Annotated in this window: 103 protein-coding genes, 3 tRNA genes and 2 pseudogenes (1 of these 108 running past the window's edge); 69 read left to right on the forward strand and 39 right to left on the reverse strand. The window is 63.7% G+C overall.

Annotated elements, in window-relative coordinates; translation table 11 throughout:
• The 3 genes from PY310_RS03640 to PY310_RS03655 all read left to right on the forward strand — a co-directional run.
• Positions 1–1,271: transketolase-like TK C-terminal-containing protein (locus PY310_RS03640; RefSeq protein WP_419095446.1), on the forward strand; the 1,271-nt coding region annotated here is incomplete at its 5' end.
• A gap of 793 nt (positions 1,272–2,064) precedes the next feature.
• Positions 2,065–2,973 (forward strand): factor-independent urate hydroxylase, encoded by a 909-nt coding sequence (pucL, locus tag PY310_RS03650; RefSeq protein WP_275212828.1) that lies wholly within the window; start codon positions 2,065–2,067, stop codon positions 2,971–2,973.
• A gap of 168 nt (positions 2,974–3,141) precedes the next feature.
• On the forward strand, positions 3,142–4,650 hold the full coding sequence (locus PY310_RS03655) for a nucleobase:cation symporter-2 family protein (RefSeq protein WP_275212829.1): 1,509 nt from the start codon (positions 3,142–3,144) through the stop codon (positions 4,648–4,650).
• A gap of 87 nt (positions 4,651–4,737) precedes the next feature.
• Here the strand turns inward: PY310_RS03655 and PY310_RS03660 are convergent, their stop codons facing one another.
• A complete protein-coding gene (locus PY310_RS03660) occupies positions 4,738–5,493 on the reverse strand; it encodes an IclR family transcriptional regulator (protein WP_275212830.1) in 756 nt (251 codons plus the stop codon).
• A 207-nt stretch (positions 5,494–5,700) separates the two neighbouring features.
• Between PY310_RS03660 and PY310_RS03665 the strand changes: the two genes are divergently transcribed.
• The 25 genes and pseudogenes from PY310_RS03665 (at position 5,701) to PY310_RS03780 (ending at position 31,749) form a co-directional block, all read left to right on the forward strand.
• A complete protein-coding gene (locus PY310_RS03665; protein WP_275212831.1) occupies positions 5,701–7,146 on the forward strand; it encodes an NAD-dependent malic enzyme in 1,446 nt (481 codons plus the stop codon).
• Positions 7,147–7,184: 38 nt separating this feature from the next.
• Positions 7,185–8,798 carry a malate synthase A gene (gene aceB, locus PY310_RS03670; protein WP_275212832.1) on the forward strand — a complete coding sequence of 538 codons (1,614 nt, stop codon included), beginning with the start codon at positions 7,185–7,187 and terminating at the stop codon, positions 8,796–8,798.
• A gap of 3 nt (positions 8,799–8,801) precedes the next feature.
• Complete coding sequence (locus PY310_RS03675; protein WP_275212833.1) at positions 8,802–10,079, forward strand: DUF6986 family protein; 1,278 nt, start codon at positions 8,802–8,804, stop codon at positions 10,077–10,079.
• 11 nt (positions 10,080–10,090) lie between these two features.
• Positions 10,091–10,903, forward strand: coding sequence for a bifunctional allantoicase/(S)-ureidoglycine aminohydrolase (locus tag PY310_RS03680; protein ID WP_275212834.1), 813 nt, complete (start codon positions 10,091–10,093; stop codon positions 10,901–10,903).
• Positions 10,904–11,121: 218 nt separating this feature from the next.
• Positions 11,122–11,922, forward strand: coding sequence for a hydroxypyruvate isomerase family protein (locus PY310_RS03685; RefSeq protein WP_275212836.1), 801 nt, complete (start codon positions 11,122–11,124; stop codon positions 11,920–11,922).
• A complete protein-coding gene (locus PY310_RS03690; protein ID WP_275212837.1) occupies positions 11,811–12,830 on the forward strand; it encodes a 2-hydroxy-3-oxopropionate reductase in 1,020 nt (339 codons plus the stop codon). Before PY310_RS03685 ends, PY310_RS03690 begins: the two co-directional genes overlap by 112 nt.
• Before the next feature lie 175 nt (positions 12,831–13,005).
• On the forward strand, positions 13,006–14,796 hold the full coding sequence (gcl, locus tag PY310_RS03695; RefSeq protein ID WP_275212838.1) for a glyoxylate carboligase: 1,791 nt from the start codon (positions 13,006–13,008) through the stop codon (positions 14,794–14,796).
• A 2-nt stretch (positions 14,797–14,798) separates the two neighbouring features.
• Positions 14,799–16,004, forward strand: coding sequence for a glycerate kinase (locus tag PY310_RS03700; RefSeq protein WP_275212840.1), 1,206 nt, complete (start codon positions 14,799–14,801; stop codon positions 16,002–16,004).
• On the forward strand, positions 15,997–17,340 hold the full coding sequence (allB, locus tag PY310_RS03705) for an allantoinase AllB (RefSeq protein WP_275212841.1): 1,344 nt from the start codon (positions 15,997–15,999) through the stop codon (positions 17,338–17,340). Before PY310_RS03700 ends, allB begins: the two co-directional genes overlap by 8 nt.
• Positions 17,341–17,348: 8 nt before the next feature.
• On the forward strand, positions 17,349–18,038 hold the full coding sequence (locus tag PY310_RS03710; protein ID WP_275212843.1) for a winged helix-turn-helix domain-containing protein: 690 nt from the start codon (positions 17,349–17,351) through the stop codon (positions 18,036–18,038).
• A gap of 49 nt (positions 18,039–18,087) precedes the next feature.
• The gene (gene bcp, locus PY310_RS03715) at positions 18,088–18,567 is read left to right on the forward strand and encodes a thioredoxin-dependent thiol peroxidase (RefSeq protein WP_275212844.1); all 480 of its coding nucleotides are present in this window, start codon (positions 18,088–18,090) and stop codon (positions 18,565–18,567) included.
• A 791-nt stretch (positions 18,568–19,358) separates the two neighbouring features.
• Entirely contained in the window at positions 19,359–20,144 is a 786-nt protein-coding gene (locus PY310_RS03720; RefSeq protein ID WP_275212845.1) for an amino acid ABC transporter ATP-binding protein, read from the forward strand.
• Between the two features lie 2 nt (positions 20,145–20,146).
• Positions 20,147–20,791, forward strand: coding sequence for an amino acid ABC transporter permease (locus PY310_RS03725; protein ID WP_275212846.1), 645 nt, complete (start codon positions 20,147–20,149; stop codon positions 20,789–20,791).
• A complete protein-coding gene (locus PY310_RS03730; RefSeq protein WP_275212847.1) occupies positions 20,788–21,441 on the forward strand; it encodes an amino acid ABC transporter permease in 654 nt (217 codons plus the stop codon). Before PY310_RS03725 ends, PY310_RS03730 begins: the two co-directional genes overlap by 4 nt.
• Positions 21,442–21,496: 55 nt before the next feature.
• Entirely contained in the window at positions 21,497–22,372 is an 876-nt protein-coding gene (locus PY310_RS03735; protein WP_275212848.1) for a substrate-binding periplasmic protein, read from the forward strand.
• A 135-nt stretch (positions 22,373–22,507) separates the two neighbouring features.
• Positions 22,508–23,413, forward strand: coding sequence for a dihydrodipicolinate synthase family protein (locus PY310_RS03740; RefSeq protein WP_275212849.1), 906 nt, complete (start codon positions 22,508–22,510; stop codon positions 23,411–23,413).
• An 88-nt stretch (positions 23,414–23,501) separates the two neighbouring features.
• Complete coding sequence (locus PY310_RS03745; RefSeq protein ID WP_275212850.1) at positions 23,502–24,503, forward strand: proline racemase family protein; 1,002 nt, start codon at positions 23,502–23,504, stop codon at positions 24,501–24,503.
• Positions 24,500–25,444 carry an ornithine cyclodeaminase family protein gene (locus PY310_RS03750; RefSeq protein ID WP_275212851.1) on the forward strand — a complete coding sequence of 315 codons (945 nt, stop codon included), beginning with the start codon at positions 24,500–24,502 and terminating at the stop codon, positions 25,442–25,444. Before PY310_RS03745 ends, PY310_RS03750 begins: the two co-directional genes overlap by 4 nt.
• Before the next feature lie 23 nt (positions 25,445–25,467).
• Complete coding sequence (locus PY310_RS03755; protein ID WP_275212852.1) at positions 25,468–26,169, forward strand: GntR family transcriptional regulator; 702 nt, start codon at positions 25,468–25,470, stop codon at positions 26,167–26,169.
• A complete protein-coding gene (locus PY310_RS03760; protein ID WP_275212853.1) occupies positions 26,166–27,350 on the forward strand; it encodes an NAD(P)/FAD-dependent oxidoreductase in 1,185 nt (394 codons plus the stop codon). The genes PY310_RS03755 and PY310_RS03760 overlap by 4 nt, the downstream gene beginning before the upstream one ends.
• Positions 27,347–27,679, forward strand: a complete 333-nt coding sequence (locus PY310_RS03765; RefSeq protein ID WP_275212854.1) for a (2Fe-2S)-binding protein — start codon at positions 27,347–27,349, stop codon at positions 27,677–27,679. Before PY310_RS03760 ends, PY310_RS03765 begins: the two co-directional genes overlap by 4 nt.
• Before the next feature lie 59 nt (positions 27,680–27,738).
• Positions 27,739–28,710, forward strand: a pseudogene (locus tag PY310_RS03770) (NAD(P)/FAD-dependent oxidoreductase); the annotation flags it as partial.
• Between the two features lie 129 nt (positions 28,711–28,839).
• Positions 28,840–29,205, forward strand: coding sequence for a (2Fe-2S)-binding protein (locus tag PY310_RS21550; protein WP_342755732.1), 366 nt, complete (start codon positions 28,840–28,842; stop codon positions 29,203–29,205).
• Positions 29,202–30,686 (forward strand): aldehyde dehydrogenase (NADP(+)), encoded by a 1,485-nt coding sequence (locus tag PY310_RS03775; RefSeq protein WP_275212856.1) that lies wholly within the window; start codon positions 29,202–29,204, stop codon positions 30,684–30,686. The genes PY310_RS21550 and PY310_RS03775 overlap by 4 nt, the downstream gene beginning before the upstream one ends.
• 496 nt (positions 30,687–31,182) lie before the next feature.
• Complete coding sequence (locus PY310_RS03780) at positions 31,183–31,749, forward strand: recombinase family protein (protein WP_275212857.1); 567 nt, start codon at positions 31,183–31,185, stop codon at positions 31,747–31,749.
• A gap of 149 nt (positions 31,750–31,898) precedes the next feature.
• Here PY310_RS03780 and PY310_RS03785 read toward each other — a convergent pair whose 3' ends face one another.
• Positions 31,899–32,243, reverse strand: coding sequence for a hypothetical protein (locus tag PY310_RS03785; RefSeq protein ID WP_275212858.1), 345 nt, complete (start codon positions 32,241–32,243; stop codon positions 31,899–31,901).
• A gap of 100 nt (positions 32,244–32,343) precedes the next feature.
• Between PY310_RS03785 and PY310_RS03790 the strand changes: the two genes are divergently transcribed.
• Positions 32,344–33,042, forward strand: coding sequence for a hypothetical protein (locus tag PY310_RS03790; RefSeq protein ID WP_275212859.1), 699 nt, complete (start codon positions 32,344–32,346; stop codon positions 33,040–33,042).
• 593 nt (positions 33,043–33,635) lie between these two features.
• Here PY310_RS03790 and PY310_RS03795 read toward each other — a convergent pair.
• Together PY310_RS03795 and PY310_RS03800 are read right to left on the reverse strand one after the other, a co-directional pair.
• Entirely contained in the window at positions 33,636–36,299 is a 2,664-nt protein-coding gene (locus PY310_RS03795) for a hypothetical protein (protein WP_275212860.1), read from the reverse strand.
• A 436-nt stretch (positions 36,300–36,735) separates the two neighbouring features.
• On the reverse strand, positions 36,736–37,836 hold the full coding sequence (locus PY310_RS03800) for an Abi family protein (protein ID WP_275212861.1): 1,101 nt from the start codon (positions 37,834–37,836) through the stop codon (positions 36,736–36,738).
• Between the two features lie 147 nt (positions 37,837–37,983).
• Here PY310_RS03800 and PY310_RS03805 point away from each other — a divergent pair, with 147 nt between their 5' ends.
• Positions 37,984–38,154 (forward strand): hypothetical protein, encoded by a 171-nt coding sequence (locus PY310_RS03805; protein ID WP_275212862.1) that lies wholly within the window; start codon positions 37,984–37,986, stop codon positions 38,152–38,154.
• A 396-nt stretch (positions 38,155–38,550) separates the two neighbouring features.
• On the opposite strand, the gene PY310_RS21615 is transcribed toward PY310_RS03805, so the two are convergent.
• The 3 genes from PY310_RS21615 to PY310_RS03820 all read right to left on the reverse strand — a co-directional run bounded on the left by PY310_RS21615 (position 38,551) and on the right by PY310_RS03820 (position 40,519).
• The gene (locus tag PY310_RS21615; protein WP_419095447.1) at positions 38,551–38,799 is read right to left on the reverse strand and encodes a helix-turn-helix domain-containing protein; all 249 of its coding nucleotides are present in this window, start codon (positions 38,797–38,799) and stop codon (positions 38,551–38,553) included.
• 26 nt (positions 38,800–38,825) lie between these two features.
• Positions 38,826–39,116 carry a hypothetical protein gene (locus tag PY310_RS03810; protein ID WP_275213145.1) on the reverse strand — a complete coding sequence of 97 codons (291 nt, stop codon included), beginning with the start codon at positions 39,114–39,116 and terminating at the stop codon, positions 38,826–38,828.
• 371 nt (positions 39,117–39,487) lie between these two features.
• Positions 39,488–40,519 carry an Lrp/AsnC family transcriptional regulator gene (locus PY310_RS03820; protein WP_275212863.1) on the reverse strand — a complete coding sequence of 344 codons (1,032 nt, stop codon included), beginning with the start codon at positions 40,517–40,519 and terminating at the stop codon, positions 39,488–39,490.
• 203 nt (positions 40,520–40,722) lie between these two features.
• On the opposite strand from PY310_RS03820, the gene PY310_RS03825 reads away from it, so the two are divergent.
• Complete coding sequence (locus tag PY310_RS03825; protein ID WP_275212864.1) at positions 40,723–42,285, forward strand: AbgT family transporter; 1,563 nt, start codon at positions 40,723–40,725, stop codon at positions 42,283–42,285.
• Between the two features lie 71 nt (positions 42,286–42,356).
• Positions 42,357–43,655 carry an amidohydrolase family protein gene (locus tag PY310_RS03830; RefSeq protein WP_275212865.1) on the forward strand — a complete coding sequence of 433 codons (1,299 nt, stop codon included), beginning with the start codon at positions 42,357–42,359 and terminating at the stop codon, positions 43,653–43,655.
• Positions 43,656–43,896: 241 nt separating this feature from the next.
• On the opposite strand, the gene PY310_RS03835 is transcribed toward PY310_RS03830, so the two are convergent.
• Entirely contained in the window at positions 43,897–44,931 is a 1,035-nt protein-coding gene (locus PY310_RS03835; RefSeq protein ID WP_221384567.1) for an Lrp/AsnC family transcriptional regulator, read from the reverse strand.
• 147 nt (positions 44,932–45,078) lie between these two features.
• Between PY310_RS03835 and PY310_RS03840 the strand changes: the two genes are divergently transcribed.
• The 4 genes from PY310_RS03840 to PY310_RS03855 all read left to right on the forward strand — a co-directional run bounded on the left by PY310_RS03840 (position 45,079) and on the right by PY310_RS03855 (position 49,732).
• On the forward strand, positions 45,079–46,293 hold the full coding sequence (locus PY310_RS03840; protein ID WP_275213137.1) for a M20 metallopeptidase family protein: 1,215 nt from the start codon (positions 45,079–45,081) through the stop codon (positions 46,291–46,293).
• 90 nt (positions 46,294–46,383) lie between these two features.
• Positions 46,384–47,694: an MFS transporter gene (locus tag PY310_RS03845; RefSeq protein WP_260323357.1), complete on the forward strand. Its 1,311-nt coding sequence runs from the start codon at positions 46,384–46,386 to the stop codon at positions 47,692–47,694.
• A 1,177-nt stretch (positions 47,695–48,871) separates the two neighbouring features.
• Positions 48,872–49,264 carry a hypothetical protein gene (locus tag PY310_RS03850; RefSeq protein ID WP_275212867.1) on the forward strand — a complete coding sequence of 131 codons (393 nt, stop codon included), beginning with the start codon at positions 48,872–48,874 and terminating at the stop codon, positions 49,262–49,264.
• Positions 49,265–49,267: 3 nt separating this feature from the next.
• On the forward strand, positions 49,268–49,732 hold the full coding sequence (locus PY310_RS03855) for an RES domain-containing protein (protein ID WP_275212868.1): 465 nt from the start codon (positions 49,268–49,270) through the stop codon (positions 49,730–49,732).
• Between the two features lie 95 nt (positions 49,733–49,827).
• Here PY310_RS03855 and PY310_RS03860 read toward each other — a convergent pair whose 3' ends face one another.
• Positions 49,828–51,222, reverse strand: a complete 1,395-nt coding sequence (locus tag PY310_RS03860) for an IS1380 family transposase (protein ID WP_275212870.1) — start codon at positions 51,220–51,222, stop codon at positions 49,828–49,830.
• A gap of 156 nt (positions 51,223–51,378) precedes the next feature.
• Between PY310_RS03860 and PY310_RS03865 the strand changes: the two genes are divergently transcribed.
• Positions 51,379–51,633, forward strand: a complete 255-nt coding sequence (locus PY310_RS03865) for a hypothetical protein (protein ID WP_275212872.1) — start codon at positions 51,379–51,381, stop codon at positions 51,631–51,633.
• A 175-nt stretch (positions 51,634–51,808) separates the two neighbouring features.
• Here the strand turns inward: PY310_RS03865 and PY310_RS03870 are convergent, their stop codons facing one another.
• The 10 genes from PY310_RS03870 to PY310_RS03915 form a co-directional block, all read right to left on the reverse strand.
• Positions 51,809–53,170 (reverse strand): alpha/beta hydrolase domain-containing protein, encoded by a 1,362-nt coding sequence (locus tag PY310_RS03870; protein ID WP_275212873.1) that lies wholly within the window; start codon positions 53,168–53,170, stop codon positions 51,809–51,811.
• A 53-nt stretch (positions 53,171–53,223) separates the two neighbouring features.
• The gene (locus PY310_RS03875) at positions 53,224–54,027 is read right to left on the reverse strand and encodes an ATP-binding cassette domain-containing protein (protein ID WP_275212874.1); all 804 of its coding nucleotides are present in this window, start codon (positions 54,025–54,027) and stop codon (positions 53,224–53,226) included.
• Positions 54,024–54,881, reverse strand: a complete 858-nt coding sequence (locus tag PY310_RS03880; RefSeq protein WP_275212875.1) for an ABC transporter ATP-binding protein — start codon at positions 54,879–54,881, stop codon at positions 54,024–54,026. Before PY310_RS03880 ends, PY310_RS03875 begins: the two co-directional genes overlap by 4 nt.
• A gap of 3 nt (positions 54,882–54,884) precedes the next feature.
• Positions 54,885–55,838: an ABC transporter permease gene (locus PY310_RS03885; protein WP_275212876.1), complete on the reverse strand. Its 954-nt coding sequence runs from the start codon at positions 55,836–55,838 to the stop codon at positions 54,885–54,887.
• 3 nt (positions 55,839–55,841) lie between these two features.
• Entirely contained in the window at positions 55,842–56,723 is an 882-nt protein-coding gene (locus tag PY310_RS03890) for an ABC transporter permease (RefSeq protein WP_275212877.1), read from the reverse strand.
• Between the two features lie 35 nt (positions 56,724–56,758).
• A complete protein-coding gene (locus tag PY310_RS03895) occupies positions 56,759–58,321 on the reverse strand; it encodes an ABC transporter substrate-binding protein (RefSeq protein WP_275212878.1) in 1,563 nt (520 codons plus the stop codon).
• Positions 58,322–59,496: 1,175 nt separating this feature from the next.
• Positions 59,497–60,585: an ArsR/SmtB family transcription factor gene (locus PY310_RS03900; RefSeq protein WP_275212879.1), complete on the reverse strand. Its 1,089-nt coding sequence runs from the start codon at positions 60,583–60,585 to the stop codon at positions 59,497–59,499.
• 809 nt (positions 60,586–61,394) lie between these two features.
• Positions 61,395–62,063 (reverse strand): GntR family transcriptional regulator, encoded by a 669-nt coding sequence (locus PY310_RS03905; RefSeq protein ID WP_275212880.1) that lies wholly within the window; start codon positions 62,061–62,063, stop codon positions 61,395–61,397.
• Positions 62,064–62,103: 40 nt separating this feature from the next.
• Complete coding sequence (locus tag PY310_RS03910; protein WP_275212882.1) at positions 62,104–63,090, reverse strand: ornithine cyclodeaminase family protein; 987 nt, start codon at positions 63,088–63,090, stop codon at positions 62,104–62,106.
• 307 nt (positions 63,091–63,397) lie between these two features.
• Positions 63,398–64,885 (reverse strand): amidohydrolase family protein, encoded by a 1,488-nt coding sequence (locus PY310_RS03915; RefSeq protein WP_275212883.1) that lies wholly within the window; start codon positions 64,883–64,885, stop codon positions 63,398–63,400.
• Between the two features lie 161 nt (positions 64,886–65,046).
• On the opposite strand from PY310_RS03915, the gene PY310_RS03920 reads away from it, so the two are divergent.
• From PY310_RS03920 to PY310_RS03965, 10 genes and pseudogenes are all read left to right on the forward strand, one after another.
• The gene (locus tag PY310_RS03920) at positions 65,047–66,498 is read left to right on the forward strand and encodes a DUF3100 domain-containing protein (RefSeq protein ID WP_275212884.1); all 1,452 of its coding nucleotides are present in this window, start codon (positions 65,047–65,049) and stop codon (positions 66,496–66,498) included.
• Positions 66,499–66,583: 85 nt separating this feature from the next.
• Entirely contained in the window at positions 66,584–67,816 is a 1,233-nt protein-coding gene (locus PY310_RS03925; protein ID WP_275213139.1) for an amidohydrolase family protein, read from the forward strand.
• 188 nt (positions 67,817–68,004) lie between these two features.
• Positions 68,005–68,760 (forward strand): aspartate/glutamate racemase family protein, encoded by a 756-nt coding sequence (locus tag PY310_RS03930; protein ID WP_275212885.1) that lies wholly within the window; start codon positions 68,005–68,007, stop codon positions 68,758–68,760.
• Between the two features lie 254 nt (positions 68,761–69,014).
• Positions 69,015–69,101: pseudogene (locus PY310_RS03935) on the forward strand (recombinase family protein); the annotation flags it as partial.
• An 827-nt stretch (positions 69,102–69,928) separates the two neighbouring features.
• On the forward strand, positions 69,929–71,293 hold the full coding sequence (locus tag PY310_RS03940; RefSeq protein ID WP_275212886.1) for an MFS transporter: 1,365 nt from the start codon (positions 69,929–69,931) through the stop codon (positions 71,291–71,293).
• Positions 71,294–71,375: 82 nt separating this feature from the next.
• A complete protein-coding gene (locus PY310_RS03945; RefSeq protein WP_275212887.1) occupies positions 71,376–72,059 on the forward strand; it encodes a GntR family transcriptional regulator in 684 nt (227 codons plus the stop codon).
• Complete coding sequence (locus PY310_RS03950; RefSeq protein ID WP_275212889.1) at positions 72,056–72,853, forward strand: aspartate/glutamate racemase family protein; 798 nt, start codon at positions 72,056–72,058, stop codon at positions 72,851–72,853. Before PY310_RS03945 ends, PY310_RS03950 begins: the two co-directional genes overlap by 4 nt.
• A 49-nt stretch (positions 72,854–72,902) precedes the next feature.
• Positions 72,903–74,336, forward strand: coding sequence for an amidohydrolase family protein (locus tag PY310_RS03955; RefSeq protein WP_275212890.1), 1,434 nt, complete (start codon positions 72,903–72,905; stop codon positions 74,334–74,336).
• A gap of 8 nt (positions 74,337–74,344) precedes the next feature.
• Positions 74,345–75,073, forward strand: a complete 729-nt coding sequence (locus PY310_RS03960; RefSeq protein WP_275212891.1) for a maleate cis-trans isomerase family protein — start codon at positions 74,345–74,347, stop codon at positions 75,071–75,073.
• Positions 75,074–75,243: 170 nt separating this feature from the next.
• The gene (locus PY310_RS03965; RefSeq protein ID WP_275212892.1) at positions 75,244–76,089 is read left to right on the forward strand and encodes a fumarylacetoacetate hydrolase family protein; all 846 of its coding nucleotides are present in this window, start codon (positions 75,244–75,246) and stop codon (positions 76,087–76,089) included.
• A 562-nt stretch (positions 76,090–76,651) separates the two neighbouring features.
• Here PY310_RS03965 and PY310_RS03970 read toward each other — a convergent pair.
• A complete protein-coding gene (locus tag PY310_RS03970; RefSeq protein WP_275212893.1) occupies positions 76,652–77,401 on the reverse strand; it encodes a LysR substrate-binding domain-containing protein in 750 nt (249 codons plus the stop codon).
• A gap of 37 nt (positions 77,402–77,438) precedes the next feature.
• Between PY310_RS03970 and PY310_RS03975 the strand changes: the two genes are divergently transcribed.
• Entirely contained in the window at positions 77,439–77,843 is a 405-nt protein-coding gene (locus tag PY310_RS03975; RefSeq protein ID WP_275212894.1) for a DUF5997 family protein, read from the forward strand.
• 82 nt (positions 77,844–77,925) lie between these two features.
• Here PY310_RS03975 and PY310_RS03980 read toward each other — a convergent pair whose 3' ends face one another.
• Positions 77,926–78,306 (reverse strand): VOC family protein, encoded by a 381-nt coding sequence (locus PY310_RS03980; RefSeq protein WP_275212895.1) that lies wholly within the window; start codon positions 78,304–78,306, stop codon positions 77,926–77,928.
• A gap of 155 nt (positions 78,307–78,461) precedes the next feature.
• Between PY310_RS03980 and PY310_RS03985 the strand changes: the two genes are divergently transcribed.
• On the forward strand, positions 78,462–79,052 hold the full coding sequence (locus PY310_RS03985; RefSeq protein ID WP_275212897.1) for a hypothetical protein: 591 nt from the start codon (positions 78,462–78,464) through the stop codon (positions 79,050–79,052).
• A 53-nt stretch (positions 79,053–79,105) separates the two neighbouring features.
• The gene (locus PY310_RS03990; protein WP_275212898.1) at positions 79,106–79,708 is read left to right on the forward strand and encodes a DUF6919 domain-containing protein; all 603 of its coding nucleotides are present in this window, start codon (positions 79,106–79,108) and stop codon (positions 79,706–79,708) included.
• 64 nt (positions 79,709–79,772) lie between these two features.
• Here the strand turns inward: PY310_RS03990 and PY310_RS03995 are convergent, their stop codons facing one another.
• From PY310_RS03995 to PY310_RS04015, 5 genes are all read right to left on the reverse strand, one after another.
• Positions 79,773–80,255, reverse strand: coding sequence for a pyridoxamine 5'-phosphate oxidase family protein (locus PY310_RS03995; protein WP_275212899.1), 483 nt, complete (start codon positions 80,253–80,255; stop codon positions 79,773–79,775).
• Positions 80,256–80,372: 117 nt separating this feature from the next.
• Entirely contained in the window at positions 80,373–80,777 is a 405-nt protein-coding gene (locus PY310_RS04000; RefSeq protein ID WP_275212900.1) for a universal stress protein, read from the reverse strand.
• Positions 80,774–82,303: a tripartite tricarboxylate transporter permease gene (locus PY310_RS04005; protein WP_275212902.1), complete on the reverse strand. Its 1,530-nt coding sequence runs from the start codon at positions 82,301–82,303 to the stop codon at positions 80,774–80,776. The genes PY310_RS04000 and PY310_RS04005 overlap by 4 nt, the downstream gene beginning before the upstream one ends.
• 9 nt (positions 82,304–82,312) lie before the next feature.
• Positions 82,313–82,855, reverse strand: a complete 543-nt coding sequence (locus PY310_RS04010) for a tripartite tricarboxylate transporter TctB family protein (protein WP_275212903.1) — start codon at positions 82,853–82,855, stop codon at positions 82,313–82,315.
• A gap of 5 nt (positions 82,856–82,860) precedes the next feature.
• The gene (locus PY310_RS04015) at positions 82,861–83,862 is read right to left on the reverse strand and encodes a tripartite tricarboxylate transporter substrate binding protein (protein WP_275212904.1); all 1,002 of its coding nucleotides are present in this window, start codon (positions 83,860–83,862) and stop codon (positions 82,861–82,863) included.
• Between the two features lie 139 nt (positions 83,863–84,001).
• On the opposite strand from PY310_RS04015, the gene PY310_RS04020 reads away from it, so the two are divergent.
• From PY310_RS04020 to PY310_RS04055, 8 genes are all read left to right on the forward strand, one after another.
• A complete protein-coding gene (locus tag PY310_RS04020) occupies positions 84,002–84,889 on the forward strand; it encodes a LysR family transcriptional regulator (protein WP_275212905.1) in 888 nt (295 codons plus the stop codon).
• Between the two features lie 148 nt (positions 84,890–85,037).
• Positions 85,038–85,952, forward strand: coding sequence for a 5-dehydro-4-deoxyglucarate dehydratase (kdgD, locus tag PY310_RS04025; protein WP_275212907.1), 915 nt, complete (start codon positions 85,038–85,040; stop codon positions 85,950–85,952).
• A gap of 26 nt (positions 85,953–85,978) precedes the next feature.
• Complete coding sequence (locus PY310_RS04030; protein ID WP_275212908.1) at positions 85,979–87,586, forward strand: aldehyde dehydrogenase (NADP(+)); 1,608 nt, start codon at positions 85,979–85,981, stop codon at positions 87,584–87,586.
• A complete protein-coding gene (locus tag PY310_RS04035; RefSeq protein ID WP_275212909.1) occupies positions 87,583–88,911 on the forward strand; it encodes an enolase C-terminal domain-like protein in 1,329 nt (442 codons plus the stop codon). The genes PY310_RS04030 and PY310_RS04035 overlap by 4 nt, the downstream gene beginning before the upstream one ends.
• Before the next feature lie 100 nt (positions 88,912–89,011).
• Positions 89,012–89,932: an AEC family transporter gene (locus PY310_RS04040; protein ID WP_275212911.1), complete on the forward strand. Its 921-nt coding sequence runs from the start codon at positions 89,012–89,014 to the stop codon at positions 89,930–89,932.
• A gap of 305 nt (positions 89,933–90,237) precedes the next feature.
• On the forward strand, positions 90,238–91,968 hold the full coding sequence (locus tag PY310_RS04045; protein ID WP_419095450.1) for a calcineurin-like phosphoesterase C-terminal domain-containing protein: 1,731 nt from the start codon (positions 90,238–90,240) through the stop codon (positions 91,966–91,968).
• Between the two features lie 142 nt (positions 91,969–92,110).
• Complete coding sequence (locus PY310_RS04050) at positions 92,111–93,238, forward strand: L-talarate/galactarate dehydratase (protein ID WP_275212913.1); 1,128 nt, start codon at positions 92,111–92,113, stop codon at positions 93,236–93,238.
• Positions 93,239–93,248: 10 nt separating this feature from the next.
• Positions 93,249–93,953: a FadR/GntR family transcriptional regulator gene (locus PY310_RS04055; protein WP_275212914.1), complete on the forward strand. Its 705-nt coding sequence runs from the start codon at positions 93,249–93,251 to the stop codon at positions 93,951–93,953.
• Positions 93,954–94,099: 146 nt separating this feature from the next.
• On the opposite strand, the gene PY310_RS04060 is transcribed toward PY310_RS04055, so the two are convergent.
• A tRNA-Leu gene (locus tag PY310_RS04060) sits at positions 94,100–94,182 on the reverse strand.
• Positions 94,183–94,513: 331 nt separating this feature from the next.
• Here PY310_RS04060 and PY310_RS04065 point away from each other — a divergent pair.
• The 7 genes from PY310_RS04065 to pknB are packed head-to-tail and all read left to right on the forward strand — an operon-like array spanning position 94,514 to position 103,956.
• A complete protein-coding gene (locus PY310_RS04065; protein WP_275212915.1) occupies positions 94,514–95,257 on the forward strand; it encodes an FhaA domain-containing protein in 744 nt (247 codons plus the stop codon).
• A gap of 5 nt (positions 95,258–95,262) precedes the next feature.
• Positions 95,263–95,745 carry an FHA domain-containing protein FhaB/FipA gene (locus PY310_RS04070; RefSeq protein ID WP_275213140.1) on the forward strand — a complete coding sequence of 161 codons (483 nt, stop codon included), beginning with the start codon at positions 95,263–95,265 and terminating at the stop codon, positions 95,743–95,745.
• Between the two features lie 3 nt (positions 95,746–95,748).
• Complete coding sequence (locus PY310_RS04075; RefSeq protein WP_275212916.1) at positions 95,749–97,395, forward strand: PP2C family protein-serine/threonine phosphatase; 1,647 nt, start codon at positions 95,749–95,751, stop codon at positions 97,393–97,395.
• Positions 97,392–98,789, forward strand: coding sequence for an FtsW/RodA/SpoVE family cell cycle protein (locus tag PY310_RS04080; protein ID WP_275212917.1), 1,398 nt, complete (start codon positions 97,392–97,394; stop codon positions 98,787–98,789). The genes PY310_RS04075 and PY310_RS04080 overlap by 4 nt, the downstream gene beginning before the upstream one ends.
• Entirely contained in the window at positions 98,786–100,243 is a 1,458-nt protein-coding gene (locus PY310_RS04085) for a peptidoglycan D,D-transpeptidase FtsI family protein (protein WP_275212919.1), read from the forward strand. The genes PY310_RS04080 and PY310_RS04085 overlap by 4 nt, the downstream gene beginning before the upstream one ends.
• Positions 100,240–101,979 (forward strand): serine/threonine-protein kinase, encoded by a 1,740-nt coding sequence (locus PY310_RS04090; RefSeq protein WP_275212920.1) that lies wholly within the window; start codon positions 100,240–100,242, stop codon positions 101,977–101,979. The genes PY310_RS04085 and PY310_RS04090 overlap by 4 nt, the downstream gene beginning before the upstream one ends.
• 15 nt (positions 101,980–101,994) lie before the next feature.
• Entirely contained in the window at positions 101,995–103,956 is a 1,962-nt protein-coding gene (pknB, locus tag PY310_RS04095) for a Stk1 family PASTA domain-containing Ser/Thr kinase (protein ID WP_275212921.1), read from the forward strand.
• 135 nt (positions 103,957–104,091) lie between these two features.
• Here the strand turns inward: pknB and PY310_RS04100 are convergent, their stop codons facing one another.
• Genes PY310_RS04100 through PY310_RS04110 form a run of 3 tightly spaced genes read right to left on the reverse strand, consistent with a single transcriptional unit; the run spans position 104,092 to position 105,709 of the window.
• Positions 104,092–104,733 carry an aminodeoxychorismate/anthranilate synthase component II gene (locus PY310_RS04100; RefSeq protein ID WP_275212922.1) on the reverse strand — a complete coding sequence of 214 codons (642 nt, stop codon included), beginning with the start codon at positions 104,731–104,733 and terminating at the stop codon, positions 104,092–104,094.
• Positions 104,730–104,900, reverse strand: a complete 171-nt coding sequence (locus PY310_RS04105) for a hypothetical protein (protein WP_275212923.1) — start codon at positions 104,898–104,900, stop codon at positions 104,730–104,732. The genes PY310_RS04100 and PY310_RS04105 overlap by 4 nt, the downstream gene beginning before the upstream one ends.
• A 2-nt stretch (positions 104,901–104,902) precedes the next feature.
• The gene (locus PY310_RS04110; RefSeq protein WP_275212924.1) at positions 104,903–105,709 is read right to left on the reverse strand and encodes a class E sortase; all 807 of its coding nucleotides are present in this window, start codon (positions 105,707–105,709) and stop codon (positions 104,903–104,905) included.
• A 173-nt stretch (positions 105,710–105,882) separates the two neighbouring features.
• Between PY310_RS04110 and PY310_RS04115 the strand changes: the two genes are divergently transcribed.
• Positions 105,883–106,137 carry a cell division protein CrgA gene (locus PY310_RS04115; RefSeq protein WP_275212927.1) on the forward strand — a complete coding sequence of 85 codons (255 nt, stop codon included), beginning with the start codon at positions 105,883–105,885 and terminating at the stop codon, positions 106,135–106,137.
• A 12-nt stretch (positions 106,138–106,149) separates the two neighbouring features.
• Positions 106,150–106,773 (forward strand): DNA-3-methyladenine glycosylase I, encoded by a 624-nt coding sequence (locus tag PY310_RS04120; RefSeq protein ID WP_275212929.1) that lies wholly within the window; start codon positions 106,150–106,152, stop codon positions 106,771–106,773.
• A gap of 210 nt (positions 106,774–106,983) precedes the next feature.
• Here the strand turns inward: PY310_RS04120 and PY310_RS04125 are convergent, their stop codons facing one another.
• The 3 genes from PY310_RS04125 to PY310_RS04135 all read right to left on the reverse strand — a co-directional run bounded on the left by PY310_RS04125 (position 106,984) and on the right by PY310_RS04135 (position 109,578).
• Positions 106,984–107,454, reverse strand: a complete 471-nt coding sequence (locus tag PY310_RS04125) for a carboxymuconolactone decarboxylase family protein (protein ID WP_275212931.1) — start codon at positions 107,452–107,454, stop codon at positions 106,984–106,986.
• Positions 107,455–108,142: 688 nt separating this feature from the next.
• A complete protein-coding gene (locus PY310_RS04130; protein WP_275212933.1) occupies positions 108,143–109,024 on the reverse strand; it encodes a rhomboid family intramembrane serine protease in 882 nt (293 codons plus the stop codon).
• Positions 109,025–109,032: 8 nt separating this feature from the next.
• Positions 109,033–109,578, reverse strand: a complete 546-nt coding sequence (locus tag PY310_RS04135) for a peptidylprolyl isomerase (RefSeq protein ID WP_275212935.1) — start codon at positions 109,576–109,578, stop codon at positions 109,033–109,035.
• A 154-nt stretch (positions 109,579–109,732) separates the two neighbouring features.
• Here PY310_RS04135 and PY310_RS04140 point away from each other — a divergent pair, with 154 nt between their 5' ends.
• Together PY310_RS04140 and PY310_RS04145 are read left to right on the forward strand one after the other, a co-directional pair.
• Positions 109,733–110,713: a hypothetical protein gene (locus tag PY310_RS04140; protein WP_275212937.1), complete on the forward strand. Its 981-nt coding sequence runs from the start codon at positions 109,733–109,735 to the stop codon at positions 110,711–110,713.
• A 135-nt stretch (positions 110,714–110,848) separates the two neighbouring features.
• Entirely contained in the window at positions 110,849–111,724 is an 876-nt protein-coding gene (locus tag PY310_RS04145; protein WP_275212939.1) for a glycosyltransferase family 2 protein, read from the forward strand.
• A gap of 13 nt (positions 111,725–111,737) precedes the next feature.
• On the opposite strand, the gene PY310_RS04150 is transcribed toward PY310_RS04145, so the two are convergent.
• The 6 genes from PY310_RS04150 to gyrA form a co-directional block, all read right to left on the reverse strand.
• Entirely contained in the window at positions 111,738–112,691 is a 954-nt protein-coding gene (locus tag PY310_RS04150; RefSeq protein ID WP_275212941.1) for a DMT family transporter, read from the reverse strand.
• Between the two features lie 71 nt (positions 112,692–112,762).
• Positions 112,763–112,838 (reverse strand) — tRNA-Ala (locus PY310_RS04155).
• A gap of 72 nt (positions 112,839–112,910) precedes the next feature.
• Positions 112,911–113,033: a DLW-39 family protein gene (locus PY310_RS04160; protein WP_342755733.1), complete on the reverse strand. Its 123-nt coding sequence runs from the start codon at positions 113,031–113,033 to the stop codon at positions 112,911–112,913.
• Positions 113,034–113,096: 63 nt separating this feature from the next.
• Positions 113,097–113,170: transfer RNA gene (locus tag PY310_RS04165), tRNA-Ile, on the reverse strand.
• Between the two features lie 99 nt (positions 113,171–113,269).
• Positions 113,270–113,944, reverse strand: a complete 675-nt coding sequence (locus PY310_RS04170; protein ID WP_275212943.1) for a DUF3566 domain-containing protein — start codon at positions 113,942–113,944, stop codon at positions 113,270–113,272.
• Positions 113,941–115,343, reverse strand: the 3' portion of a protein-coding gene (gyrA, locus tag PY310_RS04175; RefSeq protein WP_275212945.1) for a DNA gyrase subunit A. Its footprint extends 1,276 nt past the window's final position; 1,403 of the gene's 2,679 nt are visible here — the last part of the coding sequence; the start codon falls outside the window, past its right edge — the gene reads right to left on this strand; its stop codon occupies positions 113,941–113,943. The genes PY310_RS04170 and gyrA overlap by 4 nt, the downstream gene beginning before the upstream one ends.

Raw genomic sequence — 115,343 nt, forward strand, 5'->3', positions numbered from 1 at the left:
AGACCTACGAGGTCGCCAAACGCGGTTCGGGCAAGCAGCAGGCCGCGACCACCATGGCCTTCGTCCGGCTCCTCAAGGACCTCATGCGGGACAAGAACTTCGGCAAGCACATCGCCCCGATCATCCCGGACGAGGCCCGCACGTTCGGCATGGACGCGTTCTTCCCCACGGCCAAGATCTACAACCCCAAGGGCCAGAACTACCTCTCCGTGGACCGCGACCTCGTCCTGGCCTACAAGGAATCCGCGCAAGGCCAGCTGATCCACCCCGGCATCAACGAAGCCGGGGCCGTGGCCGCGTTCACCGCCGCCGGCACCTCCTACGCCACCCACGGCGTGCCGCTGGTTCCGGTCTACGTGTTCTACTCCATGTTCGGCTTCCAGCGCACCGGGGACGCGTTCTGGGCCGCCGGGGACCAGATGGCCCGCGGCTTCATCATCGGCGCCACCGCCGGGCGGACCACCCTGACCGGCGAAGGACTCCAGCACGCCGACGGCCACTCCCCGCTGCTCGCCTCCACCAACCCCGCAGTGGTCACCTACGACCCCGCCTTCGGCTACGAAATCGGCCACATCATGCGCGACGGCATCGAACGCATGTACGGGCCGGACTCCGCCGATCGGAACTTAATGTACTACCTCACGGTATACAACGAACCGATCACCCAGCCGGCGGAACCCGAAGACCTCGACGTCGACGGCGTGCTGAAGGGCATCTACCTGCTCGCCCCCGCGAAGGCCGAAGGACTGAGGGAAAATAGTCCCCGGACCCAGATCCTGGCCTCCGGCGTCTCCGTCCCCTGGGCCATCGAAGCCCAGCGGATCCTCGCCGAGGACTGGGGCGTCTCCGCCGACGTCTGGTCCGTCACCTCCTGGACCGAACTGCGCCGCGACGGCATGGCCGCCGAGGAAGAAGCCTTCCTCAACCCCGGCACACCCGCCCGCGTCCCGTTCGTCACCCAGCAACTCGCCGGCGCCACCGGCCCCGTCGTCGCGGTCTCGGACTACATGAAAGCCGTCCCGGACCAGATCCGCCAGTTCGTGCCCAACGAGTTCGCCACCCTCGGCGCGGACGGCTTCGGCTTCTCCGACACCCGCGCCGCAGCCCGCCGCTTCTTCAAGAACGACACCCACTCCATCGTGGTCCGTTCCCTGGAAATGCTCGCGCGCCGCGGTGAAGTCGAGGAGGGTGCACCGTCCTACGCCATGGACCGGTACAAGCTCCTGGACGTTAATGCCGGCACCACCGGCAATGCAGGCGGGGACTCGTAACCTCCAATACAAGAGAGGGCCGGCAGCAGCGCATGTTGGTGCGCTGCTGCCGGCCCCCTCTTTACTGGATGACGCGTGACTGTGGCTTCGTGGATGACAAGTACTGTGGCGACGGCAGCCGTGCCAGGGCAAATTGCGGCAAGGGGCCGCGGTTGAAGAGCTGACTGGCCTGTGGGCGCCAAAGAACGCCCTGCCACGGTTCGCCCTATCGATAGATGCCCAGGATCGGTCATCCATCAGGCCATCAGCCCTGAGAGGCTAGCGGGTGAAAACCGGAAGCGCCCGGAGCCATCGGGAAAATCCGCCGCCGCGCCGAATGCGCTCTGCGTCGGTGGGCACGTGAAAGTCCGGATCCGTTCCGCTTCCGACGGGAAAGTAGAACTCTTGGGCTACAAGGGTTTCCGCTTCTGCCGGTACCACCGGCTTCTTATCCTGCGCGCACATCTGATCCTCCTCCGAGGTCACGGGTCTTTTCATATCGTGAAAATTTAGTTTTACTATACGAAAAGTTTAGAGGCGCCGGGCTGGGCCCGTCAATGGGCCCGAAGCGCCGGCAGTCACAAACTGAATTTTCAGTTTGTGATGTACAACACGGGCGGGCTGGGCTACGCTGATTGTCAATTCGTGGCCGAAAGCCACGTAACCTGGGAGCAGCAGGCAGGGTCGTAATGAGCTGACATCTATCGATGTCGGCTCTTTTTTTGTGGGCCGACGGTACAAGAAACGTGCGGGAAACGCACGCTTAATTTCTATGTGGCCCTTATGCCACGTACCTGAAGTTGGGAATCTGACCATGAGCAGCAACATCATCCTCGGCCACAACCAGTTCGGAAAGGCCGAAGTCCGGGTCGTCAAGATCAGCCGGGACACCGACCGCCACGAGATTGAGGACCTCAACGTCACCTCGCAGCTCCGCGGCGACTTTGCGGCCGCCCACCTCGAAGGCGACAACGGCCACGTCGTGCCCACGGACACCCAGAAGAACACCGTCTATGCCTTCGCCAGGGAAGGCATCGGTTCCCCCGAAAGTCTCCTGCTGCGCCTGGGCGAGCACTTCACCTCCAGCTTCGACTGGGTGACGGGCGGCCGCTGGGAAGCGGAGTCCTACAGCTGGAACCGGATCCAGGCCCACGGCGCCGAGCATGCCCACTCCTTCGTGCGCAACGGCCAGGAAATCCGCACGGCCGTCCTGGTGCGCGACGGCGACACCGCCCACCTGATCTCGGGCCTCAAGGACCTCACCGTCCTCAAGTCCACCGAGTCCGGCTTCGTCGGGTACCCGAAGGACAAATACACCACCCTCGCCGAAACCACCGACCGCATCCTCGCCACTGACGTTTCGGCACGCTGGCGCTTCAAGACCGGCACCGACTTCACCGCTGTGGACTTCAACAAGAGCTACGACGACGTCAAAGCCCTCCTGCTCGAAGGGTTCACCGAAAAATACTCGCACGCCCTGCAGCAGACCTTGTTCGACATGGGCACGAAAGTCCTCGAAGCCCACAGCGAGATCGACGAGATTAAGTTCTCGATGCCTAACAAGCACCACTTCCTCGTGGATCTTTCACCGTTCGGCCTCGACAACCCCAACGAGGTCTTCTTCGCAGCAGACCGTCCCTACGGCCTGATCGAGGCCACGGTCCAGCGTGAGGACGCCAGCCCGGCGGACATCGCCTGGTCCGGCATCGCGGGCTTCTGCTAAAAGCGCCGGCTACAAGCCAGCAGTTTCCGGGGCCTCTTCGCAGGGGGAGGCCCCGGCCTATAGGGGACCCAGCCAAGCCCCTCCCCCGGCACCACCGTTAGCCAGACCACCGTTAGCCAGACCACGTTAGCCAGACGAAGACGTCTGCCATGAACCAGAAAGTCTGCCATGAACACCAAAAAACCTCTCAAAGCCGCCACTCCGCGCAACCAACGCTCTGTCACGGATCGTCCGGAAGACCAGCGCCTTTCCATCGGCAGCAGCTTTGCCTACGGCTTCCAGCACGTCCTCACCATGTACGGCGGGATCATTGCCGTCCCGCTGATCGTCGGCCAAGCGGCCGGCCTCTCCCCCGCAGACATCGGAGTGCTTATCGCGGCGGCACTCTTCATGGGTGGCCTGGCCACCCTGCTGCAGACCATCGGCGTTCCGTTCTTCGGCTCGCAACTGCCGCTGGTCCAAGGCGTCTCCTTCGCCAGCGTCGCCACCATGGTGGCCATCGTCAGCGGGGGCGGCGGCCTGCCCTCGGTCTTCGGAGCGGTGATGGTTTCGGCGGCCATTGGTCTGCTGATCGCCCCGGTCTTCTCCAAGATCGTACGGTTCTTCCCGCCGGTCGTCACCGGCACTGTCATCACCACCATCGGCCTGACCCTGATGCCGGTGGCAGCCAACTGGGCCATGGGCGGAAACCGGAAGGCAGAGGACTACGGAAGCATGGCCAATATCGGACTGGCTGCCGTCACCCTGGCGCTCGTCCTCCTTTTGAGCAAGGTCGGCAGCGCCACCATCTCCCGCTTGTCCATCCTTCTAGCCATGGTGGTAGGCACCATTGTGGCAGTGGCGACCGGCATGGCTGACTTCTCCAAGGTAGGCGATGGTCCGATTGTCGCGTTCCCCACGCCGTTCCACCTGGGGGCACCCACCTTCGAGATCGCAGCCATCATTTCCATGGTGATCGTCGTCCTGGTGATCCTGACCGAAACCATGGCCGACATCCTTGCTGTGGGCGAAATCGTCGGTACCCGCACGGACTCCAAGCGGATCGCAGCCGGACTGCGCGCCGACATGGGCTCCAGCCTCATCGCCCCGATCTTCGGCTCCTTCACCCAGAGCGCTTTCGCCCAGAACGTCGGCCTGGTGGCAGTCACCAAGATCAAGAGCCGCTACGTGGTCGCGGCCGGCGGCGTGATCCTGGTCCTGCTCGGCCTGCTGCCCGTCCTGGGCCGCGTGGTCGCCGCCGTTCCAACCGCCGTTCTCGGCGGCGCGGGAATCGTCCTGTTCGGCACGGTGGCTGCCAGCGGCATCAGGACCCTGGCCAAGGTCGAATACCGGAACAACATGAACCTGATCATCGTGGCCGCTTCAATCGGCTTTGGCATGATCCCGATTGCCGCGCCGACCTTCTACGACAAGTTCCCGTCGTGGTTCGGTACCATCTTCCACTCCGGCATCAGCTCAGCAGCGGTGATGGCCATCCTGCTCAACCTGCTGTTCAACCACCTGAAGGCCGGCAACTCAGAAAACCAATCGGTGTTTGTTGCCGGTACCGGCCGGGTGGTCCGCGAGGAGGACCTTAAATGCCTTGCCGACGGCGACCGTTACGAAGGCGGCAAGCTCATCGATTGCGACGGCAAGGAAGTCGCGGTCCAGTCCTCCGGGCAGGTACCAGAACACTAGAAACACCGTTCAACGCAGACGGCGGCCACTCCCGAAAGAGTGGCCGCCGTCCGTGGCGCCGGGAACCGAACCGCCGCCGGAGAATGATCAGGCCCGGTTGAGTTCGTCCGAAATAGCCTGTGCGGCTTCCCGAAGCATCGGGACGGCGCGGTCACTGAAAGCCTTGTCAACGCGCGAGACAGGTCCGGAGACCGAGATCGCTGCCGGAGTAGGAGCGTTGGGTACGGCCATGGCAAAACACCGGACGCCCAACTCCTGCTCCTCCTCATCAATGGAATACCCGCGCTTCCGGATCCGGCCCAGGTCCGCCAGCAGCGATTCGATGTCGCCGATGCTCTTCGGAGTGGGCGTGGGCATTCCGGTACGCGCAACGATCCCGCGGACCGTCGCGTCATCAAGCTGGGCCAGGATGGCTTTACCCACGCCCGTGTCGTGGGTATGGGCGCGGCGGCCGACTTCGGTGAACATCCGCATGGAATGCAGGGAGGGAACTTGAGCCACATAAATGACCATGTCCGAATCAAGCACCGCCATGTTGGCCGTCTCACCCAAGTTGTCCACGAGGGATTTGAGCTGCGGGCGCGCCACGGCACCCAGCTGCTTGTTTGCTCCTTCGCCGAGCCTGATCAAGCGGGGGCCCAAGGCGTACCGGCGGTTGGGCAACTGACGGATATAGCCAAGAGTGACCAAAGTGCGCAGGAGCCGGTGGATAGTAGGCAGTGGAAGATCCGTCGACGACGAAAGTTCACTGAGCGTGACGTCGCCGCCTGCATCCGTGATCAGTTCCAACAGTTCGAAGACGCGCTCAACAGACTGAACGCCTCCGGGGGATTTTTCAGCCATGTGACTGCTCCTGCGACTCGGTTTCCGACAAATCTTATCCGCATCGTGAAAAGACTGCCCTAGGCCTCTCACGATACCGCACCGGGCAGGAGCCGCCGGGACGCCAAAGGAGGCTTGTAATTCCACAAAGTAGATAATAATATCCATAATACGAAAACCTTTTTCCAACCGACCGGCCGTCCATGGGCCAGAACAGAGGACTCTTCAATGGCGAACCCCAGCCCCGGAAATTCGATCACCTTGCGCGTGGAAGCGCCGTCCAGCTTCTCGGCCACCAGTGAGCTGGCCGCGGCCGTCGGAGCGGCAGGCGCCGCCATCACGGCATTGGACGTCACGGAGTCCCACCACGAGACCCTGGTTGTCGACGTCACGTGCAACACCACTGACGACGCCCACGCCGCACGCGTCAAGGACGCGCTCAACGCACTGGAGGGCGTTTCCGTCCAGCACGTCTCGGACCGCACCTTCCTGATGCACCTTGGTGGCAAGCTTGAAGTGGTCCCCAAGGTCGCCCTGCGCAACCGTGACGATCTTTCCCGCGCCTACACCCCCGGAGTTGCCCGCGTGTGCATGGCGATCGCCGAGGATCCCGCGTTGGCCCGCAACCTGACCGTCAAGCGCAACACCATCGCCGTCCTCACCGACGGTTCAGCCGTCCTGGGCCTGGGCAACATCGGCCCGGCCGCGGCCCTGCCCGTGATGGAAGGCAAGGCTGCCCTGTTCAAGCAGTTCGCGAACGTTGACGCCTGGCCGGTCTGCCTGGACACCCAGGACACCGAAGAAATCATCATGATCGCCAAGGCCATGGCCCCCGTGTACGGCGGCATCAACCTTGAGGACATCGCCGCCCCGCGCTGCTTCGAGATCGAAAACCGCCTCCGCGAAGAACTGGACATCCCCGTCTTCCACGACGACCAGCACGGCACCGCGATCGTCACCCTCGCCGCCCTGGTTAACGCCCTGCGCGTCGTGGGCAAGAAGCTCGAGGAGGTGAGGATCGTCGTTTCGGGCGTGGGCGCCGCCGGCTCCGCCATCATCCAGCTCCTCAAAGCCCAGGGCGCGCAGCACATCATCGCCGCCGGCCGCTCCGGCGCCATCCATTCCGGCCAGGAGTACACCGACGAGCACCGCTCCTGGATCGCCGCGAACACCAATGAGGAAGGCTTCGCCGGCACCCTGCACGAAGCACTCAAGGGCGCGGACGTGTTCATCGGCGTCAGCGCACCGAACGTGATCGGGGAGGACCAGGTCGCTTCCATGGCCACGGATTCCATCGTGTTCGCCATGGCGAACCCCAACCCGGAAATCGATCCGGTGGTCGCGGCACGCCACGCAGCCGTGGTGGCCACCGGCCGCAGCGACTTCCCCAACCAAATCAACAACGTGCTGGCCTTCCCCGGCTTCTTCCGTGGTCTCCTGGACGCCGGAGCATCAGACATCACCCCCGAAATGCTGGTGGCAGCCGCCGAGGCCATCGCCAACAGGGTCGCTGACGATGAACTTAACGCCAGCTACATCATCCCCAGCGTCTTCGACCCGCACGTTGCGGCCGACGTCGCCACTGCGGTGGCACATGCAGCCGGAAATGCAGCAAGCGCCGCAGGCACCCAGGCTGCGGCGCCCGCCGCGGATGCCGTCTACGCCGCACCCTGATTTCACCGTCTGACCCGCCGCCAACGAAAGGACCAGAAATGGCCATCACCGTCACAGATTCGCAGCCGATAGACCGTGCTGAAGAAATCCTCACCCCCGAAGCGCTGGCGTTCATCGAGGAACTCCACACCCGTTTCGCAGACACCCGTGACCGGACGCTTGCCGCCCGGCGGGCCAAGCGCCAGAAGGTCACGGAGACCGGGAAGCTGGATTTCCTCCCGGAGACCCGGGACGTGCGCGACGGCGACTGGAAAGTCGCGCCGGCACCGGCACCGTTGCAGGACCGCCGGGTGGAAATGACCGGCCCCGCGTCCCCGGCGAAAATGGCCATCAACGCCCTGAACTCCGGCGCCAAGGTATGGCTGGCCGACCTCGAGGACGCCAGCACCCCCACCTGGGGCAACGTCATCGACGCCATCCTGAACCTCCGCGACGCCGCCCGCGGCACCCTCAGCTACACCGCACCCGAAGGCAAGGAATACACCCTCCGCACCGACGCCCCGCTCGCCGTGGTGGTCATGCGCCCCCGCGGCTGGCACCTGCCCGAAAAACACGTCCTGATCGACGGCGAACCCGCCATCGGCGCGCTGGTGGACTTCGGCCTGCACTTCTTCCACGTCGCCAACCAGCTGATAACAAACGGGCAGGGTCCGTACTATTACCTGCCCAAGATGGAAAGCCACCTCGAAGCCCGGCTCTGGAACGAGGTCTTCGTCTTCGCCCAGGACCGCCTCGGCATCCCCCAGGGCACCATCCGCGCCACCGTCCTGATCGAAACCATCCCCGCCGCCTTCGAAATGGACGAAATCCTCTACGAACTCCGCGACCACGCCGCCGGCCTGAACGCCGGCCGCTGGGACTACCTCTTCAGCATCATCAAATACTTCCGCGACGCCGGCGAACAGTTCGTCCTCCCGGACCGTGCCTCGGTGGCCATGACCGCCCCGTTCATGCGCGCCTACACCGAACTGCTGGTCAAAACCTGCCACCGGCGCGGCGCCTTCGCCATGGGCGGCATGGCCGCCGTGATCCCCAACCGCAAACAGCCCGAGGTCACCGCCGCCGCGTTCGAGAAGGTCCGCGCGGACAAAACCCGCGAAGCCAACGACGGCTTCGACGGCTCCTGGGTAGCCCACCCGGACCTCGTCCCCACCTGCCAGGAAGTCTTCGACGCCGTCCTCGGCGACCCGGACAAGGGCGGCCGTCCCAACCAGCTGGACAAGCAGCGCCCCGACGTCACCGTCACCGCCGACCAGCTCCTGGACATCGCCTCCGCCGGCGGCCAGATCACCGAAACCGGCCTGCGCCTGAACCTCTACGTCGCCGTCGCCTACACCGCCGTCTGGCTCTCCGGCAACGGCGCGGTGGCCATCCACAACCTCATGGAAGACGCCGCCACCGCAGAAATCTCCCGCTCCCAGGTCTGGCAGCAAATCCGGAACAAATCCATCCTGGCCGACACCGGCAACACCGTCACCCGCGAACTCGTCGAACAAATCCTGACCGAAGAAACCGAACCGCTCCGCGGGGAGGTCGGCGAGGACGCGTTCAACCTCTACTACCGGCCCGCCAGCGACCTGATCAAGGACATCTGCCTCTCCGAGGACTACACCGACTTCCTCACCGAGCCCGCTTACGAACTGGTGAACTGAGCCATGACTGAACACAAGCACTCGCTTTCCGCGGCGGACCTCGCCCACATTGAGGGCCAACTGGCCGCAACAGACCGGCTGCTGGAACGGAATTACCCGGGCGACGACGGTTCACGCCAGCCCGTGCACACGGTGTACGTGCCCGCGGACCGTTTCACGCCGTCGTTCGCGAACGACTGGGGCGACCAGGCAACCACGGTGGCCGAGGCTCACGGCGGCCTCGAACAGCTGGGCCGGCTCCTGGGTCAGGAAGCCGGACTCGCCGAAGCCGTCGCCGGACGGGTGGCAGCGAAACTCGCCAGCGAGCCCATCGAGGACCTGCGCCTGGACTTCGAAGACGGCTTCGGGGACAGGGGCGACGACGCGGAGGACGCCGCCGCGGCCGCGGCGGCAACCGCCGTCGCTACCGCCGCCGCGGCTGGTTCGGCACCCCCCTTCATTGGCATCCGGTTTAAGTGCTTCGAGGCACCCACCCGTGCCCGCGGCCTCCGCACCCTTGACCTCTTCGTCTCAGGCCTGGCATCAGCTGGCGAACTGCCGGAAGGCTTGATCCTCACGCTCCCCAAGGTCACCACCGTGGCCCAGGTCCAGGCGATGGAGTACGCCGTTTCGCGGCTTGAGGAAGTCCACGGGCTCCCGGCCGGCCGGCTCCGCTTTGAGGTCCAGGTGGAAACACCGCAGCTGATCCTCGGCCCGGACGGCACCTCACCGGTGGCGCAACTGCCGCATGCTGTTCCCGGCCGGATCAGCGGGCTGCACTACGGCACGTACGACTACTCGGCGTCGCTGCAGATCTCGGCTGAATACCAGTCCATGGAACACCCCGTGGCCGACTTCGCCAAGGAAGTCATGCAGCTGGCCGTGGCCGGTACCGGCATCCGCCTCTCGGACGGCTCCACCAACATCATCCCGGTGGGCGGGAACGTGGAGAACGCCTGGCAGCTGCACGGCCGCCTGGTCCGCCGTTCCTTGGAACGCGGCTACTACCAGGGCTGGGACCTGCACCCGGCCCAGCTGCCCAGCCGCTTCGCCGCCACCTACGCGTTCTACCGCGAGGGCCTCCCGGCCGCGGCAGCACGGCTGCGCAACTACGTGGAGCGGACCGAAGGCGGCGTCATGGACGAACCCGCCACCGCACGTGCCCTGGCTGGCTTCGTCCTGCGCGGCGTCCAGTGCGGCGCCGTTGGTGCGGAGGAAGTCCAGGGGCTTGCCGGCGTCGGCGTCCCGCAACTGACCGCCCTGGCCCACCCGCGGCTCACCCCCGCTTCAACTCCTAAGTAAGGATCTTCCTGATGGGTAAGTACTACTCCCCCGCCGGCGGGCTACCCCCGCAGACCCACCTGACCACCGAACGGGCCATCGTCACCGAGGCCTACACGGTCATCCCCAAGGGCGTCATGACGGACATCGTCACGTCCAACCTGCCCGGCTTTTCGAACACCCGCTCCTGGATCATCGCCCGGCCCATCTCCGGCTTCGCCACGACGTTCTCCCAGCTGATTGTGGAGATCGGCCCCGGCGGCGGCGCCCCCAAGGCCGAATTCGAAGCCGGCGTCGAAGGCGTCATCTTCGTCACCCGCGGCCGGCTCAACCTGACCCTCGACGGCGAACTCCACCAGCTCGAAGAAGGCGGCTACGCCTACCTCGCCGCCGGCAGCGAGTGGGGCCTGGAAAACGTCTCCGACGACGTCGTCTCCTTCCACTGGATCCGCAAGGCCTACGAACGGCTCGACGGCTACGAAGCCAAATCCTTCGTCACCAACGAAAAGGACGTGGAACCCACCTCCATGCCGGACACCAACGGTGCCTGGAAGACCACCCGCTTCACCGACTCCAACGACCTCGCCCACGACATGCAGGTCAACATCGTGACCTTCCAACCCGGCGGCGTGATCCCGTTCCCGGAAACCCACGTCATGGAACACGGCCTGTACGTCCTGGAAGGCAAAGCCATGTACCTGCTCAACAACGACTGGGTCGAAGTCGAAGCCGGGGACTTCATGTGGCTCCGCGCCTTCTGCCCCCAGGCCTGCTACGCCGGCGGCCCGGGCGAATTCCGCTACCTGCTCTACAAAGACATGAACCGGCAAGTCCGCCTGACCTGAGCACCACCACGTGAAACGGGCGGCTCCCTGGGAGCTGCCCGTTTTTTATGCCCCAGGCGCAAGGCCAGGAGGCCCCGTGCCTGCCGCTGCCCCTTGACTCGAGCCCAGCCATTCCCTAAACTTTTCATAAAGCAGAATCTAAATTCCACAAAGCGGAAACGGCCTAAAGCTTGAAGCCGTCGGAATCTGGACACAAGCCCTCCCCGGAAGGACCTACGATGACGTACACAGTGAACTGCTCCATCCTCCTCACAGAGCTGCCGCTGCTGGAGCGCCCCGCAGCCGCTAAGGCCGCAGGCTTTGACGCGGTCGAGTTTTGGTGGCCCTTCGAAACCTCCGTCCCCACCGACGCCCAGGTCAGCGCATTCGAGAACGCCATCAAGGACGCCGGTGTTCAGCTCACCGGCCTGAACTTCAACGCCGGCAACATGCCCGGAGGGGACCGCGGCCTGGTCTCCTGGAAGGGCCGCTGTTCCGAGTTCAAGGACAACATCGACGTCGTCGCCGGCATCGGTGAGCGCCTCGGCTGCAAGGCCTTCAACGCCCTTTACGGCAACCGGCAGGACGACTTCACCCCCGAAGAACAGGACGAGCTGGCAGTCAAGAACCTGGCAGCAGCAGCCGAGGGCGTGGCCCGGATCGGCGGCACCGTCCTCCTGGAACCGGTCAGCGGCGCCGCCAAGTACCCGCTCCTGACGGCAGCGGATGCCCTCAAAGTGATTGCCCGCGTCAAGGAAGAGTCCGGCGCGGAGAACGTCAAGCTCCTCGCCGACTTCTACCACCTGGCCGTCAACGGTGACGACGTCGCAGCCGTCATCGAAAACCACGCCAAGGACTTCGGCCACATCCAGATCGCCGACAACCCCGGCCGCGGCGCTCCCGGAACGGGCGAGCTTCCCCTGGGCGAATGGATCGCCCGCAGCCGCGAACTCGGTTACGAGGGCTACATCGGCCTCGAATACAAGGAACCGCAGGAAACCGCCTTCGCCTGGGCCATCCGCCAGCACGCCGCCAAGTAACACCACACAGACTTCAGAAAGAGAACATCATGAGCAACGTTGCAGTCATCGGACTCGGAATCATGGGCCTGCCCATGGCCATCAACCTGGTCAAGGCCGGCCACACCGTCACCGGGTTCAACCGCAGCCAGGACAAGATCGACAAGCTCGTCTCCGAAGGCGGCAAGGGTGCCACCAGCATCGCTGACGCCGTGAAGGACGCCGACGTCGTCATCACCATGGTGCCGGACTCCCCCGACGTTGAGGGCGTCGTCAGCGGCGAGGACGGCGTCTTCGCCAATGCCAAGCAGGGCACCCTGTGGATCGATGCCTCCAGCATCCGTCCCGACGTCGCGGTCCGCCTCGCAGCAGAGGCCAAAGAAGCCGGCATCCGCCCCCTGGACGCACCGGTCTCCGGCGGCGAACAGGGCGCCATCGACGCGGTCCTCTCCATCATGGTGGGCGGTGACCAGGCTGACTTCGATGACGCCCAGGATGTCCTGAACGCCGTCGGCAAGACCATCGTCCACGTCGGCCCCTCCGGCTCCGGCCAGACCGTCAAGGCTGCAAACCAGCTGATCGTGGCCGTCAACATCCAGGTCCTCGGCGAGGCCATCGCGTTCCTTGAGGCCTACGGCGTGGACACCGACGCCGCCCTCAAGGTCCTCGGCGGCGGCCTGGCCGGCTCCAAGGTCCTCGACCAGAAGGGCCAGAAGATGCTCGACCGCAACTTCGAGCCCGGCTTCCGCCTGGCCCTCCACAACAAGGACATGGGCATCGTTACCTCGGCGGCCCGTGAAGCCAACGTCGTGGTCCCGCTCGGCGCCCTCGCCGCACAGCTCGTCGCCGCCACCGTCAACCAGGGCGACGGCGCACTGGACCACTCAGGACTCTTCAAACAGGTCCTCCAGCTCAGCGGCCGCAAGTAACCCTCACGCAGCGCAGCAGCTAACCCGGCCCCTCCACAACGGGGCGCTTCGACACAAACACGCCGGCCGCCGTCGTGAATTACGACGGCGGCCACCCCCAAAGTGCCCCGCGACGGTTCGCCGGGCTGCTTCAGCACACCCAAAAACAGACTTCCAAGCTTTCAAGGAGCACACCATGAGCAAGATGCGTACCGTTGATGCAGCGGTTGCCATCCTGGAAAAGGAAGGCGCCATCGAGGCGTTCGGCCTGCCAGGGGCAGCAATCAACCCCTTCTATTCAGCAATGCGGGCCCACGGCGGAATCCGCCACACCCTGGCCCGCCACGTCGAGGGCGCAAGCCACATGGCCGACGGCTACAGCCGGGCCAAGGACGGCAACATCGGCATCTGCATCGGCACCTCGGGCCCGGCGGGCACCGACATGATCACCGGGCTGTACGCGGCCTGGGCCGATTCCATCCCGATGCTGTGCATCACCGGCCAGGCACCCGTGGCCAAGCTGCACAAGGAGGACTTCCAGGCCGTGGACATCGAGTCCATTGCCAAGCCCCTCACCAAGATGGCCATGACCATCCTGGAACCGGGCCAGGTTCCCGGCGCGTTCCAGAAGGCGTTCCAGCTGATGCGCTCCGGCCGTCCGGGCCCGGTGCTGCTGGACCTGCCCATCGATGTTCAGATGGCGGAGATCGAATTCGACATCGATACCTATGAGCCCCTGCCGGTTGAGAAGCCCAAGGCCAGCCGCCGGCAGCTCGAAAAGGCCCTGGACATGTTGACCGCCGGCGAGCGTCCGCTGATCGTGGCCGGCGGCGGCATCATCAATGCCGGTGCCTCCGCGCAGCTGGTGGAACTGGCTGAGATCCTGAACGTACCGGTCATCCCCACCCTGATGGGCTGGGGTTCCATTGCCGATGATCATCCGCTGATGGCCGGCATGGTGGGCCTGCAGACGTCCCACCGCTACGGCAACGAAAACTACCTGCGCAGCGACTTCGTCATCGGCATCGGCAACCGCTGGGCGAACCGCCACACCGGCGGCCTGGAGACCTACACGGCCGGGCGCAAGTTCGTGCACGTTGACATTGAGCCCACGCAGATCGGCCGGGTATTCTCCCCGGACCTGGGCATCGCCTCCGACGCCGGTGCGGCACTGGCAGGGCTGATTGAACTGGCCGCCGAACGCAAGGCAGCCAAGTCGCTGCCGGATTACTCCGCCTGGGTTGCTGAATGTGCGGAGCGGAAGGCCAGCCTGCACCGCAAGACGCACTTTGAGAACATCCCCATCAAGCCGCAGCGCGTGTATGAGGAGATGAACAAGGCCTTCGGACGCGACACCATCTACGTGTCCACCATCGGCCTGTCCCAGATTGCCGGCGCGCAGATGCTGCATGTCTTCGGACCGCGGAAATGGATCAATGCGGGCCAGGCCGGCCCGCTGGGCTGGACCGGCCCGGCGGCCCTGGGCGTGGTCCGCGGCAAGCCTGAGGAGACGGTGGTCGCCTTGTCCGGTGACTATGACTTCCAGTTCATGATCGAAGAACTGGCCGTGGGCGCACAGTTCAACCTGCCCTACATCCACGTGGTGGTCAACAACTCCTACCTGGGTCTCATCCGCCAGTCCCAGCGCGGCTTCCAGATGGAACAGAACGTGTCGCTGGCGTTCGACAACATCAACAGCGCGGACCTGTCCGAGAACGTAAGGGGCTACGGCGTTGACCACCTCAAGGTCGCTGAGGGCCTCGGGTGCAAGGCCATCCGGGTGCAGGACCCCAACGACCTCGCCGCGGCCTTTGACAAGGCCAAGGCCCTCATGGGCGAGTTCAAGGTTCCCGTGGTGGTTGAGGTGATCCTGGAAAAGATCACCAACATCTCCATGGGTGTGGAAATCAACGCCGTGAACGAGTTCGAGGAACTGGCAGAGACCGCCGCTGACGCTCCCACCGCCATCCTGGCGATGCAGGGCTAACCATGCGCATCGTGATTGCCCCGGACAAGTTCAAGGGATCGCTGTCTGCACCGGAGGTCTGCCGGCACCTGGAAAAGGGACTGCAGCGCGGGGCCGGTAAGGCACCCATCAGCACCCTGGACGTTGTCCGCGTACCGGTAGCCGACGGCGGCGAGGGAACCCTCGATGCCGCCGTCGGCTCCGGCTTCACCCGCCGCACCGCCCGAGTTGCGGGACCCACGGGTGAACCGGTTGACGCGGATTATGCTGTCCGGGACAGGGTGGCCGTCATCGAGATGGCCGCCGCCTCAGGGCTCGCGGTGTTGCCCCAGGTCATCCGCGGAGAGCAGCCCGACCCGGTGTCCGCAGCGACCGCCACCAGTCTGGGGACGGGGCAGCTGATCCGGGCGGCACTGGATGCAGGCTGCCACCGAATCATCCTCGGCGTGGGCGGCAGCGCCAACACCGACGGCGGCGCCGGCGTACTCCAGGGGCTGGGAGCGCGCTTTCTGGACGCGGACGGCCATGAACTGCCCGCCGGCGGGGCAGCCCTGGCCCGCCTCGACACCATTGACTTCACCGACTTTGAGCCCAGACTCAAGGACACACGCTTTGTGCTGGCTTCTGACGTCGATAATCCCCTGCTGGGCGCGCAAGGCGCCGCAGCGGTTTTCGGCCCGCAGAAGGGCGCCGCACAACAAGACGTCGGCATGCTCGACGCCGCCCTGGCCAGGTTTGTCGAAGTCCTGGCCAGGGAGATCGGATTCCGCGCCGTCAAGGCGGCGGAGGCTCCCGGCGCGGGGGCCGCCGGCGGGGTGGGCTACGCTGCCATCGCCGTCCTGGCCGCGACGCGGCGGCCGGGTATCGACGTCGTCCTGGAATTCACCCGGCTGGCTGAACGTCTGGCCGGGGCGGATCTGGTGATCACGGGCGAAGGCAGCCTGGACGAGCAAAGCCTGCTGGGCAAGACGCCCATGGGCGTTGCACGGGCCGCTGCTGCCCAGGGCGTTCCCGTGATCGCCGTCTGCGGCCGGACCACTCTGGACCATGACCAGGTAGCGGCCGCCGGATTCGAGGCCGTCTACGCTTTGACGGCACTCGAAACCGATGTAAACAGGTGCATAGCAGAGGCAGGACCGCTGCTGGAGCAGCTAGGCACCCAGATCAGTGCGGGGCTGGCGGCCAACAGGCCCGCCACCGCAAGTACCAAGGAGGACCTCCGTGTCTGAAGAACGCTTTGACCTCGTCATCCGGGGCCAGCGCATCCTGACCACCGCCGGCATCGCCCCACGCGAAGTGGGCGTCCGCGGCGGCAAGATCGTGGCCATCGAACCGCTGGGCAACGGCCTGGCCGGTGCCGAGGTGATCGAACTGGCCGACGACGAAACGCTGCTCCCGGGCCTCGTGGACACGCACGTCCACGTCAACGAGCCCGGCCGCACCGAATGGGAGGGCTTTGCCTCCGCCACCCGGGCCGCGGCGGCCGGCGGCGTCACCACCATCATCGACATGCCACTGAACTCCGTCCCGCCCACCACCACGGTGGAGAACCTCAAGCTCAAACGCGAGGTGGCCGAGGACCAGGCCTTCGTGGACGTCGGATTCTGGGGCGGGGCGATTCCCGGCAACAAGGAGGATCTGCGTCCCCTGCACGACGAGGGCGTCTTCGGCTTCAAGTGTTTCCTCCTGCACTCCGGCGTGGACGAGTTCCCGCACCTGGATGCGGACGAAATGGAAGAGGACATGGCCGAGCTGAAGTCCTTCGACTCGCTCATGATCGTCCACGCCGAGGACTCACACGCCATCGACCGCGCCCCCCACCCGGGCGGAGACCACTACTCCACCTTCCTGGCGTCCCGCCCCCGGGGCGCCGAGAACAAGGCCATCGCGGAGGTCATCGAACGGGCCCGCTGGACCGGTGCGCGTGCGCACATCCTGCACCTCTCGTCGTCGGACGCGCTGCCCATGATTGCCAGCGCAAAACGCGACGGCGTCAGGCTCACCGTGGAGACGTGCCCGCACTACCTGACCCTGACTGCCGAGGAAATCCCCGACGGCGCCACCGCCTATAAGTGCTGCCCGCCCATCCGCGAGGCGTCCAACCGGGAACTGCTGTGGCAGGGCCTGCAGGACGGTACCATCGACTGCATCGTTTCGGATCACTCGCCCAGCACCCTTGACCTCAAGGACCTGGAAAACGGTGACTTTGCCGTGGCCTGGGGCGGCGTCTCCTCCCTGCAGCTGGGCCTGTCGCTGATCTGGACCGAGGCCCGGCACCGCGGTATCCCGCTGGAACAGGTGGTGTCCTGGATGGCGGAAAAGCCGGCCGCCCTGGCCCGCCTCACCAACAAGGGGCAGCTGGCGCTGGGCTACGACGCCGACTTCGCCGTCTTCGCGCCGGACGATGCTTTCGTGGTGGACGTCTCCAAACTCAAGCACAAGAACCCCATCACCCCGTACGACGGCCAGGCCCTCTCCGGCGTGGTCCGGAAGACGTTCCTGCGCGGCGCAGTGGTGGACGGCCAGACCCCCACCGGCAGGCTCATCCGCCGCGGCGGCATCTGAGGCAAGCCATGGCAGCACAGGTGCATGACTCCGGACGCTGCGCCGGTCCTTCGACGGCCCGCCAGCTTCCGCCTGCTGCCGTTCGAGGCCTGGCGGTCTGGATCACGTGCGGACCGGAATCCGACGTCGATGAAGCCGCCTTGGTCCGCGCCGCCAGGCTCGTGCTCGAACGTGCCCTCACGCTTGCTCCGGAGGCGGAAGTCCAATGGCCTGCCCCCGGAGCTGCCACGTCCGCCGTGGAAGGAGCCGCAGCCGACTCCTCTCAGCCTCCTTCCACGGCGGAAATTCAGCCGGAAATTCAGTTGGCGAAAGGAACGGCCACGGCAGCTGCCGCGGGTGCCGATGGAACCCGCCTGCCGCCGTCGGCCCGCCCCGTCAACCACGTTACTGTTGACCTCGCTGCCGATCAGGTCCTCCTGGACGGAACACCCGTGCACCTCACGGGTGTTGAATTCCAGGTTCTCAGGTACCTGGTGACGCACCTGTCACGCGTGGTGGGGCGGGTGGAGCTCCAGCAGTTCCTGGACACCTTCGAAACCCCTGGCGCCGCACCCCGTTCCATTGATACGTACGTGGGCAGGATCCGGCGGAAGCTGGGGAATGCCCGCCACGCTGTGACCACCGCCCGCGGCCGGGGCTACCAGTTTGTACCCGGCGCGCGTGCCACCGTCCGCGGCCCGGCTGAATACTGCATATGACGCCGGAAACTCTTTGCCTGCACCCACACAATCTCCCAAAGGAAATGCCATGACCCACGCCCTGATCGCCAAACTCCAGCCCGGAATCCAGGCCCCCGACTTCACGCTGAAGGACGCCCAGGGCCGCGAAACAGCCCTTGCCGATTACCGCGGGAAGAGCGTCATTGTGTACTTTTACCCCAAGGCGGCCACGCCCGGCTGCACCACCGAGGCTTGCGACTTCCGCGACAGCCTGGCGTCCCTGCAGGGCAAAGGTTACGAGGTCATCGGCATCTCCCCCGACGCACCCGAGGCGCTGGCCGGTTTCACAGACGATTACTCCCTGACCTTCCCCTTGCTGTCCGACGAGGATCACGCGGTCGCCCTCGCCTACGGGGTCTGGGGTGAAAAGCTCATCGACGGGCGTGTTACCGAGGGCGTTGTCCGTTCCACTGTCGTCCTGAACGCGGACGGAACGGTGAAACTTGCGGAGTACCACGTCGATCCCCGGGGGCACGTTGCAGCACTGAGGAAAGAGCTGGGGATTTAGGGATCGTTTCTTTTCCGGGAGCCGGGGGATCGTTAACCGGAGCCGTAGTTCAAGAACCTACGCTTGTCCGCTCCTGAGGCTTTCCTGGGGAACGGCACTCCCCCAGCAAACGGACTGATGGCCAGTCAGTGGACGCCTGGGCAGCAGACGGTGACATCATTTGAGCCCACGACCCGCCGGTGGCCGCCGACGGTTTCACAACCAAGACGGCTACGCACTACAGCTGGCCGCGCCCCGACCGATCTGTCTTCCGAGGGCTGCTCAGGAACGGAAACCGACCAACTGGACGGCTGGCTGGCGTGCCGACCAAAGAGCCGGAGCGGGTCGTGAATAGGCACGAAATGGAATTTGCCCTATGGGTCGATCACTATCCGGCCGTTGACAGCACAGACTTTGCCCTCACGAGCAATCCCGTTGGGAAGTGACTCCAGCCTGGAACCAACGGGGCGACATATGGTTTCCCTCCCGGCGTTCGCACCCGGGGGAGTGAAAGTAGCTGGGAGAAATCCCCTTCATGACGAATTGGCGTTTCCGCAAAGTTGAGCCGCCGCGGGGGCGACAGTCAGTCGCCCACTGGACGGACGGCGCCGACAGTGTGCGTTCGATCCAATCCCACCAGGTTCTCCAGAGTCATCCTGAACTCAGATAAAAGGCGCGTCTACCTCTACCCAGTCACGCTCCGCCCCGTGAGTTGCCCGCTCTTGCCAGCCCTCGCAGTGTTATGTACCATGTCACATACGACGTGATGCACGCCACAGGTGCTGCTCACTTATCTGAGATGAAAGATCGCTATGACCCTTTCAGAAATTGCGAACGGAAAGCTCGCACCCCGTACCGGCATCAAGTTGGACAATATTTCCAAGCGCTACGGTGACAACGTTGTGATCGATGACGTTTCCCTGCACGTGGAACCCGGAACTGTGACCGCCCTGATTGGGCCCTCCGGTGCAGGAAAGAGCACCTTTTTGCGATGCATCAACCTGCTGGAGCGGCCGGACGCCGGAACAATCCAAGTAGCGGGCCACACCATCGAGCCTGGCCGGGTTGTCAACAACAAGGACCTCGCCGCCCTGCGCAGCACGGTGGGCATGGTGTTTCAGTCCTTCAATCTCTTTCCGCACATGTCCGCCCTGAAGAACATCAGCTTCCCCCAGCAGAAGGTCCTGGGACGCAGCAAGGGCGAAGCGGACGAACGCGCAATGCAGCTCCTTGAGCGCGTCGGCCTCAAGGAGAAGGCGGGACAGCATCCGGGCCGGTGTTCAGGCGGACAGCAACAACGCATTGCCATCGCCCGCGCTCTGGCCCTCGACCCCTCGATCATGCTTTTCGATGAGCCGACGTCAGCCCTTGACCCTGAGGTGGGCCTGGAAGTCCTGGCTGTCATGCGTGAGCTGGCCAAGGACGGAATGACAATGATCGTAGTGACTCACGAAATGCAGTTCGCCCGTGACGTTTCAGACACGTTGGTTGTTATGGCCGACTGCAAGATCATCGAACAAGGTGACCCACGCGCCATCATGAGCGACCCGCAGGAGGCCCGCACCCGGCGCTTCCTGCGCGCAGTCCTGGAGCGCTGACGGTGGACGCTTTTTCCGCAGTCCTCCAGGGGCTGCCGATGACACTCATGCTGACCCTGTCAGCATTCATGATCGGCATCATAGGAGCTGTCCCTCTCGCAGTGGGCCTGTCCTCGCCGAACATGATCATCCGACTGGCGTGCCGGATCTTCGTGGACCTGGTCCGGGGCGTCCCGATCATTGTGTGGCTGTTCCTGCTCAAGTTCGGCATCCAAATTGGAACCTTCAAGTTCAACCCTGTAAGCGCCGCAATCGTAGGGCTGGGGATTGTCTCCATCGCCTACCTTGCCGAAATATACCGCGGCGGGCTCCAAGCCGTCCCGCGCGGACAGGGAGAGGCTGCCGGAGCCCTTGGCTTGGACCAGGGAACGACATTCCTTCACGTGACGGTCCCCCAGGCCTTCCGGATAGTGTCCCCTTCCATTGCGACCTACTTGACCGGCCTGCTTAAGGACTCCTCCATCGCCTCCACCATCATCGTGACTGAAATGGTGTTCCAGTCCCAAGCATTTGCGCGGCAGCACCCCACCACGGAAGGCATCTTGCCTTACATTCTGGTCGGCATCCTCTACATCGTGCTGAGTTTGCCGGTCGCGTATCTGTCCCGCAGCCTTGATGCCCGGATGAGGAAGGCGGTCTACGCATGAGCTGGTTTGCAGAATGGGCGGCCTACCTGCCTCAAATGGTGTCCGGCCTGGGTGTTAGCCTCCTGATCGCAGGGGTCGCGATAGCCGCTGGCTACCCGCTGGGGCTCGTTCTCAGTGTCCTGGTGAGCACGAAAAACCTCGCCCTTCGTACCTTTGGGCTGGCCATAGTCGAAATCGGCCGCGGTGCCCCGGCCCTGGTGATCCTGTACCTCTTCTACTACGGCCTGCCGAAGTTCGGCATCGCTTTCGAAAGCATCACCGCCGCCTGTCTGGCCCTGACCTGGAATGCCGCAGCATACTCCTCCGAGATCATGCGGGCGGGCCTGCAGTCCGTGGACCGCGGACAATCAGAAGCCGCCAACGCCCTCGGCCTGTCCCGAACCCACACCTTCTGGCGGGTCATCATGCCCCAAGGCATGCGCTCTGCAGTGCCGGGACTCATGGGCGTAGCCATCCAAGTGTTCCAGGGCACGTCCCTGGCCTATGCAATAGCGGTCCCCGAACTCATGAAGTCCGCCTACAACATCGGCAGCCAGGACTTTAACTACCTGCAGATATTCACCCTCGCGGGCATCTGCTACGCCGTCATATCGATGCCGGCCACATGGGTCACGGTCTACTTCGAAAAACGCATGGCCCGCCACGTCTGACCACTCCAACCGCACCACACCAATTTCGCATCACCCCCAACCATCAGGAGGAACCATGAGCACCAAGCGTTTCAAAACCCCCGCCGTCATGACGGCCACGGCACTGGCCCTGGGCATCTCCCTAAGTGCATGCGGCGGAACCTCAGGCGCTAGCACCGCCTCAGACTGCACCCCAAAGCACCAGGGCATCAAAACAGTCGCCCAGGGCAAACTCACCATCGGCGTCATCGACATCCCACCCTTCAGCAGCTACAACAGCGGCACACCCAACGGCATCGACCTCGCAATCATCAACAAGATTGCCAAAGATGAATGCCTGCAGCCTGCCTTCCAGCAGGCCACCTATGCCGACGCCGTCCAATCCATCTCCGGCGGCAACATCGACCTCGCGGTCGGCACAATCGATGCCACCGAAAAGCGCCTGAAGGCCGTTGACTTCTCCGCCTCCACCTACCTTGACGGCATGGGCATCGCCTCAAAGACGGGCGCCACCACAGTTGCCGAACTGGAGAAGATGAACAAGGTGGGCACCATCGACGGCTATCTGTGGGTGGAAGACCTGAAGAAGATCCTGGGCGACAAGCTTGTCACCTACCCGTCAAGCGTTGAACTCAAGGCCGACTTTGACGCTGGCCGCCTGGACGCCGACGTCGACGCTTACGGCGTACAGGTCCTGCAGTTCAAGGACGCGTCAGGAATCACAGTGGCCCTTTCAAACGACAAGCCCGATCCCCGTGTCGGGGCAATCACGCATGCCCCGGAAGCCGCCTTTCCCATCACCAAGGGCAACACAAGCCTGAAGGAAGCTCTGGATGCCGGCATCACCTCCCAACGCCAGGATGGCACCATCGCCAAACTCCTCAAGGACGCCGGCCTCTCCGAAGGCCTGGGAAAAGTGGCAGACAAGCAGTACGTCGTTCCGGCCAGCTAAAAATTCAGCCAAAACTTGGTGCCGGGCCCAGGCCCGGCACCTCCCAAACACCTGTGCAATGTCACATGGTAGAATAGCTGTGAGGGATCTCACGGCATCGACGACGGCACCAAGTGCCGACCGAAAGGACCCAAAATGACTGAAACCCGCAAGCCCTGGCACGGTGTCCATGTCGCAACGGCATTGCCGTTCAAGGACGACTTCAGCGTTGACTACGACGCTTATGCTGAGCACGTGCGTTTCCTGGCGGGCGCCGGATGCGACGGCGTAGCGCCGAACGGCTCCCTCGGGGAGTACCAGACGCTCAGTGAAGAGGAACGCGCACGCGTTGTTTCCACCGCAATCGAAGCAGCACCAGAAGGCTTCACCGTCATGGCCGGCGTCGGCGCCTACGGCGGACTCCAGACCGTCAAATGGGCCGAGCAGGCCGCGGAAGCCGGTGCTTCATCTTTGATGCTCCTCCCGCCGAACTCCTACCGGGCCACGGAGGACGAAGTGGTTGATCACTACCGCCGGGCGGCGGCCGTCGGCCTGCCGATCGTGGCCTACAACAACCCCATCGATACCAAGGTGGACCTGACCCCGCAGCTCATCGCCCGCCTGCACGGCGAAGGCCTGATCGTCGGCGTCAAGGAATTCACCGGCGACGTCCGCCGTGCCTACGAGATCAAGGAACTCGCCCCGGACATGGACCTGCTCATCGGAACGGACGACACAGTCGTTGAGATGGGACTGGCAGGTGCCGTGGGCTGGGTAGCCGGTTACCCCAACGCCATCCCGGAGTCCACGCTGGAACTCTATCGCCTCTCCACCTCCGGCAACGTGGCGGACCTCGAGCGCGCACGGGAAATCTACCGCGATCTGCACTCTCTGCTGCGCTGGGACAGCAAGACCGAATTCGTCCAGTCCATCAAGCTCTCCATGGACGTGGTCGGCCTCCCGGGCGGCGCTTGCCGCCCCCCACGCGGCCCGCTCTCCGCACAGGTGCGCGACGCCGTCGTTCGCGACACCCGGGCAGCCCTCGCCAAGGGCTACAAGTAGCCACTGACTGATGGTCGGGCTTGTTCCATCAAGCACAGCAACAAGCCCGACCACCAACGGATCTCAATTGACCAATGAGGAGCACCACATGAGAACCAGCCGTATCTTCCACGCCGTTGACTCACACACCGAAGGCATGCCGACGCGAGTGATCACCGGGGGCATCGGGACGATCCCAGGAGCCACCATGGCCGAGCGCCGTCTGTGGTTCATGGAGAACAGCGACTGGATCCGCACCCTGCTCATGACGGAACCACGGGGCCACGCGTCGATGAGCGGGGCGATCCTGCAACCTCCAACGCGCCCGGATGCGGACTTCGGTGTGCTTTTCATTGAGGTGTCGGGGCTGCTGCCGATGTGCGGCCATGGCACGATCGGAGTCGCCACGGTTCTGGTGGAAACGGGCATGGTCGAGGTCGTGGAGCCCATAACCGTCGTCAGGCTTGACACCCCTGCCGGCCTCGTCGTCACCGAGGTCGCCGTGAAGGACGGCCATGCCGAATCGGTGACCATCCGAAACGTCCCCTCCTTCGTGGATCGCCTTGACGCGAAGGTGGAAGTTCCCGGGATTGGTCCTGTCTCCTACGACCTCGCCTTCGGCGGGAACTTTTATGCGATCGTGGAGCTGGACAGCCTGAACCTACCCTTCGACCGGGAACGCAAGGATGACCTGCTCAAGGCAGGCCTGGCGATCATGGACGCCATCAACGCCACCGATGAACCGGTGCACCCCGAACGTGATGATATCCGCGGCTGCCACCACGTTTATCTCCAGGCACCCGGATCTACGGCGGAGCACTCCCGGCACGCGATGGCCATCCACCCTGGATGGTTTGACCGTTCCCCCTGCGGCACAGGGACAAGCGCCCGAATGGCACAACTGAACGCGCGGGGCCAGCTGGCCCTGGGGGCGGACTTTATCAATGAGTCCTTTATCGGTTCCCGTTTCATCGGCCGCCTGGTCGAGGAAACGGAGGTGGCCGGCCGCCCCGCCGTCATCCCCACGGTAACCGGCAGAGCCTGGCTGACCGGGACAGCACAGTACTACCTGGATCCGACAGATCCATTCCCCACAGGATTCCTGCTGTGAACCTTCCCTACTTTGATGCGGCAGCCGTCCGGTCGGCCGCGCCCTGGATGACGGCAATCGCGGCCCTCGAGCACGCCCTCCTCGACGGCGTGGACCCCGAGGAGGACAGCCCCCGTTTGTTCAGCCCGGCACCTGGCGGCGAGTTCCTGCTGATGCCCTCATCCGGGCGTCGCTACAGCGGAGTCAAGGCGCTCACCGTGGCCCCTGGCAACCCGGCAAGAGGCCTCGAAAAAATTCAGGGCGTGTACATTCTTTTCGACTCTGACACCCTGGCGCCGCTCGCCACGATGGACGGGAACGAGCTGACAGCCATCCGAACGCCGGCCATTACCCTGCTGGCTGTCAAAGACATCCTGGCGTCCGCGCCCGGCCGCACCACGGCGGCCGGACAGGTCCTCGTGTTCGGAACAGGAATTCAGGCCCTCAACCATCTCCGGGCGGCGCACGCTGTGCTCCCGGAAGCCGGCCTGGCTTGTGTGGGCCGCCGCACTGACCGGGTGGCAGCGCTGATCGGGCAACTGGCCTCGGAGGGCATCGAAGTTCGTGCTGGCAGCGACGCCGATGTCCCCGAAGCTGAAGTGGTAATTTGCGCGACGTCCTCTTCCACACCGCTGTTCGACGGCGCTTTAGTGGCCCCTGGTGCGGTGGTGGCCGCGGTGGGCCAGCACGGCCTGGATGCACGTGAAGTCGACTTCCAACTGGTTCTGCGGAGCGACGTCGTCGTTGAGGGTCGCGCCTCCGCTATGCGCGAGGCCGGAGACCTCATCCCCGCCCGCAGTAAGGAGGATTGGGAATCCATCCGCCCGGCCAACCTCCGTGACCTGGTTAAGGGTGAGTTCAGCCGGTCCCCAGACAAGCCGTGCCTGTACGCAGGGGTTGGTATGGCATGGGAGGACCTGGTGACTGCTGCCGTGGTGTATGAAGGAGGCAACCGCTCATGAAACACGCGCAAGGAGTCCTTACCGTGCCAAACGACAACAGGCTTCCCATCGCCCCGCTCGGGCGTCAGCATAGCCTCCGGGAATCGGTCACCGAGTCCCTGCGGGCAGCGATCATCGCCGGCACCCTCAAGGAAGGCACCTTGTATTCCGCGCCGGCACTTGCCGCGGCATTTGGTGTCTCGGCTACGCCAGTCAGGGAGGCCATGATGGACCTGGCCCGGGAAGGGCTGGTGGAAACCCTGAAGAACAAAGGCTTCCGCGTCACCACCATGAGCGACAGCGAACTGGACGAACTCACTCAAATCCGGCTGCTCCTGGAGCCTCCCGTTGTTGGCGACGTGGCCGGGACGGTGCCGCCAAAAGGCATGGAAACCCTGCGGTCCATGGCAGACAGTATCGTGGCAGCCGCGCGCGAAGGCGACCTCACCGCGTATTTGTCCGCCGACCGCGATTTTCATGCCGACCTCCTGCGCTACGCCGGGAACCGCCAACTGGTGGAGTTGGCCACGTCCCTGAGGATCCGCACCCGGTTGTACGGACTCAAAGCCCTTAGTGAAAGTCACCGCCTGGCCGACTCGGCCCACGAACACCATGAACTGCTCGACCTCATCGAAGCCGGCAACGGGCCCGCAGCAAGGGAACTCATGCGCCGCCATATCGGTCACGCCCGCGGCCTGTGGGCCACCGGTCAACAAGAAGTGCCGCCCCAGGAGCCACGGACATGAACCCATCCAGCGACGTTCTCGTCATCGGCGCCGGCGTGATAGGCGCAGCAACTGCATACTTCGCAACGCAGCAGGGGCTCAGTGTCACTGTGGTGGATAAGGGCCTGCCGGCCAGCGGCACCTCATCGGCCTGCGAAGGTAACATCCTCGTTTCAGACAAGGAACTGGGCCCCGAGCTCGAACTGACCCGCTACTCCCTCGGTGTGTGGCACGGCGACCTCGCCGAGCATAAGCGGCTCTGGGAGTTCGAATCGAAGGGAGGCATCATCGTCGCTTCCCGGGACAGCAGCCTGGCCTCCCTCAACCGAGTTATGGCGGCCCAGGCTTCATATGGCGTCTCCGTCGAAGAGCTGGACCCGGATGCCCTGCGCTCCGCCGAACCGCATATCACTCCCGAGGCCCTGGGCGGCGCGAGCTACCCCGAAGACTGCCAGGTCCAACCGATGCTGGTCGCTGCGCATCTCGTTCGGCTGGCGACGGAAGCAGGAGCCCGGTTTATCGCCGACACACCGGTCAGCGGTTTCCTCCGAAGCGGAGACCGGATCGTCGGGGTACGGACACCCCGCGGAGAATTTTCCGCCGGGGCTGTGGTGAACTGCACAGGTACGTGGGCCGGCGAACTGGCGGCCTTGGCCCGCGTCAACGTACCGGTCCTGCCCCGCAGGGGCTTCGTCCTTGTCACCGAACCGCTCCCGCCCATGGTCCATCACAAAGTCTATGCAGCCGAATACATTGACAACGTGGGCAGTTCCGACGCCGGGCTCCAAGCCTCTCCGGTAGTCGAAGGTACACCTAGCGGCACCATCCTCATCGGCTCCACCCGCGAACGCGTAGGGTTCGACCGCACCGTGAGCACAGCCGCCCTAAAACTGCTGGCGGGCAACGCGGTCACACTGTTCCCGTTCCTTGAGCACATTAAGGCCATTCGCCATTACCACGGTTTCCGCCCATACTGCCCCGACCATCTTCCGGTTATCGGTCACGACGAGCGTGCGCCCGGACTGTGGCATGCAGCTGGCCACGAGGGTGCCGGCATCGGGCTCTCGGCCGGGACTGGCAAGCTCCTGGCCCAGGCCCTCTCCGGCCAGACACCGGACATGGACCTGTCCCCCTTCGCGCCCGCCCGCTTCGGCGAGAACCCTGACACCACCGCACATACCCGGCAGGAGGCCACAGCTTGAGCGCCCGTCCATCGGAAGGAACGCCGTCAGCCGGTCCGCATACCGTCACCGTAAGCTTCGACGGCCGCATGATGCCGGCCATCTCAGGCCAGAGCATCGGCGCTGCCCTGGCCTGCAACGGCATCACTGCCTGGCGATATACCCGTAAAGAGCAACGTCCCCGCGGACTGTTCTGCGGAATCGGCGTCTGCTTCGACTGTCTGGTAACAGTTGACGGAGAAGCGAACCAGCGCGCCTGTCTTGTGGAGGTGCAGGAGGGCATGAAGATTGAGGGGACCTGCGCCCCGGCCCAGAGTCCCGCCTCGGGTCCCGAAGGGGGTCGGCAATGATCCCGGCAGACGCTGCAACGATGCGCGCGGACGTCGCTGTTGTGTGAGCGGGACCGGCCGGGCTGGCTGCGGCTGTTGCCGCGGCTGAAGCCGGGGCCTTCGTCGTCGTTGTGGACGCCGGAGCCCAGCCGGGCGGCCAGTTTTGGCGGCACCGCCCCGAATCTGTGGCCCCCCGCCCGGACGGCAAGGGCCACCACGGCTGGCGAACCTACCTTGACCTCCGCAGCCGCTTCGACGCAGCCCGCCACCAAGGCCAAATATCGTATTTGCCCTGCCGCCAGGTTTGGATGGCGGAAGCGGTCGACGCCGGGTTCATCCTCCGCACCACGCCCACCACGGTGGCAACGTCCAGGTACGGAGAGGCCGACGGCGGCAGCACTGTTGCCGCCCGCCGGCTGGTTTTATGCCCGGGAGGATACGACCGCCAATTGCCGGTTGCGGGCTGGGATCTACCGGGGGTCATGACCGCCGGCGGAATTCAGGCCTTGATCAAGGGGCATGGAGTCCTGCCGGGCCGGAGCTTCATCATTGCCGGAACAGGCCCCTTCCTACTGCCGGTCGCGGCAGGAATCGCCGAAGCCGGCGGCAAAGTGCAGGCCGTCTTGGAATCATCCTCACCCACCGCCTGGCTTCCGCACCTGCGCGCCGCTGCAGGCGTGCCGGAGAAAGCCCTCGAAGGCGCCGAATACGCCGCCGTCTTCGCCCGCCATCGAATCCCCTACCGCACCCGCGCCATAGTTACAGAAGTGCTTGGCGCTGAACCCCCTGATGCAGGATCCCCGCGCAGCAGCCGGGTTACCGGTGTCAGCACTTCCAAGGTCGATGCCCAAGGGCGGATCCGGCCGGGCACTGAACGAACCTATAGCGACGTCGACGTGGTCGGCTTCGGGTGGGGCTTTACACCGCAATTGGAGTTGCCCTTGTCCCTTGGGGCTGAAACCCGTCTGGACACCGACGGTTCCTTGGTAGGCGTCGTTACTGAGCGGCAGGAATCCAGCGTTCCCGGCCTTTTCCTCGCAGGCGAGGTGACCGGCGTTGGTGGGGCCTCGCTGGCCGTGCTCGAAGGCCTCACCGCTGGCGCTTTCGCCGCCGCAGGCCCGGGCCCTGCGGCGGCCGCTCCCTCACAGGACGTCGCACGGCATCGTATTTTCGCCGACGCTATGCACAGGGCGCACCCCGTGCCTGCAGCCTGGCAGGACTGGCTGACTCCAGAGACGATCGTGTGCCGCTGCGAGGAAGTCACAGCCAGCGAAATAACGGCCGCCCGCGCGAGCCTGGGAGCCGGCGACGCCCGGTCACTCAAGTCCGTCACCCGCACGGGAATGGGCTGGTGCCAAGGCCGGGTCTGCGGATTTGCGGCCTCCTGCCTGGGCGCCGGCACCGGGACTGCGCCAACTGCCGAAAACCTGGCCGCCTCAGCAAAGCGGCCGTTGGCCGCACCAGTCGCCATTGGCGAACTGGCTGCCATGGAAACACAGCCCGATCTTTCCGACCCCAACACTCTCCTGAAGGGAGACCGTGCATGACCGCGATCGCTCAAACCACCGCAGCCGAACCGACTACAGAGGCCGGGCTGGAACAACTGCTGGCCTCGGCCCACACCGCCGCGGTCCCGCTGGCTGCCCTCCGGCCCACCGACCGCGCCGAACTGCTCGGCGTGGTGGCTGACGCCTTGGACGCTGCCGCCGACCAGCTCATTCCCTTGGCCCAACAGGAGACACACCTGGCCGAGGCAAGGCTGCGCGGCGAGCTCAAGCGCACCACCTTTCAACTGCGCCTCTTCGGAGAAGTACTTCGGGATGGCGGCTACCTCGACGCCCGCATCGACCATGCCGACCCCGACTGGCCGATGGGCGCGCCACGGCCGGACCTCCGCCGATTGCGGGTCCCCGTCGGCCCCGTAGTGGTCTTTGCTGCCAGCAACTTTCCTTTCGCGTTCTCCGTAGCCGGAGGAGACACCGCCTCGGCGCTTGCCGCAGGCAACCCCGTGCTTCTCAAAGCACACTCCGGTCACCCACGACTGTCTGTAGCCACGGCCGACGTTGTCACCACCGCACTCCACCAGGCAGGAGCACCGCGCGGAACCTTCGCACTGATCTCCGGCACGGCCGCAGGAGCCGCCGCGCTGCAGGACCCCAGGGTGAAGGCCGGCGCTTTCACCGGTTCCATCCCCGGCGGCCGCGCCCTCTTCGACATCGCCAATAGCCGGCCCGAGCCGATCCCGTTCTTCGGTGAACTGGGCAGCACCAACCCTGCCTTCGTGACCCCTGCGGCAGCCGCGGAACGCTGCACCGAGATAGCCGACGGGTTCATCAGCTCGTTCACCGCAGGCGCAGGGCAGTTCTGTACCAAGCCGGGCATCCTGTTCGTGCCTGCGGCATCGGCCCTGGTCGAATCCCTGCGCAGCGCCGTCCTTCCCCAGGCCGCACCGTTGCTCAACACCCGCATCCAGTCCGGCTACGCCGAGGTCCTGCAGAACCTAACGTCCAACCCGCGTCTTAAGGTCCTGGCACAGGGACCGGGAGCGCTGTCCGATCCTCCGGCCCCCACACTGCTTCTGACCACCGCAGAGGACATACTCGCCGAACCGCATGCCCTCCAGACCGAATGTTTCGGTCCAACGGCCGTAGTGGTGACGTACGACGACGAATCTCTGCTTCCAGCGCTGGCAGAAACTTTTGAGGGACAACTGACAGCCACCGTCCACGCCACCGATTCCTGCGAAGTGGCCGCACTCGTAGAGGTGCTCGCCCGCAAGGCCGGACGGGTGGTCTGGAACCAATGGCCGACAGGGGTCTCCGTAACCTACGCCCAACACCATGGCGGCCCCTACCCCGCTACCACTGCCATCGGAAGCACTTCCGTGGGAACAGCAGCCATCGAGCGATTCCTGCGACCCGTCGCCTACCAAGGCTTTCCGCAGCATCTCCTCCCGGAGGCGCTCCGCGAAAACAACCCGCTCGCGGTACCGCAGCTGGTCAACGGCAAGCGGGCAGAACAGCCATGATCACCGTGAAGCGGCTGCACAGAGAGCCTCGGATCAGCCCGGCACTGCGCGCCGACAGACAAGACCCCGTACTCAAGACGCGGCTCGGAACCGCCGACCCCTATTGGTGGATCCTCACAGGCGGAATACACGTTCCGGGATTCGAGCCGGCCGTCAGAGACCCAGAGGTTTTGGGTCTGGACCGGGCTGTTCATGATGACTCGCTGAGTTCGGGTTGGCCACTTGGTCCGAATTCTCGCGCGGCCGAAGGCCGATAACGGACGTTACGTAAAGTAAGCATGCTGATGGTTGCGGTGAGAACTATTTCAAGTTTAGCTTGATCCCTCCCCGACCATCATCTCCGGCACCAGTACCATTCCGGACACGGCCGCGCTCCGGACCCAATCATGCGCCGTGCCGGCTCCGGCACGGCCTACCTGCCAGGCGTATCACGTCTTGACTGTTGTCCGATAAGAGCCTAAAACTCAGATTGACAGGTCGAGGGTTGGAGGCGCCAGTGGTTGGGCAGCGGATCGGGTACGTGCGTGTGAGCACGCTGGACCAAAACGAGAAACGCCAGCTCGAAGGGCAGGTCCTGGACCGGGTCTTCACGGACAAGGCCTCGGGGCGGGACACGGCCAGGCCGCAGTTGGCCGAATTGCTGCGGTTCGCCCGCGACGGAGATACCGTGGTCGTGCACAGCATGGACCGGCTCGCCCGCAACCTCGACGACCTGCGTGCCTTGGTTCAGGGCCTGACACACAAAGGCGTTCGGGTGGAGTTCGTCAAAGAGAGCCTGACCTTCACCGGGGAGGACTCCCCCATGGCCAACCTCATGTTGTCTGTGATGGGTGCCTTCGCAGAATTTGAACGCTCTCTCATCAGGGAACGCCAAAGGGAAGGCATTGCCCTGGCCAAGCAACGCGGCGCTTACAAGGGGCGGAAGAAGACCCTGACGCCGGAACGGGCCGCCGAGATGGTCCACCTCGCCGGCACCGGTGTTCCGAAAGCCCTCCTGGCCCGTGACTACGGGATCAGCAGGGAGACCGTCTACCAATACCTGCGCCACGCCAAGCCGGAGTGAAACCGCTCCCCGCCGCCGGCGGTAATCGTTGGCATCGGCTACCCTCTTTGTGCCCCTTATCCCGGAATCTCAGGGACCGGAGGGAGCCGAGACCCGGTCGTCTCACTCGGTATCCCTAGGACGGTGCTCACCGTGATCACATGGGGGCTCTACTTGTGCCCGTCCGGGTGTAGCTCGCCCAGCCCTGCTTGGTCACTGGGCGGAGTATCCAACTCAACGTGGTGGTGCTCGGAAAGCTTCTTGCGCACGCCGGCCAGCACATTATCAACGCTCTCGTTGTCGGTCATAGCTACCAGGTACACCAAGTGCGCGAGGTCGTCTCGCAAAAACGTCTCACCGGTGCGAGTCATAACCGATTCATACATGCTGTTTTCTGTGGAAGGCGCCATTGTGAAGTGGTAGCCAAACTTTGCCGCAAACTTGGATATCTCTGCGATCTCTTGCTGATCGATCAGGCAATCAACACGAGTCCGGCTTTCTGACCATGCACGCATGTGTTTCCCCCTGTGATGTCCCGAGCTCCTTGGCGCGGTGGCCAGAGCCCAGCCTACAGCCCGCGAAGCCGGCCCGGAGGTGTAGGGCAGGATTGAATCCATGACTCCCGACGAACTGGCCAAGCGGTCAGCCGAGATTGCCGAATCCGCTGCGCACGCTGCTTGGTGGGCAGCGGCCGGCTCAATCCTTACCGCCCTTTTGACGCTGGGCTTGCTCCTGGGCGCCTATGCCGCATGGCGCACTGCCAAAGCATCACTGGACCATTCTAGAGATGCCCAGCTTCAGATCAAACTGGACAGCATCGAACAGACCCGCCCATACGTGTTTGCCCACATTGTTCCAGGCATTGGCGGGGGCGGTTCCTGGGATCTCATACTGAGGAATTCAGGGCGCTCCGCTGCTACGGATTTGACCGTCGATACGGAGGATTGGCCTGGAGTTGATGACCTTATTGTCAGGAAGCTTCGCGAGATGTTCCAAGCCGCCCAAACACTTCCTCCCGGCGTGAGTATCAGAAGCTTTTGGCGCATTGAGCCGACGCCGGGAAGCGTGAGGACGGACGGGGGGCCAGAAGTTGATGGCATGCCGAAGACTGCCAGCTTGACCATGCGCTACAGCAGCCCAGACCCCTCCAACCCGCGTTACCAGGACACTTATGTTGTCAGCACCGACACGATCGGGTTGACGCCTGTGGCATCAACCGGGCCAAACCCGAGTTCAAAACTATCGCCAGGAGAAGCAAGCTTGCACAAGATGCTTGGCCAGATCGTCCAGAGCCTTGGTGAGCTCCGTAGATAGGCTCCTTAGACTCCCTCAGGTAGTTCGCAACGAGGCGCTCACCTTGCCCCGCATTCAGCAGCGGTCAAATCCGCCCGTGAGCCCGGACGCGCCGTGGGCCGGGGTTGGCGAGGCAGCACCGGGGATCACGAAACAAGCCGCCCACGACTTCTACGACCGCTCAGCCTCGCCTCAGGTGGAGAATGGCGAGTCGGACCACTCCCCCAGATTGACGAAAGCTCGTTATCGGCGTTTGAATGACGGGAGTCGAAGTAGCTGCGAAACATCCGTCCTCTGGTGTCCTGTCTCATCTAACGTGAGGCATCTCACTACAGCTGATGCATTAGCCGTGGTTGTCTCATTACAGTTAAGGCATGGGGCCGGATCCCGCGTGATTGCAGGGTTCCTGGACCATTAGCTGATGCCGGAGTTCTCCGATTTGCCTCAACTACAGTGAGAAACAACCCGGCATTTGCCTCGTCCAGGTTGAGGCAACCGCGCCATTTCGCCATCATCTGCCTCAAGTTAGGTGAGCCGGAGCATCTGGAGGAACGGTCGTTTTCCCAAGCCACGCGCGGGCAGTTTGCATTGGTAACCGTCCCGGGGCTTTACGGTTACTGGGCGGCCAAGAGATCGGAGTGAGGGACGTCTTGCATAAAGCCGTATCGGCGGTCCAGCAACCGGCGGACTCCGTTGATGTTTGGGGTGTCACGATCTATGTGAAGCCCTAAACGTTTGGCGACGGTAAGGGTCGCTAGATCAAATGCGTCCCGGAGTCCGTCTTTTGAGAAGTGGTGAAGGGGAATATTTGGAGTTTCCGGAGTTTCACACCGGTGAATGAAGTCTGGAGTGACCCGTCGGAGCGCTTCCGGTGATGAGCTGTCCGGGCCGAGTTCACGCCAAATGCGGTAGTTGGTAGCCACGTTGAAAATTGCCAGCAGCAGGTGCCAGTCCAGCCATCCCTCGTTTCGAAGTTCTGCCAGAATCCTACGGCACGTGTCGTTTCGCAGGATCCGCGCCACCGTGAAACCCACCAGAGTCGAAAGCTCATAGCGTTCTTCAATCATTTCCCGCCATGTGGTCTCCGAAAAACCAGGTCCGTAGGAGGCTGGCTGCTCTAAGGCGCTGCTTGCCGGCGACACGTGGTCTTCGGGGCCGATGACCTGGTGACCCGCCTTGGATGCCCTGAGATAGTGGCCCCTATCGAGCAGCCCGGCTATCTCATCGTAGGGCCGCCCGAACGAGATCTGGTTGAGGAAACCCCTGGCGAACGCGCCCTCGAGCATGTCCAGGATTTGTTCCTGGGACAGGGCGCTCAGTCGCATGAGGAGTACCCCGACAGCACCTAGAATTTCATGTTCCAGCGCTTCGGCATCTGCCTGGTCTGTGTAGGGCAGTAGAGTCACGAGGGCTTTTAGCTGGTGGTTGTCGGGTTCGAACTCCACTCGCTCCTTATACTCAGGACCCGCCAGTTGGATCGTGATCGAGACGCTTTCGTCCAGGAGGACCGGGTCCTCGGTCGCGAGTTCACACAGAAGAATCTGCGCGGCCGCGGCAAACCTCTCGGCGGCGAGCACCGTTGCCCTGTCGTTCGGGCAGTTGATGGTCCAGTGGGTGCCAAGAGCTGAGAAGTTCAATGACCGCGCCGGGCCGGTGTCGCTGAACGGGCGGCCCTCGAGCTGTTCCGCGGAAGTCCTCGTGAAACTCGCCTCGTCGACTGCAAACGAACGCTCCAGCTGATCAACCAATTGCCAGATCATCTTGTCGTAGTCCGTTGGCGACAGAAGCTCCGTGAGTGTTTCCACCAGCGCCGGTCTGAACTTCCTGGCCGTCATGCAAATTATGCTTTGGTGATAGTCCAGACCTACCAGCTCCGCATGTTGCTGACGGTCAAACGCGTCTTCTGCATAGATTCCATGTGCTTGTATTGCCAGTTGACTCAAGGCCGTGGCGTCCACCCAAGCTCCCGCGGTGTAGCAATGATGGAACGCCTGAATCAGGCTTGTGCCGACCAAATCCATGTCTTCGGAATCTGGAGAAGAAACTGCGATAGACGAGGCAGTCAGGGCATATTTCTTGGCCGCGTGTGGCAGCTTCAGGTCCGCGTAGACGCCGGCGATAGTGAGCATGGCCAGAAGAGAGCCGCGAAGTGTGTCACCGTGGAACCAGTTAATTTTCGCCTTGTGAAACTCCCTGAGGGCCAGAAGGGGTTTCCCGGATTTGATAAGGGAAAGCGCACGGCTCCTGCAGCGCTCCGCGACAGCACTGTCTCCCTCAACGGAGCCGATCGCCTCGTCCAAAGTGTTCCTGACCCTCTCATAGTCCGCGTGTGCTGCCAGCACAGGACTGAACGCCTCGAACAAGTCGCAGATTGTCTGCACCGGGAAAGCACGAGCGATCGGCAGGAGCCCGGCAAGGTCACTGAGCGTGCTCATCAGTGGTTCCAGCCGGATGCGCAGTTCCTCAGCTGATCCAGCCTCGCTGAGGATCTCTTCAAAGCTCATTTCTGCCCCTGTCTTGACCGAAGCATTCGGATTTCGCGCCATGCCGTTGACGTCAGGATGGAACAGGATATGCGCCCGAGCCGCAAGGAAGTGCGCAGTCGCGTTTGGGTACACTCTTCGGTCAGTTTCAGCCAGGAGCGCGTCGACGCGGTCCAGGATCCGCTGCAGTTGGGCCATAAGGTGTTCTGAAGTAGTTGTGGCCAGTCCCCCGGCCCACGCCCCCTGCCAATAGGAGATGAGAGCGCTGGCGTCGCTCAGGTCACTCGATGCCGAGCTCGCCGCCGCGTAGTCAACGAACTCATCGATGTACTCTTCGACATTCCTTAGGGTCTCCATCCCGCGGAGAGTGGCGACGACGATTTCATACCGCGCTTTCATCTGCACGTCTTCGGAGACTGCGCCCTTCGGGCGTGAATCTAGGAAAGTGCGCGCGTGTTGGAGCCATTCTGCCAAGTCGTTCCGGGCCTCCGGGTGCTGTGTTGCGTGACGGAGCCCGGTCCGGACGGCCGCAAAATCGCCCGGGGTAGTTGGTGGCTCGTCCGATTCCCTGACCTTCCGCAAGAGGTCCTGATACCACTGGGGAATCTCAGGATCATTCGCCGGCACCAGGTTTGAGGGCAAATCGAGCATCTTTTCGGCGACCCAGACCAGATCCTGCTCGGCCAGAAGTGTCGATATCGCCATTGAATCAAAGATCTCAAGATCGACGCCATGCTGTTGGCGAGCATACTCCTGAAGCTCATGCCGGATGTTCACGGGCATGTTCTGTGCCATGAAGTAGGCGACCCTGGCGACGGGCTGTCCTCGGGAGGTGATCTTTTCGAGATCGGCTTTGACCTTCGCACTTAGGCCAGTGCGCTGAATCGTACAGGCAAGAACGAGAGGTTCTGTGGTGGCCCTGCCAACAAATCCCCCGGCTCCGGGAAGCTCTTCGGGCAGTGCGGAAAAGAACGTCTCTCCATCCCGCCCCTGGTCCCCGCCGCTGCTTACAGGCCCCGTTGCGGGGAGGATGTTGCTGCTGATCCGTCTCTGAGCAATTCAAAAGCAGATGTTCTCAAAGTCGTGGTGCCGGTTTTGCGCACCGAGCTGATCCAACTGGAAACGAATGAACGTTTCGGCTTCTACACGCGTGACCATCCGTCCATCCTGCCCTACCGAACGCCAAGGACCGCAGCGCCACATTCAACAAACCTGCCTTGGACGGTGCGTCCTAGTGAAGGTATCGCTGCCAAAATCCATCAGTTTGCCAGTCCGCCGGGAATCCCATGGGGTTCAACGGGACAGCGTTGAATTCGCCAAGAAGGTCCTTCAGCCGCGCGGCCCAATTGGAACCGGGACTGATGGTGCCCAGAACGGTTTGGAGCGCCACGATCACCGGGAAGACCCGGAATCGGCGATAAGAGCCTGAGCCTCGGAACGCCTGCGGGTCCTCCAGCCAGGAAACTCCTTCAGAACGCGGGATTTTCGGGGCCACACCGAACTGCCTGTTCCACACCCGGCTATGGTGGGCGCAGAGGTTCCGCGTGTATTGGAAGGTCCCCAGCCAGGAACTGAGCAGCTCGTCCGTAATGCCCAGGTGCCGGGCGATTTCTTTCCGGTCTTCTCGGTCTGCCAGGTTCCGGTAAAGGTACATCAGGTCACCGAACGCAAGCATCTCGATCATCATCCACGATGGCGGCAGGACAGGTTCGTCATAGGTGGAAATGTAGTGCCGAAGGAACGACTGCTTTTTGGCGTCCTCCATTGCCCTTTGAAGGTTCCGCGGCGGACGCTCCTGCAGACGCTGCAGATCCCGTTCCAGTCGTTCCTTTTCGTCGTCCCTGGCCTGAGTCAGGTCTCTGATAAGGCGCCCATGGTCATACCCGCGATCGAAGGCGGACCTATCCAAATACCAAAACGCATCCGATGTCTTCAGCGCCATATGGTTGGACAGGGTCGCCCGGAGGGCAACCTCGAACCGTTCGAGAGCGTCCATCAGCAGCAAACGCAGCCGGCGGTCAAAAATATAGAGTCCCAGAACGCTGTCGAACTTCGTCCCATCGCGGAAAAGGTGCTCCGTATCCGGCCGCTGAAAAGGCGTCATGTAGGGTGACAAGCGGTAGTAACCGATCCGCGCCAGATATCGCAGGACCCGGGCCTCATCGCTTACCTGCAGACCCCGGGATTTGAGCTGCTCAAGCTGCTGATCAAGATTCAACGCAGGCTTGTCATAACGCATAGTCAATCCCCTAAGTTGTCCGGGGAATGAAAGATCCCCCAATTTGCGCAGTACCTGTGAAGGCCCGAGGCGTGGGGGATATGTTGTTCCCAACTGTATGGTGTTCGACCAGATAATACAACCAGGGGTTGTATTCCGTCTGGTTGGACGCAGTTGTGTCAGCCCCGCCGGCCAAGGGAAGCGCCCCGGCCGACCACGCATCTGATGCATGGCCGGCCCAACACCCGCACTGGCCAAATCGTGGATGCCTTCAACCGTGCGAAAAACAGCACTAGCATCTCGAACGTCGACTATGTCCCCACGCCGGACCAGTCCTGGCCGGCCAACTCCACAATCATCATTGATACCGCCTGCGGACAGGTCATCGAGGACTTCCTGGTCGACGAAAAAAGTAGGGATCAGGAAGGCTGAAGCTGGCGCAGACCACTCCCCTACTCAGCCAGCTTTACAGAATCTCCATTATCGGCGTTAGGACACCCTGGTAGGCACTGTTCGTAGCATTTCTGACCGTGCCAGTGGAAATTGGCACCCGATCGCCGTACGTCTTCTGTGACTAGAAAAGCTCCGTAGCGAGGGATAGCTTCTGGACAACAGCCAGCGGGCTGCGGTGAACGTCTGATGCGAACGCGGGGGCGAACTTGCCAGAGCAAAGGCGACTGGCAATGAATGTACTGAGGAACAGAAAGTGGAACCTGATATTGGACTAGGACAGCTGTTGCAAAGCACTGAGACCGTCCTAGCTTTGCCTGATCGGTTATTTCCTCTGCGCCCCGGGGCATGGTGGCTGCCAAGAGCCTGATCGTGTGGCTAAGCTTCTGGTGCCACGTCCGCGAGTAAGACCGTTGCCAGCGCCGCGTCCCGCGGTACGTGAAGATCCAGTCCAGTTGCTGCGCGAAGACTCGCCAACCGATTGACCACCGTATTCCGATGGCAATAGAGGGACTCCGCCGCAGCCTTGATGGATCCGCTCTCTAGAAACAGGGTTGCGGTCTCAATGACTCTTGTCCTCTCCTGGAAGGGATGGTCTTCAATCCCTGCGTAAATCGTTCCGCCCATCCCGGGAGCAGGCTCGACAGGTGGTCCTAAGCAAGTCTCGGCCAAGCGATCCGCGCGTCGACCAGACAGCGGTCTTTTCTCCCCATCCGAGCGAGAGCCACGGCAGCGGCGAAGTGCGCCGGTACGCTCGACAGCCCCTTGATGGCCCCGATGTACCCTCCATGGACACCGGTATAGAAGGCGATGTCGCCTTCGGCATACTGGCGTCGGAAGATCACGAATACGCCTCCCGATTCGTAGTCGAAGATCGCATCCCTCTCTCGCTGACGCTCGAGGAAACTTTGCAGCAGAGGCATCTCGTCTCCGATCGCCGACACGAGCTCGAAGGTGGCGTCGAGGGGTACCTGAAGGGTACCGGCGATTCCCTCCAGCAGCCCGGGCTGGGGTTCCCCGGTCGGGGATACATGCCGGTCAGGGTCTGGCGGGTGATCCCGAGTTCGGTGCAGAGGGTGCTGACTTGGTTCCGGGCTTGCCCATGGACGCCAAAGCGAGCCGGAGTTTCGCCGCGGTCATTTTGTAGGGCCTTCCCCATTCCGGCCACAAGCGCAGGCTGACGCGAGGCCGGCGATGGTGCGTTCGGAGATGAGCTCGCGTGCGAACTCCAATGGTCGCCGGCGGACATCCGCTTGTTCATCAGGGTGTTCGTTCCAAGCAAGTCCTGAGCGGGCCAGCATTCTCGTTTTCATGGCTAGTAGGCCATGGGGACTATCTGGCCAAATGTTCCGTCGTCGTTGAGTCTTACGCCGTTGTATTTAAAGGTGCGGAGCACTATACGGCGGTCCTCGATCGCCAGGCCGTCAACGGACTGGAGGAGCTGCCGCTCGACGTGGAGTAGGTCCATGGGGTTGTTTAGCCAGACGACCATGTGGATGTTGTTGGCCCCGGTGACCGATGACATTAGGCGCAGGGCCGGTACCCGGTCGGGGAGTCCTTCACCCAGGGTCGGGACCCGGTCAGGCGGTATTGAGCCCCACAGGATGGCGCTGTAGCTGCGTCCTGATCCTCGTCGGGCGACGTCGCAGCGCACGGTGATGTATTTTCCACCGACCAGGCGGGTAACGCGCCGTGCGGCGGCCACCGGGGATATGCCGGCGACGGCAGCGAGTTCGCGAAGACTGGCGCGGCCATCAGCACTGAGCTCACGCATCAGAGCCTGGTTGGCGGTATCCATTTTTACCGCGGCTCCTTCGCCGGCATTAAATGCTTGCTTATGGAGTTGGGACAGGCTGCGCAGTTTTGCTGCCGGCAGTGCGTGGAAGTGCCACCGGCCGGCGTCGAGGATCTGGCTGGTGACGGAACGCACCGAGTAGTGCAGCACCCCGTCAAGACTGCCGATGGTAGTGAGCAGGAAAGTGGAGAGGCTGTGCTCTGCCGCAGCGATCGTCAACAAAAGATGTGCCGGGCCGGCGATGAACTGGATGGACATGAGCCGCTGGTCCGGAATGAGTTTCTCGACAACGTCCAGGACGCGGTTGTTCTGGCAGGTCAGTTCGACGAACGCCACGTCCATGACCCGCAAAAGTTCTGGCCCCGGTGTGATCGAGACACGGGCGAGTCCAGCACCGGTCAACCGCGCCCATCGTCGCGAAAGCGTCGTGGGGTGAACGTTCAGGACCTCAGCCAGGTCTTCCCATGGCGCACGCGGTGCCACTTGGAGGGCGTTGACTAACTCAATGTCCCGTTCCGCCAAGGGAGAACTATGCTGCACTATTTCTTCCATGGGATTATTTTCCTGCATTTTGGGACGCATGTTCTCGTGGACCGTAGAGTTTGCCTTCGTCCATATGACCCACGCCACATCGGAGAACCAATGGGATCCCCCTCATCATTCCAGTCCGTCGCAAAAGCGGACAAGCAGGTTGCAGTGATACGCCGGGCAGGCCAGGTCGCCTTTTGCCTCCCGAATGCAGGGTCAGCGTTGTGATGGCTCTGAAGACTCCCACGGAGCCGCGCCGCAGACTTGGGGCCCGGATTATCGACGGTGTAGAACGCGCCGGCAACAAGCTGCCTGAGCCTTTCGCCTTGTTCCTCTACTTGCTGTTGGGGGTCGGCATTGTCTCTACGGTTGTGTCATGGTTCGGCGTCAACACGCAGGTTCCCGGCAGCAGCAAGTTGACTCCCGTCAAGGGACTGTTCACCGGCGAGGGCATCGCCTGGCTGATGACCACAGCGGTCGATAACTTCATCTCCTTTCCCCCTCTCGGCGTAGTGGTCACCCTGCTGCTTGCCGTCGGCGTGGCAGAACGCACGGGCCTGCTGCTCACTCTCGTGAAATCGACGCTGGGCCGGGCACCGCGATGGGCCCTGCCGTACGTGATTGCGCTCGTGGCGCTGTGCGCACACATCATGTCTGACGCCTCGATCCTGGTAATTCCGCCGATCGCGGCGCTGGTGTTCAAAGCTGCAGGACGCAACCCGGTCGCCGGGCTGCTGGGATCCTACGCGATCGGCATTGCCGCGTTCAGCTGCACGCCTTTCGTCACGTCGACCGACGCCTTGCTGGCCGGCATCTCGAACGCTGCTGCCGTACCAGTGGCCGGGGCGGTCCTTCCCGTGACGGCGGTGTCCAACCTGGCACTGAACGTGGTGCTATCGGTCGTTCTGACAGTGGCCGGCGGCCTTGTCATTGACAAGATCCTTGAGCCACGCCTGAACCGGATGGGCGTCGGTACCGGCAAGGCAGCCGAGCACGACAGTGATGCAGCGGCATCCGCAGCAGTCACCGCACCCGAACGCAGCGCCCTGCGCTGGGCCGGGCTGGCGCTGGTGCTCGTAGTCGCCGGCGTGCTGGCACTGACCCTGCCCGAAGGCTCACCGCTGCGCAACGAGCAAGGCGGGTTCCTGCCGAAATCCCCCCTGCTGAGTTCAGTCATCTTCCTCGTGTTCACCGTCCTGATCGTTCCCTCCATCGTGTACGGGGCCCGATTGCGCAAGATCACGGGGATCCAATCCGTGGTTGAGATGATGGGCCAGTCCGTCAAGGACGCCGTTTCCTTCATCGTGGTGGCTTTCGTCATGGCTCAATTCCTGGCCCTGTTTACCTGGAGCGGTCTGGCCTCCTGGGTCGCTGTCAACGGCGCCCGCACTCTGCAGGACGTCAACTTCACCGGCTTCGGTGCCGTGATCGCATTCATTGTGGTGGTCTCGTTGCTGAACCTGCTCATCGCGTCGGGTTCCTCGCTGTGGACCCTCATCGCCGCAGTATTCATTCCGATGTTCGCCCTGATCGGCTATGAAGCCGGGTTTATCCAGGCCGCCTTCCGCGTCGGGGACTCCGCCACCCAGGCCCTCACTCCCCTGAACCCCTACCTCGTCATCATCCTCGCGTTCCTCCGAAAATATGAGCCCGACGCCGGCATTGGTTCGATAATCGGCCGGATGCTCCCCTTCACCATCGTGTTCTGGATCCTCTGGGTACTCGTGCTCAGCGCATTCTTCTTCACCGGCACCGGAACCGGGCCGGGCATGGGAATCCTGGTCCGCTGACCGAAACAAAAGACTGCGCCCCTGACGCCAAGAACACCAACCATAATGATGCGACGTAAGGCAGTACTGTGATGCACGAAGCACGACTTCCCCTGACCCCCTCCCCCACCGGGGCCGTTCTGAGGCTCACGGGAGCCAGACTGATCGACGGCACCGGCGCAGCACCTGTCGATGACGCAGAAGTTATTATCGACGGTGACCGCATCCTCTATGCCGGCCCACGGCGCGGCCCCGATGACCATCCTGAAGCAACGACCGTGGACCTCAAAGGAAAAACGCTCCTGCCCGGGTTCATCGATACTCACGTCCACCTGTCGCTATCGTTGGAAACGCCCCCGGCACAGCGCGCCGCACGGTTCGAGTCCGAACACGTCCTGGCCGCCGCAGGGATCATCCACGACACCCTCATGGCCGGCATCACCACAGCCAGGGACCTCGGCGGTCTCGACGCTGGCTACCGCAGGGCAATAGCGGGCGGCGCCATCCTCGGCCCGCGACTTCATTTGGCGGTTGCTGTGCTCTCCCCCACCGGGGGACACGCCGACACGTGCATGCCCAACGGCGAAAGGAGCATGTCACTGACGGCCTTGATGACCGTAGATTCTGACGACGAAATGCGACGCGCCGTTCGGACGCTGATTCGCTCCGAGGCCGACGTCATCAAGATCTGCACCACAGGCGGCGTATCCAGCCCTTCGGACACACCCCACGATCTTGGCGTTCCTGAACACCAGATCCGGCTGATAAAGAACGAGACCGCCCGCCGCAGCGGCCAGCCTGTCGCGGCACACGCCCAGGGTGCCGCCGGCATCCTCGAAGCACTGCGTGGAGGGGTTACGAGCATCGAACACGGATATGAGATCGATGCTGAAGCTATCGCGCTCCTGCAGGAGCAGGACGCTTTCCTGGTCCCGACCCTAAGCTCCGCCCTGCGCGTCCCGGACCCCGCGAAGGTCCCGGCCTACCTGTACGAGAAAAAAGTGCTGTGGTCCGGGATCGCCCGCGAACATCTCGGCGCGGCTCTCAAAGCAGGGGTGAAGGTCGCCATGGGCACAGACGCCGGCGTTTGTCCCCACGGCGAGAATTTGAAAGAGCTCGCGTACATGGTTGAACTGGGCCTGTCCCCCATGGACGCCATTGTCGCAGCCACCAAAAACGCGGCGGAACTGATGAGATTGGACGACCACCTTGGCACCCTGCAGGCCGGCAAGCTCGCCGACCTGGTCATAACAGAGATTGACCCGCTAACGGACATCAGCCTGCTCTCAGACCCGACCACCATCGGCGCCATCATCCAAGGCGGACGATGCGTGAAGGACCTCAAAGGATGGCTCCCCATGCCCGCCGCCTCGACGTTCAACGCCTCCTGAAACTCAGGGAACCACCTCGACGGACTGGACAGGCCCTCATCGAAACACTTATAGACCAACTCCATGGATCGACGACAATCACCGCAGGGACCGGACACCGGGCTCCCACGAGGCGCACTTACTGCGCCCCTCGGCCGGTCACCGGACCGGCCCCGTTACTGGCCGCGGCGGTCTTTGCTGCGGCAAAAACGTCCCGCCACTAGTCGGGGTGGTGCTCCGTCTAATGGTGGGGCCGCGCCTCTCAGTGGCGGCGGTGGTCGTGCAGCGGTGGTGCTGGGGGCAGGACCGGGGTGACAATTACTTCGCCGGTGGCGGTGGAATCCTCGTTCAGCATCCATCCCGTACGTTTGTGCGTTCTGACCCCGACGTCGGACTCGATGACTTGCACCGCAGGTGCAGCCTGTTGGAGGCCGGCTTCCACGTCGGCGATGGCACCTGGTGTGCGTAGCCAGAGATAGAACGTCAGATTGGCGTCTCCGGTTGTGGCGGCACAAAGCCTTAAGGTTCGGTAGGAGCGAAGATAACTTACTGCCGCCTCCAGCTGGGCGGGCGGTACGCGCACGTACCATTGGCAACCTATGGGGTAACCGGACCAGTCCTGGGCTAGTTCACAACGCAACGCCAGCAGGCCGGTCTCACATGCCTGGCGCAAGTGTCTTGCAACCGTGGTCGGATGGGTGCCCGTTTCGGCTGCGATCTCGACCGCGGAGGCTCGCCCGTCCCGTGCCAGTACGGTCATTAATTGCGGCAAGGTTGGAGGAGTGGCGCCGGGCGGACGTGTCACGCCGGGATGCAGGGCAGCTATGCGTCGTTGCTGCTCAGGGGACAGCACGTCCAGGCGCCAGTTGTTTCCGGCCGAGTAGAGCCTGGTCGCGAGCGTCACTTGGCTGCGCATAATGTCGGGATCGGTGCGCACTATTGGCAGCACGCCCCTGGCCACCTGTTCCCAATTGCGGGTGAGGACGGTCAGCCGGAGGTCCCAGGCCCGGGCCGCTTCCTCCACGGTTCCGATCTCGGGGACAGCGCACAGGCGTTCGAGTACTTCCGCCCGGTGCCCGGAACGGCATTCGAGGCCGATGAAAGTGACACACCCCTGGCCGTCGGCGGTGCCGATATGACCGGTGATCCAAGCCTGTCCTTCCGCGCGGAGCCGTTCCCAGCGGGCGGCAAGGGTTGCCGGATGCCGGCGGAGCACGGATCCGAGCTGGGTCCACGTGGCGCGGGGAGCGAGCTGAAGAGCGTGAATCAGTTCGAGGTCATCAGGAGGAAGCTCCATGCAGGATCCTTCGGTTTTCAGATGGTTGACTGCAATTTTCTCACGATATCGAGCGTGTGTATGGGTGAGACCTTCACACTCAAGGGATCCAATTTTCCTGCGAAAGGGCCCGCCGTGGCACGTCCCGCTTCCTCCGCCGACCTGACCATCGCCCTGCGCGATGATGCTGCCGCCCTGGCCGGCCAGATTGCCGACCTTCGCCACCGCCTGCACCGCGAGCCGGAGGTCGGGCTGGACCTTCCGCGCAGCCAGGAAAAAATCCTCGCCGCCCTCGATGGGCTGGGCTATGAGATCACCACGGGCACGGACACCACGTCAGTGACGGCCGTGCTGCGGGGAGCAGCGGGATCGAACGCCGGAGAATCGGTGCGTCCGGTGGTGTTGCTGCGTGGTGATATGGACGCCTTGCCGGTACAGGAGAAGACAGGTCTTGCGTATGCCTCCGAGGTTCCCGGCGCAATGCACGGCTGTGGCCACGACCTGCACACAGCGATGCTGGTGGGCGCGGCGAACCTGCTCGCGTCCCGGCGGGACCACCTCTCCGGCGACGTCGTCCTGATGTTCCAGCCCGGCGAAGAAGGCTTCGACGGCGCTGGAGTCATGATCCGCGAGGGCGTCCTGGATGCCGCCGGACACCGCCCGGACGCCGCCTACGCACTGCACGTCATGAGCGCCCTCGGCGACAGCGGGGCCTTCCTTTCCCGTCCGGGCCCGGTAATGAGCTCCTCGGACGGGCTGGTCGTGACCGTCCACGGGGCAGGCGGGCACGGCTCGGCACCGTTCGCTGCCAAAGACCCGGTCACGGTCGCCGCCGAAATGGTGCTGGCGCTGCAGTCCATGGTCACCCGCCAGTTCGACGTGTTCGACCCTGTCGTGATTTCCGTCGGCATGCTGCAGGCCGGCACCAAGCGCAATGTCATCCCTGACACGGCCCGCTTCGAAGCCACCATCCGTTCCTTCTCCGCCCAAGCCAAGACACGGCTAAAAACCTCAATTCCGCGGCTGCTGGGAGCCATCGCAGCAGGCCACGGGCTGGAGGTCTCGGTCGACTACATCGAGGAGTACCCGGTGACCCTCAACGACGGAGCCGAGTCCGCCTTCGCGCGACACACTGTCGAGGAACTGTTCGGCCCCGGGCGCTACAGCGAGCTGGCCCACCCGCTGGCAGGTTCCGAGGACTTCTCCCGCGTCCTGGCCGAAGTGCCGGGCGCATTCCTGTTCCTCTCCGCCGTCCCCGAAGGCACAGACGCCGCCACAGCGGCCTACAATCACTCACCGTTTGCCGTCTTCGACGACGCCGTACTGGCCGACGGAGCCGCACTTTACGCACGTCTTGCCCTCGATCGCCTCGCCTCCGCCTGAGCCTGGCTTACCTTCCCCGCCCCTTCCCAGGAGACTTCCATGTCCACTCCCCGCCCCAAGATGGCCACGCAGGCCGATGGGTCCACCCGCATGAGCCCGCCCCAGCGGTCCCGAATCCTCAAGACGCTGATTGGCACCGGCGCCGGGAACGCCGTCGAATGGTACGACTGGGCCATCTACGCCACGTTCGCCTCCTTCATTGCCTCCCAACTGTTCAGCAAGCAGGACACTTCAAGCGCCTTCCTCGCAACCCTCGCGATCTTCGCCGTCGGGTTTGTCGCGCGCCCGCTCGGAGGTTTTATCTTCGGCTGGATCGGCGACAAGGTAGGCCGCAAGGCCTCACTGACGCTCTGCGTCGGTCTGGCCTCGCTCGGCTCCCTGGCGATCGGACTGACCCCCACCTACGACTCGATCGGCGCGGGCGCGTCGGTCATGCTGCTTATCGCACGGCTGATCCAGGGCCTCGCGCATGGCGGGGAGCTTCCGAGCGCCCAAACCTACCTCTCGGAAATGGCACCACCGTCCCGCCGCGGCTACTGGGCATCGCTGATCTACGCTTCGGGCACAGTCGGCATCCTGTTCGGGACCCTGCTGGGCGCAGTCCTCTCCACTGCCATGCCGGAATCGACCATGGCCGCCTACGGCTGGCGCATCCCCTTCCTCCTCGGCGCAGTCTTCGGGCTGGTCGCTCTGGTCATGCGAGCCCGCATGGAAGAGTCCGAACTCTTCGAATCCGGGACCGCCACCCATGACGCTGTCGTCCCCGGCAACCCCACCCCACCCCACAGCAGCCTGTTCACCGATCTGGCCCGGCACTGGCGCCAGGCCCTGCAGGTCATCGGCCTTACCGTGGGCCTGACTGTCGCCTACTATGTCTGGGGCGTCTCAACCCCGGCCTACGCCATCAACGTCCTGAAGATCGACGCAACGGAAGCCCTCTGGGCCGGCGTGGCAGCCAACCTGGTCTTCATCGTGGCCCTGCCCTTGTGGGGCCGGCTCTCAGACCGGATAGGCCGGAAACCGGTCCTCCTGATCAGCGGCATAGGCAGCGCGCTGACCTTCTTCCCCGCCACCTGGTTCGTCCAAAACTCGGCCATGCAACTGGGACTCGCCATGTCTGCCATGCTGGTCTTCATCGCCGCATCCGCCTCCATCATGCCAGCCGTCTACTCGGAACTCTTTCCCACTGCCGTCCGCACCATCGGAGTGGCAATCCCGTACGCACTCTGCGTGGCAGCCTTTGGCGGCACCGCCGCATACCTCCAGGCCGGGTTCAGCATCTGGTTCGGCCCCGGCGGCCCCACCGTTTTCGGGGTGTACACGATCGTCCTGCTGCTGATCGGCGCTGCCACAGCGCTCTCGCTACGCGAAAGCCGCGGCATCGACCTCAGCACCCGCTAGCCAGCGGCCCACACCATTGCCCCTGCGACGATGGCGAGGCGGCACTGCAAGGCATGTCTTAGGGAGGGGAAGGGTTTTCTGAGCTGCGAAACAGTGATTGGCCGGGACCGCCGCTCCCCCGTCCGCCGGGTAGGTTCCGCGCCGGACTCCCGCGGGATAAGTGACTTTCAGCCCCCGAGTGCCGAAGTGCTTGCCTGCCTGTCCACCGTTCAAGGTTCCGTCCGCAGTGGGCTTGCCCGGGGGGATTTCTGAACTGCGCGCGGCTGCTTGATGCATTCCAACTTATGAGGGGAGGTTTTCAACCATCGTCGCAACAGACTCCTTTTTCGAACGCTACAGCTCTCCCCCACCTATTCTTGAACGGTGACTCTCATGTCAGCTGTTCTTTCCTTCGCGCTTGTTGCCTGACTTCTGACACTGGTCCCCGGCCCGGCCTGGACACAGCGTTAGTCCTGCGGTCATCCATTTCCCGGTCGCGAAGCTTCGCCTTCGCCACCGCCCTGGGGATCAGCACCGGCGCGATGATCTGGGGCGTAGCCGTGGGCGTATCAGCGCTGCTCGCCGCTTCGGAGTAGGCCTACCGTGTGCTTCCGCTCGCCGGAGCGGCCTACATGGTCTGGCTGGGAGCGACTCTCCTGCGGAAGAGTCTGCGAAAAGACAAAGTTCCTGCCAAGCCGGCAGGTAAAGCGGCTGAATTCACCTCCGGAAGCAATCATTTGTTCAAAGGCTGGCTGACCGGTACCGGAACAAACCGGAACAAACCTGCTCAATCCCTAGGTGGGTGTCTTTTACATCGCCACCTTCCCCCAGTTCATACCCGCAGGCACGTCACCACTGCTGATGGGCGTGCTGCTCGCCGGCGTCCACTGCCTGCTGTCCATGGCCTGGTTCACATTGCTAATCCGGCACGGGCTGCGCCGCCCGCTGGCTCGAGGTCGCCCGAAACATCCGCATCATCAACAGCATCACGGATCTGTCCTCGTAGGTTTCGGCGTGAAACTGGCCCTCGGACCCGCCCACTAGCTTTTCCTTGCTGTCCTCAAATACCTACAGGACTGAGGCTTGGGCAGTTTGACGAATTCTCCATTATCGGCGTTCTGCAACCTGTTATTTCGGGTGTGATTTGTTGTGTGTTCTAACCGTTGAAATACTGTGTCATCCGTGGCAGCATGGAGACATGACAGCAGTTGCAGGAGCCCGCGGAGGTCTGAAAGCCCACCAGGATTCCATCAGGTTGCCCGAGGCTGAGCTGGTCCGCGACCTCAGGGACATCCTGGGAGCGAAACTTGTCGCCTACATCGGCTCAGTGAAAGAAACCCGCGCCGTACGCCAGTGGGCCGACGGTCAGCGGAAGCCCTCCGCAGAAGTCATGACCCGGCTGCGGCACGCGTATCATGTCGCGGCGTTGCTGGCCGAGCGCGACTCCCGGACCGTGGTTCAGGCCTGGTTCCAGGGCATGAACCCTCAGCTGGACGACGTACCGCCGGCGAGGCTGCTGCGTGAAGGCCTTATCGACGAAGCCGCACAATCTGTCCTTGCCTCTGCCCGGGCCTTCGCGGCCGCCGGCTGACGGATGGAGCAGAACGAACTAGCCATCATTCCGGCGGCCGGCACTGTATGGCGCATCGGGTTCCGCCCCGAACCCTGGGCGTGGAGCGGCTGGGAATGGGCCACGGACGGCCGCTTCCCCGGCCGTTGGGACGACCTGCACGGCAACTTCCGCACTGTCTACGCCGGCTCAAGCCTGAAAGCATGCCTACTAGAGGTTCTGGCCGGTTTCCGGCGCGATGCCCGGCTCGCTGCGGAAGTGGACGAAATCGTCGAGGACGATGAAGACCAGGTACTGTACCCGACCATCCCACCAGGCGAAGTTCCGCGTGAATGGCTGGAGGCACGCGCCGCGACCCGCGCCGAGCTCTCCGGGCGTTACTGCGCCGTCACCGCCTCGCAAACCGTGGCCGCCCTGTATCCGCATTTCATCGCCACGGCTTTGAGTCTCGATCCACCGGCCTGGTTTGATGGGGCGGGGTCGTTCTGATGTTGGTGCGGGTTCGGTCGTTGGGCGTGACGGGGTTCCCGGCCTTGCTGCCGGTGATGTTCCGTGGTCCTGGTTGTGCCGTATCGGCTGGGTGGTTAGGTGGTGGCGGTCCGTGGTGGCCCGCAGGTCGCTTCGAAGAGTTCTGACCAGCTGGTTTCCCAGGGCCATTGAGCGGGCAGGTGCAGGGTGATCTTCCGTGCCGAGGTCGCGATTCTGGCGGGGACGGTGATGAGTTTTCGGCGGATGGTGCCGCTGCGTGCCTTGCCTAGGTCGGCGCCGGCGAGGGTGCCGATGGCGCGCGAGAGGTTGAAAGCGATGGTTGCCAGGACCAGCCAGGCGGCGTTGGCGGTGAACTTTCCCGAGGGCAGGTGCGCCAGGGCACTGTCTTTGAGGTCCGCGTTGACCTGCTCAATGATGGCGTGTTGGCGGTGGGTTTTGTCTGCGGTGACGGTGTCCAGGTCGCTGGTGGTGAAGAAGGCGTGGAAGCGGTGGGTGTGGAACAGGGTCTGTTGCCCTTCGCCTGCTTTGGCGTTCAGTTCCGGGATCCTGCGCACGACCAGGCGTCCGTGGACGCGGTCGGCTTTCTTTCGGCCCACGAACGCGGTGAAGGCGGTTTCGGCGACTTCCGCCGAGGAAATCCAGGCTCCGGTGGTTTCATCGCGGACCGCGTCGGTGTATTGGATTGTGGTCCAGGCCTTCTCGTTGATGGTGGCGATGGCTCTTTTGACGGCCGGGTCCATCCTGGCGGTAATGGACACTTTCGCGCCGGCGCGGTGGGCAGCGGCGACGACCGAGTGGCCGTAGAACGCGCTGTCGGCACGCAACAGCACCAAACCGGTGGCATCCTTTCCGCGCAGCCGTTTCACGGTGGCGAGGACGTCACTGATGAACTTCCCGGCCCCGCGCGGGGAGCCGGAGCTTCCCTTGCGCAGTCTGGCGCCGATGATGACCGGCGCCGCGGTCGCGGTCGAGAGGATCCCGATCAGCGCGTTCAATCCCCGGACTCCGGAGTAACCGTATCCGGAACCCTGTTTCCGGTAGCCGTGGACTTCTTTGATGGTGTCGTCGATATCGACCACAGCGTAATCATCGATACCTGAGGCGATCGGGGCCACGGCGGCGAGGTTCACCAGCCACCGGGCGGCGAGGGCGTCGAGCTGGCGGACATGGCCAAAGGTGAACGCCCGCAGGAACGATCCCAAAGTCGACGGGGCATATGCACCGGCGAAGAGTTTCTTCATCCCGCCATGCCGCAACAAGGCCATGTCATCGATGGAATCGGCCCCGGCGACCATGCCCGCGACCAGTGCACTGACCTTCAACCCCGCATTCGCGCCGAAGTATCCGGGCAGCGTCAGCCACTGATCAGCAAGTTCGCCAAGGCAGGTTTTTACCGCCAGCGCCATCGCCGGGACCAGACCTGCTGCCGACACGAGATTGGAATCATCGAACGCGGCTGACACGCGCGTGGATCTATGGAAAAGTTGCACCTACGAGATGCCTCTCGGATTGGTAAAACGGAGTTCTAGACAAACCCCATATTTCCCGACCCGACAGGCATTCTCCGTTTAAACCGCCGCTACGACCTCAACTCGTCCGGTGGATCGAGGCTAAGTCTCGGGCTGGCTGACTTTGATACCGCGGCGTTGAAGGATGCCAGACCTCGGCAGCTGACCCAGGCCATCGCAGCATGGCTCTACGAAACAACAGCGGTCGACGGGGTTACCTTCGCCTCCCGGCACGGCGATGACCTTCGCTTGTGGGCCGTTTTTGAGCGGCCGGGGGATCCCCAAGTCAGCCCCAAACTTGGCCGAACCCAGATCGTCGACGTCCACCATGACGCTGCAGCTATCAAGGAAGCATTCGAAATCCTCAAGCTCAAGTGGCGGCGTGAAGAGTAGGGCACGCCTCAACAGCCTCTGCAGTCAGGCCCAGCTGTCAGTTAGCTGACGAAAGGCCGGTTATCGGCGTTGGAAAATGGCCAGCGGAGTGCCCGCAAGGGGGGCCGTGACGCCCGTATGTGAGCGTGGCCTGAGAACTCAGGACATACGTCAAAGCCCTGGCCCTCACGGAACGTTAGAAAATGACGCTTTCGGCTGTACGCCGCAGTTCCTCGGCATCTTCGGCCAACAGAAAGCCCTCAGCGAGCATCCGATCAATTACCTGGGCATGGATGCGCCGGTATTCATCAGGGGTTCCGTAGGTTTCCAGGAGATTCTCGGGGCTGAGGGGAATCTCGTGGCCGTGGTACCAGGAGGGACGCCCCATTGGTGTGGCTGCTACGAGGGTTGAAAGCGGCGCGTCGGTGTATGTGGTGCGCAGGCCTCCAACGGCATTTCCCCATTGTCCGCGCACAATCGTGTCCGTCTCGCCCATGGTGGCAAGCAGCTTAGAGGCCGGGGGTATGCGCAGTCCTTCGGACCAGTCCGCGAGCATTTCAAGAAGTGCGTTGTAAACGTGCGAGTTCGGAAAGGTTGACCATTTTGCCCCTTCCGGGAGGGGACAGTCACGAAGCCTGTTCTTGTCCCGGTCGCTCATGTGCCGGGTTTCGCGGTGGGCCATTCCGGCGACCTCAAAGAGACGGAATGTGTTGGAGTCTTTGCGGCGATGGCTCAATCCTCGGACCTGGCCGGATACTCCGCACGCCCAGCGAACAGACTGGAACTCGGCCTCTCCCAGGACCTCGATGACCGGCACATCAATGTCCGGGAGGGCGTCGCCCCCTGAAGCCCCTGGAAGGTAGCCGTCGAAAACTGGGCCACCATCTGGGCGTCTGCGTACGTTGTGGTGTCTTTCAATGAAGCGTCGGACCACGCCGCCAGTTTGTGAGATGCCCGCGAAAAGGAGCGTCCTGACGGTAGCTTGGGGAAGACCTGGCAGTCCGGCACGGAGGGCGGTTGCGACTTGGGCGATAATCTCGAAGGACTGGGGTGTGGCCTGCCACCAGCGTTTCTTGAATTCGTCGTACTGCTGGGCGAGCAGTTCGGGGGTCGGGTTCTCCGTGAAGGGGATGGTTGCGGCGAAATCGCTGGCCAGCTCTCCGTCGATGAATCTCATGTTGGAGTATCGCTCGGTGTTCGCCCCCTTGATGAGATCAAGTGCCGACGGTGCCTGGGAGTCAATTTCCACCCACATGTACCCGCCACGCATCAACTGTCGGTTGTAGGCTCGCCATACGGATGTCCCGCCCCAGATATGGCTCACTTCAGCAAGGGCGCGCCCGTTGAATTTGCTCATGTCCCTTGGGCGGCGGACGAGAATACGCGTGGCATACTCATGGTCTGCGGCTACGCCTGAGACGAAGTACTCCTCTTGGACGTAGTCGTAGCCGGACAGCCGGTCCAAGCCGTAGGGCTCAAGGACGACCGCGGCATTATCCGTAGTCTCGGGGATCGGGCCTTGAATCAGGGCGTGTTGGGCCAAGGAAGGTGTGGTCATCTTGCTGCATCTCCTGAAAGCTGCTGGTGTGTCTGTGGGTCGGATGGGCTGTCTTAGAGGCTGGGTGCTGATTCGAGCAGGATCCGGGTGTAGGGGTTCGACGGCTGGTCGAAGATCCTTCGGGCGGGCCCGGATTCGACGATTTCGCCTTGATAGAGCACTGCCACCTGGTCACTCATGAATTCGACAACCGCCATGTCATGGCTGACGAAGATCATGGACAGGTTCCGTGCTTCCTGGATGTCTTTAAGGAGGTTCAGGACACGGGCCTGGACTGATACGTCCAACGCCGATACCGGTTCATCGGCCACGATCAGTTCCGGTTCGAGGGCGAGGCCGCGGGCGATCGAGATACGCTGTCGCTGACCTCCGGAGAATTCATGTGCAAGCCGGCCAAGCCAGCTTTCCGCGAGTTGAACCTCGTCGGCCAGGGCACGGGCGCGTTGGTGGCGGTCCGCCGGGCTGTAGAGGTTCTGGACCCTGAGGGGTTCCTCCAGAAGCTCCTGCAGCGTCATCCTGGGGTTCAGTGAATTGGAGGAGTCCTGGAAAATCATTTGCATTTTGCGGCGGAAGAGCCGAAGTGCCTCCGGCTTTAGCGTAGAGATGTCCTCACCGAGGACGGTGACGGACCCGGAAGTCGGCTTGATGAGTCCGATGGCGATCCTGCCCAGCGTCGACTTACCGGATCCGGATTCGCCAACCAATCCCAGGACCTGGTTGCGCTCTACTGTCAGCGAGGCATTCTTCACCGCAACGTGCTTGGTCTTCCGGAAGGTTCCGCCGAGCTGGAATTCCTTGGTCACACTGGAAAGTCGCAGGACTTCCCGGGAGGTGTGCTGCTCGGAGTTGTGGTTCATTTCGCCACTGCTTTCGTGAACTCGCTTTTATTGATGACCGGTAACCGGTCAAGGCGCTGACCAAGGCGTGGTGCCGCCTCAAGGAGGCCTCGGGTGTAGCCCGAGCGCGGACAGGCGATGACGTCAGCGGTTGTCCCTGCCTCCATTTCGTACCCGTCCAGCAGGACGACCACGTCATCGGTGTATTTGGCCACCAAACCGAGGTCATGGCTGATGAGAATGAGGGAAAGACCCAAATCATCGCGAAGTCTCATGAGCAGGTCCAGGATCTGTTTCTGGATGGTGGCATCCAATGCCGTTGTCGGTTCGTCCGCCAGAAGAAGCGCAGGTTCACAGGAGATGCTCATGGCAATCATGACGCGTTGTCGCATGCCGCCGGAGAGTTGATGGACGTAGGAGCCCATGACGCCCCGCTGGACCGGGATGCCTACCAGGTCCAGAAGTTCCTGCGCCCGGGACTGGGCTTGGCTTTTGGACAGGCCCAGATGCAGGCGCATGGGGCGGACCATCTGTTCGCCGATGCTCATCGTGGGGTGGAGGGCGCTCATTGGTTCCTGAAAGATGAATCCAAGTTCCGGTCCGCTGAGTTTGCGCCGTTGAGCTGGCGTGACCTGCAGCAGGTCGTTGCCTTTGTAGAAGACTTCGCCGTCGGCCACAGCGACATCTGGAAGGATGCCCATGATTGCTGACGCTGTCATCGACTTGCCCGACCCCGACTCCCCCACAATGCCGAGGGTCCGGCCGCGTTCCAGGCGGAAGTCCAAGTTATGGACGACGCGCTGGGGACCGGCCTCGTTGATGATGTCGACGCTGAGTCCGCGGACCTCAAGCAGGACGTGTTCTGTGTTGTTCATGGGTTAGTCCTTGATGTCCAGGCGAATACGGGGATCCAGGAACGCGCAGACGACATCCACCAGCAGGTTGACGAGCACGAAGATGATTGCGATGAAAAATATGCATCCCTCGATCAGCGGATAATCCCGCCGGTCCACGGCCGTGAGCAGCAGCTTGCCGAGCCCCGGCAGGGAGAACACGTTTTCGGTCACCACGGCTCCTCCCAATAGGGAGGCCATGGAAAGTCCAACGACGGTCACCACCGGGACCAGGGCTGAGCGGAAGACGTACTGGCCGGTGATGGTGCGCTCGGCCAGGCCCTGGGCACGAGCTGTCGTCACGAACGGCTGGTACTTGGCGTCAAGAACGCCGTTACGTGAATAGCGGAACAGCGTTGCTGCTTCCAGTACCCCCAGCGCCACCGCGGGAAGCGCCATGAACCGCAGGAACTGGCCGAAATCGGTGGTAGGCGGGACGTAGCCGGCAACAGGGAACCAGCGGAGCATCACGCCGAAGACGAGGACCATAAGTATGGCCAGCCAAAACGTTGGTGTGGCGATTCCCACGGCGGACCCCATCACCATGGCTTTGTCCAGGGAGCGGGACTTTGTGCTGGCGGCGATGGCGCCCAAGAGGGGCCCGATCAACACAGCGACAAGGAGGGCGAGGACTGCGAGCTGGGCGGTAACCCCTGCTGCGGCCAGGACTGAGTCACTGACCGCTGTGCGCAGGAAAATGGATTCGCCGAAGTCGAAGCGGATCATGCGTCCCAGCCAGGCGATGAACTGCAGCCAAAGCGGGTCGTTCAAGCCCATCTCCTGCCGAAGATTCGCGATGTCCGCAGCGGTTGCTTCCTCGCCAAGGATCACCGCCGCTGGGTCGCCGGGCGTGAGCCTGAGCAGGATGAACAGCATCACCATGGGCACAGCCACTGTCGGGATCAGTGCCAGAAGGCGTTTGAAGATATAGCTGAGCATGAGTCAGTTCCCTGCCTTTGTGGCAACTTTGGTCGGCGACTTGAGCTTGGCGAGCTTGGCGATCCGCCGTGCCCGCGGATCCATCGCGTCTCGAAGACCGTCGCCAAGAAGGATCAGACCGAGCACGGTGACGAGGATGGCCACGCCAGGGAACACACCTATCCACCAGGCCACGGCAATGTATTTCTGGGCTGCCGAGAGGCTGGCACCCCAACTCGGTACGTCAGGGGGAAGGCCGATACCTAGAAAGCTCAGCGCGGCGATAGACAGCACAGTTGCGGCAAAACCCATGGTCGCCTGCACAATCAGGACCGAAACGGCCTCCGGGGCTACATAGCGGGTCAGGATCCAGCTGTCCTTGGCACCGATGGCCCGGGCGGATTCGACCATCGCTGTTGATTTGACGCTGAGGGCCGCAGAACGGACAACTCGGGCAATTGGCGGAATGAGCACCACGGTAAGGCCGAAGATCACCGGCCCCAGACCCCGGCCCAGAACACCGACCAGGCTCATGACCAGGATGATGTTCGGGAAGGACATCATCCCGTCAATCACCCGCATGACGATGGCGTCAAGCTTGGGAAAGTAGCCGCACAGGATGCCGATAACATAGCCGATGACCACGGCCAGCACGGTGCAGAGCCCGGCTATCCCCAGCGCCGTCTGCGCCCCGTAGAGCAGAATGGTCCACATGTCACGGCCGAGGTCATCCGTTCCCAGGGGGAACCCAGCCCGCGGGGACTTGAGCCGGTTCACCGGGTCAACAAAATTCGGGTCGCCGCCCAAGAGTGGTGCAAGTAGCGCCAGCAGGACGACGACAGTGATGATGCCGGCGCCGACCATCGCCGAAGGGTTCTTCAGCAGCGCTTTAACGTTGGATTTCATGGTGTCATTTCTTGTGCTCGGGTGGGTCTAACGAATTACTTGCCGAGCCAGATGTTGTAGAAGCCGCGGACGGTGCCTTGCGTCGGTTCGAAGCCGCCGACCTGAGCTGCCGTGACTACCAGACGCGGCTCGTGGCCGAGCTTGACGAAGGGCAGTTCATCCCAGATGAGCTGTTGGACCTTGTCCCAGGCTGGCTTACGAGCGGCAAGATCCTTGCCTGCGGTCACGCCGGCCATCAGGGATGCTTTCTCCGGAGTCTTCCACCAGCCAGGGAACCCATCGTTAAGGAAGACCACCGTGAGCGGATCGGAATAGGCGGTTCCACCCGCGAGGAAGATGTCCCACTTGGATGAATCGGTGCGTGCGGAGCCAAACGTAGCTGCGTCCAATGCCTGCAGGTCAACGGTGAAGCCAACTGACTCCAGTTCTTGCTTCAGCAGCGGCCCGTAGCCGTCAGAGTCCGGCCGATAGAGGATGCGAATGGGAGTGTGGTTGTAGCCGGCGTCCTTGAGAAGCTGTTTGGCCTTTCCTGGGTCCCGGTTCTCATAAATGTCTTTGCCCGCTTCAGAAAACCAGGGCGAGTCCTCGGGAAACAGGCTGGAAGTATTGTTGAAATACTCGGTGCCGCCGAGGTTTTGGGCGGCAATCGCTTCAGGGTCGACAGCGTTCAGGACGGCCTGCCGAAGTTTGAGGTCCCTCATAGGCCCTGTTTTGAGATTGAACTGCAGCAGCGAGAAACCCGCTCCTTCGCTGACCACCGGACGCAGGCCGGGATCGGCCTGGTACACGGAGAGCTGGTCCATGCTGAGGAATTGCGGGACGACGTGCAGTTGTGAGGTGCGTACCTGGTTCAAAGCATTGGAATCGCTGTAGGGAATGAATTTGATCGAGTCAGCGTAGGCGGTCTTGGCGCCGGCGGCCCCGTCCGGCTTCTCATTTCGTGAGGCGTAGCCTTCGAAGCGCGAGATCAGAGCTTGCTGGTCGGTGACAAACGAGTCGAGTTTGTATGGCCCGGTGCAGTCAAGGCTTGTCAGGTCCTTGTCGCCAGCGGTCTTCAAGGAAGCGGCAGACATAATGTAGGCCCCTGTATCGGGGGTGGCGAGCAGCGCGGGAAGGGCGCCCGTGGGTTTTACGGTGGTGATGCTCACGGTGAGGTCGTCAACGACCGTAATGTCCTTGGCCAGGTTGTTGAACAGCTTTCCGGCATCAGCATTCCGGTACCGCTCAAGGGAAGCAACAACATCCGCCGCGGTCAGATCCGCGCCGCTGTGCAGCTTGACGCCCTTTCGGAGGTGGATCGTGTATGTACCGGTCGAGGCGTCGTACTCGTACGCGTCGGCCAACCCATTGGATACCGAGGTGTTGGCGGCGTTGGCGAAGAGGCCCTCGCAAACTGAGGCGGCAACCATCCAGTTGGACCGCGAGGTGGTGACGTAGGGATCGATCATGGCCGGCAGCGAGGCGACGACCAATTCTCCGCCCTTGACGGGGTCGGCACTGGCGCTTGTACCAGTAGCAGGGGAACCGCTACATGCGGAGAGCAGGAGTGCTGCGCTGATCACGGTGCCGATAACGCCGGCGGTGGTCTTGGGGATCACGGCGAAGCCTTTCAAAGAATCCGGGATATTCCGGGTATTGGGATTTAAAAAGCGTATGTCCGTCCAGTGTGACGCGGGCATCATTTACCGCTTAACCGGTAATCAGTTACGTCAAGCTTCCCGCTCCCTGTGAAGTTCGAAGGACGAGCCGAACAATGCGGGTTGTTTCATCGGGGTACCTTAGGGCGCGGGGGCTGACTGTCCACGGGAAGAGCCCACTATCTGCCGATATCAGCTTCCAGGTCCACGGGAACCGACGGTAGGTCCAGGATCCAGGGTCAGGTCCGTGGCCGTCTGAGAACTCCTCCGCGTCGGAGCGCGGTTGAGGGGCCGGGCAAGAGATAGCATTCCGCGACGTGGAATTCTGCTGAAGACCATGACTACGGTTAGTGCACCTGCTGGAGGCTTCAGCGCGGACCTAGTCGGTTTCTGGTCCTGTGCAGTAAGGGCAGTCTGAAGCACAGTTAGCCACGTCAGCGACGGTCGGATCCGGGCCCGGCGATACTTCAATGAGCAGGTTAGATGACATGATTTCCTCATACATGGAAAGATCGAAAAATTGCGTTGCCCCTTACCAAAGTCCGAGGAGATGGATAGCCGCCGATCACGCGAAAGACGATCCTGGACTCCCGGCTAGAGGCTGGAGAGTACTCGCCGCGCCGAAGAGGCGGGATCAGAGCTGTGGCCTCCGTGAACGGACACCTTGGTTTCTGCTATGTCGTTGAAGACGAATAGGCGGCGGCCCTGGCCCCGCTCAAGATGAACCCACATAACAAGCCCATCGAACGTCACATGATCCACGGTTCCTGTGAATCTCTCGCCCGCCGCTGTGGTGACAGTAATCGTCATACCCCTGACGAGACTGCTCCAGTCCGCCTGAGATCCAGATCTGAGCTCCCTGCGTACCGGAGCCTCTGGCTGGCTGTGTTTCAAATGGATCAGGTTTCTATTCTTCATGTGGGGGTCCCTTGAGATGGGCGGACATTGGGCAGTGGAGTTGAAGTCAGCGGAAGGCGCAGGGCCGGCAACTCTCTGATCGGCACGCCCTGCGCGAGATCAGCTCCGATGCCTTGAGCCTATCGATGCTACGAACTCTTCCCGGGCGACTTACCGCGCATCCGGTAAGGCTGGTGTCGCCGACCGCGCCGCCCCCTTGGCACGGGTGCGGAGTGCCTCTAAGCGAGCATGGAGGTGACGAAATCCGTTCCGAGGCCCTGTACTACTTCAAGCTCCAGGCTGTAATAGACGTAGCGTCCTTCCCGTGAGGACTTCACCAGGCCAAGACGTGCCAGCTGTTGTAGATGCCGAGACGTCTGGGGCACCGTCATTGCGCAGCTCTCAGCCAATGCAGACGTCGACATCGGTTCCCGGGACAGCAATCGGCACATCATGGCGCGCCGAGGATCAGCCAGCATCCTCATCCGGGCCAGCGTCACTTCCCCCGTCTGCCTCACTTCCTGGTACAGGGGGTACTGAAGCAGCGGTACGAAGCCAGGCTCATTCTTGACAAGGAGATGAGGGCGCCCATGCCTGCTCGGCAGGACTACAAGACCTGTTCTCAATGGCTTAAGGATCGCGCTCTTGTTCTTCTCGATATGGACGCGCAGCGGCGACGCCTGAGCGCTAACGTTGCCCCCGATACGCGCCAGCCCGAACGCGGGGCCATCCTTACGCAGGACTTCGCGGAGGTGCAACTGTTCCTGTCGCAGTGCCGGCAGCACCGAATCCCACGCGGAGTCGAAAAAAACTTGACGGCATTCACACAAGAAAGCGATCAGTTCGCCCCGGAAACGTTCAGGGTCACCCAAGAGCCTTTCGGCCAACTCCACTCTTCGCCCTGAAAGTGCACCGGCCGCGGCAAGCAACTGATCAGACTGTGTGGCGTCCGACAGCAGATCATCGAATATGCCCCGGCTGTTCCCCCCGGCGCACGCCCACGCAGTCTCTTGCATGAAACTGATCACGGGCTGGTCTGCCAGGCGCTCCAACTCAGAGTCAAGGCTCTCCACGCTGTCTCCGCCGCCCTGGCACCCGATGTAAAAGTATCGGGCGCGGTAGGCCATCCACAACGGCGAAAGCCGCATCATGGTGTCGACAAACTCACCTGTCGCCTGCTCAATGGCGTCGGCTGCCCAGCTCGCCTGGCCGCGGTGATGGTCCGACTCTGTCAGCACGTGAAGACAGGCAGAAAGCTCAGCCAACGGCGACACCACGATCGAGAGTGCGCTATCGTCCGTTCCAGCGAGCAAGATCAACACACTCATACGCGAAGTCTATTCCGAGAGAAATTATGATCGGTCCAGCATTCCTGCACGTCACCGCTTGCAAAGCGATGATATAAAACGCCGAGCCGATACCACCAATAGTTACCGGGTCCCCGGTAACTACTTCACTCCTATCGCCCGAGTACCTTCATCCGGAACGATCAGTCGCCTTCGCATGCGAAGTTTCCGTGAGCCTAGCCGTTCGAGGACCCATGGGTCATTGGCCGTGGCGATGATGGCCTTGATGCAGCCGAGCCAGCCCTCCCGGTTGCCGAAATCGCCGACCGTTGTGTCTTTGCCGTGAAAAGTAGACGCCATCGCCCGCACGATTGGTGCGGTCGTAGGCGAAATAGTGGAAACGACATTGGAGGACAGACTGCCCGGGGGCAAAAGTCGACGGAGTGACTCTGGACGGCGGATCTCCGGACCTACAGGTTGACGGAAGGTCCCTTATCGGCGTTGGGAGAGGCTCCAAAGTCGCTGGTTTCCTGCAGTTTCAGTGACTCATAATCCGGTCATAGACCGCTGTTGCCACCCGTTCGACAACTTCGGAGGCTTCGCTGTTGGTGCTGCTCGCATTCGAGTGATCTCCGCTTGGCGTTAGGTCGATTGTCGTGACGACAGTATCGACTCTGAACACGACGTGAGACACACTTGCACCGAGAGTTGTCAGCCTGTACTTCGCAGCATCTGGAATGTGGATGTTCCTGATTGATTAGGAGCGGTTGCGACATGTAATGCGGGCGCCGATGAAATTACGTCGCCACCGGGAATGCCACTAATGCGCCAGGTATCGCCCTGTTCTCCGGTCACCGTTCTGGTAGTCGGCCCGACAGGCATTGGAGCGAGGGTACACGGCCCAGCTCTACATGTGAAAAGGCTAATGCGGCCGCCAGATCTGCCTTGCCGTCATAAATAGCCTGACACAGGCTCAGGTGCTCCGCGCACGCAATCTGCGGATCCCGGTTGCCGGTCAAGGTGAAGAGCCACTGCATTCTGCCAAGAAGTGGTTTCATGGAGCATTCCAGCAGTGAGTTCGCCCCCATGGACACGATCTCTGCGTGAAGGGCTGTGTTGCTGAGTGGTATCTGTGTATGGTCGTGGCCCTGCGTTGCTTCCTCTGCCCGGTTCATCATTTGCCGCAGCCGTGACGACGATTCTCCCCGCGCGCTTGCCTGGGCAGCCAAGCGTGCGGCGAGAACTTCGAGGCTAAGGCGGACATCAAAGAGCTCGTTAACGTCGCGCAGGGTAATCTGTTTAACGGTGGCCCCTCTCCGGGGCGAGGTGTCAATGAAGCCTTCGGCTTCCAGTTGTTGAAGGGCCTCCCGGACGGGTACCCGGGAGACATTTAGGGCTTGGGACAGATCGCGTTCCCTGAGCCTGGAGCCTGGCTCCAAGTCACCGGAGATGATCAGCGCCCGAATCCGCGCCCGGGCAGTGTCAGCCGAGGATGCGGTGGCTACCGTCTGGACTGTCATTAATGCCTCCCGAAACTCTGGCGTTTATCTCAGCGTCTTCCTAGTTATTCAGCTCCACGTGGGTGCCTATACCTTGATTGAGCGCAGCGTCGTACAGGAGCCGCCCGATGGCCAAGTCCTGCAGGCCGATACCGACCGAGTTGAACAAGGTTATGTCCTCTTCACCAAGGCGCCCTTCTTTTGTCCCGGCCGCCACATCACCAAGTTCGCCTTTCACGTCTTCAAAGCTCATGGCGCCTTCCGCCACAGGGATGATCAGCCCGCCCGATTTGGCCTTGGCAGTGGCCAGGCTGTCCACAAATACCCTGGCCCTCACCATGCCCGTCGTATCCACTTCACGGTGATCTGGTCGAGGACGGGATCCCACTGCGTTCACGTGCAGCCCCGGTCTGAACCATTCGCCCCTTACCAGAGGCTCAATAGCTGGCGTAAGCGTGCACAGCACGTCCGCGCTTTCCACGACCTCCCGGACACTGGATGCCCTCGTGATGTTCAGCCTGTGGTGGCCAACTTCGTCGCAGAAGACAGAGACGGTATCAGCAGAACGAGACCACACTATGACCTTGTCAAACGGAAGGACGGCCAGCATGGCCTCCACGTGGGCAACAGCAAGGGAGCCTGCTCCAATGAGGCCCAGGGTGGTGCTGCCGGGTCGTGCAAGGAGCTTGGTTGCCACGGCGCTTGCGGCCGCCGTGCGGACTCGAGTGGGAACTTTGCCGTCTAGGATGGCCAGGGTTTCCCCTGTCAACTGCGACACGAGCATAATGGTGGATCGTTGCGTAGGGAGGCTGGCCAATTGGTTGGCCGGGATGTCTGCCAACAATTTCACTGAGGCCAGCCCCTCTGCTTCGGACAGCGCCGCCATCGGCAAGAACCGCGCGTCCGACGAGGGCAAGACAAGTGAATCCGGTGCAGGCTGGACAGCGGTCCCGCGGCTGAGTCCGGCAAAGGCGCGTTGGACGGCGGTGATGGTGCCGGGCATATCGGCCAAGGCTTGGAGCTCGGAGGCCGTAAGTATCAGGGTCATGGATGGCTTTCTGGGTAGTAGAGCGACGGCTTGGAGGTCGAGACTGGGAAATGTGGCGCGTGTGCCACATAGTGTTCGGACAGCGCCTCCCGGTGCCATCATGCATTGTTTGCTACAGGGCGGAGGCACTGTTCAGCGGATCCGGGTGCTGCGGCTTTGAAGTCCTATTATACGCTCTGGTATACCAAGATGGATGACGGTGTACAAAGATTCTTTGGCTCCGATCCTGTTTGCCCCTCACGTGGACAGCGTTCAGGACGCCCATGCTCCGGGAAGGAGAAGGGCGTCCTGAGTAAGGTCTAGGCCCTTACGGGACTGGGGTCGGGGTTGTAATTTCCGCCCGCGGGTATGTGGGAGGGAATAACTCTTCGGGTTTGCGGAACTGGACGTCTCGTACGGAGTAGGCCGCCCGCATCTTGTCGAACAGCTCCTGCCCCTGGGCCCGCAAGATGTTGAGGTCAATGCCAGGCAGTGCACGGTCGACGACGACGGGGCGCCCGGCCACAAAGGTATCGGTCACCTGGCGCGCAGTGCCGTTTAGTACCAACGTGCGAAGGGGGTCTTCGACAACACCGTCGCCGAAGCTGCCCAGGGAGACTACCGTGATGTCTGCCTGCATACCGGGGGCAAGCCTGCCCAGGTCAGCCCGTCCGAGTGCCCGTGCGCCGCCGAGGGTGGCGGCGTCGAAGTAGTCGGCCAAGGCCCCGACGTCAGGCCTCCCCTCGACGAGCCGGGTCAGGTGCATGCCCACGTCTATGCCGCGCACAAGATCCGGCGGGAAGGAGTCACTACCCAGGCAGATGTTGATGCCTGCCTCGCGGAAACGGTCGAATGAAACAAGCTGCTTCTGGTAGCGGAAAGACGTCAGCGGACAATGGATAATGGACACGTCATTTTGGGCCAGTAACTCCAACGGTCCCCCTGGCGCTGACGTCGCCGGGTCCTGGCCGTTAATCATCACACCATGGGGGATGAGGAGTCGGGTACCGAACAAGCCGGTTGATTCGAGCAGCTCCAAAACGCCGCGTCCTGCGGAACGCTGCAGAAGCTCGTCCTCGAGCGGTGACTGAAGACAGTGGAGACGGACCAGCGCATGCCGTTCCCGGGCAATCCGCGCAGTCTCCCGCATGAGACCTTCGGACAGCGTCTCAATGCGGCACGGCAACAAAGCCCCGCTGACGAGCGGGTCTGCGAGAGCGTCGACGTATTCGATGAAGCGCTCGGCATCGCGCAAGCCTGCGAGGCCTCTGGCCTCGTCGAAATAAACATCCCGGCCGCCGGCGGCGGTGACGACGTGGACCCCAGACCGGTATGCCGGCCCGAGGTAGCCACGCATTCCAATGCGACGGCTTATCTCCGCCATGTCTACGAGTTCATCGAAGCCTTCGGCCCAGGAGCTGTGAATCTCCGAAGCGATCGGCATGTATGTCGTGATGCCGTGCAGGGCGAGTTGCGCCAAGGCGTACTCGCGGACCTTGGCGCGTTCCGAAGGCGTAAACACGTCCCGGCGACGGTTGGCGAAGTAATCATCCGACCATAGATGGCCGGATGCGATCTCGGGTGACGGCCACGAGTCCAGGATGAGGTGATCGATGTCTGCGAGGGCGTCGAGGTCTATCAAACCCGGCATGATCAGGCTTTGGCCGTAGTCTCGCTCCTCATCGACGGGCCCCTCGTAATTCTGTCCCACGAAGACAATGGAGTCTCCCTCGAAGACGACTTCACCATCCTCTATGAGCGTGTGCCCTGTGCCGTCGAATCCCAGGACGTACCGGGCCGAGATTTTCTTATACAAAGTGCCTCCTTGCACCAACGGCCGGGGCGTATCTCCCGGCTCTCAGAAAATGTGACTTGCGACTCAACGCTTACGAGCCTACAGTAATCTGGTATACCGAAAGAACCATTTCGCATTGCGGAATAGCTCGTTTCCCCATTCCCCTCTGAAAGGCCTGCGTCATGCGCAACGAAGCGACGACTCAAGGTGACTCCACGTCCGCAGTAGTGGATGCCCCGTCCAATTCTTTCCGTGCCCGCCCGGCAACGTGGCTCGCAATGATCGCACTTCCCACCGCCATCTGTGCCGTGGCCATCATGATCGGAACTCATAAGTTCCATCTCGGCCCGGCGGCAATCGTCCTGATGCCCATCCTGTGGACAGTCCTTATCGCCGGATTCGTGGGCGTCCAGAAATGGAAACCAATTGGAGGGCGTGGCCGTGCGGTGTCCACACACTTGCTCGACGTAGCTATCGTTTTCTTCCTGGCAGGCCTCGGCACTCAAATCGGGCCTTCCCTGACCAAGTTCACCAACATCGGCCCCGCTATCCTCCTGCAGGAGGTCGGGCACGTCCTCGGCACAGTTATCCTGGCGCTGCCTGTCGCGGTTGCCCTGGGCTTGGGCCGCACTGCCATCGGCGCCACCTGGTCAATCGACCGCGAATCCTACCTTGCTTTCGCCATCCAGCGCTTCGGCGTCCGCTCTCCCGAGTACCGCGGAGTGTTCGCCGTGTGGGTCCTGGGCAGCATCTTTGGCGCTGTGTTCATCTCCCTTCTGGCCGGACTTCTCGGCGGACTCGACTTCTTTGATCCCCGGGCCCTCGCGTTGGGCCTCGGACTGGGTTCCGCCTCCATGATGCTCGGCGGGGTCGGCGCCCTGTCCATCCTCTATCCGGAAAGGGCAGGGGAAATCATGGCCCTCGCCGCCCTGTCCAACCTCGTCACCAATATCGTCGGCTTCTACGCCGGCGTCTTCATCGCGCTGCCGATGTGCCAGAAGCTCTACAAGATGTGGTCCCGCATCTTCGGCCGGGACGACCTCGGCCGCCGCGTCCGCCGCGGCGCTCTCGTTGGTGCCACGAGTGGAGCTCGGGCAGGCAGCGACTCAGGACGCCCGGGCCGAACAGCCATCGGGCCCGACGCGGCGTCGGGCATCGACGCAGTGGATGTCACCGCCATCGAAGCGGACCCGACCGTCGTCCGGACGCCCAAGACGTGGCTCATCGCGTTCGCCGCGACCGGAGTGGCCGGCGTCTTGCTGAACGCCTTAGGCACTGGTTCAACACGGCCGTTGGATATCGTCGGCGTGCTCATCCTCCTGGCCTTCACCGCCATCGCACTGGTGCTCGCGAAGCTCATCCCGGCGGTCCCCTCCACCATCTGGGTCCTCGCTCTGGCCACCATCGCCTCCGCGACGTTCATGCCCATCGGTCCCTTCGTCGCCTCCGCCGCGCAGAATATCAACGTCCTCTTCGCGGGCCTGCCCATGATCGCTCTGATCGGCCTGTCGCTGGGCCGCGACGTCAAGGCGCTCCGCTCACTAAGCTGGAAGATCGTCATCGTTGCCCTGCTGACATTTACGGCTAGCTTCGTCGCCGCTGCAGTCATCGCCCAGGTTGCCTTCCACTTCTAATTCAAGCTGCCGTGCGGAAGGCGCCGGTCCCGTGGGATCGGAGCCTTCTCCGCAGTCATTCACAGTCCACCCGAAAGGATCAGCCATGCTCATCACCGACGTACGCCCCTGGGGCGGGGACGCCGTAGACCTCGAGATACGAGAGGGACGGATTGCAGCCATTCACCCTCTGGGATCGACCGCCGTATGCGGCGACGCCGCGAGCGGGGCAGTCGACGGACGGGGCCGGATCGCCGTGCCTGCGTTCACGGATGTGCACGTCCATCTCGACTCGACCCGGATCGGTCTGCCGTTCCGGGAGCACACCGCCTCGCCCGGTGTGTGGAACATGATGTGCAACGACCGGGAGAACTGGCGCGACACGCCTGTCCCCTACAGGGATGTCGTGGCGGGAACACTGGAGCGGATGATTGCCCGCGGCACCACGCGCATTCGTTCATATGCTCAAATCGACGTGGACTGCAAGCTTGAGCGCTTCGAGGCCGTCATGGCCGCCAGGGAACGCTACGCTTATGCCGCCACTGTAGAGGTCATGGCCTTCCCCCAGGCAGGACTCCTGCTCGAGGACGGTACCGTGCCACTCCTTGAGGAGGCCCTCCGTGCGGGAGCGACAACCATCGGTGGCATTGATCCCTGCCAACTGGACCGAGACCCGGTCCGCCATCTGGACATTGTGTTCGGTTTGGCTGAGAAGTACGGGGCCGACGTCGATATTCACTTGCACGAGCCTGGCTACATGGGGGTCTTCAGTGCGGAACTTGTCTTCGAACGCACCCGTGCTCTGAGTATGGAGGGCCGTGTCTCGCTGTCCCACGCTTACGATCTGGCCAATGTCCACCCCGATGTTACTGCCCGGCTGGTGGAGCAGATGGCCGAGCTCGACGTTGCCTGGGCGACGGTCGCCCCGGCCAGCGGGGGCACACAGTTCGACTTGGCCCAGATGACCGAGGCCGGGATCCGTGTCGGTCTGGGGGAAGACGGCCAGCGGGACTACTGGAGCCCATACGGCAATTGCGACATGCTGGACCGCACATGGCAACTGGCCTTCACCCACCGGCTACGGAAGGACCGGCTGATCGAGCACTGTGCGGCGATTGCCACGGTGGGGGGCGCGTCCATCATGGACCGCGCCGTACAGCGACTCACCTCTCCCGACGACCGGCCCGGCCTGGCTCCTGGAGATCGGGCCGACATCGTCCTGGTCGACGGCGAGACCATCACGAGCACCGTCATGGACCGCGGGGCCGACCGCACCGTCATCCATGACGGCAGGCTCGTCGCCGACGGGCTAGTAGTCCTTCCGCAACAAGCACAGTAATCATCCGATGGGGGCACGTCCCGGGCCACTGACGTTCCGGTTTTCGCGCCGGAAAGTCCGTTCCAGTGTTCAATATCTGGTGATGGTGGGGGCTGGGGCGGTGGCCCCCCGTTCCGGCACCCATGGAAGGCGAAATCAGGCGGCTTGAGTCCATCGCCGTCACTATAACCACAAAGTGAGGCCCTTTAATGCGCATACTCGTCGCGAACGTAAACACCACCGAGTCCATAACACACTCCATCGTCGGCCAAGCCCGGAGCCTAGCCGCCCCGGGCACGGAAATCGTGGGAATAACGCCCCGCTTCGGCGCCGACTCATGTGAGGGGAACTTCGAGAGCTACCTGTCAGCCATCGCCGTCATGGACGCAGTTACTCGTTACTCTGAGCCGTTCGATGCCGTCGTCCAGGCAGGCTACGGCGAGCACGGACGGGGAGGGCTCCAGGAACTGTTGGACGTTCCCGTAGTGGACATCACTGAGGCAGCCGCCAGCACGGCCATGTTCTTGGGCCATAAGTACTCCGTCGTCACGACCTTGGACAGGACAGTCACACTCATTGAAGACCGGCTCAAGCTTGCGGGCCTGGATGCCCGCTGCTCCTCGGTCCGCGCAAGCGGTATGGCCGTATTGGAACTCGAGGGGGAAACGGAACGCGCGATGGAAGCCATTATCGCGCAGGCTATCCTGGCCGTAAGCCAGGACAAGGCAGAGGTTATCGTGCTGGGCTGTGGAGGAATGGCCGGTCTGAGTGAACAGATCAGCCAGCGGGTAGGTGTCCCGGTAGTGGACGGCGTGGCATCGGCTGTAGCCATCGCGGAATCGCTGGTGCGTATGCGCCTCTCCACCTCCAAGGTTCGGACGTACGCTGCACCACGATCCAAGACGGTCAAAGGCTGGCCTCTGAACTTCCTCGATGTCGCGGATTCCCTCTTGCCCATAGGTTAAGCACACCCAGTGTCGCCGGCCTGGGGCTTTACACAAAACCTGAAGAGCCGAGTGCAATGACTCCCCTCGCCCATGGCCTCGGTCTACACCTACGACGAATACCCGCTAGCCGAACATCTGGTTCTGCCAACCGAAGCACACATTGTCGCAGCAATTGAAATGGCCTGAGCAGGGCCGATGGGAGGAACAGCGGAAGCGGCTCAGGGTTCGAAGAATTGCCCGGCGTCCCGCGATCGCCCAAGAGACCACGACATGGTGCAAAGCAGCGCGGCGCCCACAAAGGGCGGAAAAAGACCCTCACCCCGGAACGGGCGGCCGAGCTCGTCGAGTGCGCCGGCAGCGAAAACTGGAATTTTCATGGACCTGCGACGGTACTATCGCGTCGTTGAATACCGACAGTCGCAACGCAGCTGAAAGCGTTCCAGAGTCCAAAACTGGTTCTGTTGCCCAACTGGAGCACACCCCTGCCTGACGAATCGGGAAGTTGTGTCTCAACTCCATTTCTGAGACGGGCCTAGTACTCAACCTGACAGGACGATGGCGGGAGGCGCCGGTGACTGGACAGCCCCACCCCCGACGCCCGTGGCCCCGTCGACCAGGCCTAGGCCCGCACCCGCTTGGACATCGCCCTCACCCCCACACGGCCCTGACCCAATCACCTGTCCCCGTCCCACGCCGGCGCTTCGTTTCTGTCGACTAGGCGGCCCGGTCTGGTGCCGCTGAACTGGTACTCGTCAGTCAGTCGCGAATTCCTCATGGTGACCCAACCACCACTGAGCGATGTCTACGCGCCGGGCGATCCAGACGTCACCCAGACTCTGCGCATATTCGATAATTTCCCGCACGGCGGATGCCCTTCCGGCTGGCCGGCCCACCGCGTGTGCAGGCCAATTCTCATCATCTTCGGATAACCAACCAGGCCCTCGCGACGTTGCGGCTGGTCACAATCGATAATTTCGCGGTCTGGAGGCCTTTTCGCCGGGAAGCCTTGACAGTGGTCCACGTCACTCCTAGGCTTTTATTTGGGATCCCAAAACGGGATCCCAAATCTCCAAGCCTTTGATTGCCGCTTCAGGCTCGCTTAAAGAAGAGCCGCTTTATCCGCGGCCGTTCCCTGAACACCAAGCAGGTTTCCCTGCCCCGTAAACTTCCCTGTGAAGGAGAAGCTGTGTCTATTCCCAATACCGAAACGCCCACCACAGACGCTCAAGGCACTTCAGAAGCACCCGTTGACCACAAGACCGGCAAGGACCGCGTGCAACGGCGCACCAACGTCCGTTGGAAGATGTTCCTCCTCCTTCTGGTGCTTGTCGCCGTGAATTACATCGATCGCGGCTCCATTTCGGTGGCCCTGCCGATCATCCAGAAGGAATTCAACCTCGCCCCCGAGCTCGTTGGCCTGCTCCTGTCCGCCTTCTTCTGGACCTATGCACTCATGCAGATCCCGGTGGGGTGGCTGATCGACAGATTTGGTCCGCGCAAGGTCATGACTGCCTCGTGTGTGGGCTGGGGCGCCGCGACTGCGGCTTCCGGCATGGCCGGCGGCTTCCTCAGCATGTTCATCGCCCGCATGGGTATCGGCGTCACCGAAGCAGGCGTCATGCCGGCCGGTGGAAAGCTCAATGCCATCTGGATGCACAAGTCCGAACGCGGCCGCGGCGCGACCATCCTTGACGCGGGTGCACCTTTGGGCGCCGGCCTCGGTGGCATCCTTATTGCCGGGCTGATTGCTGCAACGGGCAGCTGGCGGTGGGCGTTCGTCATCGCCGGTGCTGCCACAGTCCTCATGGGACTGGCCGTGTGGTGGTACGTCCGCGACAATCCCCGCGAGCACCGGGGTGTCAATGATGCTGAAGCCGAATACATCGAAGCTTCCCATGCTGCCGAAGATGCCGAAGCCGAACGCGACGGCAGCAAGGGCAAGCGCGCCCTGCTTCCCTACCTGCGGTTCCGCTCCTTCTGGGCCATGTGCTTCGGCTGGCTGGGCTTCAATGGCGTGTTTTACGGCCTGTTGACCTGGGGCCCGCTCTACCTGGCCCAGGACAAGGGCTTTGACCTGAAGACCATTGGCTGGTCCACGTTCGTGATCTTCGGTGCCGGGTTCGTCGGGGAAATCCTGGGCGGCACTCTTGCTGACAAGTGGCGTGCGGCCGGAGCATCGGCCAACCGCGTCATGCGTACTCTGCTGGGCATCTCCAGCGCCGTGGTGATCGGCGGCCTGATAGGTGTCACATTGGTGCCCGATCCCACCACCGCCGTTGTTCTGCTCTCTCTGGTCATGTTCTTCCTGCGCTGGGTGGGCCTCTTCTGGAGCATCCCCTCCATCCTGGGCGGCCGGACAAACGCCGGTGTACTTGGCGGAGCCATGAACTTCAGTGGCAACATCTCCGGCTTCGTCACTCCCATCGCCGTCGGCCTGATCGTCGGCGCCACCGGTTCCTACACTTGGGCTCTGCTCTACTTCGTCGGATCCGCCATCGTGATGGGAGTATCCGTGCTAACCCTGAACTACAACAAGCGGCTTCCTGTCTAAGCTGGCAACCCGAGGGTAGCCAAGAAGCGCCTCATCCTCCGCCGGGAGCGCAATGCCACACAAAACATCCGAATGGAGCAACATGCTTACCGCAGAAGAGACCCAGGACAAGGAACGCCCCCTCCGCGAGTCGGTCCGGGACACCCTCCGCACCCGGATCTTTGAAGGGCACTACGCTCCCGGCACACGGCTCGTGGAACGTGATCTCGCCGCGGAGTTCAACGTGTCCCGGCTCCCGATCCGCGAAGCGCTGCGCATGCTCCGCCAGGAAGGCCTCATCAGTGACCGTGGAGCACGAGGGGCTGAAGTCAGCACTCTCAGCCCCAAGGACGTTGAGGATCTGTTCGACGTCCGACAGTCTCTCGAGGTGTTGGCCTGCCGGCTCGCCGCCGTCAGGGCCACACCCGAAGACCTTGTTCACCTCGAAGGCCTGCTCGAAGAGGCCGAGCGTTGCCTTGCCAAAGGTGCCGTGATGGATTCGCACCGGGCCAACAGCGAATTCCACGACGCCATCACCGGCATCGCTGACAACAACTTCCTTAAATCCGCTCTCGAACCCCTTCAAGGGCGCATGCACTGGCTGTTTCGCCATGTCGGCGACCTGCCCGAACTCATTCAGGAACACCGTCACCTTTACGCCGCGATCGCCACTGGGGACCCTGACAGGGCCGCCGCCCAGTCCGCGTCACACATCGGCAAGTACCGCGAACAGTTTCCGGAGGACTTCCGGAAATCCGAACCAACGCTGCACCGGAGGAAGAAATGAAACTGCTCGTCATCAACCCCAACACTAGCGATGACGTCACTGCGCTGATCGAAACGGAAGCCTTGCGATCTGCCGCCCTGGGCACCGAACTGGTGGTCCGCACAGCCAACCACGGCGTGGAGTACATTGAAACCCGCTTCGAGTCCCTCATAGCGGCCGGCGCCGTAGCCGAGATCATGGCGGAATACTCCAAAGACGGGGACGAGGTTATCGATGGCATCGTCGTCGCAGCCTTCGGCGACCCGGGCATGCCTGCCCTGAAGGAACTTACCGACGTGCCTGTTATCGGCATCACCGAGGCAGCGCTCTGCGCTGCTGCGCTGCAAGGACACCGCTTCTCCATTATCGCCATCTCGGACCGGATCAAGCCCTGGTACCGCGACTGCGTGGACCGGTTCGGCCTCACCGGCCGGCTGGCTTCCATCCGCTCCATCAATGAATCCCTCAACACCATCGGTTCGGTACAGCAGGACTTCAAGGAAACCCTGCTGGCACTCAGCCGTCAGTCCGTCGCGGAGGACGGCGCCGACGTCATCATCCTTGCAGGCGCGCCCCTGGCCGGGCTCGCCCGCGAACTACGGGGGCAAATTCCCGTCCCGGTAGTTGATGGCATTGCCGCAGGAATACGCATGGCGGAGGCCGTTGTGGGGCTCCAGTCCGGAACCCACCGCGCCGGAGCCTTCGCACCACCGCCTATCAAGACCCGCAAGGGCCTTTCCGAGAACCTCAACGCAGCCCTTAGCAATGCCCAAACAACGGCGTACGCCACCGCTCCTGCAGACCCGGCTAAGTAGGGGCACATCCGACTAGTCCACCCAGACTCTCCCGATTAGAAGGACAATCATGTCCCACACTCCAGAACTCGTCGTCGCCAACGGAACCGTGGTGAATAGCTTCGGCCGGTCGAACGCCCACGTCATCATTCACGACGGCAAAATCACCCGCCTAGTCGAAGCATCGGAGCCAGTCCCTCATGCCGCTCGCACGATCGACGCGACCGGCCGCCTAGTGATCCCCGGCGGCGTGGACGGCCACTGCCACGTGGCCCAGGTGACCGGGCGCTTCCGCACATTAGACGACTACAAAACCACCTCAACCGCAGCCCTGTGGGGAGGCACCACAACAATCATCGACTTCGGCATCCCACGCGACGCCCAGGAAACCCCCCTAATGGCCGTCCTGAACAAGAAGGATCTGGCCCGGGAGTCCCGGTGCGACGTCGCCCTGCACGGGGCGGTCGTCAGCTGGGACGAAACAGTGCCCTGGCAACTGGAACAGCTCGCCGCCGAGGGTGTCCGCTCCGTGAAGATGTACACCACAAACCGCGGCACCACCATGGCGGACGGCGGCACCATCATCAAAGTCATGCGGGAGATGGTGCGGTTGGATGGTCTCACTTACATTCACGCTGAGCATGACCCCATCATTACCGACTGCACCCAGCAGCACGCAGATGACGGGCGGATCGGCATCGAGCACCTGCACCGGACCCGCCCCGAGCTGGCCGAGGAAATTTCCGTCAAGGAAACCCTCGCCATGGCCGAATACACCGGGGCACCTGTCTACTTTGTGCACCAGACGACCCCCGGAGCCGTGGACCTGGTGAGCGAGGCCCGCAGCCGCGGACAGGAGGCCTACTCCGAAACCTGCCCTCATTACCTGACCCTCGATGACTCCGCCTACGGCTCAGCGTTCCCGGAGTGGTACGCCTGCTGCCCGCCAATGCGCAGTGCCGAAACAGTCGCCGCCCTCAAGGAACGTCTTTTCAACGGAGCAATCCACACGGTCTCCTCAGATCACTCCTGCTACGACCTATCGCAGAAGCGCGAACGCACCGACGACATCCGCGCCATGCCCCACGGCCTGCCAGGCGTGGAGACACGTATGCCCGTCACCTTCACCGCCCTCATGACAGACCCTGCCCGCAACAGTGTGGAGGACTTCGTCGAGGTCTTCTCAGCCGGTCCCGCCCGCATCAACGCGGTCCCCGGCAAGGGAACCATCGGTGAAGGCTTCGACGCCGACCTCGTCATCTTCGACCCCCTCGAAACACGCGTGGTCGACGGCAGGAACCTCCATATGGGTACGGACTTCTCCCCATTCCACGGCGTGAAGCTCACCGGCTGGCCTGCCGTCGTGGTGTCCGCCGGCAAAATAGTGCTGGACAGCGAAGGCTTCCACGACCCCGGCCCCGTAGGCCGCTTCGTGGCCCGCAACGGCTTCCGCGAACACACCACGGCCCAAGACACTCTCACCTCCGCCCCCGCAGCAATTTAGGAGCAGCCATGCCTTCCGCAGCACGTAAAACCCGCATCGGCATGATCGTGCCATCCTCCAATACGTGCCTGGAACCCCAGAGCTACCGCATCCTGGGCGACCGAAACGACGTTACGATCCACTTCACCCGCATCCCCGTGACCCGTATAGCCCTTGACGACTCGTCAGACAAACAGTTCGACCCAGCTGTCATGCGCGACGCGGCCCGACTCCTTGCGACGGCGGATGTCGATGTCATCGCCTGGAACGGCACCTCCGGGTCATGGCTCGGCGCCGAGCACGACCGCAAACTCGTCAACGAGATCACCAGCGCCACCGGCATTCCGGCCACTACCTCGACATTGGCCTACCTACAAGCGTTCCGAGCGTTCGGGACCGAGCGGATCGGACTTTTTACGCCCTACACAGAAGATGTCAACCGCGCTGTCATGGTGTCTTACGAACGGGAGGGCATCAAGACGGTGGATCACCGCTTCCTGGGCCTGAGTGATAACGAAGCCTTCGGCCGGGTGACGGACGATGAGATGCGCCCTGGCTCCCTCGAACTAGCCGCAGCGGCGCCGGACGCACTCGTCTACCTATGCACCAACCTGTACGGCGCCAACATCGCAGCCGGAGTCGAAGAACAGACAGGCGTGCCGGTACTGGACTCTGTGGCCGTTACCCTGTGGCACTGCCTTAAACTCGCCGGGTCTCCCCTGCTAGAACAGAAGTGGGGCAAGCTGCTCGCCCACTGACCTGCGCGGGTCCTTCAGCGGCACGGACAAAACACAGAGGCTGGCGATTCGATTGCATCCACGACCATTATCATTTGACGTTTGCGGTCTCCCCATTTGCCCCCGCCCCAGAGCCGATCTAAAGCGCGGCCAAGGAACCTACTCCCGAACCTCGAGAAGGAAACAACCGCATGAAGTTTGCACGCCTCGGTGCCATCGGCGCCGAAACCCCGGCCATCATGGACGGTAGGACCTACTACTCTCTGGCGGGACTGACCCCGGACCTGGACCCCGACTTCTGGTCCTCCGACGGTCCTGCCCGTGCAGCAGCAGCCCTTGCTGCGGGGGAACTCCCGGAGTTGGATGCCGTGAACCTCCGGATCGGGGCGCCGATCACCCGGCCTTCTTCCGTGTTTTGCATCGGCTTGAACTACGCCGGACACGCCGCTGAGTCCGGTTCCGAACCGCCTCTTGCGCCCATACTTTTCCAGAAGGCCGCCAACACGGTCTCCGGCCCCAATGACGCCGTCCCAATCCCAATCGGTTCCACCAAAACCGATTGGGAAGTTGAACTGGGCGTGGTTATCGGTACCCGTGCGTCCTACCTCGATTCACCTTCAGATGCGCTTAGCCACATTGCCGGCTTCGTGGCGGTCAACGACCTCTCCGAGCGGACCTTCCAACTGGAGGCATCCGGTGGTCAGTGGTCCAAGGGCAAGAGTTGTGCCGGGTTCTGCCCCACCGGCCCCTACCTGGCTACCCCAGACGAGGTGGACGCCGGCGACCTCCGGCTGCGTAGCTGGGTAAACGGTGAACCGCGCCAAGACTCGACCACGCAGGACTTGATTTTCGATGTGGCCACCATTATTCATGACCTCAGCCAGTATCTCGTGCTGGAACCGGGCGACTTGATCTGTACCGGGACTCCTGAGGGCGTGGCCTTGTCCGGACGCTTCCCCTATCTAAAAGCCGGGGACGTGGTGGAGGTAGAGGTTGCTGGCCTAGGACGCCAGCGCCAAGAATTCGTCATGACCTAAGGGGGCGCATCCGCTTTCAGCGATGGTTTGGTCGAACGCACGCACGGAGTCCTAGTGACGCGTCATGACTTTGACCATTTTTCCGTGGCTTTGTCTCCCAGGTTCCTTTCGGATTCATCCACGAGCAGGGTCAGATCCATCGAAACTAGACGGCTAAGTAGTGCTTCATGATGGCAAGGATGATCTTCCACTGCTAACCGCTCCCCGGAAGCAATCAGCTGACGACTGGTACAGGTGCATATGCGATTTCGAATTATTCGTGCCTGCGCGACGGCGCTGTAGGACCAGGCCCGCGCAACTTTTTAGCGAACACGGCCTCTCGTGTAGCCGGGCCCGGACCCCGAAAGTCCTGAGAACCTGAAGCCTGGCTTGGAGTTTCGTCGAGTTAGGGCACACCCCAGACTGACGTCAGGCAGGTGGGAAAAGCACGTCAGAATAGGGTCCATTCGGCATATTCCGGGCCCACGCAGCACAAGCCTTAGATCCCAAACTGACACGTTCAGCTCTATGCCGGGTCAGTGCGAATCTCGCCCCGCCACCGCAAGCCGAGCCAGCCCCTCCCCTACCGCTTCCCCTTCTTCCGGGAGCCCTTCCCGCGGCCCTTGTCCGGGTTGGGCGCGTACCGCTGCGCCACCTTGGGCTTCTTGACGGCGGGTCCGCGCCGGTCCGGCTTCGGTTCCTTCTTGGGCTTTTCCTGCTGGGCGGAGGGCTGCCGGGAGCTCGCGGCGGTCCGGCCGCGGACGATCCCGATGAACTCCTCGATGATCTCGTCCGTGGAATCGCTGGGCCAGGCCAGCGCGATTTCGGTGACGGGCGCCCCGGTCAGGCGCCGGGCCACCGTATCCTTGACGTTGAAATGCCGGGCCACGGACATCGGCAGGATCACCAGGCCGGCGCCGGACGCCACCACCTGCATGGCCATCTCCGGGCCGCCCAGTTCGGCGACGTCCAGGAACGTCTCTTCCGCCAGGTCGTCCAGCGCCACCTCCTCGAACACCGAAATCTCGTGCCCCTTGGGAGCCACCACCACGGGCTGCTCCTCGTACAGGGGGATCACATTGAGGCCTTCGCGCTCCACCGGAAGCCGGACGAAGGACAGGTCCGCGGTTCCGTCAGTTAATACGGACAGCTGCGCGCCGTCGTCGGACATGAACGATTCCAGCGGAATATCCAGCACGCGCTCTTCCCAGCGGCGGATCCACTTCCCCGGCGTCACACCGGCCACGTAGGCGAAACGCAGCACGCGGGGCGCCTCGGCCTCCCGAGGTTCAGCGGGGGACGGGTTCTGCGGGGATTCATTGTCGGCGGGCACGTCTTCACAGTACCGCCCGCCCGGATACCCTTGAAGCATGACCTCTGCAAACTCCCAGTCCATGAAGCCGGCCACCGTTGCCAAGAAACTTGGCATCTACCTGCCCGCAACACCGCAGGAGTTCCAGGATTCCACCATCACCCGCGCCGACTTCGCCGAACTCCAGGCCAACCCGCCGGAGTGGCTCGCCGAACTGCGCCGCAACGGCCCGCACCCCCGCCCGGTGGTTGCCCAAAAACTGAACGTCTCCATCAGCGGCCTGGCCCGCGGCGGCGTGGAAGAAGCGCTGACGACGGCGGAAATCACCGCGCTGCTGCAGGCTCCCCCGGCGTGGCTGGTCACCGAACGCGCCACCCACGCCGCCGTGCGCGCCGAGGCCCAGCGGGTCAAGGACGAAGCCGCCAAAAAGGACGCGAAGAAGGCCCGCCCGAAGGCTGAATAGACCTTAAAAATCGAAGCTTGTCCGCGGATCCGGACCGTCAGGCCCGGCTCCGCGGACAGGCTTCTTTGCTGTCAGGGGATTTTCAGTCCTGGTGCAGCTGCACCAGATTGCCGCAGCCGTCCTCGAACACGGCCGTGGTGCCGTACGGGTTCTCTGACGGTTCGCCCTTGAACTCCACGCCGGCAGCCACCAGCCGCTCATACTCGGCCCGAACGTCCGGTACGCCGAAAACGATGGCCGGCATCCCGGCGTCGTGCACTGCGTTCATGTAGTCCGCGCCGATCGGGTTGTCACTGGGCTCCAGCAGCAGCCCCACGGAACTGTCATCGGCGCCGGGATCCTTGATGATGAAGAGGTTGTACTCGGGCATCGCCATGAGCGTCTCAAACCCCAGGGTTTCGGTGTAGAACGTGTGGGCGGCCGCGGGATCCGTGACATGGATGCTGCACATTTTCAGTCTCATGGTCCCAAGCTACCGGCCGGAAGCGCGGCCGGGAACCGCCACGGCGCGAACCCGCCGGGAACCCATGCAACCCATTGACCCCGGTGGCCGCAGGGGATGGAATGGAAGGAGCAGTCCGGAATCCTGGGCCGGGCCTGATACGGGGAGGTGCCGCGGTGCCGGCATTCGCAGAATCCGCCTTCATGGGAGCGTTCCAGCTGGTGTTCTGGGGCGCGGTGCTGGTCTGTGCGGTGGGTGCCACCGTCCTGGCGGTCCGCCACCATTCGACGCCGGCAGCTGACGTGCGTGCCCCCGACACCGTGTTCTGGGACGTCTTCATGGGATCCGTCGTGGCCCTTCCGGCGATCCTGATTCCCACCCTGGCTGCACCCTGGTCCGGCGCGGTGCTCACTGTGCTCGGCGTCAGTGCAGGTGTGGCCGCGCACCAAAGCAGCCCGCAGATCCTGGCATGGCATTCGCGTGTCCGGCAGGAACGCCGGGCGCGTCCCCTCTACTCGGCCGCGCAGGATGCCCATGACATGCTGCTGGAACGCTGGCGCCGCTACGAACTGGATCCCGCCAGCTGCATCGACTACCCGGGCATGACGGACGTCCGGCTTCCCGAAACGTCGGCCCTGATCAAAGCCATGCGGGAGGCGGAACAGCTGCGGGCCGAACGGCACCAGGGGTACGCTTCCGCCGTCGAGCGCTTTGCCCTCGCCCTGAGCGCAGCGGAGAGGGCCGCGGGCATCCCGGCGGGACGTTAACTGCTGTGTCGCCGTCACTGGAGTCCGGCGGCGGGGCGCCGTAGCATCCGAGGATGGAACCCACAGAAGCGGACATCCGCGACCAGTTCGGCAGGCGCCTGGAGGACAAAGGGGCCTGGCGGCAGGCCACCAGCCTTGCAGCCGCGGGGGAACTGACGGCGCGCTGGCTGGAGGGCCACAGCGAGTACCAGGCCGCCACCTTCACTGCGCGCTTCGACGATGAAACCGGACCCATCGCCGCCGAGCTGGCCGCCCTCAACCGGAACGGGCTGTTCACCAAGGAATCCCAGCCCGGCCTGCGTACCGATCATTCTGCCCAGCGTCAGTACATCACCGCATTCTGCAGCGCCGACGTGGCCGCTGATCTGCTTGCCCTGTCCACCCGCACGGACCTGGTGACGGTGGCGCACGCCCCCGGCGAGGCCAGCAGCGCCGCCATCCCGGTCACGCTCGACGGCGATGAGGTGGTCACCGTCCTGGGCTCCAGTGAGAACCCGGTGGACGAGGAGCAGATCCAGGACTGGGCGGACGAAACCAACGAAACCCTTGCCCTGCTTCTTGCCGACTCCTGGTACGTGGAAATCCTGGACCCGCTCTGGGGACGGAATGACGTGCTGCTCCCGGCCGTGCTCGCCACGCTGACCGCGCGGCATTAGGGCCGGCCCTCCCGACGAAAGCAAAAGGCCGCCCCCTTCAGGGCGGCCTTTGCGTTGGTAAGTGCTACAGCTCCACGGTGCCGCTTTCGCCCACACTCATCCGGCTGTTGGTGACCTTCGACTTCACCCACTGGAACACGGTGGCCGCGGCGCCTCCCGGGCTGGTCCAGTACTCCGCGGAGTCCGAGTCAACCCGAAGCAGGCATACCTCGGGGGTGTCCGGTCCGTCCGGGTACCAGGCCTCAACGGTCTGGTTCCACATTTCGTGGATCTTGGCGCGGTCCGTGATCACCTCGGCGGTGCCCGCAACGGACACCCACTCGGTGCGCTTGCCGAAGGAGACGTTCACCCGGGGATCCGCCCGGACATGCGCCACCTGCGAGGTGTCGAGGCCGGTGAAAAACCACAGATCGCCGTCCTCCCGCACATCCTGGACGGCGAGGGGCCGGCTGACCAGGGCGCCCTCTTCGTTGATGGTGGTCAACATCCCGATGTGGGAATCGTTGATGATGTCCGTAACTTTGCTGATGTTTTCAGTGTCCGTCATGCTCTCACCTCGTTCTGATCGAAAGGGAAGTTCCCCGCCCCAGCCTATTGGTAAGTATGCTTAGAATCCAGCCCGGTGGGCCGTCGGCACCCACCCGGTGTGCCGCCGTCGGGCCCCCTAGAAGTGGGAGTTGCCGGCCTTGACGGCGAGCACGGGCCGGTCCGCCTGCATCAGGATCCGCTGGGCATGGCTGCCGAGGATGAACTTTCCCACCTGCGAACGGTGCCGCAAACCGATCACAATGAGGGACGCATCCACTTCGCGCGCCACCTCCAGGAACTCGTCCGCAAGGTCGTTCAGATACGGGGGCTGCATCACCGTTGCCGTCACCCCTGCAGCCTCGGCCCGGCGGGCAGCATCCGCCAGCAGCTCCGACGGCGCCACGGACTTGTCCACGAGTGCGCCTTCGCGGGCCGAATTGACGATCACCAGGTCCTCTTTCCGGAGGGTGGCCTCGGCGATGCCCGCCACGAGTGCCGCCTCCCCGGCCGGGGTGGGGACAAATCCAACAATGATGCTCATACCTTCTCCTTGATTTCTGAAGCGGCTGAGGCCGCCGTGGAGGCCTTGCGCTTGGCTGCGGCGCCGCGGATGGCCGGGAGCACCGCAACCAGGACAAACACCACCAGCAGGACGGCCGAAATGGGGCGGCCGAAGAAGCCGGTGGGGTCGCCGCCGAACACCAGCAGCGAGCGGCGCATGGAGCTTTCCAGCAGCTCGCCGAGCACAAAGGCCAGGACCAGCGGCCCGGGCTCAAAGCCGAACTTCTTCATCAGGTAGCCGACGATGCCGAACACCACCACGAGCGTCACATCGAACATGCTGTTGTTGATGGTGTATGCGCCCAGCAGCGTGATGAGCGCTGTGACGGGTGCCAGGATGGCGGCCCGGACACGCAGGATCTTCACGAAGATGCCTACCAGCGGCAGGCTCATGATCAGCAGCAGGATGTTGCCAATGTACATCGAATTCACCACACCCCAGAAGAGCTCCGGGTTCTGCTCCACCAGCTGCGGGCCCGGTGTGACACCCTGGATCAGCAGGGCACCGAACATCAGCGCCATGGTGGCGTTCGCGGGGATGCCCAGGGTCAGCAGCGGGATAAACGACGACGTCGCGGCGGCATTATTCGCCGTTTCCGGTCCGGCCACCCCTTCGGGGGCGCCCTTGCCGAAGCGCTCCGGCTGCTTGGCGCGCTTCTTCTCCATGGCATACGACGCCATGGAGGCGATGGTTGCGCCGCCGCCGGGGAGGATGCCCAGGAAAAATCCGAGGACGGACCCCCTGGTGATCGCGCCGGAAGCCTGTTTCAGGTCGTTCCGGGACGGCCAGACGTTGGTGACTTTCGACGGCGCCTTGGCCGCCCGGTGCCGCTCCTCCAGGTTGTAGAGGATCTCGCCGAGGCCGAAGAGGCCCATGGCGATGGGCACAAAATCGATGCCGTCCGCCAGCTGCAGGTTGCCGAAGGTGAAGCGGCTTTCGCCGGTGAAGATGTCGCGGCCCACCGTGGCGAGCAGGAGTCCCACGGCCGCGGCGATGAGCGCCTTGGCCTTCGAACCGTTGCTGATGGTGGCCACCAGGAGGATGCCCAGCAGGGCCAGGGCGGTGTACTCGGGCGGTCCGAAGTCCAGGGCGAAGCTGGCCACGAGCGGCGCCAAAAACGTCAGGCCGATGATGGAGGCCGTTCCGCCGATGAAGGAACCGATGGCCGCCAGACCCAGCGCGGTGCCCGCCTTGCCTTGTTTGGCCATCTGGTAGCCATCGAAAACGGTGACCACGGAGGACGCTTCGCCGGGGAGCCGCAGCAGCACCGAGGTGATGGTGCCGCCGTACTGGGCGCCGTAGAAGATGCCGGCCAGCATGATGATGGCCGTGACCGGCTCAACGTTGTAGGTGAGCGGCAGCAAAATGGCGATGGTTGCCGCGGGCCCCAGTCCGGGCAGCACGCCGATCAGCATGCCAATGACAACGCCGATCAGGCAGTACAGGAGGTTGGTCGGCTCCAGGACCACCACAAATCCGTTGATAACGGGATTGAGAAAATCCACGGGGTTCTCCTAGAAGAGGTGGGGAATGGAGGTGCCGAGCGCCAGGACGAAGATGCCGTAAAAGGCAATGACCACGCTTGCGCTGACAGCGAGGGTGGAGCGCCAGGTTTCGCCGCCCAGGAAACGCATCCAGATGACGCACAGCACCAGGGCCGGCAGTTCGAAGCCGATCACCGGCATCAGCGCCACCATGGCAGCAAGGGTCACCAGCCCGGTGAGCGGGGCCGAGGACATACGGGTGAATTTCTCCGCGTCCCGGTTGTGCCGGCCGGCGATCAGCTGGAACAGGCCCAGGGCCACCATGACGCAGCTGATGAGGAACGGCCAGAGGCCGGGCTCAGGGCTGGAGGGGGTGCCGAGGCCCATCGCAACGGACAGGACGACGGCGGCGATCCCCACCCCGAGGACCACCAGGGACGATGCCGCGTTGGCAAGCGCCCCTGCCGCCGGAGGTTTTTCTTCCTCCCACTGGGCGGCGAGCTGCTCCGGCGTCAGGTCGTCCACCTCGGGGATGTCATCCTCTACGGCGGGCTTCGTAGGGGTTTCCTTCACTGGGATCACTTAGTTCCGCTGAGGCTGATCTGGTACTTCGCCACGAGCTCTTTGTATTTGGCGGCGTAGCCTTTCCATTCCTTGACCACTTCGTCGCCGGAGATTTCCTTGGGGGTCAGCATGTTCTTCTTGTTGAATTCCTTGTAGGAGTCCGTCTTGAACGTCTCCTGGAATGAGGCGAGCAGCTTGTCCTTCACATCCTGCGGGGTGCCTTTGGGCGCAGCGACGGCGCGGTACTGTGCCACGGGAACGTCATAGCCGGCTTCCTTGGCAGTGGGCGTGTCCGGCAGGAAGGTGTTGCGGTCTTCCGAGAACACCAGCAGCGGCGCAACCTTGCCCGCCGTGATCTGCGGCATCGCTTCCCCAAGCTGGATGGTGGTCAGTTCAACCTGGTTGCCCAGGGCCGCCGTCAGTGCCGGCTTGCCGCTGTCGAACGGGACGTCGGTGCCGGTGACATTTGCCTGCTTGAACAGCACTTTCTGTGCCAGCTGGCTTCCGGTGCCAACACCGGTGGTGCCGAAGGTGACGTTCCGCCCGGCCGCGGTCACGTCCTTGAAGCTTTTGAAGCCCGAACCGGGGCTGGCCACCAGGACGTAGTCGTCCTGGGACAGGCCGGCGATGATGTCCAGGTCGTCGACATTGACGGCTTCGTCGGCGGATACTGCAAGCGGCGTGATGGTGATCAGGGAAGCGGTCAGCAGGACGAGCTCCTGGCCGTCCGGCGACTTGCCGGCAACTTCCTTGGTGGCGAGGGCGCCGTTGGCACCGGGCTTGTTCACTACCGGCACCGGCTTGCCGAGGGTCTTGGAGGCGCCTTCGGCCAGGGCACGGGCGATCAGGTCGGTGCTGCCGCCGGCGGCCTGACCCACTGTGAGGTTGACGGGACCGGTGGGGAATTTGGACGAGTCGGCGGGGCCTCCGGCCACGTTTCCGCAGGCGGTCAGGGCCAGCAGCGTCAGGGCGGATGCCGCTCCGAGGACGGTGCGGCGGGCGGGGAAGTGCGTCATTGGGACTCCTCGTAGAATTTCCGGGGCGGATCCCGGCGGGCTGTGAACCGAATCACTCCGGCTCGCAAGTCGCGTGTAGGGAGCGGCTATGATGCATGTCTAAACCCTAATAAGCATCAAGTGATACCCGGAAGGCATCATGTTTACCTTCGACCAACTGGCCGGATTCATTGCCGTCGCGGAGGAACTGCACTTCGGCAGGGCAGCGGAACGCCTCAGCATGACCCAGCCTCCGCTGAGCCGGCAGATCCAGAAGCTGGAAAAGATCATCGGCGCCGAACTGCTGGAACGCGATAACCGGAAGGTCCAGCTCACCCCGGCCGGCGAAGCGTTCCTGGAGGAAGCCAGGCGGCTGATGGCTTTGGCGAACCGGGCGCCTGTCACTGCCCGGCGGATCGCCACCGGCCGCTCAGGCCATTTGCGGGTGGGCTTCACCGCCGCCAGCGGGTTTAGCATCCTCGGCCCGCTGCTGGAGGAAATCTCGGAAATCATCCCGGATGTGGACATCGACCTGCAGGAACTTGTCACCGGCGAGCAGATCCAGGGCCTGCTCACCGGCGGCCTGGACCTTGGCCTTGCCAGGCCTCCCTTCGACCGGGACGTTTTCGATTCGCACCTGCTGTACAAGGAATCCCTGATGCTCGCAGTGCCCAGCGGCCACCGGCTCGCGGTTTTGCCGCGCCCCATCGAAGACTCGGACCTCCGCGGCGAGCCGTTGATCATGCATTCACCCACCAAGGCAACGTACTTCTATGACCTCGTGGTGCGGATGCTCCCCATCCAGCATGCCAACGTCATCCACACAGTCAGCCAGGTCCTCACCATGGTTTCGCTGGTGGCGTCGCGCCGCGGCGTCGCTTTTGTTCCCCATTCGGCCACACTGCTGGCCATCAAGGGCGTCGAGTTCCTGCCCCTGGCCGGGATGGAGGACGAGCAGCCGGTGGAGCTGCACGCGATCTGGAACCGGAAGGTGGTCAACCCCGCGCTCCGCCGCCTCCTGCGGGATCTGGAGTTCCGCACCCAATAGCAGGGCGCCGCCGGGCATCAATACCCTTAGAGCATCACCGGATACATAAATACACTTAGACAGGCATAACGTCCTCTGCCTAACCTGAACAGGAATCCACACCAACCGCACGCGGCACCACGCGGCGCTCAGAACAGAGGACAACATCGTGGCAAAGTACACCCCGCAGGAACTGGCAGACACCCTCAAGGAAGGCCTGCTGTCCTTCCCGGTGACCGCTTTCGACGCCAACCTGCAGTTCGATGAGGAGAGCTACCGCAAGCACCTCGCCTGGCAGGCCAGCTTCCCGGTGGCCGGCCTCTTCGCCGCCGGGGGCACGGGCGAGGGCTTCTCCCTCACCCCGGCGGAATCCGAACGCGTGGTCCGCGCCGCCGTCGATGAAGTGGGCACGATTGTTCCCGTCCTCGCCTCCGCCGGCGGCTCCACAGCCCAGGCCATTGAGAACGCCCAGGCCGCGGAAGCCGCCGGGGCAGACGGCATCCTGCTCCTCCCGCCGTACCTCACGGAAGCCGACCAGGGCGGCCTCATTGACCACGTCAGCGCCATCTGCCGCTCCACCTCACTGGGCGTCATCATTTACAACCGCGCCAACGCCATCTACAAGGACACCACGGTGGCCACGCTGGCGGACCGCCACGAGAACCTCATCGGATTCAAGGACGGCGTGGGCGACCTCGAACACGATGCCCGCGTCTACGCCAAGCTCGGCGACCGCCTGTTTTACCTGGGCGGCCTACCCACCGCGGAAACGTTCGCCCTCCCGCTGTTGCAGCTGGGCATGAGCACCTACTCCAGCGCCATGTACAACTTCGTCCCGCAGTTCGCGCTGGACTTCTACCAGGACGTCCGCAACAACGACCGCGTGGCCGTCAACAAGAAGCTCAACGAGTTTGTGATCCCGTACCTGGACATCCGCGACCGGGTGAAGGGCTACTCTGTGTCCATCGTCAAGGGCGGGCTGGACGCCATCGGCCGCTCGGTCGGCGGAGTCCGCCCGCCGTTGCAGAACCTGGCGCCCCAGGACCTGGCGGACCTCAAAGCCCTCATCGACAACATCTCCTGATCCACCCTCTCCAAGGAGTAACCACTGTGACCCTCACCGGACATTCGCTGATCGCCGGCCAGACCGTCGTCGGCGGCGGCAAAACAGCCTTCGGTTTCAACCCCGCAACTAACGAGCAGCTGGACCCCGCGTACTCGCTGATCACCGAGGATCAGCTCACGACGGCGACCTCCGCCGCCGCCGCCGCCTACCCCTCGTTCAGCACGCTGGACCCCGCAGCCCACGCAGCGTTCCTGGATGCCATCGCGGACAACATCGAGGCGATCGGCGATGAACTGATCGTCCGGGCCGGCCAGGAAACCGGCCTCCCCGCCGCCCGCCTGACCGGCGAACGCGCCCGCACCGCCGGCCAGCTGCGGCTCTTCGCCAACGTTGTCCGCCAGGGCGATCACCGCGGCGTCCGCATCGACCCCGCCATCCCGGACCGCACACCGATGCCCCGCGCTGACATCCGCCAGCGCCAGATCCCACTCGGTCCGGTGGCCGTGTTCGGCGCGAGCAACTTCCCCCTGGCCTTCTCGACGGCGGGCGGCGACACCGCGTCCGCCCTCGCCGCCGGCTGCCCGGTGGTGTTCAAGGCACACAATGCCCACCCCGGCACCGGCGAACTGGTGGGCCAGGCCATCGCCAAAGCGGTTGCCGATGCCGGCCTGCACCCCGGCGTCTTCTCCCTGATCTACGGCCCCGGCAGCAGCATTGGCCAGGCCCTCGTGGCCGACCCCGCCATCAAGGCCGTGGGCTTCACCGGATCCCAGTCCGCCGGCATCGCGCTGATGCGCACCGCCGCCGCCCGGCCAGAACCGATTCCCGTGTACGCCGAAATGTCCTCGCTGAATCCCGTCTTCGTGTTCGAGGGTGCCCTCAGCGGCTCCGCCGAACAGATCGATGCCCTGGCCGCCGCCTATGTCGCCGCCGTGACCGGCAGCTCAGGCCAGCTCTGCACCTCCCCCGGACTCCTGTTCGCCCCCGCAGGCGAGCTGGGTGACAAACTTGCTGCCGCCGTCGGCCGCGCCGTTTCCGCCTGCGCGGGACAAACGATGCTCACCGAGGGAATCGCGGGATCCTGGAACGCCGGCACCGAAGCCCTTGGTTCGGCCGATGGCGTCACCGTCGTCGGGCAGGGCACTCCGGGTCCCACCGAAAACGCCCCCGCCCCCGCCATCTACGGCACGCAGGTCCGGGACTTCGTCACCAACCACGTGCTGCACCAGGAGATCTTCGGCGCAGCATCGCTGGTGATCCGCTACTCCTCCACCGCGGAACTGCTGGACGCCATCGGCCGGCTCGAGGGCCAGCTCACCGCGTCGCTGCAGCTCACCGAGGCGGATTACCCGACGGCGGCACCCCTGATTCCCGCGCTCGAGCAGAAAGTGGGGCGCATCATCGTGAACGGCTGGCCCACCGGCGTCGAAGTGGGCCACGCCATGGTCCACGGCGGACCCTTCCCGGCCACCTCGGATTCCCGCACCACCTCCGTGGGTACCCTCGCGATCAACAGGTTCCTCCGGCCGGTGGCCTACCAGAACATTCCCCTGGAGCTGCTGCCGGCTCCGCTGCAGGATGAGAATCCGTGGCAGCTCAACCGGCGGGTCGACGGCACTGTGGTTGCCGCAGATGCGGAAGTCAACGCATGAGCACCCAGCCCACTGTTGCCCGCGTGGAGGTTGTCCCGGTGGCCGGCCACGACAGCATGCTGATGAACCTCAGCGGCGCGCACGGCCCGTTCTTTACCCGCAACGTGGTCATCATGACCGACTCGGACGGGCGCACCGGCCTGGGCGAAGTGCCCGGCGGCGAGAAGATCAAGGCCACCATCGAGGAAGCCGGGGCGCTGATCAGCGGCAAGCCGGTGGCGCGCTACCGTTCCCTGCTGCGGGAAGTTGCCGCGGAATTCGCAGACCGCGACGCCGGCGGCCGCGGCCTGCAGACGTTCGACCTGCGCACCACGGTCCACGCGGTCACCGCCGTCGAATCCGCCCTGCTGGACCTGCACGGCCAGTTCCTGGGCGTTCCCGTCGCGGAGCTGCTCGGTGACGGACAGCAGCGCACGTCGGTGCCCATGCTCGGTTACCTCTTCTTTATTGGAGACCACGCCCGGACCGACCTGCCGTACCTGGTGGAGGACGCGCCGTCGGACCGCTGGGAAAAGCTCCGCCGGCAGGAGGCCATGACGCCCGAAGCGGTGGTGGCCCTGGCCGAGGCGGCGCAGGAGCGGTACGGCTTCAGCGACTTCAAGCTCAAGGGCGGCGTGCTGTCCGGGGACGACGAAGTTGATGTGGTCACCGCCCTGCATGAGCGCTTCCCGGATGCGCGGGTCACCCTCGACCCGAACGGCGGTTGGCTCCTCGAGGAGGCCATCCGCCTCGGCAAGCGGATGCAGGGCGTCGTTGCGTACGCAGAGGATCCGTGCGGTGCCGAAGGGCGGTTCTCCGGCCGCGAGGTCATGGCCGAATTCCGCCGCGCCACGGGCCTGAAGACGGCCACCAACATGATCGCCACGGACTGGCGCGAGATGTCGCACGCCATCCGCAGCAACGCCGTCGATATTCCGCTGGCCGATCCGCACTTCTGGACCATGTCCGGCTCAGTCCGGGTGGCGCAGCTGTGCAACGAGTTCGGCCTGACCTGGGGCTCGCACTCGAACAACCACTTCGATATCTCGCTGGCCATGTTCACCCACACCGGTGCGGCCGCGCCGGGCGAGATCACCGCGCTGGACACGCACTGGATCTGGCAGGACGGCCAGGGGCTGACCAAGAACCCGCTGCAGATCCGCGGTGGTGCCATCTCGGTGCCCTCCGCTCCGGGGCTGGGCATCGAACTGGACCGCGCTGCGCTGGACAAGGCGCACGAGCTGTACCTGCAGCACGGACTGGACGCCCGGGACGACAGCATCGGCATGCAGTATTACGTGGACGGCTGGTCCTTCGACCCGAAACGGCCCTGCCTGGTGCGCTAGGGTCTCCGCCGTACGGTTCCGCACGGCCGGTCATCCTTCCGAGGGGAAGCGGCCGTGCGGAGCCCAACAGTTCAATACAGTTCAATAGAAGGGCGCATGTGTGGGCGGCGTTGTATCCGGCATCCTGATCGTCTCCGCCGTCATCTTTGTGGGCTACCTTTGCGCCGGGCTGAGGATTTTGGGCCCGGAGGTCCAAGGTGCACTGACCCGCACCGCCTACTACGTCACCAACCCCGCCCTGCTGTTTACGGTGGTGGCCGGCAGCGACATCCCGGCCGCGCTCGGAACCGACGCCCCGCTGGCGCTGCTCTCGGCAGCGATAGTGGGGCTTCTCTATGCCCTGGCGAGTTTCCTGTTCTTCCGGCGTCCTGTGGCGGAGACCGCCGTCGGGGCCATGGCCAGCAGTTACGCGAACGCCAACAACATCGGCATTCCGGTGTCCCTCTATGCTGTGGGCACCGCCCAGCACGTGGCTCCGGTTCTCCTGGTCCAGCTTCTGGTCCTGGCGCCCTTCTATCTCACGGTCATGGCGCTGGCTTCCGGATCGCGGCTTTCATGGAAAAAGACGCTGCTCACGCCGTTCGCGAATCCCATGATCATCGCGTCGGCACTGGGCGTGGTGGTGGCATTGACCGGCTGGGATGCGCCTGATGTGCTGCAGAAACCCGTCGACATGCTGGCGGGCGGAGCCGTTCCAATGGTTCTGCTGGCCTTCGGCTTGTCCCTCGCCGGGCGCGCGCCGCTGCAGAAGGACGACGGCCGGGTTGAAACGCTCGTGGCCACGTTCCTCAAGATTGCCGGCATGCCGGCGGTGGTGTGGGTGCTGGGCCGGTTTGTCTTTGGCCTGGAGGGGCAGCACCTCCTGGCCAGCGTGATCATGGCAGCCTTGCCCACCGCCCAGAACGTCTTCCTCTTCGCCTCCCCCTACGGCCGCGGCATGACCGTGGCCCGTGACGTCATCCTGTGCACCACCGTGCTCAGCGTGGGGGCGCTCGTGGGTGTCGCCTGGCTGGTGGGGTAGTTCGGCAGAGGCACCCATTCGGCTCGTCGGCGCCGTTTACCGAAGCCGGGAGAAGGGTATCGGATTGATTTACCCCTTCGTTGAACAACCGGAGGGGTAGGGTTGCCGGCCGGCGAGGTGCGCATCGTTTCCCTTTTGACTGCCGTTTACCAAACTGGGAAAGAGTTGCATGGCCGGCTACGGACCGGCCCACATCACTCAACCGGAGGTCTAATTTCGTGCATCCTTCCCTCAAACCCCACCCTAAACGGTTGTCCCGCCCGCTGCGCCTGACCGGTGCCCTGGCTCTGCTCGCCACCGGGGCAATGGTTGGCCCTACGATGTCCGCCTTTGCCGCTCCAGCCGAGGCAGGCTGGGATTCCTCCGCGTACCGCGGAGGAGTCGAGGTCATCAAGGCCCCGACGGCAGACCAGCAGACCCTCGACGGAACCGTGTTCGAAGACAAAAACAGGAACTCCACGCAGGAATCCGGGGAGCCGGGCCTGCCTGGGGTGACCGTCTCCAACGGCCGCGACGTTGTCACGACCGACGGCCAGGGCCGCTATGAGCTGCCGGCCTTTGAAAACATGACCGCCTTCGTGACCCAGCCACGCGGCTACCAGGTGCCCGTCGATGCAAACAACGTCGCCCAGTTCTTCTATCACCATCTGCCGGCAGGCTCCCCGGAGCTGAAGTATGGGGGCATCGCCCCTACCGGCTCCCTACCGGACAAGGTGAACTTCCCGCTGGCCCAGAGTGAACTCACCCAGTCTCCGGAACAGCACTGCGTGGTCGGCGCCGATGTCCAGACCTACAATCAGAAAGAGGTGGAGTTCGCACGCGACGGCGTCTTCACCGATTTGGCCGCCCGCAGCGACTACGCCGGCTGCGGCGCCCTGTTCATCGGCGACATCGTGGGCGATGACCTGTCCTTCTACTCACAGACCCGCGAACTGACCTCCATGCTCAACGGGCCGGCCCGCTTCCTGCCCGGCAACCACGACCTGGACTTCGACGCACTCGACGGCGAGCATGAATTCGACACCTACCGTGCCCAGTTCGGCCCGGAGTATTACTCCTACGACGCCGGCAAGGCACACGTGGTTGCACTCAGCAACATCCAGTACCCGACGGTGATCCCGGCTAAGAAGGGCAGCTACGCGTACGGTCTGGGCGAACGTCAGCTCGAATGGCTGCGCCAGGACGTCGCCACCGTACCCAAAAACAAGGCGATCGTGATCGCCTCGCACGCTCCGCTGCACGAGTTCTTCTACTCCAGCGGCTACACTCACGCCCAGATCGGTGAAATCTACGAGATCCTCAAGGGCCGTGAAGTGGTCTCCCTCGCGGGGCACACCCACATGTCTGAGAACCTCCGCCAGGGCGACCTGATGGCCGGCTGGACTGAGAAGCTCGGCAAGGCCGGTCTTCCGTTCACTCACCTGACCGTCCCGGCAGTCTCCGGCCAGTGGTACAACGGCCGAGTGCTTGAAGCGGGCTTCCCCACCGCAGTCCAGCGCGACGGAACTCCTCCGGGCGTGCTGACCCTGGATATCAAGAACACGGAAATCAAAGAGCGCTTCACCGCCACCGGCGACGACGGCTCCGACCAGATGGCACTGGGGATCAACTCCCCGACCTACCGTGCTTGGTTCGACGAATACCGGAACCAGCGCGGCAAGGCCCCGGCCCCCGAGAACCCGAACGCCGTAACCCAAGGCGAACTCAGTGAGACCTGGCTGACCACCAACTTCTGGATGGGCTCGACAGGCTCTACCGTGAAAGTATCGCTCGACGGCGGCGAGACCACCGAGGCCACGCGCACGCAGTCGATGACCGCAGACGACGTCCCGTTGATAGGAGCCGAGTACACCGATCCGGTGGCCACGCTCGAGCAGCTGGTGCATGGCGGGGGCCTGCACGACCGCACCTCACACCTGTGGCGTCTCGAGTTACCGTCCGACCTGGCCGTCGGCGGGCACACCGCCCGGGTCACCGCGATCGACGTGCACGGCCGCGAGTTCACCGAGACCGTCACGTTCGAGGTCACGCAGTAATTCTGCTTCCGAGGTGTGGCATCCACTTTGGCATGGGTGCCACCCCTGGGATGCCGGCGCAATGCTTGTAATACAAGTAGTTGACTTGTATCCTAAGTAGCAGGGCAATGCAGCCCGGCCAGCCTGCTTTCGAGGAGCATTCATGAGTACCGTCGACTTCATCCGGCATGTCAAACTTTCCACCGCCCGGCTCCCGCTGGCCGTCCCCATCAGTGATGCCAAGGTTTTCACCGGCCGCCAGAAGCCCATGACCGAAGTGGTGTTCCTCTTCGCCGAGATCACCACCGAACTCGGCCACACCGGCCTGGGCTTCAGCTACTCCAAGCGCGCCGGCGGCCCCGCCCAGTACGCGCATGCCAAGGAAGTCGCCGAAGGACTCATCGGTGAAGACCCCAACGACATCGGCAAGATCTATACCAAGCTCCTCTGGGCCGGCGCCTCCGTGGGCCGCTCCGGCGTTGCCACCCAGGCCCTCGCCGCCATCGACATCGCCCTCTACGACCTCAAGGCCAAGCGCGCCGGCCTGTCCTTGGCCAAGTTCCTCGGCGCATACCGGGACTCCGTCCAGACGTACAACACGTCCGGCGGCTTCCTCAACGCCTCCCTCGAGGAAGTGAAGGCACGGGCCACCGTCCTGCTCGAAGAAGGCATCGGCGGCATCAAGATCAAGGTGGGCCTCCCCGATACCAAAGAGGACCTGCGCCGTGTGGCGGGCATCCGCGAACACATCGGCTGGGACGTTCCCCTGATGGTGGACGCCAACCAGCAGTGGGACCGTGCCACCGCCCTGCGGATGGGCCGGCAGTTGGAGCAGTTCAACCTCATCTGGATCGAAGAGCCGCTGGACGCCTACGACTTCGAAGGCCACGCCCACCTCGCGAATGTCCTGGACACGCCTATCGCCACCGGCGAAATGCTCGCCTCAGTGGCCGAACACAAGGGCCTTATCAACGCCAACGGCTGCGACATCATCCAGCCGGACGCCCCCCGCGTGGGCGGCATCACCCAGTTCCTGCGCCTGGCCGCACTGGCGGACGAACGCGGGCTGGGCCTGGCGCCGCACTTCGCCATGGAAATCCACCTGCACCTCGCCGCAGCCTACCCGCGCGAGCCGTGGGTGGAGCACTTCGACTGGCTGGACCCGCTCTTCAACGAACGCCTCGAAACGAAAGACGGCCGGATGATCGTGCCTGACCGTCGCGGCCTGGGCGTAACCCTCAGTGACCAGGCCCGCGCCTGGACCACCGAGTCCGTGGAGTGCGGCGCGTAACCTTGAACGCATGACCCGGAACCTGACCGCGGACCTCACCGCAGAGCTTCGCACCCGCATCGTGGACGGTGCCATCCAGCCCGGAGACAAACTTCCCAGCGAGAACGAACTGATGGGGGAATTCAGTGTCAGCCGCACCGTGGTGCGTTCGGCGCTGACACGGCTCCAGGCGGAGGGACTCGTGGAAACCGAACGCGGGCGGGGCAGCTTCGCACTGACCCCGCCCGACGACGGTCACCAGCCCGTTCCCGGCAGCCGCCCAGTGGCAAGCGCTGAGGACCGCCTGCATCTGCTGGACTTCCGGCTGGGCGTGGAGGCTGAGGCAGCCGCCCTGGCCGCCCGGAACCACTCGGAACGCCAGCTCAGGACCATCAACTCCGCCCTGGACCAGTTCACCGCCAGTGCCGGGCATCCCGGCCACGCCATGAAGGCGGATTTTGAGTTCCACCGCGCCATCGCAGCCGCCTCCGGCAACCCCTTTTATACCGACTGCATTGCCGCACTCGGCCAGACCATGATCGCGATGCCGCGCACCCGGCTGCTCACCGACGTCGAGCATTACGCACGCGACCACTTCGACCAGGTGGTTCACGAGCACCGGTCCATCCTTGCCGCCGTCGCAGATCATGATGAGGCCGCGGCGGCCGCCGCAATGCGGACTCATCTGGCGAATTCCCGACGCCGGTTCAAGGCTTCCGCGCGGCACACTGGCTAAGACTCCCCGCAGCACGGTCTTTTCCCCGCGGCGTTACTTAGGGAAAAGACCATCCGGAGGGGAAAAGCCGGCGGCAGCGGCATGAACCCGTCACGGCGTTAAACAGAAGGAACCCCGGTCCGAAGACCGGGGTTCCTTCCAATGCGTGCGCGAGGGGGGATTTGAACCCCCACGCCCTTTCGGACACTGGCACCTGAAGCCAGCGCGTCTGCCGTTCCGCCACTCGCGCGCAACTTCTTTTCCTCGAATCGCGGCGGGTTTCCCCGGTCCGCAACCTTGTAAAAGCAGCGAGATCAAGCATAACGGACACCAGAGGTAAAACACCAATTGAGCTCTCAAGGCCTCCGAAACAACCCCGGAGAACCGAGCTTCCAGCGCGGAAAACCGAACTTTTCCGGCCGGCCGGCCGTTGGGGATTAAGGTCATTCACATGCCTGCCCAGTAGTATCTGATGTAGTAGTGCCTGCCGCTGCACGGCGGAGCACCGCATACTTACCTGCGCTGCTGGTTGAGTTCCGGAACGATTACTGCCCCGCAGCCGGGGGGAAAGGAGAAGGACCATGGGATTGCTGGACAAGGTCGAGCGCGGCATCGAAAAGGCCGTCCGCGGTGTCTTCTCCACCGGCTCGCGGGCCCAGGTGGAACCGGTTGAAATCGCCAGCCGCCTCCGCCGCGAACTCGACCATAAGGCCCTCACCGTTGCCGCCGGCCGCACGCTGGCCCCCAACGTTTTTGACGTCGAACTCAGTGACAACGACTTCACCAGAGCCCAGGAATGGGGAACGCCCCTCGCCGAAGAACTCTGTGATGTTGTCATCAACCACGTCCGCAGCCAGGGCTACACCTTGCAGGGGCCGGTCCGGATCTCGTTCCGCCGTGCCGAGGAGCTGCGTGCCGGGGACTTCGAAATTGCCTCCTCCACGGAGAAGTCTTCCGGTTCCCCCGCCGCCCCGGCGCCCAGGCCCAACCTTCCGGCAGCCCCCACGCGGCAGCCGGTCCGGCTCCAGCCTGTGCTGGACATCGACGGCCAGCGGTATTCACTCAATGCCCCCTCCATCGTCCTCGGACGCTCGTCCGCAGCTGACATTCTGGTGGATGACACCGGCGTCTCGCGGCGCCACCTGGAGATCCGCACCGAAAGCGGCGTGACCAGTGCCGTGGACCTCGGGTCCACGAACGGCAGCTATGTCAACGGCCACAAAGTGGCGGGCAGCACCGAACTGACAGACGGCTCCACGATCACGATGGGACGGACAAAGATCATCTTCCGCCTGCTCCCCGCCAACCCTGGTGGCCGCCCGTGAGTGACATGAGCGAACTGACCATTACCGCCCTGCGGTTCGGGTTCCTGATCCTGCTCTGGGTTCTGATCTTCAGCATCGTCTCCGCCATGCGCCGTGATCTCATGGTGGGCCGGAAAGCTGCCGCGGGTACGCCCACGGCGCGTCAGGTCCGGAAAAACCCCGAACTGGCCGAAGCTCCCCCGCAGCCGGTCAAACAGCAGGCCCACCAGCTTGTTGTCACCGAAGGTCCGCTCAAAGGCACCACGCTCCCCCTGGCCGCCAGCCCCATCCTGCTGGGCCGCGCCCAGGAAGCCACCCTCGTTCTTGAGGATGACTACGCCTCGGGCCGCCACGCCCGGCTGTTCCCGCAGGGAAGCCGCTGGTTCATTGAGGACCTTGGCTCCACGAACGGCACCTACCTCGCCGACCAGCAGCTGACCCGGGCGCTGCCCGTGGACCTGGGTGTACCCGTGAGAATCGGCAAGACGGTCATCGAATTGAGGCCATAGCCAATGGCCGAGGAAACCCCCGCAGACGAGGCCAAGCCCGTACAGCGGCCCCTGATCATGCGCTACGCGGCGCGTTCAGATGTGGGCCGTGTGCGTGCCAAAAACGACGACTCTGCATATGTGGGCCGGCATCTGGCAGTGGTGGCGGACGGCATGGGCGGGCACGCCGGCGGCGACGTCGCCTCGGCAGCCACCGTCCTGGACATGCTGCACCTGGACCACGGGGATTACCACGGCGATGCCGTCACCGTCCTTGCCGACGAAATTCAGACCGCCAACTCGCTGCTGTCCGAACTTGTGCACATCAACCCCAAACTGGCCGGCATGGGCACCACCGTCACCTCACTGCTGCTCGCCGAGGGCAAGCTTCACATCGCCCACATCGGCGATTCCCGCGCCTACCGCCTCCGCGACGGCGTCTTCGAACAGGTCAGCGTGGACCACACGTTTGTGCAGCGGCTCATCGACGAGGGACGGCTGCGGCCCGAGGAAGCCGAAACCCATCCCCACAAGAACGTCCTGATGCGCGTCCTCGGAGACGTCGATGCCAGCCCCGAACTGGACGTGGACACCATGGATGTCAAGCCCGGGGAGCGCTGGCTGCTCTGCTCCGACGGCCTGAACTACGTGGCAGGGCATGTCGTCGAGCGCACCGTCCGTGAGACCAAGGACCTCCGCGAGTGCGTTGAAACGCTGGTTGACCTGACTCTCGAAGCAGGATCCCCGGACAACGTCACCGTGGTCATGGTTGAAATCGTGGAGGAAATGCCCGACGACGTCAGTACCGCCGCCGTCGACGTCGTACCTCCGGCAGCGGCCGCCGTCGCCCAACCCGGGACTGAATCCGCGGGCGCCACAGTTGCACCCGCTCCCGCGGCCGATGCCGGCAGCGACGCACCACCGGTCCCGAAACCTGCGGCAGAACAGCCCGCCGAACCTGAGCCGGGCACCTCCACGGACCCGCACCTGGGCGAGCACCTCTCCGCCGAAGTGCTTCGCCAGGAGCTTTCCTCCCGCCCGCACGAACTGGTCGGGGCCGCTGCCACCGCCGCGGAATCCGGCTCCATTCCCACCATCGCCGGGCGTACCGTGGCCAGGCGCGCAGCCACGGTCCTGACCCATAAGGCCGAGACCCCGGCTGCCGATGATGCTGACGAGATCCTTGAGCCGGCCAAGCCCCGGCGCTGGGTCACCTGGTCCATCGCCGCCTCCGTGCTGCTGGTGCTGACCGTGGGCCTCTGGCTCGGCTACGCCTGGACCCAGACCCGGTACTACATCGGGGAATTCGATTCGCGCGTTGCCATCTACAACGGCGTCTCGCAGCGCCTCGGGCCCATCCAGCTCTCCACCCTGGAGGCAGTGACCGAAATCCGGATGGACTCCCTGCCCCTGTTCTCCCAGCAGCGGGTGCGCCAGACAGTTCCGGCGCGGGACCTGTATGACGCCCAGCGGATCGTGAAGAACCTCGAGGGGACCGGCACCATAGCGCCCGCCGATGAGTGCCTGACCGCCTCGCCGAGTGCTTCCGCCACACCGCCCAGCCCCACGCCCACCGCACCCGCTCCGCCTCCGGACGCCGCCAATCCCGCGCCCGTTCCCACGCCCACTCCGTCCACCAGCCCGACAGCCGTCTGTGAGGGGGTCCGATGAGCCAGCTCAGCACCATACCCAAGCCGCGACGCAACGTGGAGCTGCTCCTTCTCGCGCTTGCCCTCGCCGTTGGCGTCGGCGCCAACATGATGGTGGGCGTGGACAAGGCGAAGGCGTTCGACTCCGATTTCTGGTTCCAGTCCAGCCTGCTGGCCGTGGCCGCACTGGCATTCCATCTGGTGCTGCGCATCCGCGCTAAGTATGCCGATCCGGTTATACTTCCGCTGGTGGTGGCCCTCAACGGTCTGGGCCTGGCCATGATCCACCGGCTGGATGCCCCGGGCGACGACACCGGCAACAACCAGCTGCGCTGGACCCTGATCGCCATGGCCGTGGCCATCGCAGTGATCTGGTTCCTCAAGGACCATCGCATGCTGCGCCGGTTCACCTACATTTCCCTCGCGGTGAGCGCCCTGTTGCTGATTCTGCCGCTGGTTCCGGGGATCTCGGCCGGGGAGATTCTCGGCGCCCGTGTCTGGATCAGGCTCGGCCCCATGACTTTCCAGCCCGGCGAGATCGCCAAGATCACGCTGGCTATATTCTTCGCGGGGTATCTTTCCTCCAACCGCGATCTGATCCTGCTGGCCGGCCGGAAAATCGGTCCCCTGCAGTTCCCCCGGTTCAAGGACATGGGCCCCATGATCACGGCCTGGCTGGTAAGCATCGGCGTGCTGATCTTCCAGCGCGACCTCGGCTCATCGGTGCTGTTCTTCGGCCTGTTCATCGTGATGATCTACGTGGCCACCAGCCGGATCAGCTGGGTGGTGATCGGCGTGGCGCTGCTCGTCGGCGGCGGCTTCGTGGCGTCCAAGGTCTTCTCGCACGTCGGCCTCAGGATCGACGGCTGGCTGAACGCCTTCACTGAAGAGGTGTACGGACGCCAGTTCGGCGGCAGCTACCAGATCGTCGAAGGCCTGTTCGGTATGGCCAGCGGCGGCCTGGTGGGTACGGGACTGGGCCAGGGCAGGCCGAACCTGGTTCCCTTCGCCAACAGCGACATGATCATCGCCTCGCTCGGCGAGGAACTGGGGCTGATCGGGCTCTTCGCCGTCGTCATGATGTATTTGCTCCTGTTCACGCGCGGGTTCCGGGCAGCCCTGGGCACCCGGGACGCGTTCGGAAAGCTGCTGGCGTGCGGGCTGTCCTTCGCGGTGGCGCTGCAGTGTTTCGTGGTCATCGGCGGCGTGACGCGCCTGATTCCGCTGACCGGGCTCACCACCCCGTTCCTTGCGGCCGGCGGGTCCTCGCTCCTGGCCAACTGGATCATTGTGGGCCTGCTGCTGATGATTTCCCATACGGCCCGCGGCCCCGTGGACACCACACCCCTGCCGCCGAGTGACGAAACAGCACCCGACGCCACCAACAAACCAACCGAGGCGGTGAAACCCCTGTGAACCAGGCCATCAGGAACTCATGGGTTGCGGCCATCGCTTTGTTCGCGCTGCTTTTCGGCGCCATCAGCTACGTCCAGGTGATCGGCGCGGACGATCTGAAAGCGAATGCCTGGAACAACCGGGCCATCCTGCAGGACTACTGCAACGACCGGGGCGCCATCATTGTGGGCGGAAACCCCGTGGCTGAATCCGTGCCGGGCTCCGAACAGTGCGGGTTCCAGCGGACCTACCCCCAGCCGCAGCTCTACGCCGGCCTCACCGGCTACTTCTCGCAGAACTACGGTGCCACCGGGCTGGAGCAGGCCATGCGTGACCAGCTCGCCGGGAGCTCGGACCAGCAATTCCTGGACCGCATCGGCCAGCTCTTCCTGGGCAACCAGCCGAAAGGCGCCTCGGTGGAGCTGACGGTGGATCCTGCCATCCAGAAGCTCGCATACGACCTCATCCCGGACGGCCAGCGCGGCTCCATCGTGGTCACCAATCCCAAGACGGGCGCCATCCTCGCCATGGCCTCCAAACCGTCCTACGATCCCAACCTCATCGCAACCCAGGACCCCACTGCGGAAGCAGCCAACATCAACGAGCTGCTCAAGGTTCCCGGGATCAACCTGAACCAAAACGTCAGCGGTCCCACCGGTGAGCTGCTCGCGCCCGGCTCCGTGTTCAAACTCGTCACCACCGCCGCCGCCCTCAATTCCGGAAAATACAACAAGGACAGCGAGCTGCCCAACCCGGCGCAGCTGCCCTTCCCCGGCATCTCGTACACCCTGCCCAACTACGCCGGCGGCAACTGCTACACCCGGGACACCGCCACGTTTGCGTTCGCCCTGCAGCAGTCCTGCAACACCCCGTTCGCCAGCATTGCCCTGGATCTTGGCCGGGACGCCATCGCCGAACAGGCAACCAAGTTCGGCTTCGGCCAGGACGTGGGAGACCAGCTCAAACTCGCGTACGCCAAGGGCAATGGTTTCCCGGACAACCTGGACGCGCCCGGACTCGCTCAGTCGGTCATCGGCCAGAAGGACATTCGCGTCACCCCGCTGCAGATCGCCATGATGACCGCGGCCATCGCCAACAACGGCGTGCAGATGAAACCCAGCCTGATCAAGACGCTGCGGTCCCCGGATCTACGGGTCATTGACGAACCCAAACCCGAGGCGCTCCGCACGTCCACCAGCCCGGAAATCGCCAAACAGATCACTGAATGGATGGCCAGCGCGGTGAGCCAGGGCATCGCCGGCGGCGCGAGCGTCCCCGGCGTCCAGGTGGCAGGCAAGACCGGAACCGCTGAGCTGGGCAACGGCCTGAACAACTCCTGGTTCACCGGTTTTGCCCCGGCGAACAACCCGCAGGTGAGTGTCACCATCGCCATGGAGGGCGTGGACATCGCCACCGGCGCAAAGCTAACCAGTCCGAATGCGAAGAAGATTTTTGAGGCGGTGTTGAATAAGTGAGGCCAACAACGGGAATCACCCTCGGCGGCAGATTCCAGCTGACCACGCGGATCGCGATCGGCGGGATGGGAGAGGTCTGGAAGGCCAAGGACCTTGTCCTGGGCCGGATCGTCGCCATCAAGGTGCTGAAAGAGGAATACACGGGCGATCCCGGCTTCCTCCAGCGTTTCCGCGCCGAGGCGCGCCACACTGCGCTGCTGAACCACGTGGGCATCGCCAACGTCTTTGACTACGGCGAGGAAGAGGGCTCGGCCTACCTTGTGATGGAGCTGGTCCCGGGCCAGCCGTTGAGCAGCATCATCGAACACGAACAGGTGCTGTCCCCGGACCGCACGCTGTCCATGATCGCCCAGACCGCCAGGGCACTGTCCGTGGCCCACGCGCAGGGCCTGGTGCACCGCGACATCAAGCCCGGGAACCTGCTGATTACCCCGGACGGCCGGGTCAAGGTGACGGACTTCGGCATCGCCCGCCTGGCTGACCAGGTTCCGCTGACACAGACCGGCCAGGTGATGGGGACCGCCCAGTATCTCGCCCCGGAGCAGGCCACCGGCCAGGTCGCCACCGGCGCCTCGGACATTTACGCCCTGGGTGTGATCGGCTATGAGTGCCTCACCGGCCACCGCCCGTTCTCCGGCGAGTCCCAGATCGCGATCGCCCTGGCCCAGGTGAATGATGCACCGCCGCCGCTGCCCGAAAGCCTGCCGAAGCCGGTCCGGGCGCTCCTGATGTCCATGCTGGCCAAGGATCCCAAGAACCGTCCGGCCAACGCGATCAAGCTGTCCGAGGCTGCCGAAGCCATCCGCAACGGCGACATCAGCGCGGCCCACGCCGCGGTTCCGGGCATGCTGCTGTACGAGGCGGACACCGGGCCCATCACGGCGCCGGTGGACGTAGCCACGGCACCCACCGGTGTCATCAGCCAGAAGGACAGCAGCACAACGTCGACGTCGGCCCTGCCGGTGCTCGGCGCCGCAGCTGCCGGAGCTGCCGGCGGTGCCGCGGCCGGTGCGGCGGCCGCGGGCGCAGCCGATGCCGACGGCCCTGCCACCACGGCGATGACCGGAGCCGGGAGCACGCTCTCGCGTGCAGATGCCCTGGCTGCCGAGCGGAGCTGGGTCCAGGAAGAAGAAACGTACGACGACGAGCCTGCGGATGAACCCGCCCGTCGGGGCCGCAGCCCCTGGACGTGGCCGCTGGTCGCCTTGATCCTGCTGGTCCTGTTCGCGCTGGTTGGGTTCCTGCTTACCCAGCAGGGAATTCTTTTCCCGGCCAAGGAGGCGGCCACCACCTCCGCGTCGAGCAGTCCGCCGTCCACGAGCGCGAGCCCCACCCGGACTTCGCAGTCGGCGACGCCCAGCCAGCCCAGTGCCACGCCGACCCCCACCGTGGAGACGGTGAATATTATTCCCGAGGCATATCTCGGCAAGGACTACCGGACCGTGCAGTCGCAGCTCTCCGCCATGAACCTGGATGTCACCATCCAGCCGCAGGTGGATGCGACTTCCGCGCCGGACTCGGTCATTGCGCTGTCCCGGACGGGAAGGGTGGAAGTCGGGACCCCGGTGACCATCACCTACGCCGTCGCACCGGCGCCTGTCCCCACCCCGACGCAGACAACCCCAACAGCGGCGCCCCGCCCCACCGCAGCCCAGTCGCCGTCGGCCGCCTCCACCACCCTGCCCACCTGCAACCCGGGTCAGGTGCAGGGACAGCCTCCAACCTGCGCACCGTAGCCGCCAGGACACCTCGTGAATGATTCGCCCCGTACCCCGCTGCACCGTGAGGACAATGTCCCGGTGGACAACCAACGTGTCCTGAGTGGACGCTACGAACTCGGCGGACTGATCGGCCGCGGGGGAATGGCGGACGTCCACCGGGGACTGGATACCCGGCTCGGCCGGACGGTGGCAGTGAAACTGCTCCGCCCGGACATGGCCCGGGATCCGCAGTTCCGCGCCCGGTTCAAGCGGGAAGCCCAGTCCGTGGCTGCCCTGAACCATCCCTCCATCGTCGCCATTTATGACACGGGCGAACACACCGTGCAGGACGGTTCAGAGGACAGCGTCCGGGTGCCGTACATCGTGATGGAGTTCGTGGAGGGCAAGACGCTCCGCGACCTGATCCGGGCCAAGGAAGTCAGCGTCGACCAGGCCATCGAATTCTGCCTCGGAGTCCTCTCCGCGCTCGAATACAGCCACAAGGCGGGCATCGTCCACCGGGATATCAAACCGGCCAACGTGATGGTCCTGGAAGGGTCCAATTCCATTAAGGTCATGGACTTCGGGATTGCCCGGGCCATGGCTGATTCGGCCGCCACCATGACCCAGACGCAGGCTGTGGTGGGAACCGCCCAGTACCTCTCGCCGGAACAGGCCCGCGGGGAAACCGTCGACGCCCGCAGCGACCTCTACTCCGCGGCCTGCCTGCTGTACGAAATGCTCACCGGCCGGCCGCCCTTCATCGGTGACAGTCCGGTGTCGGTGGCTTACCAGCACGTCCGCGAGATCCACGAGCCGGCCAGCAGCCTGAATCCCGAGGTCTCACCGGCCCTGGACAGCGTCCTGGCCAAGGCCCTGCAGAAGAACCGGGATGACCGCTTCCAGGATGCCGCGGCGTTCCGTCGCGCCCTGCGCGCGGCCCGCGCCGGGGTGCCTGTTGCCGCGCTCCCGGCATCCGAGGCCCCCACCGATCCCAACGACCACGTCCCCACACCCATGCAATCGGCTGCCACCGAAGCGTTTTCCGTTACGGGGGCCAGTTTCCTCGACGACGCCCCGACCGGGCGCTTTGAGCTCGCGGACATGCACGACGACGGCACAACAGTTCCCGTCCACGCATCCGCCTTGGGTGAGCGGCTGGACGAGGACGAGCTGCCGTTGGGACTCCCGCCGGAACGCGAGCGAACCGCACGCCAGAAGTCCCGCCGTCGTACCTGGATCGCCACGCTCATCATATTCACGCTGCTGGTTTTGGCCGGCGGCGGTCTGTGGCTGTTCCAGATCATGAACCAGCCGCCTCCGCCGCCGCCCAAGGTGGAGATACCTGCCGTCACCTCCATGACGGAGTCCGCGGCGCTGCAGGAACTCTTCGGCGCCAAACTCCGCCCGAAGAGCCACCGCATCAAACACGACACCATCCCTGCCGGCACGGCGATTGGCACCGATCCCGTGGCCGGAACTTCGGTGGACCCCAATGCCGAAGTTGTTTTGAATATCTCTGACGGTCCCGCCGCTGTGAAGGTCCCAGACAACCTGCCCGGCCAGACCGAGGCCGCGGCCCGGGATATCCTGCGGCAGACGGGGCTGGTAGGCGCCCCGTCCACCGCCACGGCCAACAGCGCCACGGTACCGGGCGGCCGGGTTATCACCACCAACCCGGCGCCGGGCCAGATGGTGGGAGTGGGCAGCACAGTGGAGATTGTCATCTCCACCGGCAAGGTGGCCATGCCGGAGCTGCGCGGCCGCACCCGTGCAGAGGCGGAAGCCACCCTGAAGGACCTGGGCCTGGTGCCGAACGTCCAGGAGGTGGAGAACCCGGAAGTGGAAGCCGGCCGGGTGACGGACCAGAGCGAACCGGTGAACGCGGCCGTTGATCAGGGCAAAACCATCAACGTGGTGGTGGCCAAGGCTCCGCCGCCACCGCCGCCACCGCCCGCACCCTCGCCGACACCGACTCCCAGCCCCAGTCCCACCCGGACCGGCCGGGGCTAACCCAAGAGCAACGCGGGGTCACTTTCCGCCCTTCCCCGCGGGGATATCGGGCGGGAAGTGACCCCGCGTCCTTGGCGCGTGTACCTGTCAGTGCTGGATCAACTCAGTGCCGGATCAACTCAGTGCCGGATCAACTCAGTGCTGGATCAGCGGACTCAGGGTGGCCGCACGGGCTGCCGCACCCGTCATGCCCAGCGACTCCAGCCAGTTACCCAGCATCTGGTAGCCTCCCTCGGTCAGGACAGACTCAGGGTGGAACTGCACGCCGCACAGGGGTGCGGTGCGGTGCTGCAGGCCCATGATCACGCCGGAAGCGGTCTGGGCGGTGATTTCGAGAACGTCGGGAATGGTTTCACGCACGGCCGCAAGCGAGTGGTAACGCGTGGCCGTCACGGGCGAGGGGAGTCCGGCGAACACGCTGGTGCCGTTGTGCTCCACGAGTGACGTCTTGCCATGCATGAGTTCCGGCGCGTGGGTCACCGTGCCGCCGTAGGCCTCAGCGAGGGCCTGATGCCCCAGGCACACCCCGAACATTGGCTTGTTGTTCTCACCGCACCATTTGATCAGATCGACGCAGACCCCTGCCTCGGCCGGGTTGCCCGGGCCCGGAGAAATGAGCACGCCGTCACGGCTTTCTGCCATCTCGATTGCCTCGTCGAGGGTCACGTCGTCATTGCGGACAACAGTGGTTTGGGCGCCGAGCTCCTGGAGGTAGCCCACCAGGGTGTAAACGAAGCTGTCGTAATTATCGACGACGAGGATTTTGGTTGTAGTCATGGCTGGTTTGCGGCACCAATCGTTGAGTCGGTGAACTGGGTGAGATCTGACATCCAGGGGAACAGGTACTGGACCATCAGGACCAGGGCGCCGGCAATGAGCACCAGCGAAGTAAAAATCCGCAGCCACAGAGGCCCCGGCAAATGACGGAAGATCCAGCCGTACATGCTTAGCCGCCTCCCACTGCCGCCGCCACCTGGGCTGCGATTTCTGCGGGCGGTCCGGCACTGGCAGGGCGCCAACTGTCCAGCAGGGCATAGGCGATGATGCGTTCCTCGGCGCCGAAGCGCGGGTTGCAGCTGGTCATGGTGAGGTAGCTTTCGGTGGGGGTCACGCCAGGCCGGGTGGGCACCGGCTCCAGGACATCGGTGCTTGACGGCATCACGATCTGGTTGTTCCGGAAGACGTAGACGTAGTATCCGTCCTTGGTCTGCACATAGATCCTGTCCCCCGGAACAAGGGTATGAATGTTGTCCAGCACAGCCCCGTGGGTCTGCCGGTGCCCTGCCACCGCGAAGTTGCCCACCGCGCCGGGCATGGCCGTGTTGTTGTAATGGCCCAGGCCCAGGGTGTCCAGGACATCGCCGGTGGTGCCCTGCACAACGGGGCGGGTGTAGTTGTTGCCGAACCGGGGAATGTACATGATGCCGATGGTGCCGGCATGCCCTGGTGCTGTACCTACAACGGGGTCACCGTAATCAACCGGGGCTGCCGGCGCTGCCGCACTATCCCCGGAAGGGGCCGCCGGTGCCGAAGTGCCCAGCTCCTGGGCGAATTCCTTGATTACGGCGCTCTGTCTGGCGTCGGACTCCACGTTGGTCCACCACAGCTGCCAACCCACGAAGAGCAACAGGACCAGGCCGGCGGTGATCAGGAGCTCACCGACCACCTGCACGGTGCCGCGCAGGATGCCCCGGCCAGGGCGTACACGGGCGGGCCGCACGGCAGCGCGCCTCGCCCTCTCCTGCACTACCACGCGTTCTCCTCCGGGGTCCGCGCCGGGCATTAGTGCGCCCTGAACTGCGGCTAGAATTGGCTGCTAGTAAGAATCCAGATTTGACCAAGATCGCGCAGACCGCTGGCAACTTCCTTCTTGCAGGATATCAAGCCCGCGGCGCCGAGCTTGCTCCAGTCCGCCAAGGAGAGCACGTGCCCGAGTCAAAGTCACGCCGGAAGACTTCCAGCGGATCCCAGCCCGCATCCGCGTCACATGCAAACAAGCCCAATGCGGTCTGGTTCAAGCCCGTTATGTTCGGACTGATGATCATTGGACTGCTGTGGATCATCACGTTTTATATCAGTGAAGGCCGCCTGCCCGTGCCGGCCTGGGGCTCATGGAACATCATGGCCGGTTTCGGGATCGCCATTGTCGGCTTCCTCATGACCACGCGCTGGCGCTCCTGACGCCGGTACAGCGTGATCCCCGCCGAAGGCGCTGCCGCCCGCGGAGACGGCACCATCATTGGCGACGACGGACGTGCCCGCCCGCCGTGGGCCTCCGTCGATCCGCTCCTGCGGGAGTACTACGACACCGAGTGGGGCCTGCCGGTCCGTGACGAGCAAGGCCTGTACGAGCGCATCAGCCTGGAGGGCTTCCAGGCCGGCCTGTCCTGGGCCACCATCCTCCGCAAGCGTCCGGCCTTCCGGAGCGCCTTTCACGGATTCCATCCGGATACGGTCGCCGCGTATACCGACGCCGACGTTGAGCGTCTGATGCAGGACGCCGGCATTGTCCGCAACCGGCTCAAGATCCGGGCCGCCATCACCAACGCCCGGGCCACCGTCTCGCTCAGGGAGCGGGGCGGCCTGGTTGATTTCGTCTGGCAGTTCCAGCCCGCGGCGACACCAGAGCCGGCGAGCCACGCGGATATCCCCACCCAGTCAGCGGAATCTGTGGCCTTGTCCAAGGCTCTGCGCAAGGAAGGGTTCTCGTTTGTCGGCCCTACCACCATGTATGCGCTCATGGAGGCCATCGGCATGGTGGACACCCATTTGATGGCCAGCCACCGCCGCGGGTCCTCAGGAGTCTGGCCCGCCTGATCCGGGCCTCGCTGGGAAAGTTCTCCCCAACTGTTGGGAAAGTTATCCACAATGTGCATAACTTTCGGCGCAGCCGGAGTCCCGGCATCCAGCGCAGGCCCTGAAGCACGGAAGGGCGGCAGGAGTGTTCCTGCACACGGTTATTAACAGTGTGGATTAGCTGTGGATAAGCCCGCTTTCCATGGCCGTTGCGGCCGGGAAGGGATCCGGTCAGCGTTCCTGACGGACGGGATGATGGCTGGTGATGGAAACCCGGTTGAAGGCGTTGATGGTGATGGCGAGCCAGCTCACGGCGGAAAATTCGTCGGCACTGAGGTGTTCGCGCGCATAGGCCTCCTCATGCTCGCGGCTTCGGTGATCCGGCAGCTCGGTAATACATTCCGTCAGAGCCAGCGCCGCGCGCTCCTTGGCTGTGAACAGGGCCGTATCGCGCCAGGCCGGCAGAACGGCCAGACGCTGCGGGGTCTCGCCGGCCTTCACCGCATCGCCCACATGCATGTCCAGGCAGTAGGCGCAGCCGTTGATCTGGGAGGTACGCACGTAGAGCAGTTCAATGGTCCTCCGGTCGATCCCCGCCGCTTCCGCAGCCTCCCGCACCTTCAGGCCCAGCCCGTTCAGGGCACGCCAAACAACTGGATGCTGCTTGTCGAGAAAGATGTGCTGGGTGGTCGTGGCGCTCATGGCGGTCCTCCTGGCTGGGGAGCATCTGGGTTCAAGGTGGTTATGAACACCTTCCCATGGCCCGGAGTTGTCCACTTACTAACAATGAACTACCCACAAGTTATCCACAGCTGTGGACAACAATCCACAGGCCTGGAGGCCGGTGACCTCTCAGCGGCCCCGCTGCGGAAACCCGGGACAGCGAACTACCGGTCTGTAAGTTATTAACACTGTGCATAACCCTGTTGACAGGTCACCACCCGGCCGACGTCAGCAGCCCGCAGACAGCCGCGAGCTGCAGGTTCTCCACAAAGTCTGGGAAAACAGGGCTTTTTTCCACTTAACCACAGGCCCATCCCCAGAGGTTATCCACAATTGTGGATAGCGGAAACGCTGGGTTCCGAAAACTAGCTGGCTTCCGGGAGCCAGGGCCTCACCGAGCAAAGAACTACACGTGTGTAAGTTACCAACAATGTGGATAACCCCTGTGGATAAGTTTTCCCGACCTGCTGCCGTGTCCAGGATGTTGGGGTCCGTTGCCCAGCCGGTAGCGCCTGCAGCCTGCCCGCCGCGCGCGAGCGGCCTGCCCGGACGGCAACCGGGCGGGCGCAGAAGACCCCGGCGCCCACAGGGGACGCCGGGGTCTGTGGTCCGAGGTCTGAAAGGTGCCGGGACGCGGGCCGCGCAGGCGGCGCCCGGAGGGGTGGGCCTAGCCCGTGGTCACCCTGACCCAGCTCACGGCGATGAGGAGGAGCAGCACGGCTGCAAGACCCGCTGCCTGGATCAGGCCCTGGCGGGGGCCGCGGGGGGTGTACGCGATCACCGCGGCGCACAGGCCACCGGCGATCAGCCCGCCCAGGTGCGCCTGCCAGGCGATCTGGGGGACCACAAAACCAATCACACCGTTGATGATGATCAGGATCCAAAGTTGCCTGGTGTCACCGCCCCGGTGGCGCTGCACCAGGAGCATCGCCCCAAAGAGACCGAAGATAGCGCCGGAAGCACCCACGACACCCGTCAGCGGAACGCCCGGGACATACCCCGGAGTCAGCAGGAGGTAGCCGACGGAGCCCCCGATGGCGGAGATCAAATACAGTGCCAGGAACCGGATGCGCCCCAGGAGGGGCTCCAGGGCCTGGCCGAAGATCCACAGCATGTACATGTTCAGCACAATGTGGAGGATAAATCCCTGGGAGTGCAGGAAGGCAGCGGTCAGCATCCGCCAGGGCTCAAACTCTCCCCACTGCGGCTCGGCGTAGACGTTGGCATAGGCGAGATTCTGGTAGATCCAGTCGGCGGGGAGGAGCCACTGCAAAACATAGACAATCACGCACAGGGCGATGATGCCGAACGTGACGAGGGGTTTCCCGGCAGCGACGACGCCGCCGTACACAGTCTTGACGGTCGGCGTCGAGCGGGCTATTTCATTGACGCAGTCAACGCACTGGAATCCGACGGCGGCCGCCCGCTGGCAGTCCGGGCACGCAGGGCGCCCGCAGCGCTGACAGCGCACATAGGAGGGCCTGTCCGGGTGCCTGGGGCACACCGGAATCTGCGCGGACGGCTCCGCCGCCGGAATTCCGTAACTCATGGGATGGGCTAGAGCTGCTCGATGTCGATGCTGTTGATGGTGACATCCTCGACGGGACGGTCGCCGGTTCCGGTCCGGACACCTTCGATGGCGTCCACGACCTTCTTGGATTCGTCGTCGGCGACTTCACCGAAGATGCTGTGCTTGCCCTGGAGCCAGTCGGTGGGGATGGTGGTGATAAAGAACTGTGAACCGTTGGTGCCCTTGCCCATCCGGATGCCGGCGTTGGCCATGGCGAGCTTGTAGGGCTGGTTGAAGCTGAGTTCCGGGTGGATTTCGTCATCGAACTGGTAGCCCGGTCCGCCCACGCCGCGGCCCAGGGGATCGCCCGCCTGGATCATGAAGTCCTTGATGATGCGGTGGAAGATGGTGCCGTTGTACAGGGGTGTGCCGGTCTTGTCCTCGCCCGTTTCCGGGTGGGTCCAGGCCTGCTCGCCGGTGGCCAGGCCAACGAAGTTCTTGACCGTCTTCGGTGCGTGGTTCCCGAAGAGGTTGACGACGATGTCGCCGAGGCTGGTGTGGATGGTTGCTTTTGCGGTTGCGATGGCAGTCATAACGCCATTCTTTCACGACGGGTCAACGCGGAAGCTGTGACACCGGTAGTTCCGCGTTGGGTGAAATCGGCTCCAAATCGACCGGAAGAATAGCCCGTGCTAGCCAATCCACGTAGGCTAACAACAGAACCGTCACATTAATCGGGAGGTAGTTGTGAAGAAATCGGATCGTATTGCCCGTGACCTTGAACAGTCAGTCAACAACGCAGTTGAGTATGCGAAGGACTGGGCATCCCCCCGCGTGGAAGCAGCCGTGGACTGGGCGGTTCCGCGCCTGCAGCACAGCCTGGATACCGCTTCTCCCAGGATTCAGGAAGGGCTCAAGACCGCTGCCCACAACCTGGCCGACGGCGTTGCTACCGTAACGCCGCGCATCCAGGATGGCCTGGCGCAGCTTGCCCCCAAAATCTCAGATGCCGTTGAAGGCACCACTCCGCGCCTGCACGAGGCCGTGGACAAGGCAGCCCCCGTCATCCTGAATGCCCGGGACCGTGTTGTGGCAGAGTATCTCCCGCGTCTTTCGGACCAGATCGGCCACGCCTCCGACGCCGTCCACCGCACCCTGGAGAGCGCTCCCACCCATGTGGACGCCGTGGCCAAGCGACTCACCGACTCCGGAGTTGTGCACACGCTCCAGGAGCAGGCCCAAACGGCCGGCACCCAGCTGCGGGCCGCCGCGCACGGAGCCGGTAAGGCGGTGGGTCTGCAGATCGCGGAGCCCCAGAAGCCCAAGAAGCGCGGCTGGCTGGTGTTCGGCATCATCGCCGCTGCAGTGGCGGCCGGTGTGGCGGCTTGGAAGGCATCCAAGCCCGTCGAGGACCCGTGGAAGACGCCGTCGCCTGTCACCCCGACTCCTGCTCCCGTTCCGGCCACCACCGTGAACGATGCCAAGGATACTGCCGATGATGCCGCCAGCAAGGCCGCTGCCGCCACCACCACGGTGGCCGGGGCTGCTGCTGAGAAGGTACAGGACGTTGCAGGTGACGCCCCGGCAGCCGGGGACGAGGCCGGCGACAAGGCGAAGCACCTCGCCGACGAATCGGAGGAGGCCGCCTCCAACGCTTCCACGGACGCCAAGACAGCCATGAAGAACATTGCGTCCAACATGAACGGCGTCTCAGACAAGAACGTCTAAGTAATCCGGCGCTGCAGCGCCGACCGGTGAAGGGGCTCCGCAACGGCGGGGCCCCTTCACTGTTTCCCCAGAGTTTGTCCGGTCTCCGGCCCGTTACCGGTGGGGCGGACATCGATCGGTGCTAAATTTGGACTGATGTCAGCCGATCAATCTTCTGGGGATGCCTTGAACGACACAGCAGAGTTGCCCCGCGTGTCCATTGTCATCCCGGCTTACAACGAGGAAAGTGTCATCCGGCAGTGCCTTATCGCTGCCGTATACCAGTCGGTGCCGGCCCACGAAATCATCGTGGTGGACAATCTCTCCACAGACCGCACCGCCGCCATTGTGGCGCAAATGCAGCTGGAGTACCCGGAAAGTCCCATCGTCCTGCTCAGCCAGGACCAGGACCAGGGCCTGATTCCCACCCGGAATTTCGGCCTGAACCACGCCACCGGCGAGATCCTGGGCCGCATCGATGCCGATTCCGTCCTGGAGCCCGACTGGGTGGAGCAGGTCGGGAAAGCGTTTCAGGATCCCTCGGTGCAGGCGGCAACCGGACCGGTGGTCTATTACGACATGCCGATGCGGCGTTTCGGCCTGAAGGCCGATGACAAGATGCGCCAGATGATGCTGAAGCTGGCCAAGCACCAGTACCATTTCCTGTTCGGATCCAACATGGCCCTGCGCGCCACCGCCTGGGTCGCCATCCGGGACGAAACCTGCCGGGATGAGAAGGACGAAATGCATGAGGACATCGACCTCTCCCTGCATCTCGCCGATCACGACCTCAAAGTCCAGTACTGGCCTCAGATGGTTTCCGGTATGTCCGCCCGCCGGTTGGAGGATTCACCCCGTGACTACCGGTACTACGTGACCCGCTTCGACCGCACCTACAAGGCGCACAACGTCAAGAAGATGGCGCTGAAGGCTCCCATGGTGGTCTTTTTCTCCGTCTACTTCCCGGCCAAGCTCCTGCGGGCCATCCACACGGTCAACACGGCCCAGCCCGTCCGCCGCGGCGGCCAGTAATTCCGCCGCATCGTCAGTCGGTGCCGAGTTCAGCCAGCCGCTCCGACGGCGGTTCGTCCGCCCCGGTGCCTTCCCCGGCAGTTGCCGTGCGCCTGCGGCCCACTCCGGAGCGCTGTCCCATCACCACAACCGCCAGGCCCGCAAGGATGAGGGCCAGGCCGGCATAGGTGCCTGCGGGCAGTGTTTCGTGGAGGAAGACCGCTGCCAGCAGCGCAGCGCCGGGAATCTCCAGCAGGATGATCATGGATACCAGCAGCGGGCTCATGGTGGCGAGCAGGTGATTAAAGGCGGTATGGCCAACCAGTTGGGCACACACGGTGATGGCCAGGATCCCCAGCCAGCCAACGGCGTCGAACCCTGCCAGAGGCTGCCCGCTGAACAGAGCGAGCACCGCCACGAAGGCCGCGCACATGCCGTAGCAGAGTGTGGTGTAGGTGCCGGTTGTCATGGTCTGGCGGGCCTTGCCGCCGGCGAGGGTGTAGAGGCCGGCCAGGGCCCCTCCAGCGACAGCCAGGACGTCGCCCAGGAACGCGTCCGGTGAGGAACCCATGTCGAACCCGGTAATGGTGACGACGCCGCCCAGAGCAATGCCCAGCCCGGCCAGGACCTGCCACCGGTGCCTGGTCCCGCGGAAGAGCTGGAAAACGGCGATCCACGCAGACTGCAGGCAGACCAATGCGGTGGCTGCGGCAACAGAGGTGAGTTGGAGTGAGGTGATGAAGCAGGCGAAGTGCAGGGCCAGGGCTGCCGCAGCCAGCAGGGACCAGCGGAATTCGGCGCCCGTGATCCGGCCAAACTGCCGCGGTTCGCGGACCAGGGTGGGTGTGGCCATCACGGCAGCCCCGATGGCGTTGCGCCAGAAGGCGATGGCCAGGGCGCTGACGGTGGTGGCGCCGAGCGTGGCAGCGATCAGGGGCCCGGATGAGGCCACACCCAACACACCAAGGGCTGCTAGAAGGAGGTTCACTTTTTCACCCTACTGGTTGGCCACAAACGAAAAAGTCCCGGACAGCGTTTCCGCTGTCCGGGACTCCCTTATGGTGGAGGCACGGGGACTCGAACCCCGAACCCCCTGCTTGCAAAGCAGGTGCGCTACCAATTGCGCCATGCCCCCATAAGAAGCAACCCGTCAATCATACCGTAGAACCGTGGAGCCTTTAGCCAGCTTCCGGTCCGGTACGGCGGCCTATTCGACCTGATCGGTTGAATTACTCCAAACCGTTTTCCGGGCTTCGGATTCGTGTGCTTTCCTGTAGAGCAGGACGCCTGCGATCGCAGCTGCGAGTACCAGCAACCTCTTCACATGCACCCCGTTCCGGCTCTGCCTGCCGTGAAGCAAACCGAACCTTCCATGAAACCTGCACAAATTCCGTGGGCGTACCAGGACTTGAACCTGGGACCTCTTCGTTATCAGCGAAGCGCTCTAACCGCCTGAGCTATACGCCCCGATGCCTCATCGGGCCGAGACATGACTTTACAGCACATCCCGGCCCGATCTCAAATCGAGGCATTTCACCGGAGAATTCCCGGTGAAAATAAGGGATTTCAGTCGTCCGTAAGGGTCACGCCAATGCCGCCCACCAGGGTGGCGGAGATGTTGTACAGCACTGCTGAGAGCATGGACAGCGCCGTCAGCAGGACAACATTCACCACGGCGATGATGGTGGCAAAGGAAGCCACCTGGCCCAGGGACGCCACCTTCTTGAGTTCGAAGCCGCCGCCTTCCGAACCTTGCAGAGTGCCCAGGAGGCTGTCCACTTGAGCAAAGATCCCCGTGAGGTCCAAAACAGTCCATAGGACGATGGCCGCCACCACGGTGACGATTCCCAGCGCCACAGACAGCAGGAAGGCCATTTTCAGGACCGACCAGGGGTCCACCTTGCTGACCAGCAGCCGGGCCCGCCTGACCTTGGCCTTGGGGGCGGGCTTAACCAGGCCGGGCTGGCCCTGGACGGGCGCTGGCCGCTGGCCGGCCCCAGCAGGGCGCTGGCCCTGGACGGGGCGCTGAGCGGGCTGACCCTGGGCCGGGCGCTGCCCGGGCTGGCCCGCACCGGCGGGGCGCTGGCCGGGTGCAGCCGGGCGCTGACCAGGGGACCCGGCAGGGGCTGCGGGACGCTGCTGCGGACGTACAGGCGCGTTGACCCGGGGGGCGGCCGCGGGCGGCGGCGTACCGCCGGGGACGGTGCTGTTCGGCTTGGGATATGAGTCGGGATTACTCACTCGTTACCTCCGGTGTAGTCTTCGTTCGGCTCAGCGTCGCCGGAGGCGTCCTCTGACTCAACAGCCGGTGATGATTCTGGTGCTGACACTGACTCCGCGGCTCCCTCCGGGGACCCGCCGTCATCAGCCAACGTTACGTCATCCTCCGGGGATTCCTCGCCCTCGAGACCACGTTCGCTGTTCCGCGCCACCTCAATAATGCGGTCATTCTTGTCCGGTTTGGCGAAGATGACACCCATGGTGTCACGGCCCTTTGCCGGCACGCCGGCGACCGATGAACGAACCACCTTGCCGCCTTCCATGACCACCAGGACCTCGTCCTCTTCCTGGACAATCAGGGCGCCGACAAGGTGACCGCGTTCCTCCTGGTACTTGCCTACCTTGATGCCCAGGCCGCCACGGCCCTGCAGGCGGTACTCCTCCACGGCAGTCCGTTTGGCGTAGCCGCCCTCGGTAACAATGAAGACAAAGGAACCGTCGGTGACCACATCCGCGGCCAGCAGTTCATCATCCTCCCGGAATTTCATGCCGGTCACGCCCGACGTCGCCCGGCCCATGGGGCGAAGCGCATCATCGGTGGCGGTGAAGCGGATGGACTGGCCCATGCGTGACACGAGCATGAGGTCATCCGTTTCGGACACCAGCTGGGCCGAAACCAGTTCGTCCCCGTCGCGCAGGTTGATCGCGATCACGCCGGCGGAGCGGTTGGTGTCGTAATCCTCCAGCCGCGTCTTCTTGACCAGGCCGCGCTTGGTGGCGAGCACCAGGTACGGGGACTGCTGGTAGTCCTTGAGGTCCAGGACCTGGGCGATGTGTTCGTCCGGCTGGAAGGCCAGCAGGTTGGCGACGTGTTGTCCCTTGGCGTCACGGCCGGCTTCCACCAGCTCATAGGCCTTGGCGCGGTAGACGCGGCCCAGGTTGGTGAAGAAGAGGAGCCAATGGTGGGTGGTGGTGACAAAGAAATGCTCCACTACGTCGTCGCCGCGCAGCTGGGCGCCCTTGATGCCCTTGCCGCCGCGCTGCTGGGAACGGTAGTTGTCGCTGCGGGTGCGCTTGACGTAGCCGCCGCGGGTAATGGTGACAACCATTTCCTCTTCGGGGATGAGGTCCTCGATGGACATGTCGCCGTCGAACCCCATCAGGATCCTCGTGCGGCGGTCATCGCCGTGTTTGGCCACGATCTCGCCGAGCTCCGTGCTGATGATCTCGCGCTGGCGTTCCTCGGAGGCCAGGATCGAGTTGTACTCGGCGATCAGGGCTTCAAGTTCGGTGTGGCGGTCCTGAATTTTCTGGCGCTCCAGGGCGGCCAGGCGGCGCAGCTGCATGTCCAGGATGGCGCGGGCCTGCAGCTCATCGATGTCAAGCAGCTGCATGAGGCCGTCGCGTGCTGCTTCGGTGG

It is taken from the genome of Pseudarthrobacter naphthalenicus, from assembly GCF_029076445.1.
Lineage (GTDB): Bacteria > Actinomycetota > Actinomycetes > Actinomycetales > Micrococcaceae > Arthrobacter > Arthrobacter naphthalenicus.

What these genes read in the sequence shown, in the direction of transcription:
- pucL (WP_275212828.1), top strand. Translation starts at nt 2,065, where the DNA reads ATGAGCAGCAACATCATCCTCGGCCACAACCAGTTCGGAAAGGCCGAA.
- PY310_RS03655 (WP_275212829.1), top strand. Translation starts at nt 3,142, where the DNA reads ATGAACACCAAAAAACCTCTCAAAGCCGCCACTCCGCGCAACCAACGC.
- PY310_RS03660 (WP_275212830.1), bottom strand. Translation starts at nt 5,493, where the DNA reads ATGGCTGAAAAATCCCCCGGAGGCGTTCAGTCTGTTGAGCGCGTCTTC.
- PY310_RS03665 (WP_275212831.1), top strand. Translation starts at nt 5,701, where the DNA reads ATGGCGAACCCCAGCCCCGGAAATTCGATCACCTTGCGCGTGGAAGCG.
- aceB (WP_275212832.1), top strand. Translation starts at nt 7,185, where the DNA reads ATGGCCATCACCGTCACAGATTCGCAGCCGATAGACCGTGCTGAAGAA.
- PY310_RS03675 (WP_275212833.1), top strand. Translation starts at nt 8,802, where the DNA reads ATGACTGAACACAAGCACTCGCTTTCCGCGGCGGACCTCGCCCACATT.
- PY310_RS03680 (WP_275212834.1), top strand. Translation starts at nt 10,091, where the DNA reads ATGGGTAAGTACTACTCCCCCGCCGGCGGGCTACCCCCGCAGACCCAC.
- PY310_RS03685 (WP_275212836.1), top strand. Translation starts at nt 11,122, where the DNA reads ATGACGTACACAGTGAACTGCTCCATCCTCCTCACAGAGCTGCCGCTG.
- PY310_RS03690 (WP_275212837.1), top strand. Translation starts at nt 11,811, where the DNA reads ATGGATCGCCCGCAGCCGCGAACTCGGTTACGAGGGCTACATCGGCCT.
- gcl (WP_275212838.1), top strand. Translation starts at nt 13,006, where the DNA reads ATGAGCAAGATGCGTACCGTTGATGCAGCGGTTGCCATCCTGGAAAAG.
- PY310_RS03700 (WP_275212840.1), top strand. Translation starts at nt 14,799, where the DNA reads ATGCGCATCGTGATTGCCCCGGACAAGTTCAAGGGATCGCTGTCTGCA.
- PY310_RS03710 (WP_275212843.1), top strand. Translation starts at nt 17,349, where the DNA reads ATGGCAGCACAGGTGCATGACTCCGGACGCTGCGCCGGTCCTTCGACG.
- bcp (WP_275212844.1), top strand. Translation starts at nt 18,088, where the DNA reads ATGACCCACGCCCTGATCGCCAAACTCCAGCCCGGAATCCAGGCCCCC.
- PY310_RS03720 (WP_275212845.1), top strand. Translation starts at nt 19,359, where the DNA reads ATGACCCTTTCAGAAATTGCGAACGGAAAGCTCGCACCCCGTACCGGC.
- PY310_RS03730 (WP_275212847.1), top strand. Translation starts at nt 20,788, where the DNA reads ATGAGCTGGTTTGCAGAATGGGCGGCCTACCTGCCTCAAATGGTGTCC.
- PY310_RS03735 (WP_275212848.1), top strand. Translation starts at nt 21,497, where the DNA reads ATGAGCACCAAGCGTTTCAAAACCCCCGCCGTCATGACGGCCACGGCA.
- PY310_RS03740 (WP_275212849.1), top strand. Translation starts at nt 22,508, where the DNA reads ATGACTGAAACCCGCAAGCCCTGGCACGGTGTCCATGTCGCAACGGCA.
- PY310_RS03745 (WP_275212850.1), top strand. Translation starts at nt 23,502, where the DNA reads ATGAGAACCAGCCGTATCTTCCACGCCGTTGACTCACACACCGAAGGC.
- PY310_RS03760 (WP_275212853.1), top strand. Translation starts at nt 26,166, where the DNA reads ATGAACCCATCCAGCGACGTTCTCGTCATCGGCGCCGGCGTGATAGGC.
- PY310_RS21550 (WP_342755732.1), top strand. Translation starts at nt 28,840, where the DNA reads ATGCACAGGGCGCACCCCGTGCCTGCAGCCTGGCAGGACTGGCTGACT.
- PY310_RS03775 (WP_275212856.1), top strand. Translation starts at nt 29,202, where the DNA reads ATGACCGCGATCGCTCAAACCACCGCAGCCGAACCGACTACAGAGGCC.
- PY310_RS03785 (WP_275212858.1), bottom strand. Translation starts at nt 32,243, where the DNA reads ATGCGTGCATGGTCAGAAAGCCGGACTCGTGTTGATTGCCTGATCGAT.
- PY310_RS03790 (WP_275212859.1), top strand. Translation starts at nt 32,344, where the DNA reads ATGACTCCCGACGAACTGGCCAAGCGGTCAGCCGAGATTGCCGAATCC.
- PY310_RS03795 (WP_275212860.1), bottom strand. Translation starts at nt 36,299, where the DNA reads ATGGCACAGAACATGCCCGTGAACATCCGGCATGAGCTTCAGGAGTAT.
- PY310_RS21615 (WP_419095447.1), bottom strand. Translation starts at nt 38,799, where the DNA reads ATGGGCGGAACGATTTACGCAGGGATTGAAGACCATCCCTTCCAGGAG.
- PY310_RS03820 (WP_275212863.1), bottom strand. Translation starts at nt 40,519, where the DNA reads ATGGAAGAAATAGTGCAGCATAGTTCTCCCTTGGCGGAACGGGACATT.
- PY310_RS03825 (WP_275212864.1), top strand. Translation starts at nt 40,723, where the DNA reads ATGGCTCTGAAGACTCCCACGGAGCCGCGCCGCAGACTTGGGGCCCGG.
- PY310_RS03830 (WP_275212865.1), top strand. Translation starts at nt 42,357, where the DNA reads ATGCACGAAGCACGACTTCCCCTGACCCCCTCCCCCACCGGGGCCGTT.
- PY310_RS03835 (WP_221384567.1), bottom strand. Translation starts at nt 44,931, where the DNA reads ATGGAGCTTCCTCCTGATGACCTCGAACTGATTCACGCTCTTCAGCTC.
- PY310_RS03845 (WP_260323357.1), top strand. Translation starts at nt 46,384, where the DNA reads ATGAGCCCGCCCCAGCGGTCCCGAATCCTCAAGACGCTGATTGGCACC.
- PY310_RS03850 (WP_275212867.1), top strand. Translation starts at nt 48,872, where the DNA reads ATGACAGCAGTTGCAGGAGCCCGCGGAGGTCTGAAAGCCCACCAGGAT.
- PY310_RS03855 (WP_275212868.1), top strand. Translation starts at nt 49,268, where the DNA reads ATGGAGCAGAACGAACTAGCCATCATTCCGGCGGCCGGCACTGTATGG.
- PY310_RS03870 (WP_275212873.1), bottom strand. Translation starts at nt 53,170, where the DNA reads ATGACCACACCTTCCTTGGCCCAACACGCCCTGATTCAAGGCCCGATC.
- PY310_RS03875 (WP_275212874.1), bottom strand. Translation starts at nt 54,027, where the DNA reads ATGAACCACAACTCCGAGCAGCACACCTCCCGGGAAGTCCTGCGACTT.
- PY310_RS03880 (WP_275212875.1), bottom strand. Translation starts at nt 54,881, where the DNA reads ATGAACAACACAGAACACGTCCTGCTTGAGGTCCGCGGACTCAGCGTC.
- PY310_RS03885 (WP_275212876.1), bottom strand. Translation starts at nt 55,838, where the DNA reads ATGCTCAGCTATATCTTCAAACGCCTTCTGGCACTGATCCCGACAGTG.
- PY310_RS03890 (WP_275212877.1), bottom strand. Translation starts at nt 56,723, where the DNA reads ATGAAATCCAACGTTAAAGCGCTGCTGAAGAACCCTTCGGCGATGGTC.
- PY310_RS03900 (WP_275212879.1), bottom strand. Translation starts at nt 60,585, where the DNA reads ATGAGTGTGTTGATCTTGCTCGCTGGAACGGACGATAGCGCACTCTCG.
- PY310_RS03905 (WP_275212880.1), bottom strand. Translation starts at nt 62,063, where the DNA reads ATGACAGTCCAGACGGTAGCCACCGCATCCTCGGCTGACACTGCCCGG.
- PY310_RS03910 (WP_275212882.1), bottom strand. Translation starts at nt 63,090, where the DNA reads ATGACCCTGATACTTACGGCCTCCGAGCTCCAAGCCTTGGCCGATATG.
- PY310_RS03920 (WP_275212884.1), top strand. Translation starts at nt 65,047, where the DNA reads ATGCGCAACGAAGCGACGACTCAAGGTGACTCCACGTCCGCAGTAGTG.
- PY310_RS03925 (WP_275213139.1), top strand. Translation starts at nt 66,584, where the DNA reads ATGCTCATCACCGACGTACGCCCCTGGGGCGGGGACGCCGTAGACCTC.
- PY310_RS03930 (WP_275212885.1), top strand. Translation starts at nt 68,005, where the DNA reads ATGCGCATACTCGTCGCGAACGTAAACACCACCGAGTCCATAACACAC.
- PY310_RS03945 (WP_275212887.1), top strand. Translation starts at nt 71,376, where the DNA reads ATGCTTACCGCAGAAGAGACCCAGGACAAGGAACGCCCCCTCCGCGAG.
- PY310_RS03950 (WP_275212889.1), top strand. Translation starts at nt 72,056, where the DNA reads ATGAAACTGCTCGTCATCAACCCCAACACTAGCGATGACGTCACTGCG.
- PY310_RS03955 (WP_275212890.1), top strand. Translation starts at nt 72,903, where the DNA reads ATGTCCCACACTCCAGAACTCGTCGTCGCCAACGGAACCGTGGTGAAT.
- PY310_RS03960 (WP_275212891.1), top strand. Translation starts at nt 74,345, where the DNA reads ATGCCTTCCGCAGCACGTAAAACCCGCATCGGCATGATCGTGCCATCC.
- PY310_RS03965 (WP_275212892.1), top strand. Translation starts at nt 75,244, where the DNA reads ATGAAGTTTGCACGCCTCGGTGCCATCGGCGCCGAAACCCCGGCCATC.
- PY310_RS03975 (WP_275212894.1), top strand. Translation starts at nt 77,439, where the DNA reads ATGACCTCTGCAAACTCCCAGTCCATGAAGCCGGCCACCGTTGCCAAG.
- PY310_RS03980 (WP_275212895.1), bottom strand. Translation starts at nt 78,306, where the DNA reads ATGAGACTGAAAATGTGCAGCATCCATGTCACGGATCCCGCGGCCGCC.
- PY310_RS03990 (WP_275212898.1), top strand. Translation starts at nt 79,106, where the DNA reads ATGGAACCCACAGAAGCGGACATCCGCGACCAGTTCGGCAGGCGCCTG.
- PY310_RS03995 (WP_275212899.1), bottom strand. Translation starts at nt 80,255, where the DNA reads ATGACGGACACTGAAAACATCAGCAAAGTTACGGACATCATCAACGAT.
- PY310_RS04000 (WP_275212900.1), bottom strand. Translation starts at nt 80,777, where the DNA reads ATGAGCATCATTGTTGGATTTGTCCCCACCCCGGCCGGGGAGGCGGCA.
- PY310_RS04015 (WP_275212904.1), bottom strand. Translation starts at nt 83,862, where the DNA reads ATGACGCACTTCCCCGCCCGCCGCACCGTCCTCGGAGCGGCATCCGCC.
- PY310_RS04020 (WP_275212905.1), top strand. Translation starts at nt 84,002, where the DNA reads ATGTTTACCTTCGACCAACTGGCCGGATTCATTGCCGTCGCGGAGGAA.
- PY310_RS04035 (WP_275212909.1), top strand. Translation starts at nt 87,583, where the DNA reads ATGAGCACCCAGCCCACTGTTGCCCGCGTGGAGGTTGTCCCGGTGGCC.
- PY310_RS04045 (WP_419095450.1), top strand. Translation starts at nt 90,238, where the DNA reads ATGGTTGGCCCTACGATGTCCGCCTTTGCCGCTCCAGCCGAGGCAGGC.
- PY310_RS04050 (WP_275212913.1), top strand. Translation starts at nt 92,111, where the DNA reads ATGAGTACCGTCGACTTCATCCGGCATGTCAAACTTTCCACCGCCCGG.
- PY310_RS04055 (WP_275212914.1), top strand. Translation starts at nt 93,249, where the DNA reads ATGACCCGGAACCTGACCGCGGACCTCACCGCAGAGCTTCGCACCCGC.
- PY310_RS04065 (WP_275212915.1), top strand. Translation starts at nt 94,514, where the DNA reads ATGGGATTGCTGGACAAGGTCGAGCGCGGCATCGAAAAGGCCGTCCGC.
- PY310_RS04070 (WP_275213140.1), top strand. Translation starts at nt 95,263, where the DNA reads ATGAGCGAACTGACCATTACCGCCCTGCGGTTCGGGTTCCTGATCCTG.
- PY310_RS04075 (WP_275212916.1), top strand. Translation starts at nt 95,749, where the DNA reads ATGGCCGAGGAAACCCCCGCAGACGAGGCCAAGCCCGTACAGCGGCCC.
- PY310_RS04080 (WP_275212917.1), top strand. Translation starts at nt 97,392, where the DNA reads ATGAGCCAGCTCAGCACCATACCCAAGCCGCGACGCAACGTGGAGCTG.
- PY310_RS04100 (WP_275212922.1), bottom strand. Translation starts at nt 104,733, where the DNA reads ATGACTACAACCAAAATCCTCGTCGTCGATAATTACGACAGCTTCGTT.
- PY310_RS04105 (WP_275212923.1), bottom strand. Translation starts at nt 104,900, where the DNA reads ATGTACGGCTGGATCTTCCGTCATTTGCCGGGGCCTCTGTGGCTGCGG.
- PY310_RS04125 (WP_275212931.1), bottom strand. Translation starts at nt 107,454, where the DNA reads ATGAGCGCCACGACCACCCAGCACATCTTTCTCGACAAGCAGCATCCA.
- PY310_RS04130 (WP_275212933.1), bottom strand. Translation starts at nt 109,024, where the DNA reads ATGAGTTACGGAATTCCGGCGGCGGAGCCGTCCGCGCAGATTCCGGTG.
- PY310_RS04135 (WP_275212935.1), bottom strand. Translation starts at nt 109,578, where the DNA reads ATGACTGCCATCGCAACCGCAAAAGCAACCATCCACACCAGCCTCGGC.
- PY310_RS04145 (WP_275212939.1), top strand. Translation starts at nt 110,849, where the DNA reads ATGTCAGCCGATCAATCTTCTGGGGATGCCTTGAACGACACAGCAGAG.